This window comes from Paenibacillus sp. JNUCC 35 (genome assembly GCF_058269095.1).
Window position 1 is genome coordinate 2,581,648 of sequence record NZ_CM177771.1, and the last position, 115,343, is coordinate 2,696,990.

Annotated in this window: 97 protein-coding genes and 4 pseudogenes (1 of these 101 running past the window's edge); 69 read left to right on the plus strand and 32 right to left on the minus strand. The window is 49.7% G+C overall.

Annotated features, from left to right (window positions below):
- Positions 1 to 2,281, plus strand: the 3' portion of a protein-coding gene (locus AC2TF6_RS11990; RefSeq protein ID WP_491311189.1) for a DUF4855 domain-containing protein. 248 nt of this gene lie to the left of the window's left edge; the window shows 2,281 of its 2,529 coding nt (coding positions 249-2,529); its start codon lies off the left edge, out of view; it ends in the stop codon at positions 2,279 to 2,281.
- A 247-nt stretch (positions 2,282 to 2,528) separates the two neighbouring features.
- Here the strand turns inward: AC2TF6_RS11990 and AC2TF6_RS11995 are convergent, their stop codons facing one another.
- On the minus strand, positions 2,529 to 3,242 hold the full coding sequence (locus AC2TF6_RS11995) for a TioE family transcriptional regulator (RefSeq protein WP_491311190.1): 714 nt from the start codon (positions 3,240 to 3,242) through the stop codon (positions 2,529 to 2,531).
- A gap of 46 nt (positions 3,243 to 3,288) precedes the next feature.
- Entirely contained in the window at positions 3,289 to 3,558 is a 270-nt protein-coding gene (locus AC2TF6_RS12000; protein WP_491311191.1) for a helix-hairpin-helix domain-containing protein, read from the minus strand.
- A 568-nt stretch (positions 3,559 to 4,126) separates the two neighbouring features.
- On the opposite strand from AC2TF6_RS12000, the gene AC2TF6_RS12005 reads away from it, so the two are divergent.
- From AC2TF6_RS12005 to AC2TF6_RS12015, 3 genes are all read left to right on the plus strand, one after another.
- Positions 4,127 to 5,119, plus strand: coding sequence for a cupin domain-containing protein (locus AC2TF6_RS12005; RefSeq protein ID WP_491311192.1), 993 nt, complete (start codon positions 4,127 to 4,129; stop codon positions 5,117 to 5,119).
- A 332-nt stretch (positions 5,120 to 5,451) separates the two neighbouring features.
- On the plus strand, positions 5,452 to 6,351 hold the full coding sequence (locus AC2TF6_RS12010) for an arylamine N-acetyltransferase family protein (protein ID WP_491311193.1): 900 nt from the start codon (positions 5,452 to 5,454) through the stop codon (positions 6,349 to 6,351).
- A gap of 117 nt (positions 6,352 to 6,468) precedes the next feature.
- Positions 6,469 to 6,954 carry an anthrone oxygenase family protein gene (locus tag AC2TF6_RS12015; RefSeq protein WP_491311194.1) on the plus strand — a complete coding sequence of 162 codons (486 nt, stop codon included), beginning with the start codon at positions 6,469 to 6,471 and terminating at the stop codon, positions 6,952 to 6,954.
- A 117-nt stretch (positions 6,955 to 7,071) separates the two neighbouring features.
- Here AC2TF6_RS12015 and AC2TF6_RS12020 read toward each other — a convergent pair whose 3' ends face one another.
- Entirely contained in the window at positions 7,072 to 7,431 is a 360-nt protein-coding gene (locus AC2TF6_RS12020; protein ID WP_491311195.1) for a VOC family protein, read from the minus strand.
- A 93-nt stretch (positions 7,432 to 7,524) separates the two neighbouring features.
- On the opposite strand from AC2TF6_RS12020, the pseudogene AC2TF6_RS12025 reads away from it, so the two are divergent.
- From AC2TF6_RS12025 to AC2TF6_RS12035, 3 genes and pseudogenes are all read left to right on the plus strand, one after another.
- Positions 7,525 to 7,839 (plus strand): annotated as a pseudogene (locus tag AC2TF6_RS12025) (VOC family protein); the annotation flags it as partial.
- 458 nt (positions 7,840 to 8,297) lie between these two features.
- Entirely contained in the window at positions 8,298 to 10,811 is a 2,514-nt protein-coding gene (uvrA, locus tag AC2TF6_RS12030) for an excinuclease ABC subunit UvrA (protein WP_491311196.1), read from the plus strand.
- A gap of 325 nt (positions 10,812 to 11,136) precedes the next feature.
- The gene (locus tag AC2TF6_RS12035; protein WP_491311197.1) at positions 11,137 to 12,024 is read left to right on the plus strand and encodes a GNAT family N-acetyltransferase; all 888 of its coding nucleotides are present in this window, start codon (positions 11,137 to 11,139) and stop codon (positions 12,022 to 12,024) included.
- Between the two features lie 217 nt (positions 12,025 to 12,241).
- Here the strand turns inward: AC2TF6_RS12035 and AC2TF6_RS12040 are convergent, their stop codons facing one another.
- A complete protein-coding gene (locus AC2TF6_RS12040; protein WP_491311198.1) occupies positions 12,242 to 13,171 on the minus strand; it encodes an ABC transporter substrate-binding protein in 930 nt (309 codons plus the stop codon).
- A gap of 270 nt (positions 13,172 to 13,441) precedes the next feature.
- Here AC2TF6_RS12040 and acsA point away from each other — a divergent pair, with 270 nt between their 5' ends.
- The 4 genes from acsA to AC2TF6_RS12060 all read left to right on the plus strand — a co-directional run bounded on the left by acsA (position 13,442) and on the right by AC2TF6_RS12060 (position 17,182).
- The gene (gene acsA / locus AC2TF6_RS12045; protein ID WP_491311199.1) at positions 13,442 to 15,172 is read left to right on the plus strand and encodes an acetate--CoA ligase; all 1,731 of its coding nucleotides are present in this window, start codon (positions 13,442 to 13,444) and stop codon (positions 15,170 to 15,172) included.
- A gap of 275 nt (positions 15,173 to 15,447) precedes the next feature.
- Positions 15,448 to 15,873: a DMT family transporter gene (locus AC2TF6_RS12050; protein WP_491311200.1), complete on the plus strand. Its 426-nt coding sequence runs from the start codon at positions 15,448 to 15,450 to the stop codon at positions 15,871 to 15,873.
- A 58-nt stretch (positions 15,874 to 15,931) separates the two neighbouring features.
- The gene (locus AC2TF6_RS12055) at positions 15,932 to 16,630 is read left to right on the plus strand and encodes a Crp/Fnr family transcriptional regulator (RefSeq protein WP_491311201.1); all 699 of its coding nucleotides are present in this window, start codon (positions 15,932 to 15,934) and stop codon (positions 16,628 to 16,630) included.
- Between the two features lie 66 nt (positions 16,631 to 16,696).
- Positions 16,697 to 17,182, plus strand: a complete 486-nt coding sequence (locus tag AC2TF6_RS12060; protein WP_491311202.1) for a DMT family transporter — start codon at positions 16,697 to 16,699, stop codon at positions 17,180 to 17,182.
- Between the two features lie 95 nt (positions 17,183 to 17,277).
- Here AC2TF6_RS12060 and AC2TF6_RS12065 read toward each other — a convergent pair whose 3' ends face one another.
- The gene (locus AC2TF6_RS12065) at positions 17,278 to 20,412 is read right to left on the minus strand and encodes an ATP-binding protein (RefSeq protein ID WP_491311203.1); all 3,135 of its coding nucleotides are present in this window, start codon (positions 20,410 to 20,412) and stop codon (positions 17,278 to 17,280) included.
- Between the two features lie 244 nt (positions 20,413 to 20,656).
- On the opposite strand from AC2TF6_RS12065, the gene AC2TF6_RS12070 reads away from it, so the two are divergent.
- From AC2TF6_RS12070 to AC2TF6_RS12080, 3 genes are all read left to right on the plus strand, one after another.
- Positions 20,657 to 21,805 (plus strand): response regulator, encoded by a 1,149-nt coding sequence (locus AC2TF6_RS12070; protein ID WP_491311204.1) that lies wholly within the window; start codon positions 20,657 to 20,659, stop codon positions 21,803 to 21,805.
- 395 nt (positions 21,806 to 22,200) lie between these two features.
- Entirely contained in the window at positions 22,201 to 25,917 is a 3,717-nt protein-coding gene (locus AC2TF6_RS12075; protein WP_491311205.1) for a collagen binding domain-containing protein, read from the plus strand.
- 127 nt (positions 25,918 to 26,044) lie between these two features.
- The gene (locus AC2TF6_RS12080) at positions 26,045 to 26,683 is read left to right on the plus strand and encodes a class D sortase (protein WP_491311206.1); all 639 of its coding nucleotides are present in this window, start codon (positions 26,045 to 26,047) and stop codon (positions 26,681 to 26,683) included.
- Positions 26,684 to 26,947: 264 nt separating this feature from the next.
- On the opposite strand, the gene AC2TF6_RS12085 is transcribed toward AC2TF6_RS12080, so the two are convergent.
- From AC2TF6_RS12085 to AC2TF6_RS12100, 4 genes are all read right to left on the minus strand, one after another.
- Entirely contained in the window at positions 26,948 to 27,955 is a 1,008-nt protein-coding gene (locus tag AC2TF6_RS12085; protein ID WP_491311207.1) for a FecCD family ABC transporter permease, read from the minus strand.
- Positions 27,952 to 28,962 carry a FecCD family ABC transporter permease gene (locus tag AC2TF6_RS12090; protein ID WP_491311208.1) on the minus strand — a complete coding sequence of 337 codons (1,011 nt, stop codon included), beginning with the start codon at positions 28,960 to 28,962 and terminating at the stop codon, positions 27,952 to 27,954. The genes AC2TF6_RS12085 and AC2TF6_RS12090 overlap by 4 nt, the downstream gene beginning before the upstream one ends.
- Before the next feature lie 73 nt (positions 28,963 to 29,035).
- The gene (locus AC2TF6_RS12095) at positions 29,036 to 29,956 is read right to left on the minus strand and encodes an iron-hydroxamate ABC transporter substrate-binding protein (RefSeq protein WP_491311209.1); all 921 of its coding nucleotides are present in this window, start codon (positions 29,954 to 29,956) and stop codon (positions 29,036 to 29,038) included.
- A gap of 4 nt (positions 29,957 to 29,960) precedes the next feature.
- Positions 29,961 to 30,752: an ABC transporter ATP-binding protein gene (locus AC2TF6_RS12100; protein ID WP_009674244.1), complete on the minus strand. Its 792-nt coding sequence runs from the start codon at positions 30,750 to 30,752 to the stop codon at positions 29,961 to 29,963.
- Positions 30,753 to 30,948: 196 nt separating this feature from the next.
- Between AC2TF6_RS12100 and AC2TF6_RS12105 the strand changes: the two genes are divergently transcribed.
- Positions 30,949 to 31,998, plus strand: a complete 1,050-nt coding sequence (locus tag AC2TF6_RS12105; protein WP_491311210.1) for an NAD(P)/FAD-dependent oxidoreductase — start codon at positions 30,949 to 30,951, stop codon at positions 31,996 to 31,998.
- A gap of 209 nt (positions 31,999 to 32,207) precedes the next feature.
- On the opposite strand, the gene AC2TF6_RS12110 is transcribed toward AC2TF6_RS12105, so the two are convergent.
- Positions 32,208 to 32,627: a GNAT family N-acetyltransferase gene (locus tag AC2TF6_RS12110; protein WP_491311211.1), complete on the minus strand. Its 420-nt coding sequence runs from the start codon at positions 32,625 to 32,627 to the stop codon at positions 32,208 to 32,210.
- A gap of 258 nt (positions 32,628 to 32,885) precedes the next feature.
- Positions 32,886 to 33,545, minus strand: coding sequence for a hypothetical protein (locus AC2TF6_RS12115; protein ID WP_491311212.1), 660 nt, complete (start codon positions 33,543 to 33,545; stop codon positions 32,886 to 32,888).
- A 322-nt stretch (positions 33,546 to 33,867) separates the two neighbouring features.
- On the opposite strand from AC2TF6_RS12115, the gene AC2TF6_RS12120 reads away from it, so the two are divergent.
- Positions 33,868 to 34,368 carry an SRPBCC family protein gene (locus AC2TF6_RS12120; protein WP_491311213.1) on the plus strand — a complete coding sequence of 167 codons (501 nt, stop codon included), beginning with the start codon at positions 33,868 to 33,870 and terminating at the stop codon, positions 34,366 to 34,368.
- Positions 34,369 to 34,524: 156 nt separating this feature from the next.
- Here the strand turns inward: AC2TF6_RS12120 and AC2TF6_RS12125 are convergent, their stop codons facing one another.
- From AC2TF6_RS12125 to AC2TF6_RS12135, 3 genes are all read right to left on the minus strand, one after another.
- Entirely contained in the window at positions 34,525 to 36,186 is a 1,662-nt protein-coding gene (locus tag AC2TF6_RS12125; RefSeq protein WP_491311214.1) for an extracellular solute-binding protein, read from the minus strand.
- A gap of 99 nt (positions 36,187 to 36,285) precedes the next feature.
- A complete protein-coding gene (locus AC2TF6_RS12130; protein WP_491311215.1) occupies positions 36,286 to 37,905 on the minus strand; it encodes a response regulator transcription factor in 1,620 nt (539 codons plus the stop codon).
- Positions 37,886 to 39,724 (minus strand): cache domain-containing sensor histidine kinase, encoded by a 1,839-nt coding sequence (locus AC2TF6_RS12135; protein WP_491311216.1) that lies wholly within the window; start codon positions 39,722 to 39,724, stop codon positions 37,886 to 37,888. Before AC2TF6_RS12135 ends, AC2TF6_RS12130 begins: the two co-directional genes overlap by 20 nt.
- A gap of 142 nt (positions 39,725 to 39,866) precedes the next feature.
- Between AC2TF6_RS12135 and AC2TF6_RS12140 the strand changes: the two genes are divergently transcribed.
- The 15 genes from AC2TF6_RS12140 (at position 39,867) to AC2TF6_RS12210 (ending at position 58,792) form a co-directional block, all read left to right on the plus strand.
- A complete protein-coding gene (locus AC2TF6_RS12140; protein ID WP_491311217.1) occupies positions 39,867 to 40,817 on the plus strand; it encodes an ABC transporter permease in 951 nt (316 codons plus the stop codon).
- Between the two features lie 15 nt (positions 40,818 to 40,832).
- Positions 40,833 to 41,705: a carbohydrate ABC transporter permease gene (locus tag AC2TF6_RS12145; protein WP_009674270.1), complete on the plus strand. Its 873-nt coding sequence runs from the start codon at positions 40,833 to 40,835 to the stop codon at positions 41,703 to 41,705.
- A 175-nt stretch (positions 41,706 to 41,880) separates the two neighbouring features.
- Positions 41,881 to 42,408, plus strand: coding sequence for a sigma-70 family RNA polymerase sigma factor (locus AC2TF6_RS12150; RefSeq protein WP_491311218.1), 528 nt, complete (start codon positions 41,881 to 41,883; stop codon positions 42,406 to 42,408).
- Entirely contained in the window at positions 42,386 to 43,477 is a 1,092-nt protein-coding gene (locus tag AC2TF6_RS12155; protein ID WP_491311219.1) for an anti-sigma factor, read from the plus strand. Before AC2TF6_RS12150 ends, AC2TF6_RS12155 begins: the two co-directional genes overlap by 23 nt.
- A complete protein-coding gene (locus AC2TF6_RS12160) occupies positions 43,468 to 43,815 on the plus strand; it encodes a hypothetical protein (protein ID WP_491311220.1) in 348 nt (115 codons plus the stop codon). Before AC2TF6_RS12155 ends, AC2TF6_RS12160 begins: the two co-directional genes overlap by 10 nt.
- Positions 43,816 to 44,195: 380 nt before the next feature.
- Complete coding sequence (locus AC2TF6_RS12165) at positions 44,196 to 48,743, plus strand: galactose-binding domain-containing protein (RefSeq protein ID WP_491311221.1); 4,548 nt, start codon at positions 44,196 to 44,198, stop codon at positions 48,741 to 48,743.
- A gap of 117 nt (positions 48,744 to 48,860) precedes the next feature.
- Positions 48,861 to 49,265, plus strand: a complete 405-nt coding sequence (locus AC2TF6_RS12170) for an NUDIX hydrolase (RefSeq protein ID WP_317956207.1) — start codon at positions 48,861 to 48,863, stop codon at positions 49,263 to 49,265.
- A 516-nt stretch (positions 49,266 to 49,781) separates the two neighbouring features.
- A complete protein-coding gene (locus AC2TF6_RS12175; RefSeq protein WP_491311222.1) occupies positions 49,782 to 50,600 on the plus strand; it encodes a nicotianamine synthase family protein in 819 nt (272 codons plus the stop codon).
- A complete protein-coding gene (locus tag AC2TF6_RS12180; protein WP_491311223.1) occupies positions 50,593 to 51,966 on the plus strand; it encodes an opine metallophore biosynthesis dehydrogenase in 1,374 nt (457 codons plus the stop codon). The genes AC2TF6_RS12175 and AC2TF6_RS12180 overlap by 8 nt, the downstream gene beginning before the upstream one ends.
- 87 nt (positions 51,967 to 52,053) lie before the next feature.
- The gene (gene nikA, locus AC2TF6_RS12185; protein ID WP_491311224.1) at positions 52,054 to 53,622 is read left to right on the plus strand and encodes a nickel ABC transporter substrate-binding protein; all 1,569 of its coding nucleotides are present in this window, start codon (positions 52,054 to 52,056) and stop codon (positions 53,620 to 53,622) included.
- A 1-nt stretch (position 53,623) separates the two neighbouring features.
- Entirely contained in the window at positions 53,624 to 54,568 is a 945-nt protein-coding gene (gene nikB, locus AC2TF6_RS12190; protein WP_491311225.1) for a nickel ABC transporter permease, read from the plus strand.
- The gene (gene nikC / locus AC2TF6_RS12195; protein WP_491311226.1) at positions 54,565 to 55,458 is read left to right on the plus strand and encodes a nickel transporter permease; all 894 of its coding nucleotides are present in this window, start codon (positions 54,565 to 54,567) and stop codon (positions 55,456 to 55,458) included. Before nikB ends, nikC begins: the two co-directional genes overlap by 4 nt.
- The gene (locus AC2TF6_RS12200; RefSeq protein ID WP_491311227.1) at positions 55,458 to 57,176 is read left to right on the plus strand and encodes a dipeptide ABC transporter ATP-binding protein; all 1,719 of its coding nucleotides are present in this window, start codon (positions 55,458 to 55,460) and stop codon (positions 57,174 to 57,176) included. The genes nikC and AC2TF6_RS12200 overlap by 1 nt, the downstream gene beginning before the upstream one ends.
- A 19-nt stretch (positions 57,177 to 57,195) precedes the next feature.
- Positions 57,196 to 58,059 (plus strand): DMT family transporter, encoded by an 864-nt coding sequence (locus tag AC2TF6_RS12205; RefSeq protein ID WP_491311630.1) that lies wholly within the window; start codon positions 57,196 to 57,198, stop codon positions 58,057 to 58,059.
- 31 nt (positions 58,060 to 58,090) lie between these two features.
- Positions 58,091 to 58,792 carry a class I SAM-dependent methyltransferase gene (locus AC2TF6_RS12210; RefSeq protein WP_491311228.1) on the plus strand — a complete coding sequence of 234 codons (702 nt, stop codon included), beginning with the start codon at positions 58,091 to 58,093 and terminating at the stop codon, positions 58,790 to 58,792.
- A gap of 212 nt (positions 58,793 to 59,004) precedes the next feature.
- Here AC2TF6_RS12210 and AC2TF6_RS12215 read toward each other — a convergent pair whose 3' ends face one another.
- The 3 genes from AC2TF6_RS12215 to AC2TF6_RS12225 form a co-directional block, all read right to left on the minus strand.
- Entirely contained in the window at positions 59,005 to 60,060 is a 1,056-nt protein-coding gene (locus AC2TF6_RS12215; RefSeq protein WP_491311229.1) for a hypothetical protein, read from the minus strand.
- Positions 60,050 to 60,625 (minus strand): sigma-70 family RNA polymerase sigma factor, encoded by a 576-nt coding sequence (locus AC2TF6_RS12220; protein WP_491311230.1) that lies wholly within the window; start codon positions 60,623 to 60,625, stop codon positions 60,050 to 60,052. Before AC2TF6_RS12220 ends, AC2TF6_RS12215 begins: the two co-directional genes overlap by 11 nt.
- A 363-nt stretch (positions 60,626 to 60,988) precedes the next feature.
- On the minus strand, positions 60,989 to 61,873 hold the full coding sequence (locus AC2TF6_RS12225; protein WP_491311231.1) for a pentapeptide repeat-containing protein: 885 nt from the start codon (positions 61,871 to 61,873) through the stop codon (positions 60,989 to 60,991).
- A 266-nt stretch (positions 61,874 to 62,139) separates the two neighbouring features.
- On the opposite strand from AC2TF6_RS12225, the gene AC2TF6_RS12230 reads away from it, so the two are divergent.
- Positions 62,140 to 62,907 (plus strand): class I SAM-dependent methyltransferase, encoded by a 768-nt coding sequence (locus AC2TF6_RS12230; RefSeq protein WP_491311232.1) that lies wholly within the window; start codon positions 62,140 to 62,142, stop codon positions 62,905 to 62,907.
- Between the two features lie 69 nt (positions 62,908 to 62,976).
- A complete protein-coding gene (locus tag AC2TF6_RS12235) occupies positions 62,977 to 63,720 on the plus strand; it encodes a DUF4184 family protein (RefSeq protein ID WP_491311233.1) in 744 nt (247 codons plus the stop codon).
- Between the two features lie 103 nt (positions 63,721 to 63,823).
- On the opposite strand, the gene AC2TF6_RS12240 is transcribed toward AC2TF6_RS12235, so the two are convergent.
- Positions 63,824 to 66,064, minus strand: coding sequence for a PQQ-dependent sugar dehydrogenase (locus AC2TF6_RS12240; protein ID WP_491311234.1), 2,241 nt, complete (start codon positions 66,062 to 66,064; stop codon positions 63,824 to 63,826).
- Between the two features lie 217 nt (positions 66,065 to 66,281).
- On the opposite strand from AC2TF6_RS12240, the gene AC2TF6_RS12245 reads away from it, so the two are divergent.
- The 12 genes from AC2TF6_RS12245 (at position 66,282) to cntE (ending at position 77,437) form a co-directional block, all read left to right on the plus strand.
- Positions 66,282 to 66,866, plus strand: coding sequence for a phosphotransferase family protein (locus AC2TF6_RS12245; RefSeq protein ID WP_491311235.1), 585 nt, complete (start codon positions 66,282 to 66,284; stop codon positions 66,864 to 66,866).
- Complete coding sequence (locus tag AC2TF6_RS12250) at positions 66,775 to 67,209, plus strand: aminoglycoside phosphotransferase family protein (RefSeq protein WP_491311236.1); 435 nt, start codon at positions 66,775 to 66,777, stop codon at positions 67,207 to 67,209. The genes AC2TF6_RS12245 and AC2TF6_RS12250 overlap by 92 nt, the downstream gene beginning before the upstream one ends.
- A 31-nt stretch (positions 67,210 to 67,240) precedes the next feature.
- Positions 67,241 to 67,843, plus strand: a complete 603-nt coding sequence (locus AC2TF6_RS12255) for a sugar O-acetyltransferase (protein WP_491311237.1) — start codon at positions 67,241 to 67,243, stop codon at positions 67,841 to 67,843.
- A 294-nt stretch (positions 67,844 to 68,137) separates the two neighbouring features.
- Positions 68,138 to 68,971: a histidine racemase CntK family protein gene (locus AC2TF6_RS12260; RefSeq protein ID WP_491311238.1), complete on the plus strand. Its 834-nt coding sequence runs from the start codon at positions 68,138 to 68,140 to the stop codon at positions 68,969 to 68,971.
- A 27-nt stretch (positions 68,972 to 68,998) separates the two neighbouring features.
- Complete coding sequence (locus tag AC2TF6_RS12265) at positions 68,999 to 69,793, plus strand: nicotianamine synthase family protein (RefSeq protein WP_491311239.1); 795 nt, start codon at positions 68,999 to 69,001, stop codon at positions 69,791 to 69,793.
- A 27-nt stretch (positions 69,794 to 69,820) separates the two neighbouring features.
- Positions 69,821 to 71,137: an opine metallophore biosynthesis dehydrogenase gene (locus AC2TF6_RS12270; protein ID WP_491311240.1), complete on the plus strand. Its 1,317-nt coding sequence runs from the start codon at positions 69,821 to 69,823 to the stop codon at positions 71,135 to 71,137.
- Between the two features lie 25 nt (positions 71,138 to 71,162).
- A complete protein-coding gene (gene cntA / locus AC2TF6_RS12275) occupies positions 71,163 to 72,767 on the plus strand; it encodes a staphylopine-dependent metal ABC transporter substrate-binding lipoprotein (protein ID WP_491311241.1) in 1,605 nt (534 codons plus the stop codon).
- Positions 72,768 to 72,822: 55 nt separating this feature from the next.
- Positions 72,823 to 73,755, plus strand: a complete 933-nt coding sequence (gene opp1B / locus AC2TF6_RS12280; protein ID WP_491311242.1) for a nickel/cobalt ABC transporter permease — start codon at positions 72,823 to 72,825, stop codon at positions 73,753 to 73,755.
- Positions 73,755 to 74,648 (plus strand): staphylopine uptake ABC transporter permease subunit CntC, encoded by an 894-nt coding sequence (gene cntC / locus AC2TF6_RS12285; protein ID WP_491311243.1) that lies wholly within the window; start codon positions 73,755 to 73,757, stop codon positions 74,646 to 74,648. Before opp1B ends, cntC begins: the two co-directional genes overlap by 1 nt.
- A gap of 7 nt (positions 74,649 to 74,655) precedes the next feature.
- Positions 74,656 to 75,477: a staphylopine uptake ABC transporter ATP-binding protein CntD gene (gene cntD / locus AC2TF6_RS12290; RefSeq protein WP_491311244.1), complete on the plus strand. Its 822-nt coding sequence runs from the start codon at positions 74,656 to 74,658 to the stop codon at positions 75,475 to 75,477.
- Positions 75,464 to 76,207, plus strand: coding sequence for an ABC transporter ATP-binding protein (locus AC2TF6_RS12295; protein ID WP_491311245.1), 744 nt, complete (start codon positions 75,464 to 75,466; stop codon positions 76,205 to 76,207). Before cntD ends, AC2TF6_RS12295 begins: the two co-directional genes overlap by 14 nt.
- A gap of 42 nt (positions 76,208 to 76,249) precedes the next feature.
- Complete coding sequence (gene cntE, locus AC2TF6_RS12300; protein WP_491311246.1) at positions 76,250 to 77,437, plus strand: staphylopine family metallophore export MFS transporter CntE; 1,188 nt, start codon at positions 76,250 to 76,252, stop codon at positions 77,435 to 77,437.
- A 288-nt stretch (positions 77,438 to 77,725) separates the two neighbouring features.
- Here the strand turns inward: cntE and AC2TF6_RS12305 are convergent, their stop codons facing one another.
- Positions 77,726 to 78,397, minus strand: coding sequence for a GntR family transcriptional regulator (locus AC2TF6_RS12305; RefSeq protein ID WP_376126113.1), 672 nt, complete (start codon positions 78,395 to 78,397; stop codon positions 77,726 to 77,728).
- A gap of 691 nt (positions 78,398 to 79,088) precedes the next feature.
- Between AC2TF6_RS12305 and AC2TF6_RS12310 the strand changes: the two genes are divergently transcribed.
- From AC2TF6_RS12310 to AC2TF6_RS12320, 3 genes are all read left to right on the plus strand, one after another.
- Positions 79,089 to 80,336 (plus strand): MFS transporter, encoded by a 1,248-nt coding sequence (locus tag AC2TF6_RS12310; protein ID WP_376126116.1) that lies wholly within the window; start codon positions 79,089 to 79,091, stop codon positions 80,334 to 80,336.
- Between the two features lie 190 nt (positions 80,337 to 80,526).
- Positions 80,527 to 80,787: a hypothetical protein gene (locus tag AC2TF6_RS12315; RefSeq protein ID WP_491311247.1), complete on the plus strand. Its 261-nt coding sequence runs from the start codon at positions 80,527 to 80,529 to the stop codon at positions 80,785 to 80,787.
- Positions 80,753 to 81,049 carry a hypothetical protein gene (locus AC2TF6_RS12320; protein WP_491311248.1) on the plus strand — a complete coding sequence of 99 codons (297 nt, stop codon included), beginning with the start codon at positions 80,753 to 80,755 and terminating at the stop codon, positions 81,047 to 81,049. The genes AC2TF6_RS12315 and AC2TF6_RS12320 overlap by 35 nt, the downstream gene beginning before the upstream one ends.
- A gap of 71 nt (positions 81,050 to 81,120) precedes the next feature.
- On the opposite strand, the gene AC2TF6_RS12325 is transcribed toward AC2TF6_RS12320, so the two are convergent.
- The 7 genes from AC2TF6_RS12325 to AC2TF6_RS12355 all read right to left on the minus strand — a co-directional run bounded on the left by AC2TF6_RS12325 (position 81,121) and on the right by AC2TF6_RS12355 (position 88,054).
- Positions 81,121 to 82,437 (minus strand): transposase, encoded by a 1,317-nt coding sequence (locus tag AC2TF6_RS12325; RefSeq protein ID WP_491311249.1) that lies wholly within the window; start codon positions 82,435 to 82,437, stop codon positions 81,121 to 81,123.
- A 139-nt stretch (positions 82,438 to 82,576) separates the two neighbouring features.
- Positions 82,577 to 82,756 (minus strand): hypothetical protein, encoded by a 180-nt coding sequence (locus AC2TF6_RS12330; protein WP_491311250.1) that lies wholly within the window; start codon positions 82,754 to 82,756, stop codon positions 82,577 to 82,579.
- A 467-nt stretch (positions 82,757 to 83,223) separates the two neighbouring features.
- A complete protein-coding gene (locus tag AC2TF6_RS12335; protein ID WP_491311251.1) occupies positions 83,224 to 83,781 on the minus strand; it encodes a YdeI/OmpD-associated family protein in 558 nt (185 codons plus the stop codon).
- A complete protein-coding gene (locus AC2TF6_RS12340; protein ID WP_147951689.1) occupies positions 83,778 to 84,710 on the minus strand; it encodes an alpha/beta fold hydrolase in 933 nt (310 codons plus the stop codon). Before AC2TF6_RS12340 ends, AC2TF6_RS12335 begins: the two co-directional genes overlap by 4 nt.
- Before the next feature lie 91 nt (positions 84,711 to 84,801).
- On the minus strand, positions 84,802 to 85,731 hold the full coding sequence (locus tag AC2TF6_RS12345; protein ID WP_491311252.1) for a helix-turn-helix transcriptional regulator: 930 nt from the start codon (positions 85,729 to 85,731) through the stop codon (positions 84,802 to 84,804).
- A gap of 125 nt (positions 85,732 to 85,856) precedes the next feature.
- The gene (locus AC2TF6_RS12350; protein WP_491311253.1) at positions 85,857 to 87,206 is read right to left on the minus strand and encodes a transposase; all 1,350 of its coding nucleotides are present in this window, start codon (positions 87,204 to 87,206) and stop codon (positions 85,857 to 85,859) included.
- Positions 87,207 to 87,595: 389 nt separating this feature from the next.
- Positions 87,596 to 88,054: an Lrp/AsnC family transcriptional regulator gene (locus AC2TF6_RS12355; RefSeq protein WP_491311254.1), complete on the minus strand. Its 459-nt coding sequence runs from the start codon at positions 88,052 to 88,054 to the stop codon at positions 87,596 to 87,598.
- A gap of 178 nt (positions 88,055 to 88,232) precedes the next feature.
- On the opposite strand from AC2TF6_RS12355, the gene AC2TF6_RS12360 reads away from it, so the two are divergent.
- The 10 genes from AC2TF6_RS12360 to AC2TF6_RS12405 all read left to right on the plus strand — a co-directional run bounded on the left by AC2TF6_RS12360 (position 88,233) and on the right by AC2TF6_RS12405 (position 97,686).
- Positions 88,233 to 89,402: a serine hydrolase domain-containing protein gene (locus AC2TF6_RS12360; protein ID WP_491311631.1), complete on the plus strand. Its 1,170-nt coding sequence runs from the start codon at positions 88,233 to 88,235 to the stop codon at positions 89,400 to 89,402.
- Between the two features lie 136 nt (positions 89,403 to 89,538).
- Positions 89,539 to 90,747: an MFS transporter gene (locus AC2TF6_RS12365; RefSeq protein WP_491311255.1), complete on the plus strand. Its 1,209-nt coding sequence runs from the start codon at positions 89,539 to 89,541 to the stop codon at positions 90,745 to 90,747.
- A gap of 496 nt (positions 90,748 to 91,243) precedes the next feature.
- The gene (locus AC2TF6_RS12370; RefSeq protein ID WP_491311256.1) at positions 91,244 to 91,972 is read left to right on the plus strand and encodes an ATP-grasp domain-containing protein; all 729 of its coding nucleotides are present in this window, start codon (positions 91,244 to 91,246) and stop codon (positions 91,970 to 91,972) included.
- Between the two features lie 54 nt (positions 91,973 to 92,026).
- Positions 92,027 to 92,443: an SMI1/KNR4 family protein gene (locus tag AC2TF6_RS12375; protein ID WP_042226982.1), complete on the plus strand. Its 417-nt coding sequence runs from the start codon at positions 92,027 to 92,029 to the stop codon at positions 92,441 to 92,443.
- Positions 92,444 to 92,618: 175 nt separating this feature from the next.
- A complete protein-coding gene (locus AC2TF6_RS12380) occupies positions 92,619 to 93,203 on the plus strand; it encodes a hypothetical protein (RefSeq protein ID WP_491311257.1) in 585 nt (194 codons plus the stop codon).
- Positions 93,204 to 93,227: 24 nt separating this feature from the next.
- Entirely contained in the window at positions 93,228 to 94,124 is an 897-nt protein-coding gene (locus tag AC2TF6_RS12385) for a nucleotidyl transferase AbiEii/AbiGii toxin family protein (protein WP_491311258.1), read from the plus strand.
- 292 nt (positions 94,125 to 94,416) lie between these two features.
- Positions 94,417 to 94,986 (plus strand): SF0329 family protein, encoded by a 570-nt coding sequence (locus tag AC2TF6_RS12390; protein WP_491311259.1) that lies wholly within the window; start codon positions 94,417 to 94,419, stop codon positions 94,984 to 94,986.
- Positions 94,987 to 95,418: 432 nt separating this feature from the next.
- On the plus strand, positions 95,419 to 96,030 hold the full coding sequence (locus tag AC2TF6_RS12395) for a TetR/AcrR family transcriptional regulator (RefSeq protein ID WP_491311260.1): 612 nt from the start codon (positions 95,419 to 95,421) through the stop codon (positions 96,028 to 96,030).
- Positions 96,023 to 96,562 carry a hypothetical protein gene (locus AC2TF6_RS12400; RefSeq protein WP_491311261.1) on the plus strand — a complete coding sequence of 180 codons (540 nt, stop codon included), beginning with the start codon at positions 96,023 to 96,025 and terminating at the stop codon, positions 96,560 to 96,562. Before AC2TF6_RS12395 ends, AC2TF6_RS12400 begins: the two co-directional genes overlap by 8 nt.
- A 419-nt stretch (positions 96,563 to 96,981) precedes the next feature.
- A complete protein-coding gene (locus AC2TF6_RS12405; RefSeq protein WP_491311262.1) occupies positions 96,982 to 97,686 on the plus strand; it encodes a demethylmenaquinone methyltransferase in 705 nt (234 codons plus the stop codon).
- A 242-nt stretch (positions 97,687 to 97,928) separates the two neighbouring features.
- Here AC2TF6_RS12405 and AC2TF6_RS12410 read toward each other — a convergent pair whose 3' ends face one another.
- The 3 genes from AC2TF6_RS12410 to AC2TF6_RS12420 all read right to left on the minus strand — a co-directional run bounded on the left by AC2TF6_RS12410 (position 97,929) and on the right by AC2TF6_RS12420 (position 100,953).
- Positions 97,929 to 99,104: an MFS transporter gene (locus AC2TF6_RS12410; protein ID WP_491311263.1), complete on the minus strand. Its 1,176-nt coding sequence runs from the start codon at positions 99,102 to 99,104 to the stop codon at positions 97,929 to 97,931.
- A gap of 21 nt (positions 99,105 to 99,125) precedes the next feature.
- Positions 99,126 to 99,944: a MerR family transcriptional regulator gene (locus AC2TF6_RS12415; RefSeq protein ID WP_491311264.1), complete on the minus strand. Its 819-nt coding sequence runs from the start codon at positions 99,942 to 99,944 to the stop codon at positions 99,126 to 99,128.
- Between the two features lie 97 nt (positions 99,945 to 100,041).
- Positions 100,042 to 100,953: a helix-turn-helix transcriptional regulator gene (locus AC2TF6_RS12420; RefSeq protein WP_491311265.1), complete on the minus strand. Its 912-nt coding sequence runs from the start codon at positions 100,951 to 100,953 to the stop codon at positions 100,042 to 100,044.
- A gap of 99 nt (positions 100,954 to 101,052) precedes the next feature.
- Between AC2TF6_RS12420 and AC2TF6_RS12425 the strand changes: the two genes are divergently transcribed.
- From AC2TF6_RS12425 to AC2TF6_RS12435, 3 genes and pseudogenes are all read left to right on the plus strand, one after another.
- The gene (locus AC2TF6_RS12425; protein ID WP_491311266.1) at positions 101,053 to 101,517 is read left to right on the plus strand and encodes a VOC family protein; all 465 of its coding nucleotides are present in this window, start codon (positions 101,053 to 101,055) and stop codon (positions 101,515 to 101,517) included.
- 20 nt (positions 101,518 to 101,537) lie between these two features.
- A pseudogene (locus AC2TF6_RS12430) lies at positions 101,538 to 101,807 on the plus strand (YdeI/OmpD-associated family protein); the annotation flags it as partial.
- Positions 101,808 to 102,364: 557 nt separating this feature from the next.
- Positions 102,365 to 103,395: pseudogene (locus tag AC2TF6_RS12435) on the plus strand (Cfr family 23S rRNA (adenine(2503)-C(8))-methyltransferase).
- Positions 103,396 to 103,522: 127 nt separating this feature from the next.
- Here the strand turns inward: AC2TF6_RS12435 and AC2TF6_RS12440 are convergent.
- Entirely contained in the window at positions 103,523 to 104,119 is a 597-nt protein-coding gene (locus AC2TF6_RS12440) for a histidine phosphatase family protein (protein ID WP_491311267.1), read from the minus strand.
- Positions 104,120 to 104,307: 188 nt separating this feature from the next.
- On the opposite strand from AC2TF6_RS12440, the gene AC2TF6_RS12445 reads away from it, so the two are divergent.
- Positions 104,308 to 104,784 carry a hypothetical protein gene (locus tag AC2TF6_RS12445; protein WP_491311268.1) on the plus strand — a complete coding sequence of 159 codons (477 nt, stop codon included), beginning with the start codon at positions 104,308 to 104,310 and terminating at the stop codon, positions 104,782 to 104,784.
- Between the two features lie 310 nt (positions 104,785 to 105,094).
- Positions 105,095 to 105,643 carry a hypothetical protein gene (locus AC2TF6_RS12450; RefSeq protein WP_491311269.1) on the plus strand — a complete coding sequence of 183 codons (549 nt, stop codon included), beginning with the start codon at positions 105,095 to 105,097 and terminating at the stop codon, positions 105,641 to 105,643.
- A gap of 1,141 nt (positions 105,644 to 106,784) precedes the next feature.
- Here the strand turns inward: AC2TF6_RS12450 and AC2TF6_RS12455 are convergent.
- Entirely contained in the window at positions 106,785 to 107,714 is a 930-nt protein-coding gene (locus AC2TF6_RS12455) for a DMT family transporter (protein ID WP_491311270.1), read from the minus strand.
- Positions 107,715 to 107,813: 99 nt separating this feature from the next.
- Between AC2TF6_RS12455 and AC2TF6_RS12460 the strand changes: the two genes are divergently transcribed.
- A complete protein-coding gene (locus AC2TF6_RS12460) occupies positions 107,814 to 108,704 on the plus strand; it encodes a LysR family transcriptional regulator (RefSeq protein ID WP_491311271.1) in 891 nt (296 codons plus the stop codon).
- A 259-nt stretch (positions 108,705 to 108,963) separates the two neighbouring features.
- Here the strand turns inward: AC2TF6_RS12460 and AC2TF6_RS12465 are convergent, their stop codons facing one another.
- Positions 108,964 to 109,947, minus strand: a complete 984-nt coding sequence (locus tag AC2TF6_RS12465; RefSeq protein WP_491311632.1) for a LacI family DNA-binding transcriptional regulator — start codon at positions 109,945 to 109,947, stop codon at positions 108,964 to 108,966.
- A gap of 246 nt (positions 109,948 to 110,193) precedes the next feature.
- On the opposite strand from AC2TF6_RS12465, the gene rihC reads away from it, so the two are divergent.
- From rihC to AC2TF6_RS12490, 5 genes and pseudogenes are all read left to right on the plus strand, one after another.
- On the plus strand, positions 110,194 to 111,117 hold the full coding sequence (rihC, locus tag AC2TF6_RS12470; protein ID WP_491311272.1) for a ribonucleoside hydrolase RihC: 924 nt from the start codon (positions 110,194 to 110,196) through the stop codon (positions 111,115 to 111,117).
- A 29-nt stretch (positions 111,118 to 111,146) separates the two neighbouring features.
- On the plus strand, positions 111,147 to 112,505 hold the full coding sequence (dcuC, locus tag AC2TF6_RS12475; protein WP_491311273.1) for a C4-dicarboxylate transporter DcuC: 1,359 nt from the start codon (positions 111,147 to 111,149) through the stop codon (positions 112,503 to 112,505).
- Between the two features lie 102 nt (positions 112,506 to 112,607).
- Entirely contained in the window at positions 112,608 to 113,498 is an 891-nt protein-coding gene (gene rbsK / locus AC2TF6_RS12480) for a ribokinase (protein WP_491311274.1), read from the plus strand.
- 4 nt (positions 113,499 to 113,502) lie between these two features.
- Entirely contained in the window at positions 113,503 to 114,726 is a 1,224-nt protein-coding gene (locus tag AC2TF6_RS12485; protein ID WP_491311275.1) for a NupC/NupG family nucleoside CNT transporter, read from the plus strand.
- A 147-nt stretch (positions 114,727 to 114,873) separates the two neighbouring features.
- Positions 114,874 to 115,293, plus strand: a pseudogene (locus AC2TF6_RS12490) (DJ-1/PfpI family protein); the annotation flags it as partial.
- Positions 115,294 to 115,343 lie beyond the last annotated feature (50 nt).

Consider the following 115,343-nt stretch of genomic DNA (forward strand, 5'->3'; position numbering starts at 1 on the left):
TGAAATCGTCTTCGATCTGGGCGAGGCCAAGTCTATTTCCAAGATCCGGGCGCATTTTCTGCAGGATTGGCCGGGATCGGCGGTTCTTTTCCCTCTGACGGTCTCCATGTATGTGTCCGACGATAAGCAGAACTGGGGAACGGTAGCCCATAAGGCGACGGAGCATTTGTGGACGGACGGTCCGCCTGTCGATCAGTTCTATACGTGGGACGGAAGCAAGGACGGCATCCCGAATGCGGGCTCCGATGCGAAGATGGCCTATGCCCGTTATGTCAAAGTGGCGTTCTCCATGCATCCGAAGGCGTGGGAGTTTATCGACGAGATCGAGATCTGGGGAGCCGACGGCAAAATCGAAGGGGCGAAGCAGGTGCCTGCGGAAGCTTTCGACTATATGCAGCCCGGTGAACACACCGCAGGTATCCGCAACCTGTCGCTGCTGTACAACGGGTACTACTCGGATGGCGTCAAAATGACAAAGGAAAAACTGGTTCCCGAGATCGGGTATGTGAACAAGGAAGGAAAGCCCGTCGACTGGTTTTTTGACGGAGCCCTTGTCCTCGGCTTGCAGTCGCCACAAGGACGCGATTTCGGAGAAGGGGAGGCCCTGCTGACGGACTGGAAATGGTACCTGGATAAAACGTTCGCGGATCAGGGAGACCTGGATCAGTTGAACGAAGCGACGAAGGAAGTCGGCCAGAAGCTGGGACAGCCCGGCCACAAAACGAAAACGGTCATGATGATCCCTAATCCGGGCGAATATACAACCGATTTCGGGGATATCGACGGAGACGGCGTCACCGAGAATTTCAACGAGGGCGCGGTAGGCAAGGATAAAGCCATCGCCAACCGGCAGAAGGTGATCCGCTGGTGGATCGACGAGGTCAGCCGCAAGTTTGAGGAAAAGCACTATTCCAATCTGGAGCTTTCCGGTTACTACTGGTTGCAGGAGCAGGTGGGAACGAGCAGCACGGGGCCGGATCTGCTGCGCTTTACGAACGGTCTCGTTCACGAGAAAGGGCTGAAGTCGTTCTGGATTCCCCATTTCCTCGCGTACAAAAGCTACATGTGGAAGGATGTCGGGTTTGACGCGGTCACTTTCCAGCCGAACTATTATTTCGAACCTCTGAACATAGACCGCCTGCAAGACGCGGCCGGAACGGCCAAGCGGTTCGGAATGGGCGTCGAGCTTGAATTTGACAACCGGATGCTGACCGATGCCGTATTCCGCAAGAGATTCCTGGAATACCTGGATGCGGGCGAGCAGTTCGGCTTTAAGGGGAACTCCTTCAAGGCTTACTATAAAGGCAGCGGGCCGGTCATGGCGCAGGCGGCTGCAAGCTCAGATCCCGAGATCCGCGGCCTGTACGACAAGCTTTACGAGTTCACTAAAAACGGACCGGCAGCCGGCGGGGCTCCGGTCGCTTCGGACAGCGCGCTCAGCACAGCGCCGGATACGCCCGTCTCCGGTACTCTTCCGGCGACGGATGACGACGGCGATCCGCTGACTTACAGCATTGTGCGCAACGGCGTCAAGGGAACTGCCGCCGTGACGGATGCGTCCAAGGGGACGTTCACGTATACGCCGGGCAAGGGCCAGACGGGGACCGACACGTTCACGTTCAAAGCCAGCGACGGCAAGACGGATTCCAACGTCGCCACGGTGACGGTGACGATTGCGGCGGGGCAGACGGGCTGGCAGACCGTATTGACAGGCAGCGGAACGGTTCCGGCGGGGGAGAAGTTCTCCGTGACCTACGGCCTGACCGGGGGATCGCAGGCGGTATACGCGCAGGATCTTAAAGTCGAATATGATGCCGCCTTTATGGATTTTGTGTCGGCGAAGCCCGTCCTGGACGGAATCTCCCTGCTTGAAACCGACAAAAAAACGCCTGGGCAGCTCCGGCTGCTGGTGGCCAGTCAAGGTGACAGCCATGCCGTGACGGGTCCGGCCAAGCTGCTCGAATTCACCTTCCGCAGCAAAAAGGACAACCAGACGATCAAAGGAGTCGTCTCCGTCACGAGTGCGGTGATGGGTGACCGCGACGGACAAGAAGCGGATGCCGCGCCTTCGTCTCTGACGGTACAAACCCCGGGATCGGTTCCGGGCGATTTTAACGGAGACGGCAAAGTGAGTGTCGGTGACCTGGCTATCGTGGCCGCTCCGTACGGAAAAACGAAACAAAGTCCGGACTGGGAGCAGGTCAAGCACCTGGACATCAATAAGGACGGTAAAATCAACAATCAGGATCTCTCTGCCGTAGCAAGTAAAATCTTGAAGTAGCCGCCAGCCTCTAGCAGCCGACCGGCGCTGAGCCGTTCATCCCGGACGGTGACTGCGCACATGAACCAAAGGCGTACAAGAGTGAACTTACGATTGCCGATAAAGCATGCTTTGAAAATAGAAAGGAGCCTGTTCCTGTCGTACGTCTCACGTATACGCACAGGAAGGCTCACAGAACCGCCGCCCGCTTCCCTTGAAGGAAGCGGGCGGTTTTTTGTATGGAGATGAAAGGGGGAGGACGGTCGGGTCAATCCCGCTCCATTAATCCGACTTCTTTGCAAAGCTCGACGAGCTCAGAGACAGCCCGGAACTGCTGCCGGTTCCTTTCATGAATGCTATGAAGCGCTTGCTCCGTCACTTTTTTCGCCTTCCCGATGCTCTGGTGTTCCACGGCTTGGACGATATCCTTCATTCTTTCCAGGAAGTAAACCGTTCTGCGCAGCGTGCGGATCAGCAGAATCTGCCGGATGTGCATAGGCGTAAAAATCCGGTACCCGTTGTCCGGGTCTCTACCCGGCTTGAGCAGTCCTTCCTTTTCCCAATGGCGGATGGCGGAATCCTGGACACCGGTGAGAGAGGCGGCTTCGCCGATGGTCATCGCGCTTTTCAGTTTTTTGTTGGCGAGGATCGGCAGCTCGGGGTCTTGGAGGAGAGCGAGTGTCTTGTCGGCCACCGCTTTTTCATGCTGGAGGACGGACTGTTCATGGCTGACGAGCCAGAACGCGCTGTCCATATCGCCGCGCTGGATATGGCGAAGCACATCGCAGCTGAGTCCGACGCCGAAGGCGGGGAACATGGCGCGCAGACAGCGGAAATACGCCAGATGCATCCTCGTGTACAGGCGGTACCCGTTCGCGGCCCGGTCCGGCGCCGGAACGACGCCCCACGATTCGTAATGCCGCAAGGCGCTCGTGCTGATGTTCAGTTGTCGGGCAATGTCGATGGGCTTGTAGTACTCCATGTCTCGGGCCTTTCTCCGCACGGAAATCGGCGGTTTCAGCGTTTGTTTAGGACGATGTTCCGGATGCTCCGGGTGCTGCTGCGAAAGACAGTCCTTTGGCCGCCAGGGCGGGGCGCAGCAGTTCAATCCCTTTGGGACCCATGCCGTGCAGCTGCAGAAGCTCTTTCTCGGTGACCCGGGTCAGCTGCTCAAGCCGCAGAAAGCCGGCTCCGGCAAGCGCGCGGAGAGCGGGCTTGGACAGGCCTGCGGGAAGATCGGATTCCGGACCAGGCACGGCTGCTTTTTTATCGGGCAGATCAGGAAGATTAGTCGGCACGTAATTACCTCCTCTCCGCAAATAAATGGGTGTCTTTTCTCAAGAGCGGATAAAACTAAGCTTTACTATACCGCGGGGCCCATGATGTTTTTTCTTAGGAATTGCGGACCTTAAAAAAAGATAACTCATGTTAAGTCACGGTATCCCGATTGAGCAGCCCGTAAGGTACACTTCAATCATACCAAACAAAGCAAGGGTGATGGAATGTGAGCTACAGCGGGGTCGGTCTCGGAGCCGACCCGCAGAGCCACTTTTATCCGCAAGGGTCTTCTAGACGCCACGGGGCTGCCGGCTCCGAAGACGATCGACGAGTTTCTGCGTGTTTGAAATAAACAAGGGACACCCCGGGATTCGGTGAGGGTGTCTCTTGTCATGTTCGGCTGACCTCTGTAAGCCGTGCACTGCCATGCTTCATGTAGCGCCAAACAGTGCCGTTTGCTGGAGATTCGCGCAAGTACTCCTTCCCTGCGGGTTTGGAAGTCGGGACTTATTTAAGCACATAAAACATTTCGTTCCCCCATACAAATTAGGAAGGAGGAGAGGTTCCGTCATCACGAATAAGGAGAAGATGAATTTGGCGATTTCTTATATGGATTACACTTCACCGAATCTCCAGTTTTTTTATGATTTGCCGAAGAACACCGTTTTCAAAACGAATAGCCGCAATTACATCAATCTGCTCGGCTATAAGCAGCTCAATACGCTGGGCAACGCCTCTCTGCTCGACATTTATTTAAGCAAGGGGCATTATGTGGAACCGCATTATCATCAGAACGCGACGGAACTCGTTTACTGCGTCTCGGGTGCAGCGGAGGTTTCGTTTATCAATCCCTTTACCAATAAGCTTTATCATATCCCCATTAAAACGGGGCAGGTGGCCAATGTGCCGCAGGGGTGGTGGCATTATGAGCAGGCGTCTGAAGACGATACCCATCTTATCGCGATATTCGACGCGCCTATGCCGGAAGTGATTCTGGGCTCGGATATTCTGAGGCTGACCCCCGCCCGTGTAATGGCTGAAACCTATTGTCTGGATGAAGAAAAATGGAAAGAAGTGATCGCCCCCATCACGAAAACCGTTACGATCGGACCGCCGGACAACTGCCGCAAAAAGCCGCAGACAGTCAGAGATTCCGGCGAACCGAACGGTGAAATTCGGAGGAGCGGAGCTGCCGCTAACGTAGGCTCGATTCTTCCGCCGGGTTACCCGACCGCTTCTTACGGGGCCGCTCCCGCCCAGCCGTATCCGCCCGAGAATGCTCCGATCGGCTATCGCGGTCCGGCGGCTCCATACGGGAGCATATCAAGCGCCGGGTACCCTGCTTCCGGATATCCCGCCCCATACTCTTCGTCGTCCTATGCAAATCCCGTTACTGTGGCGAATTCGTATGGTCGGCCCTACGCCCGGTCGGACGCGCAGGCTTATACGACGCAGACGCACAACCAGGCATACAACACGGCGCACAATCAGACGTACGAGCAGCCTTATTCGCGGCAGCCGTATCCGCAGACGCAGTCCGAAACTTACCGGACACCTGCGCCCCGGGTACCAAGCTTTTAATCGCGCGCTGAATAAGACCCGGCAGCTACGGGAACCCGCATGTAAATCTCAAACCGAAGGGTGACCACAGGCAGGCTTTACAGTGGAGAGCGTCCGCCTGTTTTCTTGGTGCGGCAGCGGATGTTAGCGCGGACAGCCCGGCCTCCCGCGATCTTTCAACCCGCGGTGAGTCACTGCATGAAGATGTTCAGCAGCACTCCAAGGAGCATCTGTACCGGTACAGATGCTCCTTTTTGGCGTTGTAGGCGTCTCCGCTCCCTTCTAGAATGGAATTACGCGGCAGGAAATTCATTTCCGGGCAAGCGTAATACGGGTACCCGAGGTGACTCTTTATGTATACATTGACGAGGGAAGAAGTGCGCGCTTATTTAAAAAGAATCGAGATTTCGGAAATCGGGGCGCCCACGCTTCTTTATCTGGTTGAGCTGCACAAAGCTCATGTCAAACATCTTTCCTGGCAGACGCTGGACATTTTCGGCGGAAAACCGGCCCCTATCGGGTTTAAAGAATCGGTGGCGCTCATTCTGAATCAGCGAAGCGGCTACTGCTTCCATTTGAACGGTGCATTCAGCGTTCTTCTGCATTCTCTCGGCTACCGGGTGAATTTGCATCGTGCCGGTGTTCAGCCGATGGGAGCCGAGCCGCGGATCAATTCTTTTCATCTGGGACTGACCGTTGATTTTTCCGATGAAGAAGCGGGGAACGGGACCTGGATCGCCGACGTAGGGCTTGGGGATATGCCTTTCGAGCCGCTGCCTCTAAGCTATGGCCGTTATGTTCAGGAGCCTTACACCTACAAGGTGACGGAGTCGGGCGTTGCGGCTGACGGCTGGCGGCTGGAGCATGATCCCCTCGCTTCTTTTCCGGGTGTCGATTACGCGCCCGACCTGCTGACGGATCTTGAAGAGTTCAAGCCGAACCACGAGTTTTATATCCATTCCGAGGAATCTCCCTGGTTTAATAAATTTCTGATCAGACAACGGAATGCGGCGGACGGCAATGAACTCAGAGGCTGTATCTGGAATAGACGGGATGCAAGCGGACTGAAAAAAACCGAGCTTCGCACGAAATCGCAATGGTTCGAGGTTCTGGCCGATGTATTCGATGAACAGCTTGTCAACTACAGCAAGCCGGAGCGGGAGGAATTGTGGAAAAGAGTCGAGGCGGCCCATTCCGACTGGCAAAAAATAAAGGAGCGGCAAGAAAAAGCGGGAAGCCTGCCGACGGGATGATTCCGGTACAAATCGGTTATAACGAAATGCGGCTTTCCCGGCGTGACATTTTCGCTATAAAATGAGGGAAGAAGACAGTCGGATACAGCAGGCTTCAGCGGAAGGAGCAGATTCGTAATGAGCGGCAGTTTGCTTACGGTTTTAACGTTTTGTTCCGCCCTCGGTTCGGGACTGAACGCGGGCTTGTTTTTCGCCTTCTCGGCGTTCGTTATGACCGCACTCGCCCGGATACCGGCGGAGCAGGGCATTGCGGCGATGCAGTCGATCAACGCCACCATTCTGAATCCCTTGTTCGGCATCGTGTTTATGGGAACGGCTTTGTTAAGCGGCGTGCTGGCGGTCACCTCGTGGCTGAACTGGGGAGAGCCGGGCAGCGGCTGGTTATTGGCAGGCAGCCTGGTTTATGTTGCCGGCTTTGCGGTAACGATGGTGTTCAACGTTCCGCTGAATAACGCGCTCGAAGCCGTGAACCCGGGAAGCGCGGAGGGGGCTGACTTGTGGTCGCGTTATGTCGTCAAATGGACCGCCTGGAATCATGTGCGTACGGCCGCGTGCCTAGCGGCTCTGGCTATGTTCATACAAGCTCTCCGACTGAAGGGATGAGCATGCCGGGACAGGTGGAAGCCGCATTCGAACCGTTGCGATAACGGCCGGATGCGGCTTTTGGCTTTCTATGCCCGGATCGGAAAACGATATTCCGCAAGCGGGGCTTACAAGGGCTTAATCTTCTTGCCCATGGGACAAAATGTTGACCAGCTTGCCCAGCGGATCGCGCACAAAAAAACGCCGCACCCCCCAGGGCTCGTCAACAGGGCCGTACTCCGCAGGAAAACCGGCCTCCTCCATACGTGCAAGCGCTTCTTCCAGATTGTCCACTTCGATGGATAGAGCGGGTGTAGGGGTGCCGGAGCCTCCCTGCGAAGCGATGCTGATCTGGACGTTCATCGTCTCGCGGTTCCCGTACGTTGCGATCCAGCCGTGATCCATAAGCAAATCGAGACCGAGCGCCTCCTGATAAAAGCGTTTGGCCGCCGCAAGTTCCGGCGATTCCAGGTTCGCAATGATTCGTTTAACTTTCATAGTCCGCCTCCGTTTATAAGCCGTTATCGGTTGCCGGTAAACTACTTCGACAAACGCAACCCTTTTCCTTGTCCTTGATAGATTCGGGATCGTTTTCGCGCAGCGGCGGGCGATAAGTACACGAACGTCAAGAAGCAGTTTCAATCGTACTTTTTGCAGTTCGAAAGCGGTGCAAGACTGGAGCTGATGACCAAACCGGCGTGTATCGGGAGAGATGAGGGGCGGGTTTACCTGGGCTATGCCCATATCGCCTTCTCGGTCGGAAGCGAAGACAAGGTCGTGGAGCTGACGGAACGGCTAAGACGTGACGGATATACGGTCGAGGGCGAGCCCCGAGTAACCGGCGACGGCTATTTTGAAAGTGTTGTTCTGGACCCGGAAGGAAACAGCATAGAAATCACGGTGTGAAACCAACGGACCCCTGCGAGTTAAAAAGTACCCGAATGTATGCGAGCGCGGGTTGAAAAATTTTACGGCCCGCCCGAATAAAAAAAGAATACATCCGGACCGGACGCCGGCAGCTATCCGTTGGGGTTTAAAGACACAACACGTGTACGTGCTGTGTCTTTTTATTTCCGTCCAATCATTCGTCGAATGAGAAAAAGTCATCTGCACCACGCACGCCGTTTTCCTGGCGGAAGAGCTTCTGAATGCAGAACGAGGGCTTTTTGCCGCACGGTTGTCGTTCCAATTCGTTTAGAACCTTAAAGTGCGTGGCTACACATTTTGCAAGCAAGTGCCTGATACAACAAGCCCAAAAGACTTCAACCTTCTCATTTGCATGAATGTTATAGAATAAGGTTGTGCGGCTGGAAAGAATGCTGTTAATAAGGAAGAAAAATCAAATACGAACGGAGGACTTACTTGTGAGCAGCGAGATCGTGATCCAGGGAGCCCGGGAAAACAATTTGAGGAACGTGACGCTTCGCATTCCAAAATACAAACTGGTCGTGCTGACAGGACCTTCGGGCTCCGGCAAATCGACGCTGGCCATGGATACGCTCCAGCGCGAGTGCCAGAGGCAGTATATGGAGTCGATGGGCATGACCTCAGACGCTATTGCCAAGCCGAAGGTAGACGCGATTATTGGGTTATCCCCGTCCATCAGCGTAGGGCAGCATGTCACGAACCGCAATCCGAGATCGACCGTCGGTACAATCACGGATATTCACACGTACCTGCGGGTCATCTACGAGAAACTGGGCGAACGGCCCTGCCCGGACTGCGGAAAGCGCTTCGTACCGGGGCCTGACGGGGAAGCGGCCGGACCGGGAGACGGGGAAGACGGGGAGGACATGCGGCCGACCGTGAAATGTCCGCATTGCGGCGCCGGCATGGAACGTCTTACGCGCCGGTATTTCTCCTACAACACGCCGGAAGGCGCCTGCGGGGAATGCGGCGGGCTCGGTCATACGGTTACCCTGAACATGGATGCCGTTTTCGATGAGGAGAAAAGTTTGCGGAACGGCTGTGTAACGGTCTGGTATGACATGATCACGAAATACAACCTGTCGATCCTCAAAGCGGCGGGGGAGCATTACGGCTTCACCTTCGATGCCGATCGGCCTCTTAAAGAGTACGGGGCCGTCCAGCGCGACCTGCTTTACTACGGTGTCGAGAGCGATGCGTTCTCTGCGCATTTTCCGGACGTAAAGCCGCCCAAGTCGGTCGGCGGGGGGAAGTTCGAAGGCGTAGTAACCGGCATCTGGAGACGCTACAAGGAGAAAGGCGGCGAATCGGGCGAGTCGGCGCTGTTCCTTGAAGAGACGTGCGCCGCCTGTCACGGCGCCCGGTTGAAGGAGAGCATCCGGCAGGTTACGGTCGGCGGCGCTTCCATCTCCGATATTTCCGGCTGGGCGCTCCAGGATGCGCTCGGCTGGCTGCAGCGGCTGATGGGAGAGCTGCAGCCCGAGGCCAGGGAGATGGTCGGGTCGCTTCTGCACGATCTGACCGTCCGGACGGAGCGGATCGTGGCTGTCGGCCTGGGCTATCTGTCCCTGAGCCGACAAACGGTATCGCTCTCCGGCGGAGAGGCGCAGCGTCTCCGGCTCGCCTCGATACTCGGCTCGGGGCTGACCGGCGTGCTGTACATCCTCGACGAGCCGACGGCCGGGCTGCATCCGCGGGATACCGAAGGGCTGATCGGCGTGTTGAAGCAGCTGAGGGATCTCGGCAACACGGTACTCGTCATCGAGCACGACGTCGAAATGATGCAGGCCGCGGACCACGTGATCGACATGGGCCCCGGTGCGGGAAGCTTCGGGGGCCGTGTCGTCGGAGAAGGGACGCTCGCGGAGCTTATGGACACCCCGGATTCCGTCACGGGAGCGTTCCTGCGAGAGTCTTCCGGCATGACCGCGTCCCTGTCCCGGCAGAGAAGGCCGGGAAACGGCCGGTTTCTGAACGTTCATGATGCCTATGAGCGGAATCTGAAGCATATCGACGTGTCCTTTCCTCTAGGCTGTCTGACCGCCATCACCGGCGTCTCGGGTTCAGGAAAGTCGACCCTGCTTTTCGATCTGGTAGCCGCGGGCGGACGCGACGAGCAGCAGCGCCACGGCTGCCGGAGCATCACCGGTTTCGGCGGCATCGGCGGGATCGTGACGGTCGACCAGTCGCCGATCGGCCGGATGAGCCGGTCTAACGTCGCGACCTACACCGACGTATTCACGGCGATGCGGAGTCTGTATGCCGGTTTGCCCGAAGCGAAGCGGGCGGGGCTTACGGCCAAGCATTTCTCGTTCAACACGCCGGGCGGCCGCTGCGAGCACTGTCAGGGACTGGGTGTTGTGCCGATGGACATGTTCTTCCTGCCCGGTCTTGAAGTCCGCTGTCCGGTCTGCCGGGGGAAACGGTTCAAGGAAGAAGTGCTGCGAGTCACCTGCAACGGGTACTCCATTTCGGACCTGCTGAACATGACGGTTCAGGAAAGCCTGCCTCTCTTGCAGGGCAGAATCAAGATGGACGGGCAAATCGCTCTTTTGACCGAAGTGGGATTAGGTTACCTGCACTGGGGGCAGTCGGTCCGGACCCTGTCGGGAGGAGAAGGACAGCGGATCCGGCTTGCCAAGGAGCTGGGCGGCAAAACGAAGCAGCATACGCTGTATCTGCTGGATGAGCCGTCGACGGGCCTGCATCCGCGGGATACCCGGCAGCTGCTTGTGCTGCTGAACAAGCTGGTCGACGCGGGAAACACGGTTATCGTCGTGGAGCATAATCTCGACATGATTCGCGAGTGCGACTGGGTCGTCGATATCGGGCCAGAAGCGGGAGACAAGGGCGGGGAAGTGGTGGCCGCGGGCACACCGGAGACGGTCGCGGCGGTCGCAGCTTCCCATACCGGGCGCTTCTTGAAAAAAGCGCTGGCCGCCGCTTATTAAAAGAAGCCCCTGCTCACGGCCGAAATCTCGGCCGCGAGCAGGGGCTTTTCTCAACTGGTATCTCTGCATACCTTGCAGGAGCCAAGAAGAGTGTCTGGCCGCCGGCGGGTCCCCGTCATCATGCGACTCCTCGCTGCGCGGGGAGCCGCGCGCCGTGTGCTGCCCTCTGAATCGCGCGCGATGAGCCTCTAAGGTACAACTAGCCGTCCGGGCCGAAAAAACGACTATAATCAAATCCGCCTTAACCGTCGGTCTATTTTTCCATTATAATGGATAGTACAGTGAGTCTTCATGGCTCTTACTACATGGATAAGGGGAATCTGAAATGCCGGATACCGGAATTGTTCTGCCTGTAAATCGTTTAACCCACGACCAATTTGCGCAAGTAAAAGAGCTGGAAAAGCGCTGCAACGAATACGATTCCATTACATTAAAACTGAACTGGGATATGCTCGAGAACCGGAAAGCGGAAGAATGCAGCGACTGGCTTTATGTCGAGAACGGAAAAGCAGTCGGTTTTCTGGCGCTGTTTGCTTTTAAAAGCAGCGAAGCGGAAATCAGCGGGATGGTGGACCCGGAGTACCGCCGCCGGGGAATTTTTCGGAAGCTGTTCGAAGCGGCCGCCGAGGAATGCCGGAAGCGCGGAATACCCGAACAACTGCTTATTGTGCAGCGGGGGTCGGAGTCGGGACGCTCTTTCGCCGGATATACCGGAGCCGCTTATGAATTTTCCGAGTATTGGATGGAGCTGCCCTCGGATTATGACCGTGACGTGCTGAGTTCCGTCATTTCCGCCGGTCAAATCGAGCTGCGTCCTGCGGAGCAAGCGGATATGGAAGTAGCGATCCGGCTGGACGTTGCCGGGTTCGGCGTCACGGAATCGGATGCCAGGGAATTCAACGAACAGAAATTGGCCGCGGCCGGAGAAAGCTTCTGGATTGCCGAGCTTGCGGGAACTCCCATCGGGAAAATCAACATTCAACTGTACGACGGCGGGTTTATTTCCGGATTTTGCGTGCTCCCGGAATACCGTGGACAAGGTCACGGCAGAGTGATCCTGGGCAAAGCGATTTCCATAGCGGAGTCGAACCAGCTTCAGGGCAAGCTGGCTCTGGAGGTGGCGGCGGACAATGACCGCGCCCTGGGCTTGTACAAATCGGTGGGCTTCGTCGAGCGCAGCGTAAACGATTATTACCGCGTCACCGTGGGATAATCGTCATGTAAAAAGGACGTCAGGGCGGCTGCCCTGATGTCCTTTTTTCTTGGAGACGCTTGATTATCTGCGAAACGGTAATTTAGAGGCGAAGCCCATATGGGCCGCCTAACCCGGCACAAGAAGGCAGCCATCCGGCGCCGAAGCGGAACCGGAACGGGCGACGACGGCGGGGCGAGCGTCAGCAAGCGGTATATGCGTGAATGGTGTCCGATCGTTAAGGACGCAGCGCTTTCATGACGTCGTCGACGGTTTTCTCGGCCGCGATGATGCCGTTATACAGCCAACTGCTGGTTGAAGCGATCTCATAAACGTGACCGTTTTTAACGGCCGGGATGTTTTTCCAGAGGTCTTCTTCCAGGTTTCCGGCCTGGCCTTTATCGTAATTGACGAGAAAAAGATAATCGGCGTCCAGCTCGGCCAGCTTCTCCAGCGAAACGGGCACCCAATTGGCCTTGGAGTCCGGCAAAGCATTCAGCAGGTTCGGTTTGTTCAAGCCCAAATCCCCATATAAAATCGCTCCGCTGGAAACATTACCGTTGACGACGTAGAAGGTTTTCTTGGTGAGCCACAGAACCGCGACTTTTTTGTCTCCGAGCGCTCTCTGCAAGCTGTCTTTTGACTCTTTTGCTTTCCGGTCGTAGGCATCAAGCGCTTTTTTCGCTTCCTCCTTTTTGTTTAACAATTCGGCCATTTTCGTTACTGTTTTTTTATAATCGTCGGCGTCCTCCTTCGAGAGGACAAAGGTAGGCGCTATTTTCGCATACTGCTCATAAAGACTCTCTTGAGCCGCGGATTCCGGGCGGAGGATGATCAGGTCCGGGTTGAAGCTGAGAACGGTCTCCGGCGGCAGGTTCGAAGGGATGGCGGGAATTCCCTCCAATTGAGGGCGTAAATATTCCTGTACGTTTCCGCCTTTTACCGACCATTGGGCCACGGGTTTGATGCCGAGGGCAAGCAGAGGATCTTCCAGGTAAGAGGCAATGATTTTCTTGGGCTCGGCAGGCAGGTTCACTTGGTGACCCATCCCGTCCGTGACCGTTTGCTGCTGGGGCTGTGCGCTCTCCTTATTGCCGCAGCCTGCCGTTAAGGCGAGTAGAAGCAGGATAAATAAAGCGGGCGTGCCGGACTTTTTGAGATTAAACACGGTAGAATTCCTCCATATATGTAGGTTGTAAGGGTAACCTTTTCCAAACAACAGTATATTGATAATGATTATCATTGTCAATATATGAGGAGACAGCTGCGCTGCGGCTGGGTACAATCATCGGCCGGTTACCTCTGGGTAAAATGCCGTTTCTTCGTCCGTTTTTTATTGTCGTGTCCGTGAATGTAAGATATAATCAATTCCGATGGAATTTATTAGGATAAATTACAAATTGAAATCGGGAAAGAGAATGGGAGGATGAGTGCAAGGATGACGATGCAAACGGAAGAGCAGGAAATCATACCGGTTCTTACATCGGGTAATAATCTGGCCGATTACGAAGAGGCGTACGCCAATTTCGACTGGGCGGATGTGGAGAAGGAATTTACGTGGTCTCGCACGGGAAAAGTAAATATCGCTTACGAGGCGCTCGACCGTCATGTGGAGGAAGGCCGGGGGGACAAAACGGCGCTTATTTACACGGACGCGGCACGGAATGAATCGTATACGTTTGCACAAATGAAAACACTTTCAGACAAATTCGGTCATGCTCTGCGGTCTCTCGGCATCGGCAAAGGAGATCGTATTTTCGTATTTATGCCGCGTTCTCCGGAGCTGTATACGGCTTATATCGGGGCTGTAAAAATCGGAGCGATCGTCGGCCCGCTGTTCGAAGCTTTTATGGAAGCGGCCGTGAAGGACCGGCTTCTGGATTCCGAAGCCGTGGCTATTGTCACGACACCTGCGCTTAAAGACCGCATTCCCGTTTCCGAGCTGCCCGCGCTCAAGCATGTCATTGTGGTCGGCGAGAACAGCGAACCGGGGGACAGGGAAATTTCCTACGATGATCTGATGGCAAAAGCGTCCGATCAGCTGGAAATCGAGTGGGTTGGACTGGAAGACGGCATGCAGCTGCATTACACGTCCGGCTCCACCGGCAAACCGAAAGGGGTTCTGCACGTCCATAACGCGATGATCCAGCATCTTCATACCGCCAAAACGGTCCTGGATCTCCAGCCGGACGATATTTACTGGTGCTGCGCCGATCCCGGCTGGGTAACGGGAACCGTATACGGAATGTGGGCGCCCTGGCTGAACGGGACGACTTCGCTTGTACGCGGCGGCCGCTTCTCGTCGAATGACAGCTACCAGACGATCGAAACCTACAAAGTCACGGTGTGGTACTGGGCTCCGACCGCTTTCCGGCTGCTGATGGCGGCGGGCGACGATCTCCTCAAGCAGTTCGATCTGTCCTCTCTGCGCCACATCCTGTCCGTGGGCGAGCCTCTTAATCCCGAAGTGGTACGCTGGGGGATGAAAGTATTCGGCAAGCGTATTCACGATACGTGGTGGATGACGGAAACCGGCGCGCAGGTCATCTGCAACTATCCGGCGATGCCGATTAAGCCCGGCTCCATGGGCAAGCCGATCCCGGGCGTATACGCGGCCATCGTCGACGATCAGGGCAACGAGCTGCCGCCGAACCGGATGGGCAACCTTGCGGTACGCGCTCCATGGCCTTCGATGATGCGCCTCATCTGGAACAATCCCGCGAAATACGACGAGTACTACCGGCTTAAGCCGTGGTATATTTCCGGCGACTCCGCTTACAAGGACGAGGAAGGATACTTCTGGTTCCAGGGCCGCGTCGACGATGTGATCAACACGTCCGGCGAACGTGTCGGGCCTTTCGAGGTCGAGAGCAAGCTGGTGGAACATCCGGCCGTTGCGGAAGCGGGTGTAATCGGCAAGCCGGATCCGGTGCGCGGCGAAATTATTAAAGCGTTTATCGCGCTGCGGGACGGCTACGAGCCTTCCGAGGAATTGATCAAAGAAATTCAGCAGTTTGTCAAAAAAGGCCTCGCGGCCCACGCGGCTCCCCGTGAAATCGAGTTCCGCGACAAGCTTCCGAAGACGCGCTCCGGCAAAATTATGCGCCGCGTTCTGAAGGCTTGGGAACTGGGGCTGCCTACCGGCGACCTGTCTACACTGGAAGATTAATTCATCCTCTTCGTTTGCTTGCCGTCTCCGAAACTTGCGAAGGAACGACTAAGCCCGGTGCCGTTAGTTAAGCGGACGGTTTTTATGCAGGTCTCTGCACACTGCTGCTTTAAAGCAGCACCCGAATAACCGGCCTCCCGAGAGGCCGGTTATTTTTTTCGGGATTCCGGTGAGCTTGGAAGCATTTTATGGACTTTCAGGACATATGTCCTTTTCTGCACTCCTTCCGCTGGGATTTAATAAGAAAGAAGTTCTAAGCGAAGGAGACGGCCGCAATGAAAGGGATTATTTTTGCATTTTTAGGCGGGGCATGCATTACGCTGCAGGGCGTCGCCAACGCACGCATCAGCCACGATATCGGCACGTGGCAGGCCGCCACGATAACCCAATTGACGGGCTTTCTGATTGCGCTGGTTATCCTGCTTTTTGTGCGGGACGGCAGCCTGCGAAGTTTCAAAGGGATTAAGCCGCTTTATCTGATCGGAGGCGCACTGGGCGCGGTAATCATTTTCAGCGAGGTCACTGCCATTCAGAAAATCGGGGTTACGTTTACGATTGCGGCGCTGCTGATCGCTCAGCTCAGCCTTACATTTCTCGTCGATATCAACGGATGGTTCGGCGTCGCCAAACAAAAAATGAAGCTGCCGCAGTTCATCGGTATCGGGCTAATGATCGCGGGTGTCGTGATCCTGAAACTGTGATAGGATAATGATTCGAGGAAAGGATAAGGAAAAGGAAAAGGCTGGAGGTGGACCGGCAGTGAAAGAAATTCAGGACCGGGAGCAGTTGTCCCGTTATTTGCGGGAACACCGGCTGGAAACGGTTTTTAACGAAGCCTTGAACCCTCATTTGTCTCTGTTCAGCTTCGAGCAGGGAGAGATGATCTGTTCCAGGGGCGAGCCGGCCCGCTATTTGTATGTGCTGGTTAAAGGGAAAATTAAAATTTACACGTCCTCCGCGGAAGGCAAAACGCTGATTCTCTGCTTCAAGACGCCGATTGAAGTGATCGGCGATATAGAATATATACGAGGAAGCGATATCGTGAACACGGTTGAAGCCGTATCGCCGGTTCACATGATCGGAATTCATCACCGCTGGCTCAAAAAGTACGGGAACGATCATGCTCCGCTGCTGAGGTTTTTATTGGAGATTATTACGCAGAAATTTTACATCGACTCGAATTTTTCCAGTTTTAATTTGATGTATCCGGTAGAAGTTCGGCTCGCCAGCTACTTGCTGTCGGTTTTCTGTGAAGAGTCGGATAATCTGGTCCGGGGACAGCTGAGCACGACTCATCTCATGGATGCGGCCAATTTGATCGGAACGAGCTATAGGCATCTGAATAGGGTGATCCAAAAGTTTTGCAGCGAAGGGCTGCTTCAGCGTACGAGAGGGTTTATTACGATTAAAGACCGGGAAGGGTTGAGCGCGCTGGCCGGTCACAATATTTATGAGTGATAGAGTTTAGCGGTCCTCACCATGTACGGGAATAGCGTTATTTGTAGAGAGAAGGGGAGCAAAACCATGATACTGGGATTAATGCTGGCGGTTCTGGCCGGTTCGCTGGTCAGCCTGCAGACGGTTTTCAACAGCAAAGTAAACGAACGGACGGGATCTTGGGCAACGACGACCCTGGTGCTCGGAATGGGATTCCTGGCTTCGTTGATCATCAGTCTGCTTGTGGAAGGAAAGCAAACGTTCGCCCTGCAAAACATGCAGCCGTGGTATTGGGTAAGCGGCATGATCGGCGTCGGTGTCGTTATCTGCCTCGTACAGGGAATGAAGCTTCTGGGCCCGACATATGCCATTTCAATCGTGCTGACGGCACAGCTCAGTTTTGCCCTGCTGTGGGACTCGCTGGGATGGCTGGGACTGGAGAAGGTGCCGTTTACGCTGAACAAACTGATCGGGGTGCTGGTCATCGTCGCCGGCATCGTACTGTTCAAATTCGGCGGCAGGCAAGGAGCCGAGCCGTCCGCGGCCAAAGCGCCGCAGGGATTGCCGGACTGACCGATGTGCGGGAAGTCAAAATGAAAAACTCAGTCTCTCCCCGGAGAGACTGAGTTTTTCTGTTGTTTACGCGGCTGCAAGCTGCCGCCTGACATTCAATTGGCGGGGATGAAGAAAGAAACGGCGGTCCCGAGACCGGGAGAGCTTTCGAGCGTCAATCCCGTGCCGTACATGTGCCGCAGCCGGCGGTCGGTGTTCGCCAGCCCGATTCCCCGGCGCTCTTCTCCGGCGTGGACGCCCTGGAGCTTCTCCAGGATTGCCGGGTCCATCCCCATGCCGTTGTCCGTGACACGGACCTCCGTCCCGTTTTCGCGATTTTTCACTTCGATCCGGATAACGCCTCCCGTCTTTATCTCAAGCACGACGTGGATGAGCGCATTTTCAACCAGCGGCTGAATGGATAGAGGCGGTAGTCTGAGCCCTGGAATGTCATCAATCTCCCAGTGAATGCCGAGCCTGCTTCCGTGGCGGACGGTTTCTACAGCGAGATAGGAGCGGACAAGCTCGAGCTCTCTCTGAAGAGGAATAAGCTGCTCCGAGTTTTGAAAGTCGAAGCTGTTTTGCAAGTAAGCGGAAAATTCCTCCAGAAGTGATCTCATTTTTGCCGGGTCGATCTCGCTGAGGATGGAGATGGAGTTTATCGTGTTGAAGAAAAAATGCGGCTTGATTTGAGCCTGCAGCCATGCGGCTTCCATGCGCAGCCGTTCTTCTACCGACAGTTTGAGGCCGATCAGGGAGCGGACCCGCGCCTTCAGGTCGTAAGCGCCCAGCGGCTTCGTGACATAATCGTTCGCGCCCGCCAGAAAGCCCGCCGTAATATCTTGCGGGCTGCTCCGTGCCGTAAGCAGCAGGACGGGCAGTTCGGCCAGCGTATGCCTGCCGCGGATGATCCGGGTCAGTTCGTAACCGGACATGAGCGGCATCATGACGTCGCTGATGACAAGGTCCCAGCCGTTTCCGTCCAACAGGGACAGAGCTTCTCTGCCGCTTGCTGCCGTTTCGACGCGGTAGCCTTCGGATGCTAGCAGGTTGCGAAGCACCGTCAAGTTGACGGGATCATCGTCGACGACAAGAATACTCGGCAGCTTCTCCGGCCATCCGGGCTGCTCTTGCAGGGCGGTTTGCGAGGCCTGTCCGGTCGGGCTGGCTGCGGTGAGTTCTTCTTCGGGGGCCGCTAAGGGAGCGGGGGACAGGGCGGCGTGCCCGAAGGGACCGTTCTTGTCCGGTCCGGCGGGATAAGCCGGATAGGCAGCCGCCCGGAACGGCTCCGCGAGAGGCAGCGTAAAAGAAAATACACTGCCCTGCCCGGGCACGGAGGAAGCTTCGAGCACACCGCCGTGCAGTTCCACCAGGCTTTTGCAGATGCCCAGACCGAGACCCATCCCTCCACCGGGTGAGGTAATCCCGGAATCGGCCTGCTCGTAGGGCTGAAATAATTGGACCAACTGCTGCCCGTCCATGCCGATTCCCGTGTCTGCAATCCGGATTTCGGCGTGACCGTGCCGGACGCGCGCTTCGATGACAATCGCCCCCTCGTTCGTAAATTTAATAGCGTTGTGGACGAGATTAAACAGGATCTGGGTCAGCCTGTTCTCATCCGCAAGGACGGGCGGAAATGTTTCGGGAATATCCAGCTTCAGTTCCAGGGGCTTGCCGCCGGTCATATAACGCAGCATATCCGCCACGCCGGCCGCGACGGACTGAATTTTCAGCTCCTTCGGCTGCAGGCGGACGCGGTTTTCTTTTAATAACGTGATGTCCAGCAAATCATTGAGCAGCAGAGACATCCGCTGCCCGACCGTCAAGAGCAATTCCATGTTTCTCCTGCTGTCCTCCGTAAGCCTGTCCTGTTCCGTGTGGAGAACCGTCTGAGCCATATTCAAAATTCCGTGCAGCGGATTCCTCAGTTCGTGGGACGTGTTGGCGAGGAAGTCATCCTTCCGTTTGTCTTCCTTTTGCAATCTTTCGGCAAGCTCCGCCGTCCTGGCGGAAGTGCGGAAATAACGTTTAAACCAGTAGGCGGCAAGCGCAAACAAAGCGGCAAGCAGGTCAAGCGGATAAAAATCCGGTTCCGGACCGGTTACCGGCTCTATGGCGGCCCAGAACACGTTGGAGACGACCGCCGTAATCCCGAGCAGCAGAAACATGCCGTCCTCCTTTTCCCTTTTTACCGTTCTCAGCATAAGGACAAGAAAGACGAGATCCGTCAACAGGCCGGATAACGTTAAAAACAAAGAAGAGCGGGAGACCATATAAGCGGGCGCAAACAGAATGAACAGGGTGTACAGGATATAAACAAACTGAAGCATTCTAAAGATCCGTTTGCCGGTCTGTTTGAGAAACCACAGTCTCGCGAGCTGAATCAGGCAAAGGGCGATTCCCGTGTAGGCGACCAATATCGTTCTCGTGGCGGTTTCGTAATCCATATTCAGCCAGACGACCAGAGGCTTGCCGTTGTCCGAAAGCACGGCAACCGCCGCAAAGAGGCCCAGCGCAGCAAATGTGAGGACGGATCTGCGCTGCGCACCGATCCAATAAAGCAGCACCGCATAGGCCGAGTGAATCAGCAGGACGAGGGCGATGGCAAGCTGCGAGCCGATACCGATCCAGACGGTGCTCGTCAGGGCGGTCTTTTCACCGAAACGGACCGAACCCGTAATGCCTCCGGCTTTCATATAGGACGGACTGGCTGCATGAATGATCAGATCCGCTTGGCCGCTGTCCGCCGTAAACGTGACGGTGGAGGGACGGTAGCCCGGGATGAAGCCCTCGCCTGTCTCCGCCGGCCCGCCGATTAGATGGATCGGCTGACCGTTTACGAACACGCCGGAAGCCGAGCGGATATCGGGCAAGCGGATGCTGAATGTCAGCTTCGTATCACGTGGTAGAGACACACGCAGCCGGTAACTGCCGAAGCGGTAGCTGTCTTTCGCTTCCGTGGCAAAGGCCTGCTCCCAGGAACCGGGAACCTGCAAAACCTGCATCCTCGCCGGTGCCGCCGAGCCGCTTTCGAAAGGAATCAGTTGATTGGGATAAAATTCCCATTCGCCGTCAAGCGTTACCAGCGGATTTTCGGCAAAATCCCAGTTCTGCAAATTGAGCGATCCTTTAACGGCCGGAGGATGAGCGGGGATGGAGGTCATTTGGGACCAGATCAGACGCAGTCCGCCGAGCGACAGGAAAAAAAGAAGCACCCCTATAAACACTCTCAATTTTTTGTAGGTTTTCATTTTGTTGCATTTCTACAAACTTCCTTGAAATCCTTTCACATTTCAAAACGCGTTTCCGTACGATCTAATTCTTTTGGCCTGATAAAAATAGGTAGGAAGGCTCTTATATTTCTGATATGGTAGAGAAGAGGGTGGGAAGACCCTTGTTTCTTGGACCAAAGGCGGATCTATCACAACACGATAAAAGTCCGATAAGATACATAAGTCGTTTGAAAGAATAGAGTCTGATTCGGAGGGACTGAGGATGTTAAAAGCGATAATTCTGGAAGACGAGCCCCTTGCCGCTTTGCAGATGAACCGCATGCTGGAAGCAATCCCGGGTGTTGAGGTGGCAGGTTCCTATTCGGACCCGGACGAAGCGATAGCCGAGGCCGAAGGGCTGCAGCCGGATGTAGCGTTCCTCGATATACATCTGCCCGGTAAATCCGGGATACAAGCGGCCGAGCTTCTGCAGGAGGTTTGTCCGGAATTGGACATCGTATTTGTTACGGCCTACGATAAATACGCCGTTCACGCGTTTGATTTGAACGCTGTCGATTATGTGATGAAGCCGCTGCGAAAGGAACGGCTCTTAAAAACCGTCCAGCGTCTTACGGATAAAGCGCAGCTTTTCCGCCGCGCCCGGGCGGACGATTCGTCCCGCTCCATGCGGATTCGTCTGCTGCAGACGATACAATTCGAACGCCGGAACGGTACCGTAGAGAGGCTGAAATGGCGCACGGCCAAAGCGCAGGAGCTCTTCGCCTACTTGATTCATCACCGTGGACAGGCTATCCGTAAAAGCGACCTGCAGGAGATGTTCTGGCCGGATTTGGAGGCCAAGAAAGCGGCCGCACATCTGTATACCACGATCTATCATATCCGGCAGGCGTTAAAACATACGGGAACGGATATCGGAATCCGGAGTATGAACATCAAAGAGGGTTATATGCTGGACGCCGGAGACATCCGGATCGACTCGGAGGAATGGGAGCGGGATCTGAGCCGGCTGGAAGCCATTCATACCGGGAATGCGGCGGAGCATCGCAAGGTGCTGGATCTGTATCCCGGAGACTTTCTGGCGGATTGCGATTATCTCTGGGCGGAGAATGAGCGGCAGCGGCTGCGTATTTTGTGGATCGAACATGCGCGGAAGCTGGGAGAATTTTATGCCGGTCATGGCCAGGTTAATGAAGCGGTCATGATTTACAACCGGATGCAGGAGAAATACCCGCACTTCGAAGGCAGCTATTTCCCGCTGATGAAGCTGTATGCTTCTCTCAGGGACCGCAAGGCCGTAGAAGAACAATTCAATCGGCTGGGCGCGCTGCTCAAAGAAATGGACGTGCTTCCCGAGGGTTCCGTTCAAATGTGGATGGAAGAGTGGAGGGAAGGCGCCGCAAGTGTGCTTTGAACAGGAGGCCGTCCTTTTTTCGGCAAGCCGCTTATCAGGAAACCGGGCTGTGTATACAGGCCGGTTTTTTTATGCCGCCCCGTTGTTTAGATTTTGTCGAGATGGACGCGCTACAATACAAAGTGTGCCTTTTTGCGGCATAAACGGATCGGGAGAAAGGAGAGAAACAGGAGAGATCAGACCCTGATGATGCCGGACGGCAAAAAAAATCACCGTTGAAGTCTCTGTCCACTTTGTATTCACTTGTCCGAAGAGATGAGGAGCCGGACGTCTTCAGCGTCTCGGAGTCTTCTTCCTGCACGGTGCAGGTGATCGATGCTCTTGCAAGTTAACTACAAACATAAGGTGATATTGACTTCAGCAAATAAATGAGGGAATGGAGGCGTGAAACGTTCATGCTGAAGCAAAAAATTAGCGCTGCACTTGTTGCGCTGCTGGTCTTCGTCCAGGTTTTTAACGGATTCGGCCAGTGGAGCGCGGCGAATGCGGCCGGTATTACCGCATCTATTTTGGACAGCGTAACCTTGGCCGTGTACGACAAGGCCGGTAACGTCGTGACTGACAATGTTTACGAGCAGGGCTCCAAAGTGCAGGTGGATTATCATTGGTCTCTGCCTAACGGGCACGGTTACAAGGACGGAGATACGTTCCGTTTCACCCTGCCTGCGGAGTTTCTTCTTTTCAACAACATAAGCGGACCTCTTCTCATTGAATCCGATGATGTGGGTTCGTTTACGGTCAACAAGGATACCCGTCAAGTAGTGATGGCTTTCAACCCCTACATAGAGACACATGATGACGTACGCGGGATTTTAACGATCCAAACCCAGTTTGACAGACAGAAGATAACCGGCTCGACCCTTCAGAAAATTAAAATTCCGATTAAAGGCGGAGAGCAGGTCATTTCACTCCAGTTTAAACCTAACGTTGCCTCGACAATCGGAAAAAGCGGTGTTCCCCAGGGATACAATGCTAAAAATATCGATTGGACCGTGGACGTTAACAAAGAATTAAAATCCGTCGAAAATGCGGTGATGACAGATCCGCTTCCGGCGGGACTTTCCGTTCCGGTAACGGCAGCTGTTTATGCGCTGGATGTAAATCTGGACGGTACGGTCGTTCAGGGGGCGCTTGTCGATCCCGGCAAGTATACCTTGGACACATCGGGCGGAACGGTAAAGGTGAGTTTTGCCGATAGTCCGATTACGACCGCGTACCGCGTTCAGTTTACTACGCCCGTAACGGACGGCTCGCCGGCGACATTTAACAACACGGCCACGTTTAAGGGCAGCAACCAGAGCTCGGTCAGCGCGAGCGCGACCGTAACCGTACAGCGCGGAAGCGCGCTCAGCAAGAGCTCCGTAAGCTACGATGCAGCCACGCAAACCATCGACTGGGCCATCAAGTACAATTACAACGAAAGAGCGATATCCCAGACGAACGCCGTTCTGACCGATTTGTTCGACAATGCTCACGAACTGGTAGCGAACTCGGTCAAAGTGTACCCGGTTGCGTTGGATAACGCCGGCAACGAAACGGTCGGAGGCGAAATACCGGCCGGCGATTATACGGTGACACCCGCCTCCGCTGCCGGTAAGAACGGATTTAAGCTGCAATTCAATCAGCCGGTTAACACTGCTTATAAAGTGACCTATCAGACCAAGGCGGCCGACCGCGTGATCGCCGACGGAACCATTGCCAACAAAGTGACGTCGGGAAGCGGAGACAGTGCGACCGGAAGCCGTACGATCAAGCAGGTCGTGCTGGTTAAGAGCATGGATGCCGCTAACTATCAGGACAAAACGGCTTCTTGGACATTAACGGTAAACGGCGACAATCAGCCCATGACCGAAGTCGTCATTACGGATGCGTTCCCGAATAAAGGAATGAAGATTGTACCGGGCACGTTTAAAGTCAAGCAGGGAAGCACGGTTTTGAACAGCCCTGGCGACTATACGCTGGACGGTACGGTAACGGAAGATTCCGGATTCAAGCTGACCTTCGCGGGTCCTCTGTCGGAGACCGTCACGATCAGTTATAAGACAGAGTACAATTTCGATTGGATAACGCCTCCGGGCAGCACGAAGAACTTTGTGAACAATGCGGACATCACGTGGAAGGACAGCGCATCCGCAGCGCAAACAAAGTCCGTATCGGCTACTTTCACCCCGCGCAGCGAGGCTAAAAACAACGGATTCAAAAACGGTTCGTACAATGCCTCGACGAAACAGCTAAGCTGGACGATCGGCGTCAACTACAACGGGAAGCCTCTCACAAGCCCGAGCGTCGAAGACCTCCTGGAATCGAAGCAGTCCCTGGTCTCCGGCTCGCTTGCTCTGTATACGATGAATATTGCAGCGAACGGAAATCCTTCCTTGGGCACGATCATCGACAGCTCCGAGTACAGTTATTCGGTTGACAGTGCGAATAAGCTGGTGGTGACGCTTCTTAAGCCATCCTCCGCTCCGTTCTATATTGTTTATAAAACGAGTTTGGACGGGGAGCTTATCGACACCACGGTTAACAACACGGCGGAATTGTTCGACGCTGCCGCTCCCGTATCGGAGAAATTGACCGCCAAGGTGACGATTCCGAAAGGCGGCGAGTACGTCAACAAAACCGGTTCCCAAAGCGGAGACAAAATCAACTGGACCATTCATATCAACCGGGGACAATCTACGGTAGCGGATGCCAAAATCGTGGATACGCCTACAGAGAACCAACTGCTCATGCCGGAATCGTTCCGATTGTACACGACGACTGTAGCCGCTAACGGAGACGTTGTCAAAAGCACCGAGGCTGCCAAAGGGAATGATTACAAGCTTGTGATATTGACGGACGACGATGGCAAGCAGACGTTCGAGCTAAGCTTCCTGCATGAAATTACAGCGCCTTACGTTCTGGACTATCAGTCTTTAATCGTTGCGAACGATCAGGATACGGTTTCCAACAAAGTCAGCTTTAGCGGAAATAACGTAAGCGTGGTATCGAAAGAAACCACCGACAGCATCATCGTTGGAGTATCCAGCGGTTCCGGCACAGGCAGCGGGATCAGAGGTTCGCTTACCGTCAAAAAAACGGATGCGGCCGACTCTTCGCACTTGCTTCAGGGTGCCGTGTTCGAACTGTACCGCAAATCCGGAAGCTCGCGTTCCCTGATTGATAGCGGAACAACGGATTCGACAGGCACATTGATCTTTAAAAAGCTGCTGGCCGGCGATTATATCATCAAAGAAAAAGCGGCGCCGTCCGGTTATGTGCTTGACAATACCGACCGTCCCGTTACGATTAATTCCACAGCCGGCTTCACGCTGAACGTGACAAACGCCAAGGTGTCCGTACCGACACCGACGCCGACACCGACACCGCCGGTGACACCAACACCGACACCGCCGGTGACACCGACACCAACACCGACACCGCCGGTGACACCGACACCAACACCGACACCGCCGGTGACACCAACACCGACACCGACGGTAACGCCAACACCGACACCGACACCGTCGTCGTCACCGTCCGATAATTCGTCGTCGGAGACACCAACACCGACGCCGACACCATCGGTGACGCCAACGCCGACACCGTCGGTGACACCGACGCCGACACCGTCGGTAACGCCGACGCCAACACCGATACCGTCGGTGACGCCAACACCGACACCGCCGGAGACACCGGAACCGACACCGTCGGAGAAGCCAACTCCGGAGCCAACGTCCTCTCCGGCCGCAGGTAAAGTCACAACGGACAAAGATACGCCTACCGGAGGAAAAGTCGATGTACCGGAAGGGCAGAAGCCGTTGATCGGCAAGCAGCCGGAACACGGCAAAGTGACGATTGACGAAAACGGCCGTTGGACGTATACGCCTGATCCGGGCTATACAGGTAAGGATCGCTTTACCGTAGCAGCCAAGGACAGCCAAGGCAACGAAACGATCCTTGCGCTTCTGGATGTCATGGTGCAGACAAAGCCGGTTCCCGGTCAAGGAAACCCGCCGGCCGCCGTACTTCCTCAAACGGGTGAAACCGGGCGCTGGAGTGTACAAGCCGCAGGTATCGCATTAATTGTGATCGGAATTCTTTGGAGAAGAAAACTAGCCCTAAAAAAATAGAAGGCGACTATTGAAGGATGGACACCCTTTAAGTAGACTTTGTTTAGAGACTAAACGGGTTTGCTTAAAGGGTTTTTCTACGGGAAAAGAAGCGGGACTAAAATTGAAATTAAAGCGGGGCGTTCAGATGACAAAACGGATACTCCCTCTGCTGTGCGTGATCCTGGGCATCGCTGTTTTTCTGTATCCGACTCTGCAGGACCGATACGAAAATAGACAGCAGAGCAGGCTGCTGGAGCAGTGGCAGACCAATTTGAGGATTATCGACCAATCGGAGCCGGAGAACGAAACAGACGCTTCTTCTGCCGGACAAGCTACGAACGCAGGGGAAGACCCGAGTTCACTTGCGACGGGCGGTAAACACGTGGAGGGGGTCCTGGTGATCGACAAAATCCAGTTGAAGCTCCCCGTTCTGACAGACGCCACTGCAGAAAACTTGAAGATTTCTCTCGCAAGCATCTCCAATACGGGGAAGCCGGGGCAAATCGGAAACTATGCCATTGCCGGTCACCGAAACTTCGCTTACGGAAAAAACTTTAACCGGCTGGATGAAGTGGCCGTCGGCGATACGATCGAAGTGGACACGTCCTCCGATAAGTTCATTTACGAAGTCAAAGAGAAGCGGTACGTACTGCCGCAACAGGTGGAGGTACTTCAAGGCAACGGCAAGGATAGCGAAATTACACTCATCACTTGCCACCCGATGAAAAATCCGACCCACCGGATTATCGTCAAGGGGACGCTGATCAAATCCGCGGCCGTGTAGACACCTTTACGCACAAGGGGCGGGATACCGCGGTATTCATCCCAAATAAACGCTTCCGGGGTCATTTTGCGAGCTTCACCGGCTGGATCGGAACCCGGAATTTTGCTGGCCAAAAGCCACTGAACCGAGCGGCTTTCTCAACTTTGTCCGCCGGTCTTGCCAAAACAGACCGGTCCCGATCATCTGAAATGAGTAAGGAGATCCGCGCTTTACCCAATCCGGGCACAAAAAAGAACCCGTCAGCCTCTGCGCTGACGGGTTCTTTTATTTTTTCAGCAATAAATAGATGAAGTAAGGAGCGCCGATCAAGGCGACCATAATCCCCGCCGCGATGCCGTCGGGTTCGATAATATTGCGGCCGATCGTATCGGCAACGAGAAGCATCCAGCCGCCGAGCAGGATGGCGAGCGGGATAAACATCTGATTTCTCGGGCCTACGAGCGATTTCGCGATATGCGGCGCCATAAGACCGATAAAGGAGATCCCGCCTGTTACGGAAACGACGGAGGCCGCCAGTGCGATGGCAGCAAGCAGCAAGACGGCCCGCTCCTTTTCGACCGCGACGCCGACGCCGACCGCGACGCTTTCGCTCATGCCGAGCAAGTTCAGGCGGTTGGCTTTGTACAGGACGAACGGGATGAGGAGAACCAGCCAAGGGAGAATGGCGCCGATAAACGGCCAATCCGCTCCCCAGATGCTTCCGGCCAGCCATTTCGCGATGAAATCGACCTTGACCCGTTCCGCGGACGAGATGATCACAATCATGACGCCGGACAGCGCCATGGAGAATCCTACGCCGATCAGTACGAGCCTTACGGGCTGCAGGCCGGTTTTTCGGCTGTACGACAGCAGGTAGATCAGGCAGGCGGTAATCAGAGCGCCCAGGAAAGCGACGACAGGCAGCAGATAGACGAAAGATCCGGGATCGATCGGAACGAATAAAAAGAAAAGGGCAATGGCGACGCCGGCGCCGGAATTAATCCCGATAATACCGGGATCGGCCAGGTCGTTGCGGGTAATGCCCTGGAGAACCGCTCCGGACAGGGCAAGTCCCATTCCCGCCAGAAGGGTGATGATAATCCGCGGCAGCCGTATGGAGAACAAGACAAAATTTTCTTTAAAAGTGCCTTGCCCAAGCAGGGTGGGAAGCAGCCGGTCGTACGACAGGGAAGAATACCCGAGGCCCATGCCGGCCAGAATGGTTAACGCAATAAGCACGATAGCGCCCGCGACCAGAAGCCGCTGTTTTCTGATTAGAGAAGGATGGATCATGACAGAGCTCTCCCTCCTTTGCGTTCAATGAGCAGGAAGAAAGGCAGACCCAGCATAGCTACGATCGCGGCCGCAGGCGTTTCGTAAGGGGCATGGATGGTCCGCGCGAGCGTGTCGGCGAAGAGCATGAAAGACGCGCCGCATACGGCCGACATGGGTAAGATGAGCCGATAATCGGTTCCGACGATGGCACGGACGATATGGGGGACCAGCAGGCCGATAAACGCCATATTTCCGACAAGAGCGACGGAAGCGCCGGCGAGCAGAACGACGACCACAAAAAGGATCGCTTTCACCCGGAGCGTCTTCTGGCCCAGCCCTACGGCAACCTCTTCGCTCAAGCTGAGAATGGTGAGCTGCTTCGAGAGAACAAGTGCGATAAGTATCCCTGCCGCGATAAAAGGGGCGATAGCCTGAAGCTGGCCCCAGGTCGTACCGACCAGGCCGCCTGCGGTCCACATCGACACATCCTTCGAGATTTTGAAAACAAGCCCGATTCCTTCGGAAACGGCGTACAGGAAAGCGGACACGGAGGCGCCCGCCAGTACGATTCTGAGCGGAGAGAATCCGCCTTTTTTGAGCGTCCCGATGCCGAAAACGAGTCCGGCTCCGATAACGGCTCCGGCGAAGCAAGCCGCCATGATGCCGAAGTAGCCCACCGCCGGGACGAACGCGATCGTGAAGGCGAGCGCGGCGTTCGCGCCGGCGGTTAAGCCGAGCAGGCCGGGATCGGCCAGTGGGTTGCGGGTCATGCCCTGCATGACAGCTCCGGATACGGCCAGCGCCGCTCCAACGAAAATGGCGGCAACCTCGCGGGGGAGCCGAATTTCCCGGAGCAGGGTGATCTGCCCGTTCGTGGAGGAAGAGGTGAGAGCAAGCCAGACATCCTTCACGGTGACATCGGCCGCGCCGAAAAGCATAGCCGCCATAAACAGGCCGGCAAATACGAAGATACCTGCTGCAAGCTTGAATGAAAAAGGTAGAATACGCGGGTTTTGTTTGTTCATCCGTCTCATCTTTTCTGTACTGGAATGGAAGAAGGAATTCTTTCGAGAAAGAATCCCTTCAGGATGGCGCTGCTTATTTGCCGAGATTCTTGATAAAGAAATCGAGCTGATAATCGAGAGTAAGCGGATCGTTGAAGTAAAACTCTTTGGCGTTTGCTTCGAACACATGCCCGTTTTTAACCGCCGGGATGTTTTTGTACGTTTCCGTCTGCTGGAACGCATGATCGGCATCCGGATTTTTACTGAAGATGACATAATCGCCGGCATACTGCGGCAGTACTTCGGCAGACAGGGCGTAGTAGCCGTCTTTGAGCGCCATTTCCCTCACTTTATCGGGCATTTTCAGCTTCATTTCCTGATAAAGGATTTCCGTGCCGCGTCCCCAGTTATCGCCGAAGACGTACAGCTGTTTCTCGAAGCTTTCAATGACGGAAATCGTTTTATCCGCTCCGATTTTGGCTTTAATATCGTCACCGGCCTTGGCCGCCCGTTTTTTGAAATCGTCGACCCAAGCTTTGGCCTCTTTTTCTTTATTGAGCAGTTTGCCGATCTCCAGATGCTGCGTGAGATAATCGACTTTTCCGTATGTAAAGGTAACGGTAGGGGCGATCTGCTTGAGCTTGTCGGCGTTTTTGACAGTAGAGAGGCCGATGATCAGATCCGGCTTCAGCTCGATGATTTTCTCCAGACTTTCGTCGGAAACTTCTTGAACGTCCTTTAATTTGTCGAAACGGGGATTCTTTTTGGACCACGAATCCACGCCCGCCAGGTTTACGTTGAGAGCCATCACGTTACCGGTGAAGGACGAAAGCACGATAACACGCTGGGGGTTTGCGGGAACTTCAACCGGACCGCTTTCGGACTGGTAGGTGATGGTCGCAGGTTGTTTGTTGTCCGAAGCGCCTTCTTTATCGGCGGTGGTTTCCCGCTTGGCGCCGCAGGCGGATAGAGCGAGAACCAGAACGAGCAGGATGGGTAGCAGAAGTTTTTTCATGATGTCAATCTCCCTTTATTAAATTATACGTGCAGCACATCGGCTTGTTCGTACGCGGATCGCGGCCGATCTCCGCGTCGATCTGAAACACTTGCTTCAGAACTTCATGGCTTATTACTTCTTCGCAATTCCCGGCCTTTACGACTTCGCCGTCTTTAAGGGCGATGATATAGTCGGCGAACCGGGCGGCTTGGTTGAGGTCGTGAAGGACCATGACAATGGTGCGCCCCTGCTCCAGGTTCAGCTTTTGCAGAAGCTCAAGAACTTCCAGCTGATGCGCCATATCGAGGTACGTGGTGGGCTCGTCAAGGAAAATAATGTCCGTCTCCTGAGCCAGCGCCATGGCGATCCAGACGCGCTGCCGCTGTCCTCCCGACAGGGCGTCGACGGGGCGGTACTTGAATTCATTCGTGCCCGTGACCTCCAGCGCCCAATCGATGACCTCGTAATCCTTCTTCGATAACCGGCCGAAGCCCGTCTGATACGGAAACCGGCCGTAGGATACGAGTTCGCCGACCGTGAGCCCGTTTGCGCTTTCCGGAGACTGGGGGAGGATGGCCATTTTTCGGGCCAGAACTTTAGTGTTTTCCTTGGAAATCAGTTCGCCGTCCAGAAGGATAGAGCCCGACTGATGGGAAATAATCCGGGTCGCGGCTTTCAGCAGCGTCGATTTGCCGCAGCCGTTGGCGCCGATAATCGTCGTGATTTTTTTGTCGGGAAACGATACGCTTAAATTTTTAACGATTAAACGTTCCCCATACCCAATATTCAGTTCATCTGTATATAGGCGAACCATGATGCAACCCCCAGTAGCTGTGTAAAAATAAATACTGTTTTATTGATAATGATTATCATCATCAGCACATAACATACTTTAAAGGGGGGGGAACCATTTGTCAACCCGCATTTTGACTTGTAAAATTCAAGAAAAGGTCGTATATTTTATTGAGAATGATAATCAATCACAACTCTAAGGCAAGGAGTGAGGGAACATGAACGAGAAAGAACTATTCGATGTAACCGTCATTGGAGGGGGGCCGGCGGGTCTCTACTCCGCTTTCTATAGTGGGTTAAGGGAACTCAAAACGAAGATCATCGAGTTTCAGCCGCATTTGGGCGGGAAAATTCATGTGTACCCGGAGAAGATGATCTGGGATGTCGGGGGACATACGCCTCTTACCGGGGCCCAGCTCATTGAAAAGCTGGTGGAACAGGGATTGACGTTCCGTCCCGAAGTGGTGCTGAATGAGAAGGTGGAGTCGATTAACCGTGACGACGAAGGAAACTTTGTTTTACATACCGCTTCCGGGCAAACGCATTATTCCAAAACGGTGATCGTGGCTGTCGGCGGAGGAATCTTGAAGCCGCAACGGCTGCAAATCGAGGGAGCGGAGCGGTATGAGGTTTCGAACTTGAACTACACGGTGAAATCGCTGCAGCGCTTCAAGGACAAGACGGTGATCATTTCCGGGGGCGGAAATTCGGCGGTCGACTGGGCGAACGAGCTGGAATCCGTAGCGAAGCAGGTGTATCTGACCCACCGTAAAGATGCGCTAACCGGGCATGAAGCGCAGGTTAAGCAGCTGATGGAAGGCTCCGCCGTCTGCTTCCTGAATTCGTCGATCACGAGGCTGATCGCCGCTTCCAGTCACGACATTATCGAGTATGTCGAACTGACGAATCACCTGACGGGTGAGCTTACACATGTGCCGGTCGATGAAGTGATCATCAATCACGGCTATGAACGGGACAGCACTCTGCTCAAAAGCAGCGGGCTGGATATTGAGCTTGCGGACGATTTCTACATTGCGGGCAATGCTTCGAGCGTCTCGACCGTGGAAGGGCTTTATGCGGCCGGGGATATTTTGAAGCATGACGGCAAGCTGCATTTAATCGCCGGCGCTTTCCAGGACGCGGCGAATGCGGTCAACCAGGCGAAGCAGTATATCCAGCCCGGCTCGGATAAAACCGGCATGGTTTCTTCCCACAACGAAATCTTCAAGAAGCGGAACCGCGAGCTTGTGAAGCAGATGATGGGGTAGAAGCGATACGCTCCGGTACGGGATGCAAGACCAAAAAGGTTCGTGTACCGCCTTGTTCTCCAGGCAGGTTCAGGAACCTTTTTACTCGTGCGGGGACAGGTTTCGCCGGGCGGGCGATTCTATGGGGAGAGGGGAATCTCAGACACGCCGGCATGCTTTTGCGCACAGGAGCGAACCGAGACTTCCCCGAGACTAGTCTTCCACGATTTTTAAACGGACTGCCGGGTAATTCTCGACATTCCGTAAAAGTCCGGGTACATAAGCTTAAACCCGAACGATTGGTACAACCGGATTCCCGGCGTATCCGAGATGACAATCACCTGGGAACTTTCGGACGTATTCTCCTCCAGGTAACGGACAATTTCTTTCATAAGCGTATCTTCGATACCTGTACCTTGATCCCGGCAAGAAGGATGCGCCAGTACATCCACCACTTGAAAATAGCAGGCTCCATCCCCGACGATTCTTCCCATTCCCAAGAGCCGGGAATTCTCGTCACGCACAACAACCGTGAAAATGGAGCCGTTCAAACCGGCCTCGGCTAAGGTTTCTTCCAAGGGAGCTAACCCAGCGAGTCTCCTCAGCTCGGCATACTCCACAGGGCCGGGCCGCTCATGCTTCACGTACATATCCACCTCTCCTTTCTTCCTATATCCTCACTATACAACATGGATGCAAGTGATAAGGAAGCGGTGATATCGTGGGGATTTTAGGGAGTCGGCGTACATAAAGATTATCCTAACACTTTAATCTTTTAGTTTAGAAATTCAGGTTTCTTCCCGTAAAATCAAAAAAGAACCGCGCAAAGCGGTTCTTTTTAGGAAGGCAAGCGGTGTACAAGCCGCTTCGCACACGGATGGCGCTGCCGTCCGGTCATGAAGCCTTCGTTATTTGCCGGCTTTTAACGATGTGCCCAGCGGATTGCTCGAATTGATCACATAATCCCCTTGGCCGCCGAGCGGGAAGTCCGGAGAAATATTGCTCGGGAAAGTTGTGTAGCTGCCGCCGGATTGCGACTGCACGAGCACGTTGCTGAAAGAAGCGTTCGTGTAGCTGTTTTTGTCCTGGTTATCCTGCGTGGAATGAACCATTTTTACCGTTGTTGCCGCTTTAAGCTTACCCGCATTCGCGACCGGAAGGTTTGTGTAGGCCGCAACGCCGTTCACGTAAAGAGTGGCCGTGTCGTTCAAGTTATTGACCAGCTTCAGGGAGATTGTATCCCCGGGGTTGGGCTGGACAGTCAGCGGCGCCGTTTTGTTCGAGGCACTTCCTTCGCCGCCACCGCAGTTCAGGAATTTGTTCCAGCCCGTGGAAGGCTTAAATGAAATGCCGCCTTCGCATACGACATCCAGCCCGAGGTAGAACGCGATGTAACTGCCGTCATTCGATACATTCCAAGCACTCGGGATCGTCAGCGTCCCCTGGATCGCCGTATGCTTGGTAGTCGTGATCAGACGCGCGGCGCCTTGTCCGGTGACGGCAAAAGCAGACGAGGCAAAGAACAGGAACGTAAAGAGGGAGAGCAGTGAAATACCGATTTTTTTCATCAAATGACCTTCTTTCGTTAATTTTTTTGGAGCGTTAGTTGTAATCGGCCAAGCGCTGACTCTATTACAACTAAATACTAGTACACCCATATACTAGTATCTTTTTGAGGATTCCAATAGATGATTCTAATTACTATATCTGGTAGATTGATGACTGTATGGTATAATTCTTTATTAATTTTATTTGAAAAGAAGATATTGTTCGAAAATGCTCAGCCATTTTGTTTTTACATCTCCGGCTGATACACTAACAGAAGAACAACCAATCAGATGGCTGCCATCGAAATGATATGAAATTGTGAGTAACCAGGAGGAGATTATCATGCTGGCGAGTCTTGAGAAAGCCCCGGACGGATACGTCGCACGTTTTGACCGTCGTTTCAGGCATTCCGCTGAGGCGGTTTGGTCCATGCTTACGGAGAATGACAAGCTGGCTCTGTGGTTTTCCGAGCTGGAGGCAGGGGAGCTGCGTGAAGGCGGATTTATCCGATTCAACATGCCGGACGGCAGCTTCGAAAAACTGGACATCCTGGAGCTGCACCCTCCTTCCATACTCGAATATACGTGGGGAGAGGACCGGGTCCGCTTTGAACTAAACCCCGAATCTGGAGGATGCCGATTGGTTTTGATCGAAAAGCTACAAGCCATAACCGCGCATACTCCGAAAGATCTCGCAGGCTGGCACGTATGCCTGGAGGTGGTCCGGCTCCTGCTGGACGGAGAGGAAATGCCTTCCCGGAAGAAGGAATGGGAAGCATGGTACGAGAAATACACCCGTCACGTGGATACGTTTCTTGCCGAAGAGGGCAGGCAGGGGAACTGAGACGATATAGGAGGGAATGCGGGACGGACCGGTAAGGACGGTATTAGAAGTGCGGCAAAAAAAGCATGAGTCCGGAGGCAAGTTCCGGACTTCCGCAAACCAAAAACCCGGCAGCAGATCGTTGAGATCCGCTGCCGGGTTTTTTCGGTGAAACCACTACTTGGACGAGACCGACTTATACCAGTCGTTGACTTCTTTCGTAATTTGCTCGCCGCCGTTTGCTTTCCAGTTGGCGACAAATTCGTCAAAAGCCGTGATGGGCAGTTTGCCGTAAATAATTTTGTTGAACGTTTCCATTTCCGATTGACGGAGAAGGTTCCACTTGGACACCATCGTCGGCGTAGCCGCACCTGTAAAATAGTTCTGCTTGCGGATGTCCCGCTGAGACATGACGACTTTGGCCGCCGCCCAGTTTTCCGGTTTGCGGAATTCGGCCATCTGCTTCTCGTAAGAGGTCTCCGGTGTTTTACCGTCGGCGAGCTTCACGAGCGTTTTCATATACAGATCCGGAATTCGTGCAGGACCGGTCAAGAACGGGAACTCATTCGAGAAATCTTTGATTTTCTCTTTGTCGCTGGTCGGTTTCCCGTCGATGAGATCCCAGTCGTAGCCTTTTGCAAAGCCGTATTCATAGTTGCTTCCGGCTGCCGGGTTAGCCAGGTTGTCGAGCAGGTAGTTGTAATACAGGAAGATCGCTTCCGGATGTTTGGCGTCTTTGTTGATCATGATACTGGCGTTAACGCCGGAATTTTGCCATTTCGTCCCGATTTGGCCGTTAGGTCCGGCAGGTATCGGATAGGCTTTATATTTCGCGCCCTTTACGTTTTTGAGCAGATCCGGTGCGGGCCAGTCCGGTACCCAGTTGGCTCCGGGCAGAATGCCCGCGGTCCCCTTGGTCCAGCTTTCCGCCGATTTGGCTTCGTCCCACAAAGCGGAATCCGTATGGATGTAGCCTTTGTCCATCCATTCTTTCAGCTTGGCGAGGGCTTCTTTGGCACCGGGGTTGGTGGAGCCGTATTCAAGGCTGCCGGAAGCGTCCTTGTTCCACTGCTCCTGGATCGTCCCGTAAGCGCCGAACAGCCAGTCAAGCGAACCCATCCAGGTGTTCGTATTGTTTTTCAGCGATATCGCAAGCGGAAAAACGTCTTTCGGAGCGAGACCGTCCGGGTTTTGGTTTTTGAATTTGTCCATGATAGTTTCCAGATCGGCAATCGTCTTAGGCGCCTGAAGGTTCAGCTTTTCCATCCAGTCTTCGCGCAGCCACAGCAGGGTGTCGTCATTGTCGGTATACTCGAGAATCGGCATGTTGTATTTCTTGCCGTCTCTCGTGAACGGATACCATAATTCCGGATGCGCTGCGGAATGATCTTTTAAAATTTTGTTGGCGTACTTGTCGAAAAGCTCGTCAATCGGCATGAACTGGCCGGAATCGATGAGCTGATTGGTCAGGACCGGATTGGTCGGCACGGATACGAAGTCGGGCAGTTTTTCACCCGAAGCGATCGCAAGCTGCAGCTTTTGCTTATATTGGTCATCATTGGCCGGATACCAGGTATCCTTATGTTTAATGCCTAACGTTTCCAGCATCCAGCGGTCGTGGACGTTGTTCTCCTTGGTGTCGCCCTGAACGTACTTTTTGGGCATCAGCACCGAGCTGATTTCAATCGGCGGATCATATTTTCCTTTGGAGAAGGCGGCTTCGGCTCCGGAGGAAGCAGGACTGCCTTTCGATGTGCCATTGGATGCCCCGCTGCAGGCCGTAAGCGTGACAAGTCCCGCCGTGATGAGAATCGATCCCAATTTCCTGAACTTGACCATTCTTCATTTCCCCCTACTTGTATGATGCTTACATGTGTTACTGTATCAACTTTCCGGGGAAAGCATCTATATGAGTTTGTTAGTTTCGATAGGAATCTGTCATGGTAATAAAGCCCCGTCCCGGTATTCCTGAGGCGTAACCCCGAAATGGCGCTTGAACACTTTGATAAAATAGGCCGGGTCCATGTAGCCGATTTCCATGCTGATTTCATACACTTTCTTGCCGGTGGCTTTGAGCAGATGGCAGGCGCGTTCCATGCGAAGCCGGGAGATATAATCGCTGATGCCTTCGCCTGTCTCGATCTTGTATATTTTGGACAAATGGGTCGGATGCAAATTGATATGGTCCGCCAAAGCCCGCAGGGAGACGTCTTCGTGCAAATGTTTGTCCGCATACTCCTGTATCTTCTTCACGTATTGGGAGCGGCTGTCCTTGACGCTGCTGGAGCTGACTTCTTTGAGCTTGTTAAGCACGCTCAGCGACCATTTTCCGAGTTTTTTGATGGTGACAAAAGCCTCTCCGCTTTGCAGCGCTTCCATATCGTCTGTCCCGAGCAGCTTCGTAAGCGTATAGCCGCTGCGGTGGGCGAGATTGCTGAAGGAAGCGGTGATGAGGAATCCGGCTTCCATGCAGTGCTCCCAGGATTCCGGCCATTTCTCCTCCAGCTCCGTACAAACGGCCGCCAGCTTGGCTTCCGCCGCATCCCAGTGACCGGCCTCCAGCAGGTTAATGAGGGAGGGGGGGGCGTACAGCGCGCTCAGCGGCCCCTGCGCCGGCGTGTGGTCGACTTCGTTGACGCGTACAACGAAATCCCGTTCGTCGCCGACGATTTCCCGGAAATAGGAGGAAGCCTGCCGGAAACGGTCGGGCAGCTGCTCCGGAAAGGCGAACCATTCCGTGATGACGATGGAGAGGGAGCCTTTCAGGAACTGCTTCACTTTGTGCTGGAGCTGCTGGGAAAGCTTCTCCAGGAGGGTTTCTTGTCCGGCGCCGCCGGCGGATTCTTTGAGCTGCAGGAGAAACACAAGATAGCCGTGCTCCTCCTTGACGCCCCACACTTCCATGAATTCGCCCATGATCTCCTCGGCCATATTCATGATTGCATATTCGATCAAGGGCTGTCCGTTGTTCTTGTACCGGCCGAATTCTTCTTCGAGCCTGACGAGCATTAACGCGCTGTTCTCGAAATCGAACGGCAGCCCGTAGTCGCTGAGCTTCCGGTGCCATTCGTCCGTGGACAGACGGCGGCCTTGCAGGGCATCGAGCAGAAGCTGTCCGCGCAGAATAGGCAAATTCTCGCGCAGCGTATGCCGGGTGCGCTCCAGTGAGCTGACCAGCTCCCATTCGGCGTTAAGCTGATCCATCGCGGTTTTGACGGCGCCGAACAGCTCCTGGTCGGTCGGCGGCTTAAGCAGATAATCGACGGCGTTGTGCCGGAGCGCTTTTTTGGCGTATTCGAATTCCGAATGTCCGGACAGGATGATGCACTTCATCTTCTTGTCGCGGATTCTTATCCGTTCGATCAGCTCGATGCCGGTCATTTCGGGCATCTGAACGTCCGAGATCACGATATCGATCGGATGGGTATCGATGATTTGCAGCGCCTCGTAGGCGGAGTAAGCCCGGTGCACCTGTTTGATTCCGAGTTCGTGCCACGGCTTGTGCAGCGACAGGTTGTCTACCCAGTGGGCTTCATCGTCAACGATGATCATTTGCATGTCTAAGGTCTCCTTGAGGTCTCGAATAGTCGGATGTTTGAGCGGCAGGAGGGATCTCCCAGACGATTTCGGTCCGGAGCCCGCCAAGCGGCGATTTGACGAAAGCCAGATAAGACCGGCTGCCGAATTGGTGCATGATGCGCTGATTCGTGTTCCACAAGCCGCAGCCCATTTCTTCCTGCAGAGGCTCCCGCATTTTCCGGTTCAGCGCCGACTCCTGCTCGGCATTCAATCCCGGTCCGTCGTCATCGACATAGATTCTGCAGAAGCCGTCCGAAATCTCGCCGGTGATCCGGATTTCGCCGGAGGTATAGGATTTGCCGATTCCGTGAATAACGGAGTTTTCCACAATCGGCTGGAGTATCAGGCGCGGAACGGACTGGCTGCGCATTTCTTCGGGAATGTCGATCCGGTAGTCGATCCGGCCGTTCCGGAGCTTCTGGATATCGAGATAGTTGACAAGCAGCTTGATCTCTTCTTCGAGAGAGGCCGTCTCCCGTTCCATCCGCGTGGTATAGCGGTAATAGGCGCTCAAATTATAAGCCATCGCGACGACGGCTTCCTCATCTTTCATCTGGGCCATGTTAATAATGTAGCCCAGGCAGTTATACAGGAAATGAGGATTAATTTGAGCCTGAAGCTGTTTGAGCGTCGCTTCCCGGGCCCGGATTTTCTCGTTGAACACGTTCTCGATCAGATCCTGGATCTGGCGGGACATATCGTTAAACCGGTAGAACAGGAACGAAAATTCGTTGTGGTCCCGGGTATGCAGACGGACGGAATAGTCTCCGCGCTGAACACGGCGCAGTCCGTTGATCAGCTTGAGAATCGGTTTCTGGACGTTCCGGTACAGCAGAATCGAGGCCGAAATGCCGACAACGAACAGCAGGAACATCGAGAAGTAGAACAGATCCCGGCTGAACGAAATGGGGCCCAGGATCTGATCGAGCGGAACCACATCAACCAGATGCCAATCCAGGTAGGACGATTTTACGGAGCTGACCAGATAATTTTTGCCGTCCAGCTTGACGACATGCTGCGTCGTATTGTCCGGGGCATGCTCGTCCAGGTAGCTTATCAATTGTTCCGACAGGCGCTTATCCGCACTGCGGTTCAAGATCGGCGTATCCCCTTTGTGGTAAAAAAACGGATCGCCTTGTCCGCCCGTTTTGTAGGTATCCAGCATATTCTGGATATTCTCATAGCTGAAGCTCGCTTCGATGACGAGGCTGCTGCCCGTCAACATGCCGGGCTGGGCCAGAGAGTCATTATAGAACCAGTAAAAAGCGTCCAGCCCTCCCGGAGCTTTGCCGCTTCCGTCCCCGTAGGTCCATTTCCCGCTCCTGTTGTTCTGTAAATAGTCCTCGTCGAAGGCCGGCGATTTGTAATTGGAGATGACGTCTTTGTTCTGCTGGGAGTAGACCGCGTACCGGGCCGGCCAAATGTCGGTCACCCGGGACTGGAGCGCCATTTTCTCCTGAATGACATACCGCGTCTGCATCCGGTCGTAGCGGTCTTCCCATATATTCAATCCGTTGAATTTACTGACATTCGGATCTTTCGCGAAGACCAGGCTGAAATCCATCATCTGACTAATGCGCGAATCGATCTGACCGGACAAAAACGTAAGTTGTTTGGTGCTGGACTTCTGCAGCTCTGTGCTTACGACATTGAAAGTCACGTCGTTTGAATACGTATACACAAGAATAATCGGGATAAAAAGAACGATGATCAAGGTGTTCATTTTGGCAAACAGACTGAATCTGTACCGCGCTTTTCCCCGGACTTTCGTAACCATTCCCGCTAATCCCAAACCCATTCCGATCTCCTCCAGACCCTGCCCTAATAAATCCCTATGGAAGCCTAACATTGTACTATAGTCAGCTTTCCGAAATGCTTGCTACTATTTATAGCAGAGATTGATCGAACACACAAAATAATTTTTGGGGCGGGAGAGAGCGATGGAAGCTAACACGGTACAGCAGATGAATGCCGGGAAAGCCCGGCGCACAGACAGACAAAAAGGCTACAAGCAGCCATGGATTCTGCATTTGATGGTTCTTCCGGCGGCTGTTCTCGTGTTTATATTTTCGTATATCCCTATGTCGGGGATTATCATGGCTTTCCAGGAATATAAACCGGCGTTGGGGATTTCCGGCTCTCCCTGGGTCGGATTGAAGCATTTCCGGTATATGTGGGAAAACGATTATTTTTTAAAAATTACGTGGAACACGTTGTTCTTCGCTTGTTCGAAAATGGTCATGAATCTGATCATTCCGTTTTTCTTTGCTTTGCTGCTTAACGAAGTGCGGAAAATGGCGCTGAAAAGAACGATTCAAACACTCGTCTATTTACCGCACTTTCTGTCCTGGGTGACGCTTTCGGGAATCTTGATCGATATGCTCGCTCAGACCGGACTTATCAACCAATTTCTTGTTGCCGTGTTCGGCATCAAGCCGATTTTCTTCCTGGGAGACGGCAGCTGGTTCCGGTTCACGATCATTTTCAGTGACGTCTGGAAGGAATTCGGTTTTAACACGATTATCTTCCTGGCGGCGCTCTCCGGCATTAACCCGTCGCTGTATGAAGCGGCAGAAGTAGACGGGGCCGGACGCTGGAAGCAGACGTTCTACATTACGATTCCCGCGCTCATCCCGATTACGATCGTGATTGCGACTCTGGCGCTCGGCAACGTGCTCAACGCGAACTTTGACCAGGTGTTCAACCTGTACAGCCCGCTCATTTACCAGCAGGGCGATATTATCGACACATTCGTGTACAGGGAAGGTCTTCTCAGCGGACAGTTCAGCTTTGCCACGGCCGTGAGTCTGTTCAAATCGTTCATCAGTCTGATCCTGATCGCGGTCTCGTACAGACTGGCCTACCGGTTTGCCGGGTACCGAATTTTCTAGAAGGGAAGCGAGCGCATGTATCATAAAACACTGCCATACCGAATATTCAGTCTGTTCAACAATGTGTTTTTAACGGTTCTGGCCATTCTTTGCCTGCTTCCTCTGTATCACCTGCTGATGGTGTCCCTCAGTGCTTCGGCTCCGGCGAATGCGGGACTGGTCACCTTCTGGCCGATCGGCTTTACATTCGAAGCCTACGCCAAAACATTCGATAACGCGAATTTCCTGTCGTCGTTGTGGGTGTCCGTGCAGAGAACCGTGATCGGAACGGCGCTGGCCCTGGTCGTGAACACCATTGCCGCCTACGCGCTGTCCAAAGAAAGTCACGTATTTCGAGCGCGCAATCTGTATCTCTGGTATTTTGTCGTGACGATGCTGTTCAGCGGAGGACTTATTCCAAGCTATATTCTGATCCTGAAGCTCGGACTTATGAACACGTTGATGGCCCTTATTCTTCCCGGGCTGGTGGGCGTCTTTAACATTATTCTGCTCATGAACTTCTTCCGAACGGTGCCCAAAGACCTGGAGGAAGCGGCCTTTATCGACGGGGCCGGCCAGTTCCGCACGTTCCTGAGCGTATACCTGCCGGTTTCTCTGCCCGTCGTGGCTACCGTTTCCTTGTTTATGATGGTCGGACACTGGAATTCGTATTTCGACGGGATCATCTATATCCGGGATTCGGAAAAGCTCCCGCTTGCCACGTTTATGCAGACGATCATCGTGCAGGCCGACATGTCGAAGCTGGACCCGGCAGCCGTTGCCAGCCTGTCCCAGCGTACGATCCGGGCATCGCAAATCTTTATCAGCGCCCTGCCCATTTTGCTCGTGTATCCTTTCTTGCAGCGCTATTTCGTAACCGGCATCGTGGTAGGCGCGGTGAAAGAATAGGCCGGGTAATCGGCGGAAACTAACTTATAGATAGAAGAAACAGAAAAAACCATGTGGCGTTTTATCACTAAAAACCGTGCGCCGCACGGTTTTTTTGGTTTGGACGCAAGTTTGGACGAACCGGTTATGCAACTTTTAACAGGAGATAACCGTGTTTTTACCGAAGGAGGAGAACATGAATGAATCGTTGAGTCTGGAAGACATTTACCGCAAGTATTTCAAAGACCTATACGCCTATCTGTTTTCCTTGTGCAAAGATCACCATTTGACGGAAGATATTCTTCAGGAAACCTTCTATAGAGCGTATGTGAACCTGGAGGATTACAGCGGAACAAGGATCAAACCGTGGCTTTTTACGGTAGCCAAAAACACGTATATCGACTATTTGCGCAAGAACAAACGGATGGATTTAAAACAGGATGAATTTTTTGTTCAAGTACCTGTTAAGGGGTCTACCGAACAAACTTTTTTGGAGAAAGAAGGGAAAGAAGAAATCGTGCGGGCGGTTTCTTCGCTTCCGGATAAGTACCGGGATGCCGTGCGGCTGTGTGATGTGGAGGAAATGTCCTGCCAGGCGGCGGCCGATGTTTTGAACCTGAAACTTTCTACGTTAAAAAGTCTGCTTTTCCGGGGGAGACAGAAATTACGGCAAATGAAAAGAAAGGAGAGTGAGCCCGGCCATGAACCACCAGGATCCGTTTAGAGAACGCCTAAAAGCGTTCAGAGAAGGAACATTGTCCGAAGCGGACGAGCGTGAAATGGAAGAAGAACTCGATAAATTGGATGCGTATAACGCGCTGCTGGAAGAGGAGACGGGAGGAAATGTTCCCGGAAAACAAAGCGAGGAGATGATTATCGGCAGGAGCAAGTGGAGGGCCAGATGGACTTCCACCCTGATTACACTTGTCGTCCTGCTGTTGATTTTACCCGTATCGTATATGGGAACACTCGTCTATTATGCGCTTCATCCGTCCTTGAATGCGAACAAATTGATTGAGGTTCTGGACAAAACCGTCTATGTCACCGAACCGAATATGACTTTGGAAGAGATGCAGATCGAAACGCAGGTGCATCCGTTGTCGCTAACCGTCGATATGGAGCTGTGGAAAAAAGTCGGGAACCGGGACATCCGTGCGGGAAAGCAGTCGGCTTCCTTTATACTCGGAAGGCCGAACGGTTTTCCGAAGGTGGAGTACTTTATGGATGCTCCGCTGCCGAAAGTTTCGACCGAAGAGACCCGGATGCTCGTTCATCCCGGGTTTCCGAGCTTGCCCTATTTGACGGGCACGGAATGGCGCCGGCTTGAAAAGCTGCCGGAAGGGACGGTGGCCGAAGCCTACGTTTCGCTGAACCGCGTTACCGGCACGGACGAAGCGCTCAAAGCGCTTCAAAGCGGCTCGGTCGAAGTCGTCTGGTACGCGGTAGACACCGGCTTCGAGCAGCGGGGCGTGGACAGCGGGGGCCGCGTAATCGGACCGATCGGCTATCCGGCACAGGAGGACTGGGACGCGTGGTCGCCTTTTAACGATACGAAAGAGAACGCGGAGCAGTTTATGGACACCCTCGTTTTTCTGAAAAACTATGAAAAGATGGCGGCGTTATTTTCCCGCAGCCAATCGCTGGAACTGGATAAGAGAATCCGCTATTTGAAAGACAACGGGATCAAAACGTATGGAGCTGTCGTGACAGGGCCTGTCAAGGATTTGGCCGCCCTGCGCAATAACCCCCTGGTCCGGGGAATTAAAGTCGGGGAGGTCCGGTTATGGAACTGACTTCATGGTTTGCCGGTTTTAAAAAGAAAAGGCCCGGAAACGGAAAAAACGGCAGGCCGGGCAGCCCTTTTCTCAAAGAATCGTGGGCGGGGTATATGTCCTGCAGTCTGGCGGTGGTTCAGCTGGCCGTTATCAATCTGACGTTTCTGTTTAATGTGTGGACGCTGGACGTTCTTGAAATTCTTTTTGCCGCCAGCACGTTAAGCGCGCTAACCGGTCTTTTCCTGCGAAACCGGAGTAAAAAGCTGTGTCTCTGGGCTCTCGCGATCCAACTGGTTTATGTCCTTTTCCTGGCGGTGGTATTCGTGACGGGCTGGATGATTAATCCAAAGCCTTGATCGGCAGCGGAACCGGGAGACGCGAGCTAAGGTGCCCCGTTGAACGATCAGCGAGAGCCGCTGTGAAGAAGTCTCCGTATCGGAGGCTTTTTTGTTTGAGGTGCTGAGGCATTAAATATCCGGTTCGGGAGGGTGTCCGATGCCTCAAGTAAACGATTGTATATAAATGTAAGAAGTTATCTCTTTTTAACAGGGAAGGGGGGCTTTTAGTATTAACAGTGGAAGGGTCTATTCATCGCATCAAGCATCGGAAGGAGGGGAATGAAGAAACCGGAAAGTAACCGGAAAGCAACAACAGGAGCCGGGCCCGACCTATGTCTCTTATGCGCAGGACCGGAAAAACGATCTTAAGTCCTTCACAAAGAAATGAGGATGAGTAAATGAAAACGAATCAAGGAATGAAAGCGAAGCTTTCCTTCATGCTGACATTTGTACTTGTATTCTCGATCGTTTTAAGCGCGGGCCAGCCCGCCGTGCATGCCGCTCAAAATCCGCTCGGGTTAGGAGCGGACGTGCAAACAGGAAATGCACCGCTAGTCACTCCAGTTATGGAAGAAACGTACGGCGGATCGGCTGAACGGCCGGTTCCGGACGTACGTCCCGGGCCCTTGTCTCTGACCGCACCGCCTGTCGGCAGTGAAAACTTTGCCCTGAAGAAATCCGTTAAAGTTTCGGGCAATGAAGTGGATTACGGCTTGTATCCCGAAATGGCCGTGGACGGGGATATGGGGACCCGGTGGTCTTCCGCCAAAACGGACGATCAGTGGTTCGAGGTGGATCTCGGCGGGAAAAAGGAGATCGGCCAAGTCGTGATCCATTGGCAGACGCCCGCCAAATCGTACCGGGTGCTCACTTCCGTATACGGCGACGTATGGGAGAACATCCGAGAGAATGACGGCCTGATCCAATGCGAAGGCGGCAAAGAAGTGCTGAATTTCCCGTCCCGTGAAGCGAGATACGTCAAGTTCCAGGGAGTGGAGCGTGCGTCGGCGAGTGACGGCATCCTGTACGGGTATTCTTTTTACGAATTCGAGGTGTATAAAGAGGACCCGATCGCCAAAATCATCGGCGGCATTCAAAAGCTCGACCCGGTCGTGAAGGGGCAGACCTCTCTAAACCTGCCTGCCATGCCGCCCGGTTATAAAATATCCGTGTACGGCAGCGACGCTCTGCCGGTCATCGACAAAGAAGGAACCGTTCACCCGCCGTTGTCGGACCGAACCGTCCAGCTCCTTCTGCAGGTGGAGAGCGAATCCGATCCTTCGCGGAAAGGAGTAACCGGCAACATCGGCGTGCATGTTCCCGGGTTGTACACACAGACACCGGATCTCAATCCCGAACCGAAGGTCATTCCTTCGCTGCGCGAATGGGCCGGGGGAACGGGCCGTTTTGCCCTGTCGGCCTCCTCCAGGATCGTAATAAGCGAGCCGGCCTTGCGGCAAACGGCCGAGATCGTCCGGGCCGACTTGAAAGAGATGACCGGCCTGAACCCGCAGATCGTTCAGGGCAAAGCATCCGCCGGGGACGTGTACATGACGCTGGACCCGGCTATGAAGCATCTGGGCGCGGGAGGCTATCTGCTGGATGTGAAGGAGGCCGTTACGATTACAGCTCCGGAAACGAAAGGCGTTTTCTGGGCAACCCGATCGGTTCTGCAGATTCTGAAACAAGACCCTGAGCGCCGCCATCTTCCGGGCGGAACCGCACGCGACTACCCCAAGTACGAAACGAGGGGGCTGATGATCGATGTCGCCCGGAAGTTTTACACGATTGATTTTTTGCGGGATTACGTGAAACTGCTGGCCTGGTACAAGATGACGGACCTGCAGATTCATCTGAACGATGACGTCGGCGTTCCGTTTAAGAACGGGCAGCGGGCCGCCTTCCGACTGGAAAGCGAGCGTTATCAAGGCCTGGCGAGTTCCGACGGTCATTACACGAAGGAGGAGTTCCGCGAGCTGCAGCGTCTTGGAAGCGATTACAGAATTAACATCATCCCTGAAATCGATACGCCGGGCCATTCGCGCATTTTCACGACGTACGATCCTTCACTCGGCACGGACCACTCCCTCGATATTACGAAACCGGCTGCCGTGAATTTTGTCAAAAGTCTTTTCGACGAATATATCGACGGCTACAACAATGGGGACCCGACATTTCTCGGGCCGGATGTCCATATCGGGACGGACGAATATTGGGGGCCTTCGAAAGAGGTTTTCCGCGGCTATATGGATACGCTTATCAAGCATATCAACAGCAAAGGCAAGCATCCGTATCTGTGGGGAGGGCTGAACGAATATGCCGGGTCCACTCCCATCAGCAACGAGGCCACCATGGGCATCTGGTATGAACCGTACGGAGGGCCGAAACAAGCGATGGATTTGGGGTATGACATCGTCAATTTCGATACCAACTATATGTATCTTGTTCCGCGGCTGTACCGCGATTATTTGAATACCCCGTTTCTTTACCGGCAGTGGGAGCCGGTGAAATGGCCGGGCGTTACGCTGCCCTACGGGCTTCCGCGGCTCAAAGGCGGCATGTTCGCCATCTGGAACGATATTTCGTACGAAACCGGCGTTTCGATGGACGATTCTCATGTCCGGATGCTGCCCGCGATGCAGGTTCTTTCGGAGAAAATGTGGCAGGGAGCGCGGGAAGGCAGCGATTACGACGCGTTTATGGCGACGGCGGCTGAAATCGGCGAAGCGCCGGGCGTGAACCGGCTGCACCGCGTACACGTGGATCAGCCGGACGGCTTGGTGATCCGGTATCCGTTCGACGGGGATACGGAAGACAGTTCCGGAAACAAGTTTCACGGAAAAGGTGAGAATATCGCTTTTACAGAAGGAAAATACGGCAAGGCGGCCCAATTCGGGGGCGGAAAAAGCTACGTCGAGACTCCGCTTGACACGATGGGCTTCGGCTGGACGGTTTCCATGTGGATCAAGCCCGAACGGGATAACCCGGACGATGCCGTACTGATGGAGTCCCCTATGGGGAAAATCAAGCTGAAACAAGGAAAAACGGGCAAATTGGGCTTTTCCAAAGAGGATTACGACAGCGGATTCAACTATGAGGTACCGGCTGACAAATGGACGCATCTATACTTGACGGGGGATGCGGCCGGGGTGACTCTGTATGTGAACGGCAACGAATACGCCGAAAAACTCGGTTTGCCGGTCAGACGCATTCAGACGCTGATGCTGCCGGTTCAGAAAATCGGAAGCGAAACGAACGCCTTTAAAGGCGCGATCGACAATCTGCACATTTACAACGAATTTCTGCCTCTGCTGGATGTCAATAATCGGGCTCTTCATCAAAAAGCGGAGTCCTCTCCCCTCGAAGCTCCCGAGCATACGCCGGGCAATTCGATCGACGGCAATTTGTTCACCCGGTGGTCGAGCGCGTACGATGACGCTTCCTGGATGATCGTCGATCTCGGAGAAGCCCAGACGATCAACAAAATCCAGATCGGATGGGAGACGGCGGCGGAGAAGTTCAAGCTTCTCGTATCCGAAGATAAGCAGACATGGACCAATGTCAAAGGGGGTGACACGATCCTGTCTTCCGCCGGCAAGCTGGACACCATCGACTTTCAGCCTGTAAAGGCGAGGTACGTCAAATTCCAGGGAGTCGAAAGAAAGCCGGTAGACGGCACCAAATACGGGTACTCGATCTACGAGTTCGAAGTATTCGGCGACGACAAAATGGCGCCGTACCAGGAATTGATCGCCGAAGCCGGCAAGCTGCTGTCCACGGGAAAAGGTAGTCCGGATATACGCCGCCAGGTGGAGAATCGGCTGTTGGAGTATCCGGTCCACTTCGAAACGGTCATAGACACGCTCCGCGATTTAAACGCCCGTTTAAAAGAGTCCATCAACCATTCGGGACCGGACCCTGATCCGGGGAGTCCGGAAGACGGAAGCAGCGGGACGGGTACAGGCGGCTCAAGCGGCGCAGGCGGTTCGCAGCCTGACGGCGAGACCGGCCTACTTACGCTGAAGCCGGGCGAAGGGGGAACAACTCGTCTTGGAAGCGAGATCAGTATCGAGATTCCTGCCGGAGCCTCGAAGGAAACCGTCACGTTTGCCATCCGAAAAATCACGGAACCTTCCGGTCTTATTGGCGGGGGACAGGAGAGAGTCAGCCCTGTCTTTGAAGTGACGCGCAGCGCAGGCACGAGCCTGATAAAGCCGATTAGGGTAACCCTGGCTTACGAAGCGGGGAAGGCAGGCGCGGGCCGTCAAGCTGCCGTCTTCACCTATGATCTCGTCCGGAAAGAGTGGACCCGGCTCGGAGGCGCAGCCGCGGGCGGCAAAATCAGCGTGGAGGCGGCCGACACGGGGATATTCGCCGTCTTTGCCGTGAAGGAGGACGGCGCGAATCCGCCTCCGCTTTTCCGGGACACCGCCGGACACTGGGCGGAGGAAGCGGTCTCCCGAGCGGCCGCGGAGGGGATTGCCGACGGGTATCCCGACGGCACGTTCCGGCCGGACGCGAGGGTGACGCGGGCTGAGTTCACGGTGCTGCTGGCAAGAGCGCTGCACCTTGAAGGAACCGCGGCTCTACCCGACTTTGCGGACGCGGCCGATATCGGCGCCTGGGCCGGGACGGCGGCGGCTCAAGCCGTCGAAGCCGGCATCGTCGACGGCTACGAGGACGGCACGTTCCGGCCCGGGGCGGATATCACCCGCGCGGAGATGGCGGTCATGGCCGCCCGTGCGCTGAAGCTGCCGGCGGAGCCGACGGCGCAGACCGGTTTTGCCGACGACGGCGACATTCCGGTCTGGGCACGTGGGTATGTCGGCGCAGCCGCCGGTCTGGGACTTGTCGCGGGACGCGACGGCGGCATATTCGCGCCGGGTGATCCGGCTTCGCGTGCGGAAGCCGTAGCGCTGCTGCTGCGGGCCGCCGGCCGGAAATGAACAGCCGGCCGCGGTGTGAAGACCGGGGGGCCCCGCCCGCTTTGTACTTGCCTGCGCCTTTGAAAAAAGGACGGAAGGTGGTATACTTTTGAGAAAAATCAAGCGGGGGTACATTGTATGACAGCAGCAAGTATTGATAAAATCGCGTGGATCTATGTGGAAAACGGCCGCATTCTTAGCGCGCGTTCCAAAGGAAAAGATACGTATTACATTCCAGGCGGCAAACGGGACCCCGGCGAAACCGACACGGATACGCTTGTGCGTGAAGTGGAGGAAGAGGTTTCCGTCCGCATCAAACCCGAAACGGTGTCGCATTTCGGGACGTTTGAAGCCCAGGCTCACGGAAAAGAGGAAGGAGTTCTCGTGCGGATGGCTTGCTACCAAGCGGATTTCGAAGGGGATCTAAGCCCGGCTTCCGAAATCGAGGAGCTGGTCTGGTTAGCTTACGGCGACCGAGAACATGTCTCTCCTGTCAGCCGGCTCATTTTCGACCGGCTTCATGAATTAAAGCTGCTTCTGTAGCCGGTAAAGTCGGTAGACCGCATCTGGCACAAAAGAAATGTTCAATTGGGAGCAACCAGTAACGGCTATGCTTGAGACTCATTTGATCAATACATGAGACAAAGTAGTGTTTATATTTGAGACTGAATTTAAAACCAGTAACGGCAAAAACCTTGCCGCTGCTGGTTTTTTCATTCCATGATAAAGTTTCGTTGGGCCAGTAACACATACGTTATTTAGGGCAACCCGCTTGACAGTTAAAAACCTTCCGCTCCAGCTGTGAATGGTGAGACATGGCTCGGCCAAATACTTCTCATAGCACTTAATTTTATAAGAACACACGGATGTAATGCTTAACAGTGGAGAGTAAAGGTAAGGAAAAAATAGCCATAGTTAGCTATATTTCAATTGATCCAATTGATGTAATATTTAAACTGTCTTTTACAATTCTACATGAAGTCGGGAAGGAGTGAGCCTCTTACAATTGTTTTTTTAAAAGCCGCTAAGCGGATGATTAAGCTGGGAAGGGGTGAATTTGTGAAAAGTAAATACGCTTTCTTGCTTTCGTTGCAATCGCTTGAGTATGAAATCAATCAATTGAATGCGTTCTCAAGAGAATATCCGGAATGTTTCGAACTTCTAAAGATCAAGCTTGACGATCTTTGCCGGTTTATGGTGAACGACGAAAATGAAAAGCGTTGGCATGAATGGGGAACCCATGATGAAGTGAGACAATACAGCGAGAAGCTGCGGGAGACATCGGTCAAAGCACTGTGTGACATGGAGAAATATCAATCGCGGCTGTTGATCAACAAAGAGTTGGAAGCTACCTCTTACATCGAGCAGCTGTCCCATGCCGTTCAGGAGGAGCTTGATTTATTCGGGATCGGACCGGCATCCAGAGTGCTTTTTATCGGTTCGGGAGCTTATCCGCTGTCGGCTTTAACGATAGCCAAGGAATCGAGAGCCAAGGTGCTGTGCCTGGATATTGATGAGGAAGCCGTCAAACTCGGTTTCCAGGTTGCTTCGGCTTCTGGACTGCAAACCCTAGTGGAGTTTGCGGGAGGCCGATTATCGGACCATCCATTTATCCGAGAGGCTACCCATGTCTTCGTCGCTTCTCTCGTCGCGAATAAGCTGGAGATCGTTGAAGAGGTGAAGCGCACGGCGAGGCCGGACACCAAAATTATTGTGCGTTACGGCAACGGATTGAAGTCGCTTTTTAATTATCCTCTGCATGCGGACTTGTCTTATGAGTGGAATCTGACGCCCGTTGTTAGAAACAATAGCCTCTACGACACGGTTCTTATGGAATCCAAACGACTAACCCGAGAAAGGACGATTGCCTTTGACTAGTCCTGAGCAGGTGATTCCCCCGTTCGGAAATACTTTGATCGTGGGAGCGGGGCCGGCGGGCATTCATATCGCTGTGGATGTAGGCCGGGGATGGTGCGGCCGGCTGGCCCTGGCGAATCGCAAGGGAGCGCATTCTACCCGTATCCTATGTGAGCTGGATCGGCAAGGCTATACCCTTTCTTCTGTCGTACAGATTCAATCAAAGAGTCATCTTACGGGTGAGGTCCGACTGGACGATTACTACGATGGCTTCGATGGAATTGACGATAAGTGGCATACCGTGATTCTATGTACGCCATCCGACAGCTATTCAGATGTCATCGGCGCGTTAAGGCTGGAGAACCTTTCTCAGGTAAAGCGAATTGTGCTTCTCTCGCCAGGGATCGGATCGAATCTGCTGGTGCAGAGTCTGGTGAGACCCTCGGGCTCCGATATCGAGATCATCTCTCTTTCCACCTATTACGGCGCCTCCAGGTTCGCATTTGAAGCGGGCCAGTCCTCAGTGCTGAGATCGATCGTACGAGGGCTCAAGCGCAAAGTTACAGTCGGCAGCAGTAAGCCGGACAGTCGGACGATAGGCGATATAAAACGGTTTATTGAGTCGCTCGGCATTCAATTCGAAAGCGTTTCCCACCCTGCCGCTGCCGAAAGTCGCAGTATTACGACTTATGTACATCCGGCCTTTTTCATCAATGAGTTTTCAATGAGTGAGATATTTAGCCGTATACCCTCCAGAAAATATATGTACAAGCTGTACCCGGAAGGACCCATTACCCCGCAGGCGATCAAATCTATGTTGCTGCTGTGGAAGGAAATAGGGGAGCTTGTTACCCGCCTGCACGCCGAACCGATCAATCTGCTTAAGTTCCTTAACGATGACAACTATCCTGTTCATGAGACCACACTCTCCCGGGAGGATATCGAAGGCTTTACCCAAGCGGATCCGGTCAAACAAGAGTACCTCTTATATGTCCGATATGCTTCCATTCTGATCGACCCGTTTGCTGAACCGGATGAACAAGGCAAATATCCGGATTTCTCGGCTTTTCCTTATAAACAAATTTCGAAAGACCCCGAAGGCAAATGGATCATTCCCAGAGTGCCGTACGAGGATTATAAGAAAATAAAGCTGGTGGAGCGTTTAGGCAAAAAGTTAAATCTCTCCATGCCGCAAACGTCCGCCTTCATCACCAAGTTTGAGAGCAAGCTGTCTTCTTTTGTGGAAGAAGAGGGCATAGAGCACTTCCAGCCCGATCTTTTCACGGATACGACAGAGAGGGAGGCAGACCTCATTCTAAGCGAGCTAGAGCTCTCTTGGGCTGCACATGCGACAAGGCATGCCGAGCTTGGCATTAAAGTGGAATAGGATTTTTTATAAAGCCGATTCATGGTAAGGAGGAGTAAGGGAAGGATGTATGATTTATTCAAACGAAAAGGGGGAAGCCGCCCAAGGTTGAGAACGACTTCAGCCATGATCGTGCTGTGTGCGGTACTCTTGTTAACCGGCTGCAATCAAGCCGCTCCGCTGAAGGAAGGACAACCGTCCGAGACAAGCGATACAACGCAGCGGGAAGGCGCCAAGAAATTAACCATTGTCCACAGTCTCCCGAGCGATACGCTGGACCCGCATAACACTTGGGTTCCCCTCAGAGCGGGGATCTCAGAAACGCTGGTGCGTCTGGACGAGAAGATGCAGGTGGTGCCTTGGCTCGCCGCAAAGTGGGAGACAAAGGACTCTCGGATATGGTCGTTTACCCTGCGTGACGGGATCTTCTTCCAGGACGGCACTAAGCTGGATGCCGCCGCCGCAAAAGCGTCTTTCGAGCGAGGAATCGCTGACAGCGCGGCCCTGTCCGCTTCCTTGAAGGTAGAGTCCATTGAAGCAAACGGACAAGAGCTGATTTTTAAAACCAAGGAACCGTTCCCTGCATTTCCCGCTGAACTGGTTCATCCGACAGCAAGCATCATCAGTACAGCGGCCGAGAAAGCTGTGGGAAAGGAAGCATTCAACAAATCACCGGTGGGAACGGGGCCATTCAAAGTAGCCTCCTTTATTCCGGGGAAAGAGGTTACCTTGGTGCGGAACGCCGAATATTGGGACGGCAAGGCCAAGCTCAGCGAAGTCAAGTATCAATTTAATTCCGATGCTAACGTTCGGACGCTGGCTTTACAGTCCAAGCAGGCGGGTATTGTGTATCATTTGGCGCCCGAATCGCTGGCGGCGATCCAGCAAGACGGACAGCTTTCGATACAATCGGTTACCAGTCTCCGTACGCATTATTTTACGTACAACCCCAAGAGCGCCACGGTTCAAGACATCCGGGTAAGACAAGCGATAGATAAACTCATCGACCGGGATGCTATCGTCAAAGACGTGATGCTGGGTCATGCGCTTCCTGCGAACGGACCGTTTAACAGCACACTGCCATTCGGCAGAAAAGGCAGCTATCAGAAGCTTGACCCGCAAGGGGCACTGCAGCTGTTGGAAAGTGCAGGATACAAGAAAAACGCGAAGGGCAAGCTGGAGAAGGACGGCAAACCGCTTACTCTCAAGCTGATTGCCTTCAGCGGAATTAACCCTGAGCTCCCGCTGATTCCGCAGTTGCTCCAATCGGAGGCGGCCAAGGCGGGAATTGAGCTAAAGATCGATTCGGTGGAATATCCGGATGTCTACATAAAGGATCACAACGATTGGGACCTTTCGACATCCAGTTACCTTACCTCGCCACGCGGCGACGGGGGCTCGTTTCTGAATTCGGCTTATGTGCCGGGTGAATCCTACAATCCCGCCGGGGTTGAAGTCGAGAAGCTTGCTCCACTGCTGAAGATACTGAACGAAACGGGAGAAGTGGAAAAGCGCAATAGGCTCACACAGCAGGCCGTTGAAGTCATTGCGGAAGCGATCCCTCATTCCTATATTATTTATCCGAATATACTGGTAGGTATAAACAAAGGGATCAGCGGGTGGAAACCCGGAGCGGAAGAGTTCTACATTGTCACGAATAAGCTGGATGTGAACTAGGATGATCAAGCTTGCGGCAGGGCGGATCGCGTATCTCGCCTGTGTTCTCTTCTTTTTGAGTATCGTTACCTTTGTCCTGATGAAGCTGGCGCCCGGCGATCCGGTGCGGGCTGTGCTGAAAGCGGACGAAGGGGCGGTATCCGCTGTGGATGCGGCGGCTGTAAAAGAGAAGCTTGGTCTGAATATGCCGATCCACGAGCAATACGTAAGGTGGTTTGCCGGGGTTCTAAGGCTGGATCTCGGACAATCTTATACGACAGGCCGGGATGTGTTTGATATTCTCATAGAACGTATGCCGGCTACGTTTTTCCTGATGGCGGGAGCCATGCTGGTCGTTCTGCTGACCGCGGTTCCACTCGGCATACTGGGGGCTAAGTATCAAGGCCGCTGGCCGGATCATATCAGCCGCTTGATCGCATTACTGGGCATCTCCATGCCGACCTTCTGGCTCGGGCTGCTGCTTATCTATCTATTTTCCTATCAATTGAACTGGCTGCCAGTCATGGGCGGAGGAGATCTTCGGCATTTGGTCCTGCCATCGCTTACGCTGGGTTTTGTAATGGCGCCGGAGTATATCCGGCTGCTGCGATCAGGACTGCTGGACACCCTTTCGCAGCCGTATATCCGGGCGGCACGGGGAAGGGGAATCCCGGAATGGCGGATTACGGCAAACCATGCGCTAAGAGCCGCTTTACTTCCGGTGATCTCACTCTTCGGGCTGAGCGTCGGCAGCTTGCTGGCCGGTTCCGTTGTCACAGAATCTCTCTTTGGATGGCCGGGTCTCGGCAGCCTTGCGATGGAAGCCTTTACTCAGCGTAATTATCCGGTCATCCAAGGGTATGTTCTGTTTTCGGGTCTGTGCATTGGTCTTGCCAATCTGCTGTCGGATATCAGCTTGGGGTATATGGATCCCAGAATTCGTTATGCGAAGGGGAGAGAAGCATGAACGGTCGCATTGCGGATAGCACCGCATTGGCTCCTAACACGGCATGGAACAGGCTGCGTCATAACCGAATGGCCTGCGTCGGGATGCTGATGATCGCGTTGTTTCTCCTGCCGGCTTTGTTCGGGGGATGGCTGGCTCCCCATGATCCGCTGCTGATCAGCATGTCAGAGCGGCTGAAACCCTCCAGCCTGCAGTACCCACTCGGCACAGACCATCTAGGCCGGTGTATTTGGTCCAGACTTCTGGAGGGCACTCCGGTCACGCTGGGCCTCTCATTTCTCGTCGTGACGGTTGTCATGCTGATCGGCATTCCGATCGGCATTCTGTCCGGCTATAGGGGCGGCCGCACGGACGCTTATTTCATGAGGCTTGCCGACGCGGCAGCCGCTCTCCCCGAATTTCTGCTTGCCGTTACAGTTGCGGGTTTCTTGGGTCCGGGTTTGATGAAGGTTATGCTTGCCGTCTCCTGCATCAAGTGGATCAGCTACGCCCGGGTGGTACGCGGGACCATAATGTCCGAGAAGAAACAAGATTATATCTTGGCATCGATCGTCGCCGGCAGTACCCCTTGGGCGGTCAATCGGCGTCATCTCATCCGGCATGTCGCCTCCCCGCTGGCCGTACTGGCTGCCCTGGATGTGGGGAGGACAATCCTTCTTATTTCGGCATTATCTTATCTCGGTTTGGGCGTACAACCTCCTGCTCCCGAGTGGGGGGCTATGCTGAGCGAAGGACGACCCTATTTCCAGGCGGCACCGCAGTTGATGATCTATCCGGGCGTCACTATTCTTGCCGTTGTAATCGCATTGAATCTGCTAAGCGACGGTTTGAGAGATGCACTTGATGTTCAGAGCGACCGTTACAGCCTTCGTAAAAGGAGGTTTTTGTGATGCGTACGGAGCATGGGATAAGGTCCCCGGGAGCTATCGGCGCTTCATTGTCTGCCGTTGAACTTGAGCGGGTGATCCCAACATCTGATGAACCGGTACTGGTTATAAAAGAGTTATGTATCCGCAGGAGAGGATGCGATCGGTCTCAGCCCATTATCCAGGATATCTCCTTTTCAATCCGAAAAGGGGAGACGCTGGCCATCGTTGGGGAGAGCGGCAGCGGCAAAAGTGTGACCGCGGCGGCCATTACGGGACTGCTGCCTTCGTCGCTCCAGGTAGCTCTGGGAACAATCACCTTTCAAGGAGATGACCTTCTAACACTGCGGGGCAGGAAAAGAAACGGGCTGCTCGGCCGCAGAATCGGCTGGGTAAGTCAGGAATATCACAGCAGCTTTACTCCATTGATTAAAATCGGCGCTCAGCTGACCGAAATGATCCGTGTCCATCAAAGGATGCCATCGCAAGAGGCGGAAACCCTGGCGCTGAGCTGGTTGGAGAGGGTAATGCTGCCCGCGAAGCGCGTGTATGGCAGTTATCCGTTCCAGCTCAGCGGCGGCCAGCTGCAGCGGGCAGCACTCGCCGCAGCATTTATGCTGCACCCCGCCTTGTTAATCGCGGATGAGCCAACCACAGCGTTGGACGCGCTCTCGGCTGACCGGGTCCTTGGTCTGCTGGATGAGCTTCGCGCCCAAACGGAATGCGCGGTGTTGTTTATTTCCCATGATCTTCGCCATGTGCATCGCACTGCCGACCGGGTGGCTGTTATGCGGGAGGGGCGATTGTTGGAAATGGGGGAAGCGGATGAAATCTGCAAGCTGCCTCAGCATCCCTATACGCAGCAGCTGTGGGATGCTTGTCCACGGATTATTCCTCATGGCAGGTTAACGAGCATGCAGGACAATGATAGCTTATGTGAGAGTCAGACCGCCCCCAATCTACCTTTAATGACAGTCGTTGAACTTGTGAAAAGTTACCCTAACAAGAGCGAGCAGGAGGCAGCAGTCCGGCAATTATCTTTTGAAATTTATGGAGGGGAATGTCTAGGGCTGGTCGGGGAGAGCGGCTGCGGGAAGAGCACGGTCGCCAAGCTGCTGTTAGCGCTGGAGCGGCCGGATGCGGGAGACGTGATTTTTGACGGAGTATCCTTGAATGCCCTTACAGGGCGTGCGCTGCGGTTGGTACGTAAGGATATACAGGCCGTCTTTCAAAATCCCGCTTCCTCTTTGAATAGCCGGCTGCCCATTTGGCGCTCTATTGTGGAGCCGTTTGATAATTTTCAAAGTCATGATCTTTCGGAATTTGTAGGGAGGGGGCAGTCAAGAAGAGACACGGCCGCCAAGCTGCTGGAGATGGTCGGTCTGGAGCGGACGCTCGGAGACCGGTACCCCCATGAGCTCAGCGGGGGGCAGCGCCAGCGAGTGGCCATCGCCCGAGCTATTCTGCTTAAACCCCGGCTTCTGATCTGTGATGAGCCCACTTCCAGTCTGGATGTTACCGTACAATCGCAAATTTTGAACTTGCTGAAGCAGTTAAGACAGGAACTCGGCATGTCCTGCTTGTTCATCTCTCACGATATTGCTGTTATTCAGCGAATGTGCAGCCGTATCCTGGTAATGAAGGAAGGGCGGATTATTGACCGTTTCCCAGTCGACCAGCTCTGCAGTGAAGAACGTCATCCTTACACGCGTCAACTGGTTTCGGCGTTTATGCGCGAATAGGATGCAGTCTGAGGTGAATATGAAAAACGGAATCCTGCTTTCTCTTCTGTCTTCCCTCGTGTTCAGTGTGATGAACGCGCTGGTGAAAGGCATCAGCAGTACCATCCCCGCCGCCGAAATCGCGTTCTTTCGCGGACTTGTAGGAACCCTGCTCATCTTGATCTTGATGCGATACAGCGGAGTAGCCTTCTCAAGAAAGGGGATCCCGATGCTCGCGGTAAGAGGGCTGAGCGGCGGCCTGTATATGCTTGCCTTTTTTTACACGTTATCAAACATCCCGCTCACGGACGCGAGTCTCTTGGCACAGTTAGCCCCTATCTTTGTGGCCATGTTATCCGTTCTCATTCTGAAAGAGAAGCTGAGTCGCAGGGGAGCGGTGGTATTTCCTGTTATTTTAGCGGGGGCTCTCCTGCTGATGAAACTGCATGAATATTCCAGTTACTCGGTCTATGCGCTCGTCGGACTGCTCAGCGCTTTTTTCTCCGCAGCAGCGAGTATATCGATAAGATATCTGAGCAGGACGCATCCAACTTATGAGATTGTGTTTTATTTTGTGGCGACCTCTATGCTGGTTGCTATTCCCTTCATGTGGGGCTCGTTCGTTATACCGGATGCCCGGGAGACTGTAATGCTGGTGATCATCGGGCTTGTATCGCTGCTTGGTCAGTTGTTCCTGACGAAGGCCTTTACCCATGAGAATGCGATCATTGTTCAGGTAGTCAGCTATTTCGGCTTATTTCTGAACGTTTTATTCGGCTATCTGTTCTGGAACGAAGTTCCTGACCTGCTGACTGTCGCAGGCGGTGTATTGATTGTAGCCGGCTGCATGATATTGTTCGGGGGGAACCGCCAAAGTAGTCCTAAGACAAAGCTTAGAATATAAAAGTGTCAGTTGAAACGAGGAGGAAAAGCGATTGAATCAGGATGTTCTGTACGATGTTTGGTGGAAGCATCATGAAGAGGGTGACCAGGGGATGGAGAACGATCATATCCCCCACTGGAAACGGGTGCTCAGCTTTATCCCGGAAGAAGACCTCTCGCAGTGCAGCGTACTAGATTTTGGCTGCAATCAGGGGGGGTTCCTCCGGCTGCTCTACGAGCAGAGACCATTCAAGGAAGGTATCGGTACCGATCTGGCACGCCAGTCGGTCGAGGTGGCCAATAGCCGTAAAGGCGATCTGCCGATTCAATATGTGGCCACGGCGGAGCCGGAGCAATTCGAGGGACGATTTGATCTGGCTTTCAGTTTAGCGGTGCTGTATCTGATTCCCGATCTCGGAGAACATGCGAGGAAGATGAAGAAAGCGCTAAAGCCGGGAGGGGTCTATTATGCTACCTTCGCCGATTACAGCGAAAATCCAAGTCTGCCCTATATCCAAGAGCGGATCAACAGCAACGCCTCCATCCCCATGCAGGAGCATACCCTCGACCATATAGCGGAAAAGTTCTTTCAAGAGGGATTCCGTGTCGGCATCCGGCGCATGATACCGACATGGTATCTCGATTTGTCTCCGGGTAAAAGGTGGTACCAACGTGTGGCCGACCATCTTCAATATGCTTACGAGCAGGCGTATGTACTGCGATTCGAAGCGCCTGACGATCAAGAAAGCAAATGATCGAAGTAGTTTAACAATGGGGAGGATCGTGAACGAGGGTTCACTCCATACGTTTATGGTAAGCTGGCCGTAAAAAGCGGATTTTACCGGGAAACGGGAAATAACTCCAAACACAAGTAACCCGCAGGAGGGGCACTTTTTTTAAAGTGTCCATCTTACGGGTCACCGTGCAGAGGTAAGGTTAGAACAGTAACCTCATCCGCCTTGACTAGTTATTTCTTCGATGATGGTTCATTTTTGTGCTCAATCACTTGTAATACTTTTGGTTCAATAGCTTTTAACATCTGTTCAATTGAGCGATTGCCTGGAGGAACGTCGCCATTCTTTTCACCTTGAATTTGCCCATCAACCTGTGTTTTTGCGATGATATCAATCACTTGTTGTTTAGAGACATGTTTAGATGCGGCCACTTCCACAACCGATTTGCCTTTTGCTAGTTCTTGTTTTAATTCTGTCGGGCTGATTTTTAGTAAAGAAAACAGTTTGGCATCGTTTAAAAAGTCGTCGGCAAAGTAATCGGGCTTACCATCTCTTGAGAAGAAACCTTCTACTTGAATGGTTGAAGGTGTAGTCTCACCTCCGATCAAAGAAGCACTGATCGTATTGCCCTGAACGAATACCTGGTAGAACGGTGTTTTTGAACCCTTTTTGCTATAATTCAACATAAACGTTTTTTGATCCGGATTCTCCATTTGCTCCATAGCAAACTCATACTGTTTGACGCTGCCATACAGTTTATCAATCAGAACATCTGTCTTCGACTTGATTTCCTGATCGGTTAAAGCGGTGAGCGGCTTCTCCTTAGGCTCCCAATTCTCTTGAATCACGTGTTCAATCGCACCCGTAACGGCGTTGGTATGAAGGGTAATCTTTTTGCCGGTTCCTCCTTTTTCCTGCAGGATGATGCTTGTTTGGACGCCTTGAACGCTGCTTGCCTCGGTAATCTCAAACGATTTTGTTTCGGGAAATGCGTTGTACAGCTTCTCAAGTGCTGCTTTGGCAACCTCATCCACCTTGACTTGTTCGGCAGTCATTGGTGTTCTCGTTAGCATTTCAATCAAAGTAGGGGCCGCATAGGCCGCGGTTGGAATCAAAATCGCAGCAGCAACTATTCCGCCGATTAATCGTTTTTTCATGGTTATTTCGCTCCTTTTTCGTTGCAAATAGTTTGAATAGGATTGTTCGATTCGTCTGGTAATAGCCGGAGGGCACTCCATCGTTTCGGCTTCTTCGTGCAGATGTTCACGGATTTTGCGTTCAATAGTCATTGATCTTTTCCATCCTTTCCGGGGGGAGATTCCATACGTTTTTTCGAAGCGCCTGAAGACCGGCATGATATCTGGACTTGACTGTACCCAGCGGAATATCGAGCAATGTCGCGATTTCCTCCAGCGTATAGTCATGAAAAAAGCGGAGGACAATCACCGTTCGCTGTTTGTCGGTCAGTTTTTGGATGGCCTGCGATATCATTTGGTTCGTCCCATCCATCAACACGGCAGGTTCATCCCAATGAGATTCCTCCCGTGTGAAGGCACGGATGCGTTCAAAAATTCGGAATCTCCGCCAGCTCTTGACCCGAAATCTCTGCACTTGACGGATGACCAAGCCGTGCAGCCAGAAGTGGAAAGGCCGGTTCGTATCGTAGTTGGCAAGTGAGGTCCACATTTGCATATAGATCTCATTCATGACATCTTCCCGATCCTGCCGATGATCCACCAGAAAGGAAACTGTCCGGTAGACGTTCTGATAGGTGGCGTCATACAACGCGTGAAACGCTTGTTGATCACCATCTTTCATTTTTGTGAGCAATTGGTACATATATTCACTTTGCATTCAGAGGGCCCTCCTGAGTAAGCAGCTTACACCCTATATTGTCTCTCTATCGAAAAAAGGTTCGGTTCTTTATTTCTTTTTTGCAGACGGCTGAGTATCGGCGGACTTAGATCAGGAAGAAGAGAATACAAAAGCCGGATTCCTTAAAGTAGGAAAACCCGGCTTTTTAACTATCGAACAGTCCTTAGTGTATATTTTTGCCACAATGTCGGCGGGACCCTTATAATGTAAAAGAGATCAGATGGGAGTACATGCCAAATCCGGATCACGGCAATTGTCTTCCGTAACACGGGTCCAAAATCTGACTGCTCCGGTGTTTACATGTAAGGTTCACACCCTCGTCAAATCGCACTTGTCGTCCGGTCATTTCATTTCATGTCCTGCGGCGGACCAGTGCGAGGGATGAACGAGCGCTGCCGGAATCTTCGTGCGCGCATCGCCTTTCGCCGCATTGAGCTGGGCCTGCGTGAGGAATAAACTCCCGCGCAGATCGGCTCCGCCGAGATTGGCGTCCCGGAAATCCGCGCCGATCAGGTCCGCCGCTCTCAGATCGGCGTTCCGGAGATCGGCGGCGATGAGGTACGCCCCCCGGAGGTTGGCGCCGCTCAGATCGGCTCCCTTCAGGTTCGCCCCCATGAGGTCGGCTCTCCGGCCGACTTTGCGGCGCTGTGTGCCGCCTTTCCGGCGGCTTGCGGCGTCGGCGCGGACGAGTTCGCTCGTCCGCAAAAGAAGCTCGTTGACTTTCCCCCTGTGTGCGGCGACATCAAGCTTCAGAAGCGCTTCCGGGGCGAGGAAAGTCAGGCGTTCCGTCTCCTCCAGCTCGGTGCGCAGCTCACCGTGTACGGCACGGGCGGGCTGGAGAGTCAGCGCTTCGGACAAGTACCAGAGAAGCTCATGGAGCTGCCGCATAACCGGGAACACCTCGAACATCTGCTTCGCGGACCCGGGGACCCGGCGCCAGTCTTCTCCGGCATAAGTCACCTGAGACACCTTCTGTCCGGCGCCGAAGCAGTCAAAGACCGTGCAGCCTTTGAAGCCCTTCTGGCGCAGGCTGGTGTGAATGCCGCACCGGAAGTCCTGCCGCAGATTGGGACAAGGCAGACCGGCGTCCTTGTCTTTCGCAAAGTCGGCGGATGCCGCATATGGCAGTGCCACGCAGCAGAGGCCGAAGCATTTCTCGCAGTCGGTCAGGAGCCCCTGCGGGCTTTTATAGGAATCCGTTTCCGGATTTTCATGAGGTTGAGACATGGTAAATACTCCCTTCGTATAACCGTGTGTATATAGCAACAACCTCCATTTTAAAGGCAGGTACGCCCGGAGCGAAAGGATTTTTTTCTTATAAACCAAAATAGCGGCTGTTTTGGACAGGCGCAGCATACCTTTGAAGGAGGAAAAGCAGGCGTGAAGCAAAATTTGCTGGAGCATGAGACCTAACTCCTAAACTTGAAAATAAGAGATCCTCCGCATGTGGCTCATTTAGATGATTACTAAAAAATGAGTTCGGGAGGTATTCGATGACAATGGATAAACTTTTTCTGGATTTCGTAAACGGCAATAAACAGGATTTCACCGGGTGGGATTTCACATCTATGACCGGAACGGGGCGTATAGACAGCGGGCTGCTTTCCTGGTCTTACGGGAGCTTGGCTATTCCGCTTGTGCGGAGCGCAGGTACCCTGCTGGATATGGGAACAGGCGGGGGAGAGATCCTGTCTATGCTGGGGCCTCTGCCGGGTCAGGTATACGCGACGGAAAGCTACGCACCCAATGTGCCCGTAGCCAGGCAAAGACTGGAGCCGCTCGGGGTTAAAGTGATTCAGATCGAGCTCGGGCAGGATTCCAAGCTGCCTTTTGCAGACAAGCAGTTCGATCTGATTCTAAACAAACACGAAATCTACTGCCCGGCAGAAATGAGCAGAATCATCACGGATGACGGTATTTTTCTGACTCAGCAGTCGGGCGGGCTGGACTGCCGCGAGCTGAATGAATATTTCGGCGTTCCGCTGAACGAAGAATTCAGCGGCTGGAATTTGGATGCGGCAGTGGAAGGTTTAAGGGCAAACGGCTTTGACATCGTAACGGGCAAAGAAGAATTCATTCCGCAAAGATTTTACGATATCGGCAGCTTGATTTATTATTTGAATGCGACACCTTGGCAGGTTCCCGGATTTGAGCAGAACCTCTATCTGGAGAAGTTGTACGAGATTCACCGGATTATCGGAGAAAAGGGTTATTTTGAAACGACACAGCACCGCTTCATTATAAAAGCCCGGCTTGCGTAAACAACAGGGGCCTTCCTGAGTGGAAGGCCTTCCCGATTTCTTAAATCTTTGCATGACAGGAGTAGTGGCATGCCTTTTACGTTCGCGCATCCCGTGGCGGTTATGCCGTGGTGGAACAAAACGACACTTCCGGTATCCGCTCTGATTATCGGGTGCATGTCTCCGGATTTCGAATATTTCGTCCGGTTCCGGGCCACCGGTGTTTGGAGCCACCATGGAGCGGGGATCGTGTTTTTTAATCTTCCGATGATCCTCCTGCTGTTTCTGCTCTTCGAAACTGCTGTCCAGCCGGCGCTTTACGATTATTTGCCCGGCCGGTTTCCTTACCGCTGGAGAAGGGAAGGCGGAATTCCCGCTACTTTTAAAGGCTGGTTTACGGTCGCGGTTCTGGGCTTGGCAGGCACCGGCACCCACCTGATCTGGGACCAATTCACGCACAAAGGCGCCTGGCTGGTCAACCATATCTCCTTCCTCGGCGGAACGATAACGGCGGGAAGCTTGGAAGTTCCCGTATACAAAGCGGCGCAGCACGGAAGCACGCTGATCGGGCTGATCGGGACGGCCTGGTGGATACATCGGCATTTATGCGTCTCGGCGGCGGAGAGATCACGGGTTTCCGGCAAGCCTTTCTGGTTTACCGTGTTGGCCCTGTTTGTCTTGATTTTTGCGATAGCGGCTGTTTTCGTAGTGGACGGCAAAGGGCTGGAGCTTCTTTTGCAGCTTGTCGTTCCGGCCATTAGCTCCCTTATGCTTGCCGTTCTTCTGGCCTGCCTGTTTTTTAGCAAAAGCGTAAGCAGGAACGGCCGAGGTTGAACCGGTTTCAACGAAAAGCCCGCCGTTAGGCGGATTTAAAAAAGAGGCAGAAAGAACAAAAAGAGCGGGAGATCCCGCTCTTTTTCTCATTCACTCGCAAGGTTTAAAAGTTAGGCGCCAATCGAACCAGTTTATCGGGCGTTCCGTCTCCGTTCTTATCCCCGTTGTTGCTGGTCACGAAATAAAGCGAGCCGTCCGGAGCTTCGACTATGTCGCGGATGCGGCCGTATTTATTGACGTACAAATAGTTGAGGCTGCCGCTGTCGATGACGGGCTTGCCGTTCTGTTCCTTGACGGTCATGCGGATAATCTGTTTGCCCTTCAAGTTGGTGACAAGTAGATCCCCAGCCCACGGCCCTTTGGTCACAAACGCGATGCCGGAAGGCGCCCAAGTAGTCCCGCTGGCGTAAAGGAGAGGCGGCGTAATGCCCGGTTGATTCTGATTTCCGCCCTCGTACTGCGGCCAGCCGTAATGGGCTCCCGGTTGAATGAAGTTAATTTCGTCTTTGGACGATTCTCCATGCTCGGACTCGAATAGCCGGTTCGTTCCGGGCTGCCAGGCCAATCCTTGCGGATTCCGGTGCCCCCGGCTGTAAATCGGCGAAGAAGCGCCGAACGGATTATCGGACGGGATCGTGCCGTCCAGATTCAGCCGGAATATTTTTCCTCCGAGATAGGTTAGGGTGTCGTCCTTGTTGCCGTAGTTGCCGTCACTGAAATAGAGCTTCTTGTCAGGGCCGATTTTGAGACGGCCGCCGTTGTGATACACTGCCCCGGGAAGATCCGTGATCAGGACTTTGTCGATTTTGGCGGTATTGTTGCTTTCGATCAGGCGGACCACCCGATTGGCGACTTTGTTGTCGGAGGTCTTGTAGGAATGGTAAATGTACATATAATGATTGTTGGCGAAATCCGGGTCGAGCGCGAGTCCCAGCAGACCGCCCTCGCTCTTGGGCATGTAGTAGAAAGGCGATCCCAGCGTAATGACCGGTGCGGATTTCAACTGGCCGTTCACGACGACTCGCACTCTTCCGCTGTTGCGTTCGGTGAAAAAAATCCGGCCGTCCGGCGCGAAGTCGACCGCCCACGGCGTTTCCAGATTGGAAGCGACGACCTCGGGCGTGTAAGGTTCCGAAGAGGCCGGGTTCGTCTTAACCGATAGCGCTTTACTGGCGGGGGACACATTGCCGGCAAGATCCCTGGCTTTCACCGTAAAGCTGTAGGAGGTATTGGCGGTAAGCCCCGTCACGTTAAACGAGGTCTTGTCGGTGCTGCCGGACAATTTCCCGTCCGTGAAAATATCATAGGCGTACACGCCTACGTTATCCGTCGCTGCGGTCCAGGTTAACTGGACGGACGTGGAGGTTTTGCTTGAACTCGCAAGTCCGGCTGGAGCGGCGGGGCTTTCCGTATCGGACCCGCTGGTTGTCGTCACCGACAGAGGAGCGCTGGCTGCCGAGCTGTTTCCGGCCGCGTCCCTGGCCTTTACCGTAAACCGGTAAGTGGTGGCGGGTTTCAAGCCCGTAAAGGTATAGGAAGTACCGGCAACGTTCGCCTGGGTCAAAACATCGTTCTTGTACAAATCGTAGCCGGTGACACCGACATCGTCCAGCGATGCGGTCCAGGCGATTTCCGCGGACGTATCGGTTACGGATCTGGCCTGAACGTTCGTCGGTTCGGTCGGCGGAAACACATCGCCCGCCGCGTTTACCGTCACATTAGTAAACGTGGCGGTGCTCAGCTTGGAAGTGTTATGGCTGGAGACGGCAAGGCCGACAAACACGGAAGCGTTCATCTTTAAAGTAAGCGTCCCCAGGTCGCCCCAGTTCAATCCGTTGTTGGACACATACCCCCGGATGACGTTTCCTTTGCGCTCCAGCTTTACCCACGCCGGGCTGGTCGAAGCGATTTTCTCGCTCTCGGAGGCGCCGCCGGTTTCCGTTCTATACTGGAACGTGAATCCGTTGGAAGGCGTCAGAAGCAGATCGGCATGTTTGGAATCCGGCTTCAGCGTTTCCCGGATCGTAATGCCCGCTTTGGCGAAATCGTGGGTATTCGTCTGCGAGGAAACGAGAGCTATGATCGAGCCGTCTCCCGTCCAGGGCTGATAGACGAAATTGAACTGGTCCGATTTGCCCCAAATATCCGTGCCGGAGCCGCTGACTTCAAAACGGCCCGCACCCGGGTCATAGGAGGCGCTGCCCGCCAGAGCGGGCGAACCGATGTTTTGCTGCTTCCAGGGAGCCGGCACGCTTTCCGCCTTGGCCGTTCCCGGTACGGGTATTAAAGCAAGCAGAAGACAAAAGCAGAGACTTAAAGCAACCTGTTTGCAATGCATAATCATTCCCACACGTCCTTTTGTTTTGGAATGGCACTAAGGGTTTGCTTATAGACGAAGGCGATCCTCCTTTCGAAAGTTAAAGCGCTTATACTTTCGCAATTCATTTTACCATAAATCCCAGTAAAAGGTATATATACGAAATGTAAACGCTTAGCGTTTTGGCTCTCACGGTAAACATGTTAGAATGAAAATGATACCGGTACATCCCAGGAGGCACTAAATGAACAAACATTTGGAAGATATCCCGGATTATCCGAATTGGCGGCTCATCAAAAAAATCGAAGAAGGCTGGTCGAAAGATAAAAAGTATTATGTGGAAAATCACGAGGGAACAAGATTATTGCTCCGAATCACGGGTAGCCACATGTTTGACGTCAAAAAGAAAGAGTTTGAGATGATTCAGATCTTTAATAAGCTGGATATTCTGATGTCGGAAGCGGTCTCGTTCGGCTTCTGCAATGACAACCGGAGTGTCTATATGCTGCTGAGCTGGGTAGACGGACTTGCATTGCGAGAGGCTTTGAAACAGCTGCCGGAGGAGGAACAATATGCAATCGGCGTGCAAACGGGCAGGATATTAAAAGCTTTGCATGCCATACCCGTGAACCCGGAAGACATCCCCGCGGAGGATAAGAAAATCCATAAATTGCGTAAATTGGACACTTACGTAAAAAGTTCAGTCCGGGTGGAGAACGACCAACCCGCAATCGACTATGTACGAAACAATTTGTACAAGATCCATCCTCTGCACGCCCGTGTACAAGCACGGGGATTTTCATGTCGGCAATCTGATCTTGTCCGATAAGGGTAAAGTCGGTGTGATCGATTTTAACAGATGGAACTGCGGCGACCGCTATGAGGAATTTTACAAAATACAAAATTTCGACGTCGAAGTCAGCATACCGTTTTCCGTCGGCCAGGTGGACGGTTATTTCAATAACGAGCCGCCGGTTCAATTATGGGACGTGCTGGCCGTTTATGCCGCCCATTCGGCGCTTTGTTTAATCAATTGGGCCGAAAAATTCAACAATAGAGATGAAGTAAGTCAGATGCAGCAGCGTTGTCTGCAAACGTTCAAGGATTATGATTATTTTCAGACGTCCGTTCCGCGCTGGTACAGCAATCATTACAGGAAGTTCCGGAACTAAAACGTTCGAAACAAAAAGGAGTTCAGACACGATGACGGCCCCGCAGCCTATGACTGAGAAACAAAAGATGTTAGCCGGTAAACCCTATAAAGCTTTCGGCGAGGAGCTTCTACTCGAACGGCAGCACGCCAAGGAAGTCTTGTTCGATTACAACGCGCTGCGTCCCGGCGAAGTCGAGAAACGGAACGAACTGCTCCGTCCGCTTCTTGGACGTACGGGCAAAGCCTTTTTTATAGAACCCCCGTTCCGCTGCGATTACGGATACAATATTTCGCTGGGGGAAAATTTTTATGCCAATTATAATTTAACGGTGCTCGACTGCAATCGGGTAACGATCGGGAACAACGTTCTGATCGGTCCCAATGTGAGCGTATTTACTGCCGGCCACGCCATTCATCCGGAGCTTAGAGTGAATGAAGTGGAATACGCGCTCCCGATCTCGATCGGCAACAACGTCTGGATCGGCGGCGGGGCGATACTCAATCCCGGCGTGTCGATCGGCGACCATACGATTATCGGATCGGGGAGCGTGGTTACGAAGGATATCCCCGCAAACGTTATTGCCGCGGGAAATCCGTGCCGCGTCCTTCGTCCGATCACAGAGGACGACAGGAACCAGTTCCGGGACGCCTAAAGCCGGAACCGCTGCAAAAGACTGCTTCCGCGGAAGCGGTCTTTTCCTGTTTGCCGGATCGTACGGGCCGCATTTCTTCTTCGGAAGCGCCGCAAGCAGAGGCGGCAATCCTTTATCGCTTCACTCAGTAAAACGAAACCTTGGATGCCCGATTTGGGCATCTTTTTTTTTATTATTGACGCTTTCCTGCATTGTGAGTATGATAATGATAATCGTTACGATTACGATTAAATTCGGTCGAGCGACGTAATCCTACATTTTTTTTAAAAAAATCGGTCCAGGGGTAGTTGTCTGATGAAACGTGAAATCGACTTTGTGAAATGCAATCCCACACAGAATATGACCATTCTTGTGAGAACGAATCACCTGGCTGAGGACTATAAGCCCATCGCCGCTAAAATGATGTCCTACGACAGTGTGTACGCCGAACAAGTAGGCTTCATCGAAAAACCCGGCAGCTATGAAGCCGATGCCAATTTACGAATGGCGGGAGGTGAGTTTTGCGGGAATGCTTGCATGTCCTTAGCCGCTTTTCTAGCATCTGAAAAAGGAATGAATCCTGACGATTTCATGGAAATTGTCCTCGAAGCTTCCGGAACGGAGCAGTTAGTCACCTGTCAGGTGAAAAAAGTCAAGGAAGAGTATGTGTGCCGGCTTGCAATGCCTGTGCCCAAAAAAATCGATCGGAAGACAATCAAGTTTGAAGGCGATGACTTGGATATTGTCACGGTGAGATATCCTGACTTTCTACATATTGTGATCGAAGTCGATCATTTCAATGAGACCGTGAGAAATCGGGCACAGGCCTTGGCGAAGCTGCTTGGAGCGACTTTGGAAGCCAGCGTGATCGGCATTTTGTTATTCAAGAGTCATTCGGACGAATTGGCTCCGCTCATTTATGTCCCTCCCTTGGACAGCATGATTTGGGAAAGAGGGTGCGGCTCCGGCACGGCTTCACTGGGTGCCTTCCTGTCTTGGAAACACAAGGGGGCCGTTTCTGCGCAAATCAAGCAGCCCGGCGGCACCATAACTGTCATGGCCGAATGGGAGGAAGACGAGGTAACAAGCCTCACCATTGAAGGATCCGTTGGAATTGTAGCCCAAGGCAGAGCTTTTGTTGATGTTTAATAACCTGAATCGGATTGGAGTGAAGGTATGCATACGCACGAACAATTTCTACAAACTTTAACCGGATTTCAAGCGAAATTTACGCATTTAGCAGATCGTTACGAAGGTACCGTTCAGCGAAGCGCCGAGTTAGAAGCGATTTTAGATGACTATTCCGCTTTTATTACGAACGAGGCTAACGAAGAATCATGGGAACATCTGAACCTGCAAGATCCCGGACATATGTCCCGGCTAGTGGAAGATTTGAGGAAGACGTCGGCGTTTTGTGTCGCGATTATGGAAAAATACCGTGCATGGAAGCTGTTGAATGGAGACACGGAACGGACGGAGTATTTCCGAAATATAGAATCATGCATCGAGAAAGAATTTGGAAGCTTTCAAGTGACAGCGGATTCGAAAGTGTTGTTGGTGGGCTCGGGTTCATTCCCCATGACGCCATTGTACATAGCGAAGCAAACCGGTGCGGAAGTGGTCGGCATTGATATTGACAGGGAGGCTGTAGAACTCGGAAGAAGGGTTGTAGAGGAGTTGGGAAGCGGATTGAAAATCAGGCTGGAGAACGTGTTCGTAGAGCATCTGGACGGTATACAAGAGGTGACTCACATCATATTCAGCTCAACGGTTGCCAATAAATACGAACTGCTGGACCAATTGGATCGGCTAACCAATCGGCATGTGATTGTGGCCATGAGATACGGCGGCGGCTTGAAATCTTTATTCAATTACCCCATGCAAGAGGTGAACAGACGCAAATGGAGCTTGGTTGAAACCGTTTTGCGTCCCGATCACGTGTTTGATATCGCTTTGTATCAAAAAGCATAGGCTTCATTTTGGGAGAGGAAGGGTCAGATGGGTGATTTTCAACGAGTCTTAGTGCTGGGAACGGGTCCCGCTTCGATTCAATTGGCCGTACTGCTAAAAAAATATGCGAACTGCCGCGTAGGAATCGCCGGTCGAAAGTCCGTTCGTTCCGAACACTTCTTTGCGGCGCTCAAGCAGAGCAACCGGCGTATCCGCGCAGACATTCAAAATGAAAAGCACCGGCGGCTGCAGGGCGAGTGCGTCATCGATGATGTTTTTCACGGATATGAGAGCATTACGGGAAGATGGGATACCGTGATCTTGTCCGTTACGGCGGATGCATACATAGGGGTACTCCAACAAATCCATGAACAGCTTTTGCAGCAAGTAAGGTGTGTGGTCTTAATTTCCCCGACCTTCGGTTCAAACAGCTTAATCCGCCACTATATGACGGATATTCGTGCGGATGCGGAAATTATTAGCTTTTCCACCTATCTTGGCGATACGCGCTGGAGGCACGACAAGCCGTCCGATCAGGTCATCACGACAGGAATCAAGAAAAAAGTGTTCATTGGCTCGACGAAGGCTCCATCTGGTAATGTGACGAAGCTCCGTACGTTGTATGAACAACTGGGTATAACCTTGGAAATCATGGGTTCTCCATTCGAAGCGGAAACGAGAAATAGTTCCTTATATGTCCATCCGCCTCTGTTTATGAATGACTTTTCGTTAAATGTTCTATTCGGAGAAGCGGCCCCCAAGAAATTTGTATACAAAATGTTTCCCGAAGGTCCCATTACACCCGGTTTAATCCGCGATATGGTGGCCTGTTGGAAAGAGATGACGGCCATTATCCGCAAGCTAAATATAGACGGCCTTAACTTGCTTAAGTTCATGACAGACGATAATTATCCGGTGCGGCCGGAAAGCTTATCGCGTCATGAGATCGAAAACTTCCTTCATTTCGAAACGATCCATCAAGAGTATTTAGTATACATCCGGTATACATCGCTGTTAATCGATCCTTTCTCCGAACCGGATCAGGATGGGAAATATTTCGATTTCTCGGCAGTCCCCATTCGGCAAATCTTTGTCAACCATGAAGGGTACTGGGACATCCCGCGCATGCCCAAGGAAGATTACTACCGAATAAAAATCATACAAGGCATTGCGAGGTATGTAGATTCAAGCTGTCCGACGATCGATACATTCATTGCAACTTATGAGCGGAAAATAGAGGAAGCGGCCCGGCATAGGCTGCAGGACGAGTTGTTGTCGGATGCATTCACCGTCCAGAGTTTTGAAGAAGACTTGAAGAGGATACGCAGTGAAATAGAGACCAGGTTGGGAACAAAGAAGAATTAGTACGCTGCATACTGGAGGAGACGACATGACGAGAAGAATAGCGGGTTTATTAGCTGCTTTAATGATTTCCATTGCACTGCTGGCAGGCTGCGCCGGCGAGAAGAACACGAATACGGGGTCCACGGAACGAAGCAAAGAACTGGTGTACGCCACGGCAAAAGATATCAACGATATGAATCCCCATTTGTACACGGGTTCAATGCCGGCGCAAGGAATGGTGTACGAATCATTAGTCGAAAATACGGAAAACGGAATCAAGCCGCTGCTGGCCGAGTCTTGGGAAACTTCAAATGACGGGAAAACATACACCTTTCATCTGAGAAAAGATGTGACCTTTCACGACGGAGAACCATTTAACGCGGAGGCTGTGAAGAAGAATATCGAAGCCGTGCAAAAAAATGCAAGCAAGCATTCCTGGATCAAACTTTCCACTAAGATCGTGAGCTGTAATGTGCTGGATGAGTTTACGGTGGAATTGAATCTATCGGAGCCCTACTATCCGACTTTACTGGAATTGTCGATGACCCGGCCTTACGTATTCATCTCGCCCGAAAACTTCGTTAACGGGGAGACAAAGGATGGGGTGAACGGATACAACGGCACCGGACCCTATAAGCTCAAGGAACATAAAACCGAACAGTACGCCACTTTTGAAGCCAATGAAGGCTACTGGGGCGGCGCGCCTAAAGTGAAGAAAATTACGGCGAAAGTTCTTCCGGCCGGGGAAATGACATTTTTGGCGCTGCAAAAGGGTGAAGTCAACTTTGTCTTTACGGATGATCGAGGCGCGGACAGCATTGATGTGGAAGCGATGAATCGGTTAGTTCAATCGGGTGATTTCCAGCTGGTCAGAAGTAAAGCGATGAATACGAAAATGATCGTTGCCAACAGCAGCAAATCAGGCCCCGTTCATGAAAAGGCCGTACGCGAGGCCATCTGGTATTCCATTGACCGGGAAACCGTCAGCAAGCAAATTTTTAGCGGGATGGAAACGGCGGCTAACACTCTATTTTCCTCCAATGTCCCGTATGCGGACGTCGATTTGAAGAAGCGGGGCTACGATCCGGAAACAGCGAAAAAGATTTTGGAAGAAGCGGGCTGGAGCCTGGAGAGCGGCAAAGCAGTCAGAACCAAAGCCGGAAACCCGTTAGCCATGAAGCTTTACTACGACGTCAATTCTTCCTCCCAAAAAACGCAGGCTGAATTCCTTCAACATACGTTGACAACAATTGGGGCTAAGCTGGACCTTATCGGCGAAGAATCTTCTTCTATCGCGAAAAGAAGAGCCACGGGAGACTATGATCTGCTGTTCAATCAAACATGGGGGCTCGCCTACGATCCGCAAAGTACAATTGCCGCCTTTACATCGGAAAGCTCTTATCTGCATACAACCAAAGGCATACCGAAAGCGGCCGAACTCTACAAGAACATCGATGATGTGATGGTGTCCGCCGACGAGAAGACACGGAGATCGTTATACGCGGATATTTTAACTCTTGTCCATGACGAAGGCGTCTTTATCCCCATCACCAATGGCAACGTCACCGTCCTGGCTCCCAAAAATTTGAAAGGGATCTCGTTTAAGCAAACGCAATACGAGCTGCCGTTTGAGCGAATGTACTTTGAGTAGCTAAATAAATTGTACAGGGATACCCTTGGTGCCATGTGCAAAAAAGGAGATGGCTATGGGTAGTTATATCCTCAAAAGAGTTTTGCTATCGCTTCCTTTGCTTGTGATCATATCCTTTTTAACGTTTGTTTTAAATCATCTGTCTCCTTTGGATCCAGCCGAAGTGGTCCTGCACGCGCAAGGCGTGCCGGATATAACCGAAGAATTAATCGCGGAAACGAAATGGGCGCTCGGACTGGACCAACCGTTTCTAATCCGTTATTTCAATTGGGTCGTTGCCTGCCTGCAGCTCGATTTCGGCCATTCGTACGTTACGGGAAAACCGGTCTGGTCCTTGCTGGGCCCCGCTTTTCTGAATACATTAAAGCTGACGCTGGTTTCGATGGCTGCCATTATTGTCCTATCTATTGTCCTTGGCGTGCTCTGCGCATGGAAAGAAGGGAAAAGGATGGACAAATCGGTTAGAGGGGTCTCGTTTTTGCTGACTTCTATGCCGTCGTACTGGCTTGCGTCGCTCATGGTGTGGTATTTTTCCGTCCATCTGGATCTTCTCCCGACAAGCGGCATGGACTCCTTCCAAAGTTACATTTTACCGGTTACCGTGATTACCATCAGTTACACAGGCATTTACTTTCGGATCGTCAGAAGCTCCATGATCGGCCAGTTGAACGAGGACTATGTGTTGTACGGCAGGGCAAGCGGTTTACCGGAAAGGAAAATAACGATGCATATCCTAAGAAATTCGCTTCAGGTGGCCATTTCCGTGTTTTGTATGGCCATCCCCATTATTTTGGGAAGCACGGTCGTTGTAGAAAACCTGTTCGCGTGGCCCGGGCTGGGGACGTTAAGTGTCAAATCCATTCTAAGCAGGGATTTCCCGATCATCCAAGCTTATGTCCTTGTGTTGGCGGCGGCCTTCGTTCTGTTCAATACCTTGTCGGACATGATTCTTGCGGCGATGAATCCCAAACTAAGGAAGGGGATGTAATGGAACGATTTAAATCGATCGTGAAAGACAAGCCGGCTGTCCTATCTTTATTCATTCTCGTTATAACCATGGCTGCCGGGATCTTTGCCCCTCTGATTGCGCCGCATGCTCCCGGGGAAGTGCATATGGATCTTCGGTTTGCGGGTCCGTCGCTGGAATATTTGTTAGGCAACGATCACCTGGGGCGATGTGTTTTATCCAGATTAATTTACGGGATCCGTCCAAGCGTGCTTTGGGTGATGGCCGCCTTGATCTTAACGGTAGGGATTGGTGCCTTTTTTGGCTTTATTGCAGGGTATTTCAGGGGAAGAACAGATGCCGTCGTGATGAGAATTTGCGATGTGATGCTTTCTTTTCCGGGTTATGTCATGATCTTGGCCGTAATCGGTATTGTGGGCGTAGGCTTTGAAAATATATTGATCGCGTTTGTATGTACGAAATGGGCATGGTTTGCCCGCGTCATCCGAACGTCTGTCATGCAATATGCCGAAGCGGACTATGTGAAGTTCTCTAAAGCGCTTGGCGCCGGCAGCGTTCAAATTATGGTCAAGCATATTGTGCCCGTCGCGCTTCCCGACATTGCCGTTCTATCAAGCAGTTCTTTCGGTTCCATGATTTTGCAGTTATCCGGCTTCTCCTTCCTCGGTTTAGGCGTTCAAGCTCCGAATGCAGAGTGGGGCATGATGTTGAATGAAGCAAGGGAAGTCATGTTCTCGAAGCCGGAACTTATGTTAGCGCCGGGTTTAGCGATCGTTCTTGTCGTGTCGGCTGTCAACTTCTTGTCCGATGCGCTCCAAGCTGCGTTAGATCCTAAATTAAGGACTTCCAATCCAAAGCTGCAAGGCCAGACCGTCGCTGCCGGTACGGCGATTCAAGGAAATGGGGTGGCTTAATCCGGTCATGAATAGTTTAGAAGTGAAAAATTTAAAAGTTTGGGATAGCCTGACCGGTGAAGTGATTATCCCGAACAGCTCCTTTCATGTAAAGCAGGGAAGCTGTCTGGCCATCGTTGGAGAAAGCGGAAGCGGGAAGTCTCTGACCTGCAGGGCCGTTATGAGATTGACTAAAGCCAATATCCGCCAATCCGGAGACATTCTGTTTGGCGGAGTAAACTTAAGCGAGCTGCCCGAGAAAGAAATGAGAAAAAGAAGAGGAAAGCAGCTCTGCATGATTTTGCAAAACGGCATGCGAGCCTTCGATCCCTCTTGTGTGGTCGGGGTTCATTTAAAAGAAACGCTTGCCGAACATTTCGGCTGGAGCCGCGACGAAATAACGGCGAAGATGAAAAAAGCCATGGAAAGCGTGATGCTCAAAGATCCGATAGCGGTGATGAACAAGTATCCGCACCAGCTTTCGGGGGGCATGCTTCAGCGCGTGATGATTGCGCTGGCTATTGTGCTGGAACCCGAACTCGTTATCGCGGACGAACCGACTACGGCACTTGATACGATCTCCCAATTCGAGGTCGTTGAACAGTTTGCGCAATTGCGGAAGAGAATGGGGTGCTCCATGATTTTTATTTCGCACGACCTGGGCATCGTCCGAAAACTTTCGGATGAGGTGCTGGTTATGAAAGAAGGAGAAGTGGTGGAAAGAGGGCCGACTCCGGCCATTTTCTCTGGAGCACGCCACGAATATACCCGCTATTTGGTAGCCTCAAAGCTTTCGCTGAATCATCATTTTAGGAACCTAATGGGAGGCGTCGGCCGTGCTGAGGATTGAAGGTGTCGAGAAATCGTACAAAACGGGCGGCTTATTTTCCAAGAAAAAACAAAACGTGTTAGCAAACATTAGCTTCGAATGCGGGCAAGGGGAATGTTTGGGCATCATCGGAGAAAGCGGAAGCGGCAAATCCACACTGGGCCGACTGATCATAGGGATTGAGGAGCCGGATCAAGGAACCGTTTTATTCGAGGGAAAAAGGATAAGGGAGCGGAATGCGAGACGGGGGAACATCAGCGCTGTTTTTCAAGACTATACCTCCTCCATTAATCCGTTTTATACGGTTGAGCAGGCTATTATGGAACCTATGAAGCTGCAAAACAAAGCCCGAAAAGAGGCTTCAGGCAAGATTGATCTGCTGCTGCATCAAGTCGGACTGGACTCGTCCTATCGAACAAAATACCCCCATGAATTATCGGGCGGAGAAGCTCAAAGGGTGTGCATAGCCAGAGCCGTTTCAACCGAGCCCAAATGTATTTTGCTGGACGAAGCCATCAGCTCGCTGGATGGTTCGGTTCAAATCCAGGTGCTTCAGTTGCTCAAAAGATTGAGGGAAATTTACAACATGGGCTACATCTTCATCACCCATGACATACAGGCTGCCGCCTATATTTGCGACAGGGTCGTTTTCATGCGACAGGGCCGGATCGAAGAAACGGTGAACATCGCACACTTAAAAGACGTTCAATCCGCGTATGCAAAGAAATTATTGCAGATGATCATTACCTAGCGTTATGGGCAGACAGAGAGAATTCGGGAAGGAGCAAGAACGGTGAAAGGAGCTTTGTCCTGGCCTTTTCTGAGGCTGTATATGTTGACTCTGCTGTATTTCAGCGCCAACTCCATTTTAAACGTGATCATCCCTTTGAAGGGCGAATCGCTGGGGGCCACGAATACAACGATCGGGATCATTATGGGGGCGTACTTATTTACAACCATGTTTTTCCGGCCCTGGGCGGGTCATATGATTCACAAGCATGGTCCGATTAAAGTGCTGCGCACGATTCTAGTTATAAACGGGTTCGCCTTACTCCTGTACACGTTTACCGGGCTCGGAGGATACTTCGCCGCCCGTATGCTGCAAGGGGTCTGTACCGCTTTTTTCTCCATGGCCCTGCAGCTGGGTATTATAGACGCGCTGCCGGATAAGGACCGGTCACAAGGCATCTCGATGTATTCCTTATGCGCTTCCATGCCGAATATTATGGGGCCTCTGCTGGCTGTGGGTATGTGGCATACAGCGGATAACCGTTATTTTATAGCGGCCATGATTACGATTGCCATTCTTACCGGAGTGGTGGGTTATAGTGCCGGAATGGAAAAAAAAGAGGCCGAACCCGCTGCGGGTCAGCCCGGGCATGGCGCCAAGATGCTCCATTCCTTCGGCCATCTGGTTAAAAACCCGCATTTATTCAAATGCAGCGTTCTGATGCTGACAGCTTCCCTTGTATTCGGAGCGGTGACAACCTTTATTCCCCTATATGCCATGCAGATCGAAAACGGCAACGCGGCCATTTATCTGATGATTCAGGCGACGGCCGTAGTGGCAGCGCGTTTTGTGCTTAGGAAGAAAATTCCTTCGGACGGAAAGTGGCATTCGTCTTTTATGATGGCGATTATGCTGATTTTAGCCGCAGGAGCGCAATGTGTAAGCTTTTCTGCAGCCGGCGGAACGGTGTTTTTTTATGTCGGCGCAGGTTTAACAGGCATCGCTCAGGCCCTGCTTTATCCGACCTTGACCACGTATTTGACTTTTGTATTGCCGCAACATGATCGCAATGTGCTACTCGGTTTATTTATCGCTACGGCCGATTTAGGAGTTTCACTGGGCGGCGTCGTTATGGGCCCCGTCGCGGATCTTTCTTCGTACTCGTTTATGTATCTGATTTGCGCGATTTTAGGTTTGTCGATGATCTTTTTTGCTTATGATCGACGTAAGATTTTTGCCCGCTCAGGATAAACTTGAAGGTCTTTCTATGACAATTGGCTCCCAGAAACATATTGATGGTCTTACGGAAATCGGTAAAATCGTTGCGTTGACAATAGATCATGTAATATCCCTTGTCCATCATCGATCGTCTTTGTGTTAGATTCTAAATAAGTGATTCAATAATTCAACTTATATAGCATTGAAAGCAAGTGTTTATAAATAAAAAAACCTCTCCAATCGCAAAGTCGTTTCATGACGACAGCTTGTTTGCGATTAAGGGAGGTTTTTTTGTATTTAATCGATTAAGTTTCAACCGTATTATTCATGCAACTGCTTATGAAACTCGTCAAGCGGCCGGGACAGATTCTGCTTGATAATGCGTGCGGCTGTTGCCGAATCGCGATCCTGCAGCGCTTGAATGATTTGTTCATGCTCTTGAACGGCCGTTTGCGTCTGTTCGATTGGATGGTTTAAAAACACATATTTAAAGCGGCGGATATGCAATTGGAGCGAAGAGCAAAAGGACGTGATATACGAATTGTCTGCGATTTCTACAATCAGGTTGTGAAACTCCTCATCATATTCAAGCGCCTGATACAGATCCTTTTCAAGAATGCACTTCGTAAATGCTTGATTCAATTCCCGCAATTGTTCGATTTGTTCCGGCTGAATCAGTTGGGCCGCCATCTCGGCTGCCAATGCGTGCAGTACAACGAGGGGGGCGTACGGCTTATGAATATCGTCTTTGTCGATCCGGGTCACTCGCGTATCCTTGCCGGGAAACATCTGGACGAGTCCCTGTGCTTCGAGCAATTGCAGCGCTTCTCTAACCGGCGTCCGGCTCACGCCCAGCGCAGCGGCAAGTTCGGCATCATTGAGCTTTTCGTCAGGCTGCAGCGTGCCGTCAATAATCCATTTTTGCAATTGTGACAATGTCCGATCTTTGGCTGTAGAGCGGACTGGTGTCGAATAATTGTCAGGTATTGGCATTCCATTCATCCTCTTCATCCTTGATAGACAAAAACAACAGTCATTATTCCATAATATTTTGATTTTTAATATATCGCATCTTGCAGCTGAAAGCAATTGAAAGAGCATTAGAAACAGCGCTTAAGGGGCGGCAATGAAAGAGAAAAGAGAAAAAGCTTTATTTTTATCGCAAAAAAAGATTGCGTCTAGGAGATATTCGAAATATAATATGCAATATATTACGATAAAGATTTGTTCTTGTATCATTCAAACAACATGAAGCAATGATGAGGAGCAGGCAGAGGCTCTTATGTACAGAGATCGGTGCAGAAGCTGAGAGCATCGTCATAACCCTACTGCCAACTCGCCTCGGAGCTATTTCCTTGAACCAGTCAACGATTAGAGGAAATCGGAGTGGCGCACGTTACTGTGCCGTTGATCGGCTGTTAGCCGATTGGAAGTGGCTGTACTGAGTACGCGGAACTATCTGTGTATGTATGCAGCAATTATGGGTGGTACCGCGGAAGAATACTCGCTCCTTTCGTCCCTTATACGCGTGTTGCGTATCTGGACGGCAGGAGTTTTTTAATGGGAGGGGATGAAGGAGAGAATAATATGATTTTCACAAAAAGGGCTGTATGTCAGCCATCTTAAGAGAATGAGTTTCATTCTCTGGAGTGAGAAGCCACTACTATACGAGGAGAGGTTTGCAATGGCAACAAAAACCATACAACCGGCATCAATTGCCGCGAAGACGATTTATCCCATTTTGCTGACGATCAGCATGATGCATTTATTGAATGATACGATTCAGTTTATTGTCCCGTCGTTGTTCCCGATTTTAAAATCGTCATTGTCCCTAAATTTTGCTCAAATCGGTCTCATTTCACTAATGATCAATTTGACTGCAGCCATTATGCAGCCCCTGATCGGGATTTACACGGACAACAAGGCTAAGCCGATGATGCTGCCGTTCGGCATGCTGTTTACAATGCTTGGCGTCATCACACTTGCTTATGCGCATCAATTTTGGGTTGTCATGTTCGCCGTTATGCTGATTGGACTTGGCTCAGCTATTTTCCATCCGGAGTCGGCACGCGTGTCGTTTCTGGCAGCAGGCGATAAAAAAGGAGCAGCCTCCTCGATTTTTCAATTTGGCGGGTTTATGGGGCAAGCGATTGCTCCAGTGCTGACTGCTGTCTGGTTTGTCGTTACCGGCCAGCAAGGGCTCGTTTGGCTTTCGATCGTGATTGCGGTAGGCTTTTTTGCCCAGTTTTATGTGGCCCGCTGGTATCAAAATCAATTGGTTCCAGCTGATGCTGCCGGCGCCAAAACAAAACAAAGTCAAGTGAGTCCAACCGGGTTATCAACCGGCCGTATTGTGCTTGCGATTACAATTCTTATGATTTTGGTATTCTCGAAAAACTTGTATGTTGCGGCGATCAGCAGCTATTATTCGTTCTTTGTCATTGACCGTTTCGGTGTCACGATGGGGCAGGCGCAAATCATTCTGTTCGTATTCCTGGCGGCTAACGTTGTAGGCTTGCTGCTTGGCGGCTTGCTGGCAGACCGCTTTAGCCGGCTGAAACTGATCTGGTTCTCGATCCTGGGCACCGCGCCATTTGCATTGATGCTGCCCTATTCCAATCTGACTTTCTCAATCATCTGGATTTTCTTGGCTGGCACAATTTTGTCATCGTCTTTCTCGGTTATTATGGTTTATGCCAACGAGCTGCTGCCGGGCAAAGTAGGACTTGTCTCCGGGATCTTCTTTGGGCTTGCTTTCGGTTTAGGCGGTGTCGGCTCCGCCATTCTCGGCAACATGGCCGACACAACAAGTATTGATTTCATTATTCAATGCTGCGCTTACTTGCCGCTGTTGGGGCTGTTGACGATTTTCCTGCCGTCGGACAAAAAAGTGAAGAAAGAAGCGCAGCAGGTCTCTGTTGCTCAATCTTAACTTAATTTATGCTGTCCATGATGTCCCGCTCGCCCGGATAGCCGGAAGAAGAAGTTGGCCGGCAGGGCGTGAGGATAAAAAAATCATAAGAGGCCTTTACGCTTCCGGCTCGCACCGTTTGATCGATATTAGCGGATGTGCCGTCCAGCATCCTGTCGTTAACCAGATGATTGAGCAGGTAAAAGCCAGTATGACGGAATTGCAGATTCCCGCTTATAATGAACGTACACGAGAAGGTGTGGTGTGGACAGTCGTCGCCCGTGTCGGCGAAGTGACGGGGCATGTACAGCTTACAGCTTACACTCATAACCGCTACGGACTGGCTGCCGGATTCCAAGCAGTTTGTGCAGCGTATTCCTTCGAGGGATGCGCCGAGAAGCTGCTGCCGGAATGGGTCGGGCGCTGCATCAAGCCCGATGTCGTTGTCGTTGACCCGCCGTGGAGGTTGTGAACAGTCGCTGCTGCAAACCATTCTCCAAGCCAGGCCCGCGCGGCTCGTGTACGTCTCCTGCAACCCGGCCACTCTGGCCAAGGATTGCGAAACGCTGCTCCGCGGCGGCTACCAGATCGAATGGGTGCAGCCGGTGAATATGTTTCCACAGATGACGCATGTGGAGTGCTTAATATTGATGATTCTGAATTATCAAGTAATATGTGACAGTACTGCTCAATTTATTGATGTATTTTTTATATTAAGTGAATCAATTTCATAATGCGCACTTTTAAAAAATCATAAAGAAACAGAATTTCGATGATTCCTTAAAAAAACGAATGAAATAGCTAATTATGCTACAGAAAGTTGTAGTTGGGAAAGCCGATCAACTGCCAGTTTGCAGGCGTTGTACGCAAGATGAACCAAATCAAAATGGACTTTAGCTTTCTTCCCTGTACAATGGTAAATCTGATTCAATAGAAAATAACCTTTAAGATAGGCGTTTACGCGCTCAACGGCACTTCGTTCCTTATAGATTTCAGTCCATTTCATCGAGCCTCTTGCCGGTACCGTGTAGCGTCTCAGGTCATCTGTAACTTTCTTTTTATAAACCTTTTGACAAAGGCTGTCGCGGGCTAATGGACATTCTTTACATTCGATTGGCCGTGTATATTTTAATGTTTCATATTTTGCATCATAGCTGTCGTAACGATAACTATGCTCTCGCACACATGTTGGTGCGAAGTACTTATCAAAGCCTATTGGTTCAGGCTCATTTTTCTTATTATAAGCAATGACAGACTGGGCCCCGATACGATGAACTTGTTCATAAATAGGGTAGTAGTCATAATCGGCGTCCATTGTCGTCCTCTTGATTTCTAAAGAAGGTAAACGGGCGTGGACCCCTTTCAATAAAGGGATTGCAGCTTTTCCATCGTTAAGACTACCAGAAGAAAAGAGCGATTGAAGGATGTATTGGCTTTTCGTCCCAACGGCTAGATGGCACTTAAATCCGAACCAAAAGACATTCTTTCCCTCGCTATTCTTCTTCACACCCCATTCAGGTTGAGTGGGTACAGAGGAACGAAGTTCCTCGAGTGGTACATCCAGTTGGTCTGCAATTGTTTTCTCATAGAGTGGAAGATTAGCTTCTTTCTCAGCCTGCTCAAGGAGCCACTGTTCACGTTCTTCTTTCTTTTTACGACCTCTTTTCTGAGGTTCCTTTTTAACTTTTTCTGTTTTGGATGGAGCGCGATCACGTGATTCAACATGGGTTGCATCAATGGCTATCGTTTCATCTGAGACAAATCCTTCCGATATTGCCTGGAGAAGAAGACGCTCTTGAACAATTTCTAACGCGTCTGATTCACTAATTAACGTGATCATACGCGAATAGGAAGCTTCAGATGGAATCTCATCCGATACTAAGAATCCACAATCAACCTTAAATCGTAAATCCGTAGAAAGACGCTTCACAAGGTCCTTAATGAATGGGATACGCTCCGTGATTCGAATAATCAACGAATAGATCATCGCGGAGTAATTAAGTGATTGTTTTGGTCCAAATCGCGACCTTTTCATCACAACATCTAGGATTGGATGAATGTCAATACCGGATAAAACCGAATTAAAACGTTGGGTAGGTTCCAAATCGAATAAAACTTGCATGTCAAACAGGCTTTATTGTCGTATAATGGACATAGGGGTATCTCTCCAGTCTGTTAATGTGTGTGTCGTAACTCTCATTATACAGGATTTGGGGAGGCACCCTATTTTTTTGTCGTTTTAAACTTAGAGCCCCAAGGGCTCAGAGATATGAAATTGATTCGATTGTTAGAATTAAATCGACTTTGCTATTTTTCTTAGTAATTTGAAAATCTTTTGCACCTCTATTAATACTGAAAATACCACTTAAACCATTATCATAAAGTGATTCTATATTTTCACCAACAACAGCAATGGCAGGAACTTGATTTTTCTTGGCCATTCTTGCAATACCTGCAATGACTTTTTCTTATATTTCGAGGCAAAAGGTAATCCAGTGTCTACTTTGACTGGTAGTGCATCAATGTCCGTTCTTAACCCAATTATTGGATGGTCTTTATTGTCTTGTAACATTGCGACTAATCTAGTTCCAAGGTACTGGTGAAAATGATGTCTTAATCCGATCGTATAATCTTTGTTTTCCTTAGTTAGGTTCTTTACATTCATCTGTTATTCTTCTTTGTTTGTTTTATTCAATAGAATTGTCAAATTAAGTACAATACAGATATGCCTCAAAGGAAACTAAAAGACATGCTTTCTGTTAGAATTTAGGGTTCATGCCTTTTAAGGATTTTATTCAGTGTCTATTCTAACGGGCTTGACATTTAACGGCGTTTCTTTTTTTGATTGATTAGCGAAATGCATAACCCCTTACATACTCTCTTTGCGACAATGAAGCAAAATGAAAATCTAGGGTCTTAACATTTCTCCCTTGTCCCATGAAACAATTAATCGATTCAATCTTCTTAGCCGAGTTTCTTCTTTTTTAGCACTCATTACCCACCAAATAGAATCTCTTCTGTACGAAGGTGGAAGCTGATTAAAAAATTCCCAAGAACTTGGATGTTTTCTAATTTCATCCTCATATTCTTTCGTTAAAGTAACGTTCCTATGAACGGAAGCATAACCTGTTTGATCATTTCTTTGATTGAAAACAGTCAATCCCTCAGGCCTCATTTGATTGTGTTCTATCAGTTTATGCACCTTTTGCACATTAACTTTACTCCAGAGGCTATTAGGCTTACGTGGAGTAAAGCGAATTTTATAGCAATCTTCATCAACTGTTTTTCGTATCCCATCAATCCAACCAAATGACAGTGCACAATCTACTGATTCGGACCAAGTGAGACTTGCTTTATTGGTCTTTTTCTTAAAAAAAACTACCCAAATTTCACTAGCTGTTTGGTGATGAATATCCAACCAATCAATAAATTCTGTTTGATTACTAAAAAATAGCACTTCACTCATTTTTCCAGCCATTCTAAAATCATTTGATTAAGCTCTTCAGGTCTTTCTTCTTGAATCCAATGACCAGTGTTTAAACTCTTAATGTCTATATTAGGTACAAAATCTTTTATATTTGGAAGCGGCGGAATAATATCATTCTCACCATAAATCATCAATGTTGGCTGATGAAGAATAGGAGATACGTCACCTAATAAATGCCAATTACGATTTAAATTTCTGTACCAATTGATGCTTGGAGTGAAACCTGTCTTATTGAAGGCTGTGATATAAACAGAAAGATCATCATCGCTCATAACAGGTTCACCTAACGGCTGGGTTGCTTTAGCTAGATTAATCATTTCCATTCCTTCAACAGAGCCTTGTGATGGAACATTCTTTCGATATAAGTTACGAAGAAATTGGGCTGCATTTTCGTCTAATACAGCATCTGCAACACCTGGTTGTTTGTTAAAGTGAACAAAATAGTAATCATCGCCAAAAGCTTCTTCCATAAAATCAATCCAAGGTCTCTCTCCTCGAACTTGGTAGGGCAAGCATAAGTTAATCATTTTATTAACACGTTCTGGATGCAGCAAAGCCATACTCCAAACAACACTTGCGCCCCAATCATGGCCCATAAAAATGGCATCTTTGTATTGGTAGTGATCCAAAAGAGCAACAAGATCACCCGTTAAATGTTCAATATCATATTTTGTGACTTCTTTTGGACAAGAAGACTCTCCATACCCTCGTTGATTAGGAATAATAACGTGATAACCTGCTTCTACAAGAGGAGTCACTTGATGTCTCCAAGAAAAGGCATGCTCTGGCCATCCGTGGCAGAGAACGATAGGTTGCCCCCCATTTTTTTGTCCAGCTTCAAAAACCTCTAGCTCCACACCGTTACCTGAGATAAGTGTTGGTGTTGGAAATTCATAATTGTTTGTCATTTAACATCCTCCTAATTAAAATAAAAGTATCTTACAATGACAATATTATCATGGACGTTTGACAACGGTCTGTCAGCTTTGAGAAACTCACTTAATGATATTTGTCAGCCATCAATCTGAGTTTGGAAGCAATTTTTTTGCGCATTTCTTTTGGAGCTAAGACCTCTATATGCTCTCCAAAACTAAATATGAGAGAGAACAACCATTCTTTTTCGGGGAATGTAGCTGTAACAAGAAGTTCACCTGTTTCTAACACCGCAATATCTTCTTTATTAAAAACATCCTTCACACGAGACTTCATTTGAGGGGAAACTTTTAAGACAATTGTTGTCATTGTTGTTTGTTCATTTAATAATGCCATAATCTCGTGATAGGATTTTTCTCGACGTTCAAATGATTGATTTTCAATGTGAAAATCACTTATACGGGAAACTCTAAATATTCTGAAGTCTTCTTTTAAAAGACAATAAGCAAATAAATACCAAGTATAATTTTTAAATATGAGCGACATAGGCTCAACTTGTCTTTTGCTGACGATAGTATCATAATTTCTGTAGTCAATAGTCAGTAAATTAGTCTGTGTAATAGCTTTCCTTAGCGTCTTAACTAATGCTTTTTGATTTGGAGAGTCTCCATAAGGATGTAAATCAATGATGATTTGTTCCATATGCAGCTTTAGATAATCTACCTTGTTTTTAGGAATGATATTTTGTAGTTTTTCTATGGATGATTCTAACTCAATGTCGTCAACTGTGAAATTAATATCCTTGAGAACAGAAAGAAGGGAGGACAGGTTATTAAGAGTTAGTACTTGATGATTTAATTTATAACTCTCATAAATGCTGAATCCACCATTGTTTCCGGAATGGGAAATGATGGGAATGCCAGCTAGATTGATTGTTTCAATATCTCGGTAAATAGTCCGGACCGACACTTCAAATTTCTCAGCCAATTCATTTGCTGTTACACGATTTCTATTAAGTAACATCACAATAATGGTTAACATACGTTCTATTTTCATCTTGTTCTCCTTAAAAATATATTTTTTTATTATGTAGTAGAATCAATTTCATAATACGCACTTTTAAAAAATCATAAAGAAACAGAATTTCGATGATTTCTTAAAAAAACGAATGAAATAGCTAATTATGCTACAGAAAGTTGTAGTTGGGAAAGCCGATCAACTGCCAGTTTGCAGGCGTTGTACGCAAGATGAACCAAATCAAAATGGACTTTAGCTTTCTTCCCTGTACAATGGTAAATCTGATTCAATAGAAAATAACCTTTAAGATAGGCGTTTACGCGCTCAACGGCACTTCGTTCCTTATAGATTTCAGTCCATTTCATCGAGCCTCTTGCCGGTACCGTGTAGCGTCTCAGGTCATCTGTAACTTTCTTTTTATAAACCTTTTGACAAAGGCTGTCGCGGGCTAATGGACATTCTTTACATTCGATTGGTCGTGTATATTTTAATGTTCCATATTTTGTATCATAGCTGTCGTAACGATAACTATGCTCTCGCACACATGTTGGCGCGAAGTGCTTATCGAAGCCTATTGGTTCAGGCTCATTTTTCTTATTGTATGCTATGACAGACTGGGCTCCTATACGATGAACTTGTTCATAAATAGGGTAGTAGTCATAACCGGCGTCCATTGTCGTCCTCTTGATTTCTAAAGAAGGTAAACGGGCGTGGACCCCCTTCAATAAAGGAATTGCAGCTTTTCCATCGTTAAGACTGCCAGAAGAAAACAGCGATTGAAGGATGTATTGGCTTTTCGTCCCAACGGCTAGATGGCACTTAAATCCGAACCAAAAGATATTCTTCCCTTCGCTATTCTTCTTCACCCCCCATTCAGGTTGAATGGGTACAGCGGAGCGAAGTTCTTTGAGGGGTACATCCAGTTGGCCGGCAATTGTTTTTTCATAGAGTGGAAGGTTAGCTTCTTTCTCAGCCTGTGCAAGGAGCCACTGTTCACGTTCTTCTTTCTTTTTACGACCTCTTTTCTGAGGTTCCTTTTTAACCTTTTCTGTTTTGAATGGAGCGCGGTCACGTGATTCAACATGGGTTGCATCAATGGCTATTGTTTCATCTAAGACAAATCCTTCCGATATTGCCTGGAGAAGAAGACGCTCTTGAACAATTTCTAACGCGTCTGATTCGCTAATTAACGTGATCATACGCGAATAGGAAGCTTCAGATGGAATCTCATCCGATACCAAGAATCCACAATCAACCTTAAATCGTAAATCCGTAGAAAGACGCTTCACAAGGTCCTTAATGAAAGGGATACGGTCCGTGATTCGAATAATCAACGAGTAGATCATCGCAGGGTAATTAAGTGATTGTTTTGGTCCAAATCGCGACCTTTTCATCACAACATCTAGGATTGGATGAATGTCAATACCGGATAAAACCGAATTAAAACGTTGGGTAGGTTCCAAATCGAATAAAACTTGCATGTCAAACAGGCTTTCTTGTCGTATAATGGACATAGGGGTATCTCTCCAGTCTGTTAATGTGTGTGTCGTAACTCTCATTATACAGGATTTGGGGAGGTACCCTATTTTTTGTCGTTTTAAACTTAGAGCCCCAAGGGCTCAGAGATATGAAATTGATTCAAGTAGGTAAAATAGTTCAACGAGCATTGCGCTTGCTTTTCCAGAAGTGACATTTCGTAGTTTAGTCGAGTTACCAAATATTTATCGATATATAGCGATTTGCTAGACAGATCGGGTTTTTTCTGAAACTATATTTGGCATCATATTTTTCGTCCACTCGATAAAGCTCAATTAATTTAATTTCACCAAGCTATAAAATAGTGCTAGGAATCCGGTTCGATATCGGATTCCTTTTTGTTATGTTGTAATTTTACTACGTCTATCTAACTCAGCATGTTTAAGTTTGCTTCTTCAAGCGTAGGTATAAGAAATTTATGATCGATAGGTGATGACATCACGATTAGAATCGTGTAAGTACCGTATTTATCACATTGATTTCCGAACTCCTCAAGGGCTCGTGTGGAGTCGGTTATTACTTTTAATAAGTAGTTATGTTCTCCACTGATACGGTTACATTCTACGACCTCGGCAGAAGAACGGCAGAAATCAAGGAATGCATTACAATCCCTTGAATGAAACAGCATGTAGGCAGCAGCATGTTTTCCGATTTTTTCAGGGGAAATTATGGTGCGATACTCGCTGATGATCCCTTTTTCCTCCATACGCCTAACTCTTTCCGTTACTGCGGGTTGTGATAAACCGACACATTTTCCTAGTTCCGTCATTGAAATTCTAGCTTGGCTTTGAAGGTGGTAAAGGATTTGCTTATCAACGTGGTCCATTGAAATCGACTCCTTTAAATTTAAGGTATTCCCTATAAACTAGCTTGTAATTAGTCGTTACAAGGCTAATATAACTTGGTTGCCTTATGTAATCAAGATAACTTATTTTATATAATAAACTTACAATAGTAAAGTGTTCAAGGCTTTAACTATTCTGAAAGGATGAAGACAGTTGAGTATGTTTTATTCAAATAAAATTAATCCAGAATGTTTACCAGGTCGCATCGATGAAGTAATCGATCGAACGCTTGCCGACAAGCGATTGGTCGGTGCTGTCATTAAAGTGGCGATAGATGGGGAACTGGTTTATAGCCGAGCTGCTGGTCTTGCCGACCGCGAGATGAACCGGACCATGCAAGAAGATGCCTTATTCCGGCTTGCCTCGGTTACCAAACCTATCGTTTCAACTGCTGCCCTAGTACTAGTTGCGCAAGGTCGCCTACAGCTGGACGACCGCGTTGATCGTTGGCTTCCTGAGTTTAGGCCACGTTTGCAGAACGGTGAGTTCGCGACATTGACAATTCGTCATTTGATGACGCACACCGCGGGTCTGACTTACCGCTTCTTTCAAGAAGAGAATGGATCCTATCAGCGAGCCGGGGTATCGGATGGCATGGATCAGCCTAGTATCGCGTTGGAAGAGAACCTGCGTCGTATAGCCTCTGTTCCGCTCCTATATACGCCAGGCACCGAGTGGAAATATTCCATCGCGACAGATGTGCTAGGAGCAGTAATTGCAAAGGTCACAGAAACACCTCTCAGCGAGGCCATACATTCGCTGGTGACAAAGCCGCTTGGAATGAGCGACACCGGTTTTATTGCAATCGACCCAGAACGACTGGCCAATGCCTATGCCAATGATGCAGCAGAACCAAGGCTTATACAAGATCACGATAGCCTTGCTTTTTTGGAAGGCACGGCGGGCTTCCGCCTTGCTCCTGGCAGGGCTATTGACACCACTGCTTATCACTCAGGGGGAGCCGGCATGGTCGGTAGCGCCGGGGACTTTTTGAAACTGCTGGAAACATTACGTAAGGGCGGAGCACCCCTTTTGCCGGAGTCTCTGGTTCGCGAAATGACTACCAACCAGATCGGTGATCTGCCAATGGCCTTTTGGCCAGGGCGAGGCTTCGGCCTAGGTATTACGCTGCTCAAGGATCCTGTTGTGGCAGACACGCCAGAATCCCCGGGCACATGGCGCATGGGTGGCACCTATGGTCATTCGTGGTTCGTCGATCCTAAGCAGCAGCTCAGCGTCGTGGCGTTCACCAATACCGCACTGGAAGGCATGTCGGGCCAGTTTACTGTTGACCTTTGTGAAGCTGTCTATGACAGGATCAAGAAATAGAGAACGAACACAAGAGCCTTGGTCCAGTATGAACCGGCCAAGGCTCTCAGTGTAGTAAGATGCCGAAGGAGTGATTATCCATAAATCCTAGTTGATCATATAATCTGTCAATTTATACAAGAGAGGTGCTTCTGAAATGAGCCAAAACACAACTTCTGCCACACAGAGTGTCTCTGGCACTCCCTTTTCTGAACGTCTCCCATGGGCAGGATTACTCGCCCTTGCTATGACGGGTTTTATCTGTATTCTTACCGAAACGATTCCGGCCGGCTTGTTGCTCCAGATAGGTGATGGGCTTGGAGTCTCAGAGGCCCTTGCAGGTCAACTCGTCACCTTGTACGCCCTAGGCTCACTATTGGCCGCGATTCCTTTGACCACCGCGACTCGCGGGTGGCGGCGGCGACCACTGCTACTCATGTGTATCCTTGGTTTTCTCGTATTCAACACCGTCACTACATTTTCTTCCAACTATACACTGACGCTGGTAGCTCGTTTCTTCGCGGGTGTATCCGCTGGTGTCTTATGGGGTATGATAGCAGGCTATGCCCGGCGCATGGTTCCGGAGTCGCTTAAGGGACGAGCTATGGCGGTGGCGATGGTCGGGACGCCTCTCGCTATGGCTTTCGGTGTCCCTGCTGGAACACTACTCGGTGCCTTTGTAGGCTGGCGCTCTGTATTCGGAATGATGTCGCTGCTGGCTCTATTGCTGGTTGGCTGGGTGCTTTGGAAGTTACCGGACTATCCAGGAGAGGCTGCAGTCAAGCGGCTCCCTCTCCAAAAGGTCTTCATCACTCCGGGGGTGCGGCCGGTATTGTTTGTCGTACTGGCTTGGGTGCTAGCACAAAACATCCTGTATACCTATATTGCACCGTATCTTGCCCAGGCTGGACTTACCCAGCGTGTTGACTTGGTACTTCTTATTTTCGGCATTGCAGCGCTTATTGGCATCTGGGTCATCGGTGTTTTGATCGACCGCAAACTGCGGCCATTGGTTCTGATCAGCCTCGCTGCTTTTGCCTTGGCGTCCGTCGCACTAGGCCTAAGTAGCAGCCAGCCCGTCGTGATCTACTTAGTGGTTACTGTTTGGGGGTTAACGTTCGGGGGAGCGGCGACTTTGTTACAGACAGCAGTTGCTGAAGCCGGCGGCGAGAGTGCAGATGTAGCCCAGTCGATGCTGGTGACGGTATGGAATCTAGCCATTGGTGGCGGTGGTGTGATAGGCGCTATTCTTATCGAAACACTTGGTGTCGGCTCCTTCCCATGGGCATTGTTTATTCTACTGATCCTTGCGCTACTCGTAGCGTGGCGCGCTAGAGAACACGGATTTCCTTCAAAGAGGCGCTGAGATACACAAACTTGCAGTGACATAATAATCAGCTGGATACTGGGGCTGGGTTTTAGCTAAAAATGTAGCTAAGTATTCTACGTATAGTATCTATAGTTGAAAAAGGGGGTATTCATACAAGAAACTATCTATTGTGCAACTGTTCTTTATTTAGAAATCTGTTCCGGAAGGAAATCAAGCGATTTGCGAGTTGCAGATCAGTATTCATTATAACTTTATAATTCGTTGTCATTGAGGGCTTGATTTGCCCCTATTTTTTTGTCAATACTACACACTCCACACATGTGGAGTGCGTGGTAAGGATATATCGGGTGGATTAATTAATTTTATAATGAGGAGCTTCCTTAAGAGGAGGTTCTTTTTTTTGTGCACACTTCGATTAATTATGTATTAATTTGGTGAAAATTGGTATGATTAATGCATTAAAATTCAGATTTTATTTAGGAATTTATATCATTCTCAATGGTCGACATTATTAATGAGGCGGGTGATTTTTATGAAGGTATATATAAGAAAAAGTTTTGATAACGAAATTGCCAATCACAATTTTTATGCAGCGTATGACGGATTTAAACAAATGGGATTTGAAATTCATTATTTTAAAAATATTGATGAGCTATCTGATCATAAAAAAGAAGATATAATAGTTAGTTATGTTGATGATGTTAGAACAGTACTTTTTAAACATGATATAATCCCACCTGAAATTGATTACCCTGAAGAATTAAAAAACTACTTGGGTAGGAAGGTTTGGAATTCAAAATTAAGTGTAATAGCAAACAACCCTGAGAACTGGAATGTATTTATTAAGCCTGTTGAGGATAAAAAGTTTACTGGTGTTGTTGTTAGAAGTACTAAGGATTTAATAGGTTGTGGTACAAATGGTGAAGATCCAGATATATTATGTTCGGAAGTTGTAAACTTTGTAGCAGAGTGGAGATGTTTTGTTAGATACGGGAAAATACTAGACATTAGAAGATATAAAGGGAATTGGAGAGTGCACTTTGATTATAAAGTAATTGAAAATGTCGTCTCTCAATTCGAATCTGCTCCTAATGGTTATGCCGTAGATTTTGGATTAACTGATAAAGGTGAAACATTGTTAATAGAAGTTAACGATGGCTATTCTTTAGGGCATTATGGGTTAGTTTCCTTGGATTATGCTAAGTTATTATCGGCAAGATGGTCTGAGTTAACCTCGACGATAGATGAGTGTGATTTTTAATATAGCTTCTGTTTACAATAAAACACGGGTTTTAAGGGGGACATGAGTCAACATATGAGGTACACCAACATTATTAATTCAATAAGAAATAATTCCTCAAGACATAACTTTGAAGTTCTGTCTGAAGATGAAATAAAAAGAGAGTTAGAAGTAGAAGGAATCCCCAAAGAATATATTGATTTTTTAAGAGAAGTTGGTTATGGAACTGTTAATGGTACATACTTTAATTTTTATAGTGGTTTGGTCGAAGTAGACGAAATTTTAGGTCATCTTTTTGATGAGGACTCGCATCCGGAACTAAAAGATGTTTTATTGTTTGGCGATAATTTTAGTGGAGATGCGGTGGGGTTTTTAACAACTGATAATTGGGCTATTGTTGAAATATGGCACGATGATGATCTGTCAATTAATCCAACGGAGGAAAAGACTTTCGAAGAATTTGTTGTCACTATGTTTGAAAAATTTAACTAAAAGACTATTTTTATCATCTATCGCTAGAGGTGACATGGTTGAAGCCATTTAGAAAACGTTTCAAGAAAGTAACTGTGAATGGTCATCCATTTCATTGTGTGATTAATGAGTATTTTAGAAATGATTCGTGCAGTAAATCTAGCAAATTAAACTAAGAATGCATAGGAGCAAAATAATGGAATTTGAATTTCATATTACAGTCAATAATTTAAGGCTTGTCGAAAAGGAATTTTTTGTTAATACTTGTATTCTGGAACAAGTGAAGCCTCTTATGATTGTCTTAGACAAAGGGGATTATATTAATCAGCCTATGTGTACAGGGATTATTGAAAGTACTGATTATTATGAAGCGAAAAAAGAAATTGAGAAAATTGCAACCAAATTTCAAAAAAACGGATTTACTATCATGAGGACAAAAATAGAGATATCTCCAAATGAGGAAAAATATTTCCATATGCCAGTAACTAGGAATTCTAAGCCTTATTTTGAATGGCATGGCAAAGTAGCTGTGAAAGAAGTTGCCCGGCTAAAAAATTTATGTGAGGGTCTTGGCGGACATATTTCAAGAAACTCTTTAGCAACAAATGGAGAAGTAAGATTTATTACAGTCAGAGAATATGAAAGTAAGGAAAAATTCTATGCAAGGGTAGATAAATTGCATTCTATTTTGCAAGAAAATAAGATAGATGTTCTGAAAGAACAATATGAATTATGTATCTATGACAGTAGAGAAGAACTGGATAGCGGATGGATTTCATAAATTTCACAAAAGAGGGATGCAATAATGACTAAGCTTGAGAATTTAAAAGATATGAATGATGAGGCTAGAGAACTCATTGTTTTAGAAGCACTTTTGAGAAGAATATCACTTGTGAATATGCCATTTGTTTTAAAAGGTAGCCTATTAACAAGACAATATTTGAATAACCCAGATACTAGGCATGTTGAAGATGTCGACTTTTTGTATATGGATAAGATCAAAGATGTAGAGCATGCACATGAAACATTTACAAATTGGATGATCCAAGTGACGGAAACGGATCTTGGTGATGGTATAAAGTTTAGAAGCTTTCGAGAGAATGCATTTTGGCGGCGTATAGATTATGCAATGTCAGAAGATTTCCCTACAATAAATACAGATCTTGCCTATTTTTTCACAGATGAACCTAGGGAAGTAAATCATTATAGTGAAATATATCTAGATGTTTCATTCAATTTAGAAATGGCAGTAGATCCCGTTTCAATTGAGTATCGACCAGTTCTTGGTGATACTTTCAGTGTTCCTTATTCTGTACCACTTTCGATACAAATTGCTTGGAAACTACATCAAACAATTGTGAGACCAAGGTTTAAGGATCTTTATGATTTAAAATATTTATTATCACATCCATCATATGATGAACGTGCACTTAATGAAACATTACAGGCACTCGTTAATGAATGCAGTATAGATCAATCTATTACACCTATTGCTATAAAAAAGATACTTGTAGATGATTTAGGTGGATTGTATCATTCGTTATCCAATGATTATTCTCTAAAAAAATATGCTGGTAGTATCATTCAAGAAGTCTATTTTATGAAGTTAGTGGCTGATTTACGTAAAATAATGAACCAAGTTGGTCTTAATGAAAATGCATATGTTAATTTACCTAGACCAACACATAGGATACATCAGTGATAAAGAATGAAATTCGGATGCAATAAAATATAGAATTCAATAACTGATGAAAAGACTATCGTAGTTACAGGGTATTTGTGTATCGATATCAAAAAAGAACCGAGAGCACATTTGCCTTCGGTTTTTCTCTATGCCTACACTCCATATCAGTCTATTAAAACAAAAGGCGGTTGGTTGATGGTGGAGGTATTTTCATTCGAACATAGAGGATTGAGTGCCGGTTATTGTATGATAGATTAATAGAGCGACTGCCTCAATAGGTAGTTATTAATATAGAAACAAGGTGGAGTACATGTCCTGGAGCAAATTGAAACAAAATCTGGAGAGTTTTCTTTGTCCTGCGTTAGATGGAAGAGTCGAATATCGTGCAACCAGTTACCGTTATTTACCTGATAAAGCAGGGGATTGTTATATTACGGTAGATAAAAAGAACGTGCTCAATATGAATGATGCAACTAACTTAATCAGATGGTATCAGACGGAGCTGGAAATTAAGAATGATCCAGATATCCAAATTCCTATCAGCCATGAAGAAATTGAAGCCGTCCGAATAAATACCAAGGGGACAGTTCCGGAAGATCGTCTAAAAGTAATTGTAAGAAATAGAAAAATATCAGAATATGCAAAGGAGCTTTTGTCGGCACAGACATCATTAAGTAAATCAAATTTTATCGTTGTGGCTAATAAGTTCTTAACTACTTCTATAGAAGAAAGTTTAGAGAGCCATGATATCTTATTGAATATTTTAGCTTTGGTGGACAGACGAGTTGGAAAAAAGCGAATTTTGAACATGTCCGAGAAGATGAAGTTAAAGCATCCAATTGTGCAGTATTTTTATGAACTACGGCGTAGTACGTTATGAAAATAAATAACTTATGCGCCTTCATCAAGTGACTCCTCTTGCAGTGATAATATTCCCTTGATCAACAATTCTGTAACGAAGAAGCTCTCACATGGAGCGAAATTGGGAATTAGACGAGCTGATCGACACTCAAAGGAATCTGTTGAAGAATTCAGAAAGCTGGAGCGATTGGAGCCCTTACGAGGATAATCCGATCACGATGGGGTCGAGTAAGGACCGATAGGCCGCGTCGGATGCGGGTATGGGGGTTGTGGCAGGTTGCCCTGGGGCAGGCTGTTGCAGCCCTATTTGGTCTGTTCGGCAAGCAACTTGCAAACAAGAAGTATTCAACGAATTGAATGAAGGTGCTTTAAATCATTTTTCACAATATGAACGTATTGCAAAAGGGGGATTTTAATAATATAATCATATTGGAAAAAGGAGGGGCGCGAAATGCCAAAAAAAGTGGACCAGAAACAAAGGAAAATGGAGATCGCCGCTGCAACTTGGCGGGTCATATTAAACCAAGGCATTGATAAAGCATCCATAAAGCTTATCGCGGATGAAGCCAACATCTCGGTTGGACTTATTCAACATCATTTTGCTTCTAAGGATCAATTGATCCATTATTCGATGAAGTTAGTTCTGGATCGAATGGGGGAACGAGCAAGAGCTCGTAATGAAGCATTCACAGGATCGAAGGAAGAAGGGATCAGACGATTGATGAAATTCATCGTTCCGATGAATCATGAAGAAGTAGTGGAAGCAAAGGTCTGGATCACGTTTCTAGGCCGTTCATTTAGTAATCCGGAACTATATAAATTGCAGCAAGAGATGGATTCTTATACGAGGCATCTGATGGGGATAATTCTATCTTTGATGGAAGAATTGGGCTATATCGGGATGAAAAGTGACAAAAGTTTAGAGCTGGAGATGCTGTATGCCTTTATTGACGGGCTGGTCATCCACGTTCTTCAAACTCCCGAGCTTTATACGGAAGTAATGGTGGATCAACTTATTGATTATTATTTGGCAAATAAAAAAGAGGTGGGAAAGCGTGGATAAAATAGTGATCATTATTCTTACGGTCGTTATCGTATTAATTATACGACAACTCATTCCCAAAAAAGTAGACACCTTTGACCTTCTTGGAATTCCTATTATGGCTGCCATTCGAACGTACACTGGTCTACCTGCCAAATTGGATTCGGTAATTATAGCTGAGTTGCTTAGTCTGCTTGCGATAGGGGTGGTCGTCGGTTATTTCCAAGCAAAAAAGACAAGGGTTTTCCGTCGCGAGAGAGACAATCAATTATGCTCGGTTGGAGGGTACAACTATATTGTCGGGTGGATTATTCTACTTCTGGGTAGAGTTATCATCTTGTTTTTATTTAATTATGCTGCGTTAACTACTGCCTTTTATGCGGGGCAGGAACAGGTAGCAGCCGAGATCGGTCAAGTGTTTAAAAATGCAGGAGACTGGTTGATCTGGTCTACCATTCTTTCATCCTCCATTATGTACTCCGCTACCTTATACCGTGGACACACTGATATCAAGGAATTGATCCATGCACGTCTAAAACAGATAGGGCGTTAGCTCCATCCAATCAATACAGGGTGCCCTAAACTGCAAACGAAAGTGCTGGAAGCCATTGAAGAGCCTACATTGAGTGGTAATATCCCCTCATGGTAGACAACGAAAAAAAGACATCTGGTAAGATGGACTTAGACGTTGCGGGACTGCCCCCATAGCGTGAGACAAATTAAAACACCTTCAAGTAGAATGAACCATGTCGTAAGATGTGGAGGACAACTTGGAGGTGTTTTTGCGTTGGCAACAAGAGTTAGTTACCTATTTTGCAAATCATGCTTTTTAATCTGAAGAAAAGGGTGCAATAATTATGGTATATTTGTATTCTCAGCTAGTGGGCAATGGACGGCAGTTCTATATTGTATGGGACTAAATAAAAATGGAGATATTTTCATGATATCGCATTCGTGGAAGAGGGGGATTTCATGTCTGAACAATCAAAGATGGAAAGGGTTCATCATGTATTTGAAAAGATATCGAATCAATACGACTCGATGAACTCTATCATCACTTTTAAGAGACATATCGCATGGCGTCAAGATGTCATGAAACAGATGAAAGTTAGAGAAGGAAGTAAAGCTCTTGATGTGTGCACTGGAACTGGGGATTGGGCGATTGCTTTAGCAGATGTTATTGGAACGCACGGAGAAGTAATTGGATTAGATTTTAGCAAAAACATGCTCAAAATTGCACAAGATAAGCAAGAGCAACAAGCTTTAAAGCAACTTACATTTATTCAAGGAAATGCCATGGAACTCCCTTTTGAAGATCATTCATTTGATTATGTAACCATTGGTTTTGGTTTAAGAAATGTACCAGACTATTTAACCGTTTTACGGGAAATGTATCGAGTAACAAAACCAGGCGGAAAAGTAGTTTGTTTAGAAACATCTCAACCAACGTTAATCGGTTATAGGCAACTTTCCCTTTTTTATGTTCGCTTTATCATGCCCTTGCTTGGAAAGTTTATTGCCAAAAGTTATGATGAATATTCATGGTTACAAGAATCAGCTCGTAATTTCCCCAATAAAAATGTACTTAAACAGATGTTTTTAGAAGCGGGATTTTGCAAAGTAGATGTGAAAAGCTATAGTGGCGGCGTCGCAGCAATGCATATGGCTATAAAATAGATAGAGTACTGGCAGGGATAGCATACTAGCAGCATGAAGTTATGAGTACCGAGGAGGAACTGTTCGTGTGTTGGATGAAGCCAGTAATTTAGATAAACAAATTCCTCGAGATTATAAAAAAATATCCTACCTCTATTGTTGAATATGCTGATTTTCAGTCGAGCACTTCAATATAAAGGAAGGATATGGGCAGATTTGGGGCGGAATATAATTTAGTTCCACCCCTGTTTTCCATTTCAATTTTATTTAGTAACAATAGGGGTTCCAATCCCACTGCTCATTTTTTTGAATAGTAAGATCGCAAGAAGTAAAGCTATGCTTACAGCGGCAAGACCCAGCCAATTCAAATACAGGACAGATGTACGGCTGACGACAAGCCCGCCTAATCCAGATCCCAATGCAAAACCAAATTGGATGAACGAAGTATTTACGCTTAGGGCAATGTCTGGATTTCGAGGCGCCAGAGTAACCAGATGTAGCTGCTGGGCAGGGGAAATACTCCAAGTTGCTAACATAAAAATCATTAAAACCAAGATCAATACAAAGAGGTTGACACCGGCTAGAGCGAATAAAAGGAGAGTTGCTCCTTGTAACAGGAGTCCGAGACAAATGGTGAATTTCGATCCCTTTGCATCTGCCAATTGTCCGCCCATTTTTGATCCGACGAAGCTGCAAATTCCCGCCAGGAATAGAACGCCGCTAATTTCGGTAATGGAAAGAGAGGATGTGGCCTGCAAGAAAGGCGTAATATAAGTGAACAGGGTAGAATAGCCGCCGACATAAAATAAAGTAATAACCAAGGCGGTCAAAATTTTTGAATTTCTTAAAATGGAGAGCTGCATCCTAAGGGTAGCCTTTTCTTCTTCTTTGATTGCCGGAACCTTTTTATAGATGATGAGCAATGGAAGAACGCTTAATAAACCGATCCCAATAAATAAAACTCTCCATCCGAACATCTCACTAAAAAATGTGCCCATTGGAACACCCAGCACTAGCGAACTGCTAAGCCCCATCAAAATGATACCGATGGCATTGCCCCTTCTTTCTTTTTCAACGAGTCGTGTCGCTACTGCCATGGCTACTACGGTAGTGATTCCTCCGCTAGCCCCTTGAATAATTCGTACCCATAGTACTGTTTCGTAAGAAAGGTTTACAAACATAAGTCCGTTGCTGGCAATAAACACACTGAGGGCAGCCATCAGCAGCTTCTTGCGATCCACATTTATCGTTAATGCAATCAGAATCGGAGCGACAATGGCCGCTGCGAGAGCAAATACAGTCACCAGTAACCCAACTTCTGAAGTAGATACTCCCAGGTCCACGGCGATCATTTCAATGATTCCTGTAATAATGTATTCAATGGTTCCGATCAGAAAAACAGCAATCGCCAGGACATAGATGATTAGGTTATTCTTCAATTCAATCCGCTCCTTCTCCAGTTATCTAGTTATAATTGGAATTTGTATTTCCATTAATTGCGCATCTTGTTTTGTAGATAACGGTAAATAGATTTCCCTACTAGGTTCGTTTTCCTTGATCTGATAGTTATTTTTCTCAATCCATTTAGCTAAATCAACACAGGCTGTACAAGCAAAGCTAGAATCCGAACGAAAGGTCATTGTGGCCATCATCGGCTCAGGAGGAAGAGTCCGCAATTGAAACGGATCTGGAGATAATGGAAGCTCGCAGGTTAAAAAATAACCGACTTCAAACTCAAACTCATCTTCTTTTCCGTCTATTTCTTTCCACAAAACAACCTGCGGACCTTGAGCCAATTGGCGAGTTTCTTTTGTTAATAATTGATTAAACGTACGAAACAGGTCTGGAATATCTTCTTCTCTCCCGTGCGCTTCCAGAAAAAGAAACTGTTGAGCGCCTTCTGCTTTGATCCTGATTTCTTGTCCTGTTTCGACTTGCCCCTCTCTTTCTATAAGCTGCATACGCTCCTCGATCCGGGCGAGCTTGGCTTGTTCCGTATCGATGATTTGCTGGATTTCGCTTCTTTTCAGCTTAAACATCCCTTGAATATTCTCCAATGTAATATCTTCCTTAAGCAACTGTGTAATTTGCGGCAATGTGAAACCCAGTTCCTTATAGATTAAGATTCGGTTGAGCTCAAGAAGCTGGTCTGCCGAATAGTAACGGTAGCCGGTGTCGTGATCCACCTTTCTTGGCTTTAGTATGCCAATTTGGTCATAATAGCGCAGTGTTTTTAAGGAGACCTTACTTAGCCTGGAAAACTCACTGATTTTAAACAAACTATCAACTCCAATCTATAACATAAGGAGAGTATACAGTTTCCCGTGCAGGGGAAAGTCAAGTGTACCGCAATGCTATCGAGAAACACGATCTTTTTCAGGAATATATATCCACCATTTTATTTAAATAATTTCGAAAGTCTTCAACATATGTTTTGGGCTCAACGATTTTTAGATTTGTGCCGAAACTTGCTAAAAATTGAAATCCCGTACTGTTTTGAGGGACGTAAATTGTGGCTAATAAACATTTAGAACTATAGTTTTCAATACTCTTTCGACCGTACCTTTCAATGAATTGATCTTTTATGCTAGGGGAAATTAATGCCTGAATAGCGACTAGTTGAGGTTGATAATTTGCTTCTCGTTCTTGTTCCAACAAATCATCTCTAGGGCTAAACGTTTGTTCATCCATATGAAGATGATCGATCCGAGATAATTTAAACGTTCTATATCTCATGCGATGTAAACAGAATCCTTTCAGATACCAACTCGTTTCGCTAAAATGAAGCTGATAGGGCTCGACAATTCTATTCGTCGTGGTGCCATTTTTATCTATATAATCAAATGAAACTAACCTTCTCTTTAATATGGATTCTTGACACGTCCTCAAGGTTTGAATAATTTCAGACCGACCCTCCCAATCATAAAATGACAGTTGAATTGAACTTTTCGGAGCCAATGGGCTAACCATGGCTTCTATTTTTTTGATCGTTAGTTCAACTTCTTCGCTAATTAGAATTTGTTCCAATCCGCCGAGCGCAGTCAAAATATTCTCTAAGTCGGAGCTATTTAAAAGACGTTTATCAACCTTGTATTCGTCCATAATACCGTAGCCGCCATGAACTCCATGGATAGAATAGATCGGGATGTTGGATAAGCTCAAGGTTTCCATATCGCGAAGAATTGTTCTTTTGGAAACGTTAAATAATTGCGCGAATTCGTTTGTTGAAACGATATTTTTTTTCAGCAAGATCATAATGATAGAGATTAGTCTCTCAACCTTTTCCATCGGTTCGCCTCTTTTTCTACTTCAGTATGAAATGGTGACATATAGCTGTCACCTTTCGTCGATTATACTACATGTATAACAAGAAGGAGGTATTGCTTTATGGCAGCTATTGTATATGTAAACTTGGATGGAAATGCAGAACAAGTGATTGAATTTTATTCGGAGGCTTTAAGCGCAATTGAAGTAAAAAAAGTGAAATTTGGGGATATCCCGCAAGATCCGAACTACCCAATGCCGGAAAATGAGTTAACTATGATCATGGAGTCTTCCATAGAATTCGCAGGCGGGAAAATCATGATGTCGGACATTTTGCCTTCAATGAAGGCGGTAACAGGTGAGTTGGTGAAAGGGAATAATATTCTGATTAGTCTGGTCATGGATGATAAGCAGAAACTGGAAGAATACTTTAGTCATTTGTCCCTTGGCGGCCATGTCATCATGCCGTTATCCAATACTCCTTGGTCTTCGTGCTTTGGAATGCTAGTTGATAAATTTGGAGTTAACTGGAAATTTAATAGCGACGCAGATCATTTTCTTGATAACGTAATAGCCAACAAACAGTAACTCATTCTGAATCAACTATGGACGAAGGAAGAAAGGTTCTTCCTGATACGGATTACGATTCTTTTCGAATCGATCCGGTTATAGAGCAAAGGCTGAAAGAGGAAAAGCAAGTATATGAGAATTTCAAGGCATTTGCGAATCTGTATAAAAGAGTTCGGATCGACACGATACAAAGCATAACAAATCAACCGGAATTATTTGAGAGCAGATTAGACAAATTCATAGCAAACACGAGAGAAAACAAAATGTACGGTCAATGGAATGATAATGGACGTCTACTGGATTATTAAGATCTAGGATGTTGCAATGTAGAAGCGGGCATGTTAAGATCGTGCTGACACTTAACGATCGGAGTTGAAGAGGATAATGTAATAGTTCTTGCCGCTTTTTAAAGAATAAAACAAAAATTTGGTTTATTCTTTATTGGCAAGAAAGTTACCTTATTCTTTTCACTCAAAAAATATATCCTTTTCTACCTTGCATCGGGTAGGATGTGCCGTATTTTTTTGAGCTACAAGAAAGGTAACTTTCTTGTGGCTCTTTTTTATTTTGACAAAAGTGGCCGGCACATGTCGTCTCCGGCAGTTGGAAGAGATCAACCATTTCTAGGAGGATGAAAACGATGAAGAACGAGGTTGTAGATGATTGTGTGAATCGGTTCTTGTTAGGTGAAGCGGTTCACAAAAAATCAAATCGGTTGCCGGAGGCTTACCCATCTATCGACAGGTGCACATAGCGATCCGTCTGCAAACGTTATGCGCTTTTTCTGTATAGTTGGTTAACGACGTGTCAAAGCACCAACTGACGGTTGCTTTTTTTACGTTTTCTCCGGCAGTAAGGAGAAGACATGAGACTACCCTCGAAATATGAAACGATTCGGCGAATGTTGTCCGACTTCAAGCAACCCGAGTATCGGTATGCTCAGATTATGGACGCGATTTTCAAGCACAACGTCGGCGAATACGAACGGATGACCATGCTGCCCCAATTTTTGCGCGACGAGTTGACCCGGGTGCTTGGCCCGAACGTCTGCAGGATCGTTCCGGTAAAAGAACTCACGTCGAAACAGGTTAACAAGGTGCTGTTCGCCATTGCGGGCGACGAGCGCGTGGAGGCCGTACGACTTACTTATGAGCGGGGCTGGAAATCGTATTGTATTTCCACGCAGTGCGGCTGCGGTTTCGGGTGCAGGTTTTGCGCCACTGGTACCATCGGCCTGAAACGAATCTGACCGCCGAAGAAATTACCGACCAATTGCTGCACTTTCGCTTGAACGGCCACGCCTTGGACAGTGTCTCATTCATGGGCATGGGGGAGGCGCTCGCCAACCCGTATATTTTTGATGCCATAACGATTTTGACCGACCCGCATCTCTTTGGTTTAGGACATCGACGAATTACGGTTTCCACCATCGGCCTGCTGCCGGGTATCGATAGGCTGACACGTGAGTTTCCGCAAGTCAATCTAACCTTCTCGCTGCATTCGCCGTTCGACGATCAGCGAAGCGAGCTGATGCCGATCAACGACCGATTTCCAATCCAAGACGTGCTGAAGGCATTGGATCATCACATTCAACATACTGGGAGAAAAGTGTATATTGCGTATATTCTTCTTCGAGGAGTCAACGACTCGGCTGCGCATGCGGAAGCAGTTGCCGAGCTGTTGAGGGGAAGAGGACCTGTGGAACATCTCTACCACGTTAACTTGATTCCATTCAATTCGACTGAAGTTACGCCGGACAACTATCAGCAATCTGAATCTAATCGGATTAAAGCGTTTGTTCGGATCTTGAAGTCAAAGGGAATCAGTGTCACGGTCCGAACTCAATTCGGATCGGACATTAACGCGGCATGCGGCCAGCTATACCGCTCCGAATAATCGATCAACCGGTCCCCGAAACAGTATTTGGGTTTGAGGACACGAGGGTCATAAATAATAGGTGTTCGATATAGGAGACACATCTGAAATAATGAAGCCTGCCTGCCAACGGCAGGCTTCTAACGTTTTATTGCCCTTTAGGTTCCGGCAAACTTACCTTCCATAGCCTCGCTGTATTAGTTAATATTCCTTCATTAAATTCCATCTTGTAGATATCAGGCTTTGAAGTGTTTAATAAAAAGTCCAAATCAAACTGGGGGTCGAAATATCCCATCATCATCGTCATAACGGCTCCATGAGTTCCAATAGCAACTTTCTGTCCCTTATATTCGCTTATAATGTTTTTGAAAATAGTTACAACACGGTTTTGACAATTTGTAAAAGACTCTCCTCCAGGCAACGAAAAGTCTGGTTCTGAAAACATTTTCTTTACTAACGGATACACTTCCTTATCAGGCATTATTTTATCATCACCGATAAATACGATTTCTTTTAGTTCCTCAATAACAATCATTTCTTTGCCTAAAGATTGGGCTAGTCCCTCTAGTGTTAATATTGCCCTTATGTATGGACTTGAGATGAACGTGTCTATATCCTCATCTTTCAACAATTGAGCTACAATTTGGGCATCCGATTCGCCCTTTAAAGTCAGTCCGCGTGTTCTTTCGTTCCCTTCCATTTTAGGTGATTCTCCGTGTCTGACCATGTATACAAAGGTTTTCATAAATTCTTTCTTCTCCTTTTTTAGTCCTCGACTGCAAAATATGTTTTCCTCATCCTACCATTCTCGACTAAACATGTACATTCATGTTATGACGGAATACTGCCGATAGCTTACAGGATATGCGACATTGACCCTTGAACGAATAAGCGGGATAATTAAAACTAAAAAGCAGGAAGGAAGTGGAAGTAATGAACCCTCTGGATTACATTGAATATTTGGGACACAGCAGCGTTTACCCTCCTTTGGTCGATCAGCTTTCGAGGGACAAGATAACTTGGCGGCCGAATGTGGGGAGGAATCTTAATACGACCTATTTTGTGAGTGGGGAGGGTCTCGTTCTCCATTTCGATATTGGCGCTGAAAACAACGGTATCACCAAGAAAAGCGAGGGTGATTATATATTTGACGAATTAACCATGACGATTATGGAAGAAAATAAGAAACATGGAAAATATGTCGGTCCGATTCCCTATGGATTGTTACAAAATGATTCAAGAGCCCAGATCGAAGCCAAGCTGGGCACGCCCACGAGGAGAGCCGAGGAGTTGGATAACTACTATTTGGATGGCCTCGTGTGGACGGTAGCCTTTGAAGGGGAAAGGTTTCAATTTTTGAAGTTGGCTGTTCCAACAAACGGCAAGCGAAAATATGGCCTCTGCCCGTGATGTATTGCCGCAACCGACCCAAAAGGTTGAACGTTCTTTCCAAACTGATCTGCGAATAATGGATATTAGTCGGTATACATAAAATGCTTGTGCGATTTCTCGAAGATGGATGATCTCCGGCAGTTGGAGTTGAATTCCATGAAATCGCTGCGTGACATCGAAAATCTGTGGACCGCGAGGCGGCTTGAGGTTCTGGAGTTGAAAGAGATCCATACAGCCATTTGGGCAGAAGCCTTTGCTCCCTAGAGGGACATGCTGGGCCTGCGTCACGTTGTGTGTGCATTGAGCGAACGAAAGGAAGGGAATAAGCATGAAAGAACCATCTGAACAGCTCATTGAAATGCTTGGGCATCCATACAGTCCCAAGAATGTTCAAGCTTTGCTGCAATCATTCGGCGTCAAGCGAATGCCACCCGCGAACAGCTATTTCAACGACGATATCATCTGGTCTGTGAAATCATCGATACGCATCGATCTTTATCGCGCACCCAAAATAAATGATCTGACCGGACTCAACTATACAAATGAAGATGGATGGATCATTGGCGCGATACATTTTCTTGCGCCCGGGTCGGATGACAGAATTAAAACTCCGTTTCCCGGAAATCTTCCCAAGGGAACCACGATGCGCTCAACACCGGATGAGTCGATAAAGGCATATGGTCAATCCGAACTGGATGAAGAGTGTGAATGGCCTGGATTTTCCGGTCGAATTTTGGCATGGCGTAAGCCGGGCATAAATATCGCAATTCAATATGCGGACAGTGAGATCGGCAGCAGGATGATAAGCTACACGGCCTGTTTAATCGGCTGCATAGGCGCCTGGCGAAACGATAATCCGGAAGTCTTTGCTCCCTAATTAACAGTTGAAGTGTACTGGCATCTGTACGCACAAAAAAGCCCCTGCCATATCGGCGGGGCGAGAATAGGGAGTGTGTGCAAACACTCCCAACTTTGCATTGCCTTACTATGAACCGCTGCAACCCTTTACGTTCTTCTTGTTCAGTCGATGAAAGTAATTTCCTATAGTGTATGTAGACAATCGCCTTACGTAAAGTCGGGAAGTTGCAGAACTTGAAAGAGGTAGATCAAAATTTGACCCATCTCCATCCCATTTTACTTCCTCTTAGCAGGTCTCCACTTAAAGCCGCAGTTCATACAACCGTTTACAATTTCACTTCTCCCAACGAACCCGACTAGGATACTTACAGGTAAGGAGAAGATGAATGAAATCCAACATAAAATGCCGATGATAGTTGTCAGACTATTAAAAAATCCGCCATTTACGCTGCTTCCGCCGCCGCTGCCGAGTTTGACATTAGTCCATACCATATAACTTCCGGCTACAGTGACTACCAAAAATAGGAGAGGAAGTAAAGCCATCCACCCAAGGGTTTTGAACATTTTGGCAAAGCTGTAACCTCTCTTGTTGGCCACAATTTGCGGTGACTTACATTTGCGGCAAACGACGACGTTAACATTGCTTGTATTGCCGGGCTGACTCCCGGCTCTACTTGCTTGGCTGACAGTATCCCTGTTTACTTGGGAACTACCCGCCCTAGATTGACCGCTAGCCGTCCTGTTAGTTTGGGCGGATGTTGGTCTATTGGACTGATTGTATGTAGGTCTAGTAGTACGTTGCACTTCTTTTGACTCCCTTCTCATGTATGTTTATAGGTATAGGGTACTATTCGGAAAAACTTTCCAAACTCCTTTTACCGTCTTCCAATTGTTGGACGCACCTTTACAAATACATGGGGGCGACGGCACAAAAAAACCTGCTCCGAGGAACAGGATTCAAATGATCGGCCGCACGCGGGTATTTGGCGTTCCGGTGTAACCAGAACCGTCCTCGCCAAAGGTTCGGAAGCATTTTTTTAATAAAAAGGCCGGATTTTGTGGTTGTCATTCAAATGAAAGCACCTTAGAATCTATTAAACGTCTGTATGCTTCTCGAGAACTCTACATGCGCTCCGGCATCGTGGAGATGGGCGATGTCGTCATACGTGGTCTCTCCTCGCCTTCATATTCCCCATGTGCTTTTTGTCCCGCTTTTGCAGAGATTTCAGTTTGAGGTTTACCAGTGCAACACCTATGATAATTAGAATGAGTCCCACCACCATCTTGGGAGTGATCGTTTCGCCCAAAAAGAGAACGCTGATCACGATCGCAATGAGGGGGACCAGAAAATTAAACGAACCGATTTTGCCGGCTTCGCCCGATCTGACAAGCAGAAAGAAAACGAGCCAGGTCAAGGCCGTACAGAAGATCGCAATAACCGACAACGTCGAGATGAACGGCTGGTTCCAGACGATATCCGTCCAATTTTCAACGGTAGTACCCGCAACCAACAAAACAATTCCGCCAAAGATCATCTGAAGAGTAGTCAACCAGATCGCATCGACTCTAGTTGAGGTTTTCTTCATATAGATCGTACCGAACGTCCAAGTAATCGTGCTGGCTAAACCGAGCAAGATGCCGGCGGACGAAATATTCCCGGAGCCATCGTTTATGCTGATAACAGCGACTCCGATGAAGCCGAGAATCAAGCCGATTATTTTGAAACCAGTCATGGATTCACCCAACCACAACCAAGCTCCGATACCGAGTAGAACGGGCTGCATGAACACGATCGTCGAAAACAAACCGGCCGGCATCATATTCAGTCCGAAAGTTTGAAAGCCGAAAAAGAGAATGATGTTCAGCAATGCGGAGATCAGGTAGATGTTCCAAGTATGCTTCATATTAAGTTTTCTATAACGTGGCAAAGCGAAAAGAAGCAAAATAAGGCCTCCGACAAAGATCCTCAAGCCGGCGAAAAGCAACGGCGGGGCGAATTCGAGTGCATATTTGGAAAGCGGCCAGTTCACCCCCCACATCATAACTAAAAACGTTAAAAGGATAAAAGTAAGTGTTCGCGAAAGTTGCATGTAACTACAGCTCCTTTGTGTGATGGTGCTTCCTATGGTACAATAGCTCACTAGATAAATAAAATGCATGTTTATTATAGAGGAGATACCATAATTGTTATGTCACATTCGCAACTGATGTTGTTTGTGAAAATAGTCGAGACCGGCAGCTTTACCAAAGCTGGTGAGCAATTGAATATGACGCAACCTGCCGTAAGCCGCGCCATCTCTGCGCTTGAATCGGAATTAGGAGTCACCCTCATGATACGGGATCGGAAAAGCGGGGTCATTCTCACTGATATTGGCTTGCGCTTGCTTGCCATGTTCAGAGACATTTTGCACGGCTACGATAAGGTAGAGCAGGAGGTAACGGCTGAAAAAGGGTTTGAAGTCGGCACCGTTCGCGTCGGAGCGTTCCCGATTATGTCCGCGCACTTCTTGCCGAAAATATTGCGGGTGATCGGGGAGAAATACCCGGGGCTGACATTCGAACTGTACGAAGGGACCATAGACGAGATTAAAAAATGGCTGGATTCCAGAATGATCGATGTAGGATGGATTATTCCACCGAGCAACGAACTGGAAACGATTCCGTTCTTCCGAGATGAATTATGTCTGCTCCTTCGGGATGATCATCCATTGCAAAGCCGCCCGACAATCCATATCACGGATCTGGATAATGAACCTATGATTGTGTGCGAAGGTGGGTTTGTAACGCCGATTTACGAGTTGTTCCAACAGTTCGGAACCACTTTGCGCGCCAAATATGACGGCCACAACATAAACACGGCGTTGAGCCTGATTCAAGAAGGGCTGGGTGTCTCGATCGTATCGAAAACTTCGCTGTCGCTGTCGGCACTGCCGCCTAATGTCCGCGTCCGGACAATTGACCCTCAGCCGTTTAGAGAGATTCACCTGGCGGTTCCTTCTTTGAAGGAGGCTCCACACGGGGTGAAACTGTTCCTGCAGACCGCAAGAGAGCTTTATTTGTCCGGCGACCGGGACCACTAATGTGCAATTGTTGCGCAGCAGTTCTGACGGGCATAGTTCCTACAAACCACCGGCGGACATGGGCTTTTCTCATGATGAACAACATGGAGTGACCCCCGATAACAAGGGAGATCTGTAAAATTAGAAAAGCTTGGGCCGCATTTGGCCCAAGCTTTTGTTTTGTTTTAACCCTCAACCAGTCAATTTTATTGGTCAAACCCGCTTAAAAAAGTGGAGAAATAAGCCTCCCATCGAACCTGAGTCGATCTGAGCCTTAGGATTATCCGTGTCGTGTAGTTCCACGCTGGATAAGCTTTACCTCCAGTTGGTGGTTTTCCTCATCCAAATGTTTCTGTTCAATTTTCTTGATCAGAATTCGAGCGGCGAGCATGCCCATCTCATAGATAGGCTGCGATACCGTTGATAATTCAGGGAAGACCATTTCAGCTAACGAAATGCCGTCATAGCCGATTATTTGGACTTGATCCGGCACACGAATACCATGCTCCTGCAATGCGCGGAGCGTACCGATTGCCATCAGGTCATTACCGGCGAATACCCCGTCAATGTCGGGATGCTCTTTGAACAGCTTTTTCGCAGCTTCAGTCGCTTCTTTTAACTGGAAATTCCCATTGGCAATAAGCTTAGGTGTAAACCATGACATATTTTCAACCCAATCAAGGTACCCTTGGCACCGCTCTTCCGCAATCCACAAGCCCTTAGGCCCTCGGATATGCGCAATTTTGTTGCATCCTTGCTGCAATAAGGCTTGCACGGCTAAGTGAGCCCCTTCCCGATTCTTCGAGGTGACGGTGGGGACGACGGGAGAGCTGCTGCGGTCCACAGCGACCATAGGGATATCGAGCCGGTCAATTTCCTCCTCCGTTAAGGTATTGGTTGCCATGATGAATCCATCGATATATTTCTGCTTTAAGTTCTGGATGTATTGTCTTTCGATTTTGGCCGACTCATTGGTGTTGCATAGGATCGTTGTATATCCGTACATCTGGGTTACTTTCTCTACGGCAAGCGCAAGCTCGTTAAAGAAAGGGTTGGTAATATCGGGAACGAACAGCGCAATAGTCTTGGTCGACTTCTTGGAGAGGCTGCGCGCGACGTCATTCGGTATATAATTAAGCAATTTAATGGCCTTATGAACTTTCTGCAACGTATCCTCGTGAACATAACCTTTCTGATTAATGACACGAGAAACGGTAGCAACGGAAACTCCGGCTAATTTAGAAACATCTCGAATCGTTGCGATGCTCTCATCTCCCATTAATTAAGGTGTAATCGATTACACAAATAAATATGATTATCTTACTGTATCGGTATACGATTGTCAATGCAGGTTTTACAAAGATCTTCTTGTTGACATTAGTTTCGTATTGAATTAACATAAACTCGAAATAGGTAACCGGTTACACATTCCGTTGTTATTATTTTATTAGCTGTTAGGGAAGAATAAGCCAAAGGTTTAATTTTGCAATTCGAGAGGATGCTGAGCAGAATGAGCGTAAGAAAAACTCCTATTATTATTGACACGGATCCCGGAATTGACGATGCGGTTGCGATTGGCGTAGCCCTGCACCATGAATCGCTGGACGTCAAGCTGCTGACAACCGTCTCCGGAAACGTATCCGTTGACAAAACGACCCAAAATGCGCTTAAGCTGATCGAGTTCTTCGGTACAGGCACTCCTGTTGCCAGAGGCGCAAAACAACCCCTCTGTATGCCGTATGAGGACAGCAGTCACATTCATGGGGAATCCGGCATGGGTGGATACGAGTTTCCAGAGCCAACAACTAACATTCATCCTGAACACGCCATCAATGCAATTCGCGAGACGATTATGCGCAGCGAGGAGAAGATAACGCTCGTGCCGATCGGACCGCTGACAAACATCGCTTTGTTCCTGGCGATGTACCCGGAACTCAAATCACGTATTGAACGGATTGTCTTGATGGGCGGTTCGGCGTCTGCAGGGAATCATACTCAGACGGCAGAGTACAACATTTACGCGGACCCGGAAGCGGCCAAGATGGTTTTTGCCTCAGGCTTGGATATTACAATGGTCGGTTTGGATGTAACCAGTAAGGCAACCTTGACACCGGATAATGTGGTCAAGATTCGCGATTTGAATGAAACCGGCAACATGCTATATTCCATGTTCCAGCATTATCGCGGCGGCAGCTTAAAGACGGGGCTGAAAATGCATGATTTATGCGCGATCGCCTATGTCGTTAAGCCTGAATTGTTCAAAACGCAGAAATACTTCGTTGACGTTGAGACTGCGGGTGCTTACACTGCCGGCACTACGATTGTGGATAAAAATAACCGCTATCAAAAAGAACCGAATGTAAACGTTTGCCTCGAAATTGACGTTGATGCATTCCGTGCATGGGCGATCGAATGTATTGCGAAAGCAAAATAAATCTAACAACTTAGAGGGGAGATCTCGACTTGACAGAACTTATATTTGGCTTGATCGTGGTCGTGCTTGCAGGCTGGATGATCAGTAAGAAAGTCAATGCCACCGTTGTTTTGTTCGTTGCAGGAATTGTACTCTTATACGGTGCTGTATTTATGGGACATAGCGTTTTACCCGCGGAAGCGGCGACGGGTTCCAGATGGTTTGACCCGATGAAGTCGATTACAAATAATTTTATAAGCAATTTAGGCAATATCGGTATGACGATCATGGTATTATTCGGCTTCTCATCCTATATGACGAAAATTGGCGCTAACGAAGTGACCGTTCAAACCTTGATGAAGCCGTTATCCGGAATTAAATCGGTCTATGTGCTCGTCCCAGTCATTTTCGTAGTCGGTAACCTGCTATCGCTTGTGGTTCCGAGTGCTTCGAGCCTTGCCATTCTGCTCATGGCTACGCTGTATCCGGTTTTGAAGCGAATCGGCATGTCCGGATTGACGGCAGGTGCCGTTATTGCGACAACAGCGACGATCATCCCGACACCGCTGGGCGCGGATAATGTCATTGCCGCTCAGACGCTGGGCATTGATTTAATGGAATACGTCATGAAGTACCATGCCGTCATTTCGATTCCGACGCTTATATTGATGACCTTCGCGCATTATTTCTGGCAGAAATATATGGATAAGAAACATCCGGAAACCGATACAATCGACGAATCGAAACTTGAAACGCTGCGCAAGGATTTGCCGCCAACTTATTATGGCTTCCTTCCGATTCTTCCACTCGTCCTGATTACGGTATTCGGTATCTTCGTTAAATCGATCAAAATCGGTCTTGTTGAAATCACCTTTATTTCGCTGATCGTTGCAGTCGTTGTCGAAATGATCCGTAAACGTAAAATTCAGCAAGTGTTCGAAGAACTGATGGTGTTCTTCCGGGGTATGGGGGACGGGCTTGCGATGGTTGTTTCGCTGCTTGTTGCCGCAAGCTTGCTTGTTGACGGCCTGAAGGCGCTCGGCATTGTAGATATGCTGACCGATTCGGTAAAAGATTTGAATGGCGCCGGCATGATCCTGATGTTTGCCTTCTCGGGAATCACGGCCCTCATCGGTCTGATCAGCGGCGGCGGACTTGCGGTGTTCTACGCCTCGGTCGGATTGCTGCCCGCCATTGCGCAAAACGTAGGCATTGACGGGGCGATGCTGTCGATTCCGATGCAGTTGATCGCGAACCTCGTGCGTTCGGTTTCGCCGGTGGCTGCATGTATCATTGTCGTTTGCAGCATCATTCAGAAAAGCCCGATGGCAGTTATCAAGCGGACCTCTGTTCCGATTATAGTCGGCATCATCAGTACGCTGGTATTGTCATACGTGATGTTCTCTTAAGCGGTAACGATGATCGCTGTGTAAGAACATTTAATATAGAGAGTGTTAAAGGATCGGAGTGAGAGAAAAATGAAAAAGATATGCATACTAGGAAGTATTAATATGGATTCCAGCTTATTGCTGGAATCCCTCCCGCACGAAGGAGAGACCCTATTTGCATCGGGGAAACTTGTCGGTCCCGGCGGGAAAGGATTTAACCAGGCCGTGTCGGCGGCCCGGCTTGGAGCTTCCGTACACTTTATCGGCAAAGTCGGGGCGGATGAATACGGCAAGCAATTGGTTTCTACCTTGCAGCAGGAAGGTATTCATACCGAACATGTCGGCGTAAATCCGGATTTGCCTACGGGAGAAGCCTTGATCCTATTCAGCAGCAGCGGCAGCAACATGATCGTCGTCAGCGCCGGCTCGAATATGGCCATTACAGCGCAGGATATAGAGGAATCCAGAGAAATTATCAAAGTATCCGATGTCATTTTGGCTCAATTCGAAGTGCCGATCGAAGTCATCCAGCATATTTTTACAATTGCGAAGGAAGAAGGGAAGGTCACGGTGCTGAACCCGGCGCCGGCCAAGGCGATTCCGCCGGCGCTGCTTCAAGTCACGGACTTCCTCATCCCGAACGAAAGCGAGATGCACATGATCACCGGTTGCGATACGAACTGCGAACAGGATATGGTGCAAGGAGCAGCGACTCTGCTTGAGCAAGGCGTAGGATGCGTAATCGTCACACTCGGTGATCGGGGCAGCCTTATTTGTCACCCTGACGGCAATTTATCCATTCCTGCCGAAAAAGTTGCCGCGATCGATACGACTGCCGCCGGCGACAGCTTTATAGGGTCCTTTTGCACAAAGTTGCGAAGACAGGAGCGGAAGCAGCTCGGGCATGTCGCGGAGGCGGTCAAGTTTGCCAGCCGTTTCTCGTCGATAGTTGTCCAGCGCAAAGGCGCATTTCAATCCATCCCCTATGCTTACGAACTAGCAGAAATGAGCTGATAACATGAGCATTTTATGGGGACTTGTAGGCTGCATGGTTATTTTGGGGATTGCCTATTTGATGTCTGACCATAAGAAAAAGATTAATTATCGTACAGTTATCGTTGGTCTTGGAATTCAAATGTTATTCGGTTATATCGTACTCAAATGGGATATCGGCAAGCAGGCGCTGGAGGTCGTATCCCAAGGGTTTACGAACTTATTCCATTACGGATACGAAGGTCTCTCCTTCGTGTTCGGAAGCTTGGCGGATAAGACGCAGCCGACGGGTAATATATTCGCCATTCGCACAGCGATGCTGGCTGTGTTTATTACGCCACTGATCGGCATTCTATACCGATTCGGCATCATGCAGTTCTTCATGCGGGTCGTTGGCGGAGGGCTCGGCAAATTACTGAAGACAAGCCGCGCGGAATCGTTAGCGGCCGCAGGGAATATCTTTCTAGGGTTGCAGGAAATTCCGATCATGATCAAACCCTATATGAAGTCCTTGACTCGGTCAGAGATGTTCGCGATCATGGTCGGCGGCCTCGCCTCCGTCGCGGGAGGAATCATGGTTGCCTATGCTGCATTAGGCATTCCGATGGCCTATTTATTGTCCGCGAGCTTGATGTCGGCTCCAGCGGGTCTCATCATTGCGAAAATGATGATTCCGGAAACCGATACGCCGATAAAGGCTGGCTCTCACGAACTTGAAGAGGAAGATCCGGAAACGAAGGATAACCTCATCAATATTATTTCGAAAGGCGCTTCGGCAGGGATGAGGATGGCGGTACAGATTATCGCCATGCTGATCGCGTTTATTTCTATGGTAGCGCTTCTAAACGGACTGCTTGGTTGGGTCGGAAGCTGGTTCGGGTACGGAGATTTGTCGCTTCAGATGATTCTGGGCTGGTTATTTGCTCCGCTCGCATTTGTGATCGGCGTTCCTTGGTCCGAGGCTACGATAACGGGCAGTTTTTTGGGGCAGAAATTCGTCATGAATGAAATGATCGCCTTTGGTTCGTTTGCTAAGGAAATGGAGCATTTGTCACCCAAGACGATTGCGATCGTAAGCTTCGCGCTTTGCGGATTTGCGAATATCGGTTCCATGGGGATCCTGTTAGGCTCAATGCGATCGTTAGCTCCTGAACGAAGTACTGAAGTGGGACGTCTTGCCTTTAAGGCAGTGATTGCAGCTTCACTAGCTAATCTATTAAGCGGTACGATCGCCGGCATGTTTATGTAGAAAGTAAAAAAGTCAACGGAAAGTCATCGAAGCATTGCAATCTCGACATGAGAATCTGCAATGCTTTTGGTTATGCGCCCGGCATGGTCGCTGTCTCCAGCGAGTGAAAGCTAACGGGTCTTCTGCATGGGGTTTGTTTTGTTCGACGGTATGACGGTCAAGATTCATCGGGTTAAACCGGATTTGTCGGAATAAGACTTGATCTTCATCCCGGGAGGCTTATCGACCCGCAGGTTAAGAAATGACACGCAATTTATAAGCTGGATAAAAACGGCCGCTCCGGTTCCGTACAAAGTGTCCGTCTGCACGGGCTCCTTGCTGCTGGGGGCGGCGGGTTTTCTGGAAGGCAGGAGAGCGACGACGAATCCGTCCGCTTACGGGCTGCTCGCCCCTTACTGCGCCGAAGTCGTCAAGAACCGTCTGGTGCGGGACGGGGATATTTTCACCGGTGGAGGAGTGTCTGCTTCTCTGGACCTGGGGCTGTATGTGGTAGAATCGTTGACGGATGCGGCCTTCGCGAAAGAAGTGCAGACGAAGATGCATTATCCCTATTACACATCTCCGTAAGGCCGGACTTGTTCAGTCGGGCGCTTAAACGCTGAAATACAGCAAAGCCG

What these genes read in the sequence shown, in the direction of transcription:
- AC2TF6_RS12015 (WP_491311194.1), top strand. Translation starts at nt 6,469, where the DNA reads ATGAGCGGCAGTTTGCTTACGGTTTTAACGTTTTGTTCCGCCCTCGGT.
- AC2TF6_RS12140 (WP_491311217.1), top strand. Translation starts at nt 39,867, where the DNA reads ATGGAAGCTAACACGGTACAGCAGATGAATGCCGGGAAAGCCCGGCGC.
- AC2TF6_RS12130 (WP_491311215.1), bottom strand. Translation starts at nt 37,905, where the DNA reads ATGCAAATGATCATCGTTGACGATGAAGCCCACTGGGTAGACAACCTG.
- AC2TF6_RS12315 (WP_491311247.1), top strand. Translation starts at nt 80,527, where the DNA reads ATGACGGAATTGCAGATTCCCGCTTATAATGAACGTACACGAGAAGGT.
- AC2TF6_RS12090 (WP_491311208.1), bottom strand. Translation starts at nt 28,962, where the DNA reads ATGAACAAACAAAACCCGCGTATTCTACCTTTTTCATTCAAGCTTGCA.
- AC2TF6_RS12155 (WP_491311219.1), top strand. Translation starts at nt 42,386, where the DNA reads ATGAACCACCAGGATCCGTTTAGAGAACGCCTAAAAGCGTTCAGAGAA.
- AC2TF6_RS12020 (WP_491311195.1), bottom strand. Translation starts at nt 7,431, where the DNA reads ATGAAAGTTAAACGAATCATTGCGAACCTGGAATCGCCGGAACTTGCG.
- AC2TF6_RS12160 (WP_491311220.1), top strand. Translation starts at nt 43,468, where the DNA reads ATGGAACTGACTTCATGGTTTGCCGGTTTTAAAAAGAAAAGGCCCGGA.
- AC2TF6_RS12115 (WP_491311212.1), bottom strand. Translation starts at nt 33,545, where the DNA reads ATGAAAAAAATCGGTATTTCACTGCTCTCCCTCTTTACGTTCCTGTTC.
- AC2TF6_RS12250 (WP_491311236.1), top strand. Translation starts at nt 66,775, where the DNA reads ATGTACGAAACAATTTGTACAAGATCCATCCTCTGCACGCCCGTGTAC.
- AC2TF6_RS12135 (WP_491311216.1), bottom strand. Translation starts at nt 39,724, where the DNA reads ATGGGTTTGGGATTAGCGGGAATGGTTACGAAAGTCCGGGGAAAAGCG.
- cntA (WP_491311241.1), top strand. Translation starts at nt 71,163, where the DNA reads ATGACGAGAAGAATAGCGGGTTTATTAGCTGCTTTAATGATTTCCATT.
- AC2TF6_RS12335 (WP_491311251.1), bottom strand. Translation starts at nt 83,781, where the DNA reads ATGAGTGAAGTGCTATTTTTTAGTAATCAAACAGAATTTATTGATTGG.
- AC2TF6_RS12065 (WP_491311203.1), bottom strand. Translation starts at nt 20,412, where the DNA reads ATGAAAACCTACAAAAAATTGAGAGTGTTTATAGGGGTGCTTCTTTTT.
- opp1B (WP_491311242.1), top strand. Translation starts at nt 72,823, where the DNA reads ATGGGTAGTTATATCCTCAAAAGAGTTTTGCTATCGCTTCCTTTGCTT.
- AC2TF6_RS12380 (WP_491311257.1), top strand. Translation starts at nt 92,619, where the DNA reads ATGGAATTTGAATTTCATATTACAGTCAATAATTTAAGGCTTGTCGAA.
- AC2TF6_RS12050 (WP_491311200.1), top strand. Translation starts at nt 15,448, where the DNA reads ATGAAAGGGATTATTTTTGCATTTTTAGGCGGGGCATGCATTACGCTG.
- AC2TF6_RS12035 (WP_491311197.1), top strand. Translation starts at nt 11,137, where the DNA reads ATGCCGGATACCGGAATTGTTCTGCCTGTAAATCGTTTAACCCACGAC.
- AC2TF6_RS12230 (WP_491311232.1), top strand. Translation starts at nt 62,140, where the DNA reads ATGACAATGGATAAACTTTTTCTGGATTTCGTAAACGGCAATAAACAG.
- AC2TF6_RS12270 (WP_491311240.1), top strand. Translation starts at nt 69,821, where the DNA reads ATGGGTGATTTTCAACGAGTCTTAGTGCTGGGAACGGGTCCCGCTTCG.
- AC2TF6_RS12005 (WP_491311192.1), top strand. Translation starts at nt 4,127, where the DNA reads ATGAATTTGGCGATTTCTTATATGGATTACACTTCACCGAATCTCCAG.
- AC2TF6_RS12105 (WP_491311210.1), top strand. Translation starts at nt 30,949, where the DNA reads ATGAACGAGAAAGAACTATTCGATGTAACCGTCATTGGAGGGGGGCCG.
- AC2TF6_RS12125 (WP_491311214.1), bottom strand. Translation starts at nt 36,186, where the DNA reads ATGGTCAAGTTCAGGAAATTGGGATCGATTCTCATCACGGCGGGACTT.
- AC2TF6_RS12310 (WP_376126116.1), top strand. Translation starts at nt 79,089, where the DNA reads ATGGCAACAAAAACCATACAACCGGCATCAATTGCCGCGAAGACGATT.
- AC2TF6_RS12440 (WP_491311267.1), bottom strand. Translation starts at nt 104,119, where the DNA reads ATGAAAACCTTTGTATACATGGTCAGACACGGAGAATCACCTAAAATG.
- AC2TF6_RS12080 (WP_491311206.1), top strand. Translation starts at nt 26,045, where the DNA reads ATGACAAAACGGATACTCCCTCTGCTGTGCGTGATCCTGGGCATCGCT.
- AC2TF6_RS12390 (WP_491311259.1), top strand. Translation starts at nt 94,417, where the DNA reads ATGTCCTGGAGCAAATTGAAACAAAATCTGGAGAGTTTTCTTTGTCCT.
- AC2TF6_RS12405 (WP_491311262.1), top strand. Translation starts at nt 96,982, where the DNA reads ATGTCTGAACAATCAAAGATGGAAAGGGTTCATCATGTATTTGAAAAG.
- AC2TF6_RS12150 (WP_491311218.1), top strand. Translation starts at nt 41,881, where the DNA reads ATGAATGAATCGTTGAGTCTGGAAGACATTTACCGCAAGTATTTCAAA.
- AC2TF6_RS12010 (WP_491311193.1), top strand. Translation starts at nt 5,452, where the DNA reads ATGTATACATTGACGAGGGAAGAAGTGCGCGCTTATTTAAAAAGAATC.
- AC2TF6_RS11995 (WP_491311190.1), bottom strand. Translation starts at nt 3,242, where the DNA reads ATGGAGTACTACAAGCCCATCGACATTGCCCGACAACTGAACATCAGC.
- AC2TF6_RS12060 (WP_491311202.1), top strand. Translation starts at nt 16,697, where the DNA reads ATGATACTGGGATTAATGCTGGCGGTTCTGGCCGGTTCGCTGGTCAGC.
- AC2TF6_RS12165 (WP_491311221.1), top strand. Translation starts at nt 44,196, where the DNA reads ATGAAAACGAATCAAGGAATGAAAGCGAAGCTTTCCTTCATGCTGACA.
- AC2TF6_RS12340 (WP_147951689.1), bottom strand. Translation starts at nt 84,710, where the DNA reads ATGACAAACAATTATGAATTTCCAACACCAACACTTATCTCAGGTAAC.
- AC2TF6_RS12205 (WP_491311630.1), top strand. Translation starts at nt 57,196, where the DNA reads ATGAAAAACGGAATCCTGCTTTCTCTTCTGTCTTCCCTCGTGTTCAGT.
- AC2TF6_RS12255 (WP_491311237.1), top strand. Translation starts at nt 67,241, where the DNA reads ATGACGGCCCCGCAGCCTATGACTGAGAAACAAAAGATGTTAGCCGGT.
- AC2TF6_RS12170 (WP_317956207.1), top strand. Translation starts at nt 48,861, where the DNA reads ATGACAGCAGCAAGTATTGATAAAATCGCGTGGATCTATGTGGAAAAC.
- cntD (WP_491311244.1), top strand. Translation starts at nt 74,656, where the DNA reads ATGAATAGTTTAGAAGTGAAAAATTTAAAAGTTTGGGATAGCCTGACC.
- AC2TF6_RS12330 (WP_491311250.1), bottom strand. Translation starts at nt 82,756, where the DNA reads ATGGCCAAGAAAAATCAAGTTCCTGCCATTGCTGTTGTTGGTGAAAAT.
- rihC (WP_491311272.1), top strand. Translation starts at nt 110,194, where the DNA reads ATGAGCGTAAGAAAAACTCCTATTATTATTGACACGGATCCCGGAATT.
- AC2TF6_RS12325 (WP_491311249.1), bottom strand. Translation starts at nt 82,437, where the DNA reads ATGCAAGTTTTATTCGATTTGGAACCTACCCAACGTTTTAATTCGGTT.
- AC2TF6_RS12460 (WP_491311271.1), top strand. Translation starts at nt 107,814, where the DNA reads ATGTCACATTCGCAACTGATGTTGTTTGTGAAAATAGTCGAGACCGGC.
- AC2TF6_RS12385 (WP_491311258.1), top strand. Translation starts at nt 93,228, where the DNA reads ATGACTAAGCTTGAGAATTTAAAAGATATGAATGATGAGGCTAGAGAA.
- AC2TF6_RS12075 (WP_491311205.1), top strand. Translation starts at nt 22,201, where the DNA reads ATGCTGAAGCAAAAAATTAGCGCTGCACTTGTTGCGCTGCTGGTCTTC.
- AC2TF6_RS12225 (WP_491311231.1), bottom strand. Translation starts at nt 61,873, where the DNA reads ATGTCTCAACCTCATGAAAATCCGGAAACGGATTCCTATAAAAGCCCG.
- AC2TF6_RS12305 (WP_376126113.1), bottom strand. Translation starts at nt 78,397, where the DNA reads ATGCCAATACCTGACAATTATTCGACACCAGTCCGCTCTACAGCCAAA.
- AC2TF6_RS12245 (WP_491311235.1), top strand. Translation starts at nt 66,282, where the DNA reads ATGAACAAACATTTGGAAGATATCCCGGATTATCCGAATTGGCGGCTC.
- AC2TF6_RS12425 (WP_491311266.1), top strand. Translation starts at nt 101,053, where the DNA reads ATGGCAGCTATTGTATATGTAAACTTGGATGGAAATGCAGAACAAGTG.
- AC2TF6_RS12240 (WP_491311234.1), bottom strand. Translation starts at nt 66,064, where the DNA reads ATGATTATGCATTGCAAACAGGTTGCTTTAAGTCTCTGCTTTTGTCTT.
- AC2TF6_RS12120 (WP_491311213.1), top strand. Translation starts at nt 33,868, where the DNA reads ATGCTGGCGAGTCTTGAGAAAGCCCCGGACGGATACGTCGCACGTTTT.
- AC2TF6_RS12100 (WP_009674244.1), bottom strand. Translation starts at nt 30,752, where the DNA reads ATGGTTCGCCTATATACAGATGAACTGAATATTGGGTATGGGGAACGT.
- rbsK (WP_491311274.1), top strand. Translation starts at nt 112,608, where the DNA reads ATGGATTCCAGCTTATTGCTGGAATCCCTCCCGCACGAAGGAGAGACC.
- AC2TF6_RS12110 (WP_491311211.1), bottom strand. Translation starts at nt 32,627, where the DNA reads ATGTACGTGAAGCATGAGCGGCCCGGCCCTGTGGAGTATGCCGAGCTG.
- AC2TF6_RS12375 (WP_042226982.1), top strand. Translation starts at nt 92,027, where the DNA reads ATGAGGTACACCAACATTATTAATTCAATAAGAAATAATTCCTCAAGA.
- AC2TF6_RS12070 (WP_491311204.1), top strand. Translation starts at nt 20,657, where the DNA reads ATGTTAAAAGCGATAATTCTGGAAGACGAGCCCCTTGCCGCTTTGCAG.
- AC2TF6_RS12260 (WP_491311238.1), top strand. Translation starts at nt 68,138, where the DNA reads ATGAAACGTGAAATCGACTTTGTGAAATGCAATCCCACACAGAATATG.
- AC2TF6_RS12445 (WP_491311268.1), top strand. Translation starts at nt 104,308, where the DNA reads ATGAACCCTCTGGATTACATTGAATATTTGGGACACAGCAGCGTTTAC.
- AC2TF6_RS12215 (WP_491311229.1), bottom strand. Translation starts at nt 60,060, where the DNA reads ATGACTATTGAACGCAAAATCCGTGAACATCTGCACGAAGAAGCCGAA.
- AC2TF6_RS12485 (WP_491311275.1), top strand. Translation starts at nt 113,503, where the DNA reads ATGAGCATTTTATGGGGACTTGTAGGCTGCATGGTTATTTTGGGGATT.
- AC2TF6_RS12145 (WP_009674270.1), top strand. Translation starts at nt 40,833, where the DNA reads ATGTATCATAAAACACTGCCATACCGAATATTCAGTCTGTTCAACAAT.
- AC2TF6_RS12320 (WP_491311248.1), top strand. Translation starts at nt 80,753, where the DNA reads ATGTCGTTGTCGTTGACCCGCCGTGGAGGTTGTGAACAGTCGCTGCTG.
- acsA (WP_491311199.1), top strand. Translation starts at nt 13,442, where the DNA reads ATGACGATGCAAACGGAAGAGCAGGAAATCATACCGGTTCTTACATCG.
- nikC (WP_491311226.1), top strand. Translation starts at nt 54,565, where the DNA reads ATGAACGGTCGCATTGCGGATAGCACCGCATTGGCTCCTAACACGGCA.
- AC2TF6_RS12095 (WP_491311209.1), bottom strand. Translation starts at nt 29,956, where the DNA reads ATGAAAAAACTTCTGCTACCCATCCTGCTCGTTCTGGTTCTCGCTCTA.
- AC2TF6_RS12395 (WP_491311260.1), top strand. Translation starts at nt 95,419, where the DNA reads ATGCCAAAAAAAGTGGACCAGAAACAAAGGAAAATGGAGATCGCCGCT.
- AC2TF6_RS12200 (WP_491311227.1), top strand. Translation starts at nt 55,458, where the DNA reads ATGCGTACGGAGCATGGGATAAGGTCCCCGGGAGCTATCGGCGCTTCA.
- AC2TF6_RS12345 (WP_491311252.1), bottom strand. Translation starts at nt 85,731, where the DNA reads ATGAAAATAGAACGTATGTTAACCATTATTGTGATGTTACTTAATAGA.
- nikB (WP_491311225.1), top strand. Translation starts at nt 53,624, where the DNA reads ATGATCAAGCTTGCGGCAGGGCGGATCGCGTATCTCGCCTGTGTTCTC.
- AC2TF6_RS12265 (WP_491311239.1), top strand. Translation starts at nt 68,999, where the DNA reads ATGCATACGCACGAACAATTTCTACAAACTTTAACCGGATTTCAAGCG.
- AC2TF6_RS12085 (WP_491311207.1), bottom strand. Translation starts at nt 27,955, where the DNA reads ATGATCCATCCTTCTCTAATCAGAAAACAGCGGCTTCTGGTCGCGGGC.
- AC2TF6_RS12450 (WP_491311269.1), top strand. Translation starts at nt 105,095, where the DNA reads ATGAAAGAACCATCTGAACAGCTCATTGAAATGCTTGGGCATCCATAC.
- AC2TF6_RS12370 (WP_491311256.1), top strand. Translation starts at nt 91,244, where the DNA reads ATGAAGGTATATATAAGAAAAAGTTTTGATAACGAAATTGCCAATCAC.
- AC2TF6_RS12455 (WP_491311270.1), bottom strand. Translation starts at nt 107,714, where the DNA reads ATGCAACTTTCGCGAACACTTACTTTTATCCTTTTAACGTTTTTAGTT.
- AC2TF6_RS12420 (WP_491311265.1), bottom strand. Translation starts at nt 100,953, where the DNA reads ATGGAAAAGGTTGAGAGACTAATCTCTATCATTATGATCTTGCTGAAA.
- AC2TF6_RS12355 (WP_491311254.1), bottom strand. Translation starts at nt 88,054, where the DNA reads ATGGACCACGTTGATAAGCAAATCCTTTACCACCTTCAAAGCCAAGCT.
- AC2TF6_RS12365 (WP_491311255.1), top strand. Translation starts at nt 89,539, where the DNA reads ATGAGCCAAAACACAACTTCTGCCACACAGAGTGTCTCTGGCACTCCC.
- AC2TF6_RS12235 (WP_491311233.1), top strand. Translation starts at nt 62,977, where the DNA reads ATGCCTTTTACGTTCGCGCATCCCGTGGCGGTTATGCCGTGGTGGAAC.
- AC2TF6_RS12350 (WP_491311253.1), bottom strand. Translation starts at nt 87,206, where the DNA reads ATGTCCATTATACGACAAGAAAGCCTGTTTGACATGCAAGTTTTATTC.
- AC2TF6_RS12220 (WP_491311230.1), bottom strand. Translation starts at nt 60,625, where the DNA reads ATGCAAAGTGAATATATGTACCAATTGCTCACAAAAATGAAAGATGGT.
- cntC (WP_491311243.1), top strand. Translation starts at nt 73,755, where the DNA reads ATGGAACGATTTAAATCGATCGTGAAAGACAAGCCGGCTGTCCTATCT.
- AC2TF6_RS12360 (WP_491311631.1), top strand. Translation starts at nt 88,233, where the DNA reads ATGTTTTATTCAAATAAAATTAATCCAGAATGTTTACCAGGTCGCATC.